The following is a 115,343-nucleotide window of genomic DNA, read 5'->3' as shown; positions in this document are numbered from 1 at the left end:
TCCTCGCGGGAAGCGTCGGCGCGCTCGTCTACTGCCTGCATTGCCCCGAGCTTGGGGCGCCTTTTCTGGGTACCTGGTATTTGATCGGAATGCTGATTCCGGCGGGGCTGGGGGGGCTGCTGGGGGCTCGCTTGCTCCGCTGGTAGCCGGTGAAGTCCGGACATGGCAAAACCCCAGGCCGCGAATTCGGGCGGCCCGCAGGTCGCTGTACAGCGATCATCCTGGGGTCGTGGCCGGGGCAAAGCGTCCAGAGAGGACGCGCGCAAGGGGGGGCGAGCACTCGTCAGGGTCGGCTCAGGTGGATCAGACGCCGGCCATCACCTGTTAGGCGGGCGTCTGCGCGCTGAGGGCTTGCAGCTCAACGGTGTCCTAGACGTGTTCACTCGTCAACGGCTACTGAACGAGAGTTCCCCGGCAGCGAGCAGGTGCATGGGGGAATCTCTATCCGATGGCCTGGCGGACTTCGCGCTGCGTCTTGTTGTCGATCATTGCGACCATCTCCAGCACTTGGCGTTGACTCTGTGGGTCCAGTGCTCGGAAGTCTCTGACGAGCTGCATTTCTTCGTCGCTCAAGGGGTGCTCTTCATCCAGCAGCAACAGCCATGCGGGCGACACGGTCTCAAAAGCTGCGGCAAGATGTTCCGCGGCCTCCAGCCCCATGCGACGGATCCCTTGCTCGTAGTTGCTGATCCTGGACTTGGAGAGTAGGCCGTTGGTGCGAGCGGAGAGCGCGCTCAACGACCAGCCGTGTCTTTGTCGCTCGGCCCGAAGGCGAGCGCCTATCTGCTGGGAACGTTCGGCGAATTCAGGTTCCACAGTTGAGTGACTCCGAAAGGTGGCTGGATATTGCAATCCTGATCACTTTACTCTAGCAAACGGAGCGGGGGATGTAAGGTGCGTTTCGCGTTCTGCGCCTCGCTTGGTGGTCAGGGTGCCTCATCCTTGCCGCTGCGCGGTCATCGGCGCAGGCGCTCCCGTATCCCTCCCTGGGTGTCGGCAGGATGCCTGCTGCCTGTCTTGTGACCGTTCGGCTGAGCATGCGTCCGGTTCGCTTCTGGCTGAAGCGCATGGCGTAGCGAAGCCGGTTGATGCGGTATGCTGTGCGGTGACTCAAAGCTGGCCAGCGCAACCCATGGCGGATGCCTGGTGCGTCCCCGACCGGCTTGTTCTCTTCGCTGACAAGGTGCCAAATGCTAAAAGACTGGTCTGACGTCTATTCGATCCGGATCGATGAAATCGATGAGCAACATCAAGGGTTCTTCGGTGCGTCCCATCAACTCTACGAGGGGATCCTCGGGCGAGACGGCAAGAACGCTGTCGTGGACGCTATCGTCTTCATGAGGGAGTACGCCGAGAAGCACTTTCGGACGGAAGAGGCCTTCATGCGAAAGCACCAATATCCCGGGCTCAAGGAGCACCTGCTTCAGCATGCCGCCTTCTTCAGGCGTCTGGACGAGTTGGAGAACGATCTGATGATTTTCGGTCCGAGCCAGGACCTTGCGGATCGTGCGCTCGACATCACGCAGGATTGGTTGATCGATCACATCGCCGACGAAGATATGCTCTACGCCTTGCACGTGAAGGCGAGGGCGGAGGGCTAGCGTTGAACGTGCGGTGGTTGGGGAGGGCGCTCGGCTGGAGGCCGCTTGTCCGAGCCTAGCGTTGAGGCAGTATGGGTTGGGCTTCTGTTCCGTTGAGCCGGCAGCCGTTAGAAACGCGACGCCGGCTCAGGTGGTCTCTTAGCTCGCCTGGGTTTCGGAGAGGCGTGACTTACGCCCTCTGCGCGCCACGGATGCGATGCCGATGAGTGCCGAGCCGAAGAGCCAGCCGGCGGCGGGGATCGGGACGGCGGTGTTAGATGTCGTGAAGAAACCGATCTCGCCGTTGAATGTGTTGAATGTGAGCTTGAAGAGGCTCGGGGTCGGGTCGAAACTTACTGCCGTCAATAACCCGGTGCCGATGAACGTCGAGAGGCCTGCTGGGTTGATCGACGAGCTGATCACATCCTGCAGTTCGAACGCGAAACTGGGGTTCGTGGTCGACGACCACACATTGACAGGCCCGGTGAAGGGATCAATGGTTAGCGACGGGATGAAGTTGATGTTGGTGTTGTTGACACTCGACAAATCTCCGCCAGAGTTGACGAGCGTTCCGCTCCCGAATGTGATCGTCGTGACGCCGCCGGTCGTGGCAAGCGATCCCCCGCCTGCCACGCCGAGGAAGCCGTCGATCATAGCCGCGTTGGCCCCGATCGTCGCCGTAAACAGCACGGCGGCGCCGAGAATTCTTGGTAGTAGTTTGCTCATTTCAAGCACTCCTGATTTTAAATTGAAGACTCATAACACACGAATTGCGAGAACACTTTAGCGGTGTCGTCTGCCGCCTGAAAGCTACTGCAAGCACGAAAGATACCAAGTTCTCCAGTCGGTCATTCTAGCGCGGTATTTCTGAAATGCGGCCTAAATTGTTGCGTATTTCGCGTGTAACGCTAGTGAGACGCCCGTGCGGCGGCCCCGACCGCTCTTTTTGTCATTAAGCGTTTGTTTTTACGTTTTTTGTCGTTTTTCATGCGCGCGATCGACTCCTTGAATTGTGTTCGCATGTAACAAATGAGTGCGGTCCATCAGGTTTACTGCCCTCGGTTCCCGTTCGTGAGCCGCTGCCTTGCGGGTTTGGTCGCTGCGTATTCGCCTGCTGCCGCCTACTCGGGAGGTACGTCGCGTGGCGCTGTCTCGACCTAGCGATCTCCGGCGTGTGGTCGATTCCCGTTCCAACGGTTACGTGTAAGATGCGGCGTGGCCGGTTCGGCGAGCGGATGGCCGGTTCTCTCGGTGGCTGCGGGTCGGTCGGCGTCAGGCAGCGGAGACGCGGTCCCCATGCGCTAGAGGTTGGACCTAAGAGGTTGCACCTGAATTCTGCCGACGGCTGCCAACTTTCCATGATCAAGCCCAGGAGGCACTGTGACTCGGTTGAAATCGCTCGTAGCGACCTTGATGCTGCTGGCCGTCATGATAACGCTGGTCGCTTGTGGGGCGGAAGACCGCAAGCAGGCCTACTTCGATCGCGGCATGGCACTGTTGGGGCAAGGTGACCCGGTCAGGGCGCGCCTCGAGTTCAAGAACGTGTTGCAGATCGATCCGCAGTTCGCGCCGGCCTGGTATCAGGTCGCTGAGATCGAAGCCGCCAAACAGAATTGGTCGGCGGCCTTTGGTGCCTACAACCGGGCGGTCGAGCTGGATCCGCAGTACGTGGAGGCCCGGCTCAAGCGCGGCCAGCTCCTGTTCGACGCGGGTCAGCCCGAGGACGCCCTGAAGGATGCGGAGGCGATCTTGGCATCGGATCCGCGTAACCCGAATGCCCTAGCGCTGCGCGGCGCCGTGCGCGCCAAGCAAGGGAAGCTCGACGAGGCTGCGAGCGATGCCAAGGCGGCGCTGGATGTCGATCCGACCCACCGTCACGGGCTTCTGCTCCTGGCCGAGATCCGACGCTCTCAGGGTGCGCCCGAGGAGGCTGTCGCCTTGCTGGAGCAGGCCGTTCAGGCGCATCCGGAGGATGCTCAGCTGCGGCTGACGCTGGCGGGTATCTACCAAGAACGCGGGAATTCGGACAAGACGCGTGAGCAGCTGGTGAAGCTCACGGAAATCGAACCGGCGCAGCTGTTGCACGTCGCGCGCCTCGTCGTCTTTCTGAAGCAGCAGGGCGACACGGCGGCGGCGGAAGAGGCGCTGCGCCAGGCGGTCGACCGTAACCCCGACCAACCGCAGGCCAAGCTGCTCTTGGTCGAGTGGACGGTTCAGGAGCAAGGTCTGGATGCGGGGGTGAAGCGTCTCGAGGCGCTCATCGACGCAAATCCGCTCGACTATCCCCTGCAGTTCGCCCTGGCCGAGATGCTCGGCAAGGCGAATCGACTCGATGAGGCGACCGCCACCTATCGGGGCATCATCGAGCGCGATGGTATTGGCACCGAAGGTCTGAAGGCGCGAAACCTTCTGGCCACGCTCCTCTTCGCTCAACAGCGCAACGATGATGCCTTGGCATTGATCGGGGAAGTGCTGGACGCGGATTCCCGTAATTCCGATGCCTTGATGTTGCGCGCCGCAATCGCGCTGACGCGCGACGACGCCGACAAGGCGATTCCGGATCTGCGCGACGCGCTCCAGAACGAGCCCAATTCGACACGGGCCCTGCGGCTTCTGGCGCGCGCCCATCAGATGCGCGGCGAGACGCCACTCGCTCAGGATGCGCTCGATAAGGCGATCGAGGCCGCGCCCGCGCAGTCGTCGGCTTACCTGGATCTTGCGCAACTCAAGGCGGACAGCGGCGACATGCAAGGGGCGGCTCGGGTCTTGGAAAGCTTCCTCGAGCGTGCACCGGACGATGCGAATGTGCAGAGTGCGCTGGCGAAGATCCAGCTCAGCCAGCAAGACTGGTCGGCGATGGAGAAGACGGCTCAGCGGATTCTCGAAGGTCGCCCGGATCACCCCCTGGGCTACTATCTGAAGGGGTTGTTGCTCCAGCGTAATGGCAAGTACGAGGAGAGCGTCAAGCAGTTCCAGCTGGCGCTCGAGAAGCGCGCGGATGCGATCGAGCCCCTGTTGGCGATGGCGAGAAGCTACCTGGCCTTGAAGCAGGCCGATAAAGCCGAGCAAGGCGTCAAGCAGTACCTCCAACAGCAGCCGGCCAATGGGGACGCGCTGAATCTGCTCGGAGAGATCTACGTCGCTTCCGGTCGAGACGCGGAGGCGCTCGCCCAGTTTCAGCAGGTGGTCAGTCTCTATCCGAAATCACCAGGCGCCTACGTTCGCCTCGCTGAGCTCTATGCCCAGTCTGGCGACCAGGAGAAGGCGCTTTCCACGCTGCGCTCCGGGATCGCCGCCACCGACGGAAACGCCTTCCTGCAGTTCCGGCTCGGCGTTGCCCTTCAGGAGGCGGGCGATGACGACGCCGCCATCGGGAATTATGAAGAGGTTCTCGCCCGCAACCCCGAGGCGCAAGCCGTCGCTAACAACCTGGCGATGCTCTTGGTGAATCGTCGCCAGGACGACCCGGTCGGCCTGGCGCGGGCGTTGGAGCTGACCCGAAGTTTCGCGGAATCGGACCAGTGGGTCCTGCTCGATACCCTGGGTTGGGTGCAATTCAGGAATGGCGATCTCAAGGGGGCTGCGGCGACCTTGGAGAAGGCGGCCGGGCTTGTGACTCCGACGCCGCCCGAAATGCAGTACCACTTGGGCGTGGTCTATGCGCGTCTCGGCCGGGTCGAGGAGGCGAAGGCTCAGCTGTCCGCGGCGCTCGCTGCGAAGACCCCCTTCCCTGGAGTCGAAGAAGCCCGCCGCGTCTTGGAGACCCTGTAGTTGCGGGAGTGCGGCGCGCATGCACAGTCGTCTGGCCGTTCCGTGCATGTCTCGGTGTTACGCAGATCTGACCGGCGCCGCTGCGGCTCGATGCCGTCTGGAGCGCTCGCCTTTGACATGATCGGGCGCCGCGGCGGATGCGGGCGCGCGGCGGCGCTGCTCGCCGCCTTCCTTGCCTGCGTGCCCTGCCCTGGGCTCTGTCAAGCGGGCGATCTCGAGCCATCGCCACCTGTGGTGTCCTTGCCGAAGCAAGCCTTCGGGCCTGAGGACATCGCCGTCATTGTCAATGACTCCGATCCGCAAAGCCTGCGGGTCGCGAGCTACTATGGTGCGAAACGCGCCATTCCCGCCAGCCATCTCATTCATGTCGCATTCGCGCCCGGCAAGTCCAAGATGGATCCGGTCGAGTTTCAGACGCTTTACGAGAGGGTTCGTCGACAGACTCCGGCCGATGTCCAGGCCTATGTGCTGACCTGGCCCGCGCCTTATCGGGTTGGGTGCCTGTCCATCACCATGGCCTTCGCCGTGGGCTATGACGAATCCTATTGCGCCAAGGGGTGCCGTTTGACACGCCCGAGCCCCTACTTCGCCTCGGACTCCGATCGGCCTGATACCGACTACGGTCTCAGGCCGACCATGGCGCTCGCCGGGCGCGACTTCGATGAGGTGCGTCGCTTGATCGATCGGGGCGTGCAATCGGACGAGCGTCGCCCGACGGGGACGGCCTACCTGGTCGAGACACCGGATACGGCACGCAATGTCCGTGCTGGCGGCTACCCGATGGTGACGAAGGCGTTTGGATCCGTGATCAAGGTGGAAACCATCAAGGCGGAGTCTTTGACGGGGCGCCCGGATGTCCTCTTCTACTTCACGGGCGCTGTCGATGTGCCGGGTATTCGAACCAATGCGTTCGTGCCCGGGGCCGTTGCGGACCACCTGACCTCGACTGGGGGGCAGCTGACCGACAGTCGCCAGATGAGCAGTTTGCGCTGGCTTGAGGCGGGCGCAACCGGGAGCTACGGGACGGTCGTCGAGCCCTGCAACTTCATCTCGAAGTTTCCCGATCCAGTCACGCTCATCGGGGCCTATGTCACGGGATCGACCTTGATCGAGGCCTATTGGAAGAGTGTTCTCATGCCTGGCCAGGGCATCTTCATCGGCGAGCCGCTGGCACGGCCTTACGGTGGCTATGCCATGATCAAGGATGAAAAGGGCTGGATGCTCTCGACGCATGCCTTGAGGCTAGGGGGCTACCAGCTGGAGCAGGCCGAGAGTCCGATCGGCCCGTTTCGCGTGGTGGGCACCTTGGTCAAGGCGTCCGCGGATGCGACCGAGTTTCGCTTGCCTCTCCCTGTCGCGCGCTACTACCGCTTGATCGAAGCCGCGGTTCAGCAGTAACGGCGCTCAGGAAGTCACCACGGCTTCCGTGCGGGACGCAATCCTGCGTGGGGCGTCACTCCGGCTCGGAGGTCATCAGAAAGTCATCGTAGGCGTCGAATCCGACGATCTGACGCAGTTCGCCGAAGGTGACTCGCTGATTGCAGGTGCGCCCGGCGGCGAGGTCGTCGAGGGCCGCTTGCATCGCATGCACCGCGGAGCTGAGCAAGGTGAGGGGATAGGCGGCGACGCGATAGCCGATCTCGGCGAGCTGGGCCGGCGGCAAGACGGGCGTGATGCCCTCCTCCAGCATGTTCGCCATGCGGATGCCGTCCACGGTTCGGCAAAACCGCTCCATCTCGGCTAGGTCGCGCGGGGCTTCGAGGAAGAGAATATCGGCGCCGAGGTCGGCGAAGGCCTGCATGCGCCAGATGGCCTCATCGAGCCCGACGGCGCTGCGCGCATCTGTGCGGGCGACGATCACCAGATCCGCCCCGCGATCTCGCGCAGTCACCGCGGCTTGGATCCGCCGCCGTGCCTCCTGTCGATCGACCACCTCCTTGACGCCCGTGTGGCCGCAGCGCTTGGGGGCGAGCTGGTCCTCGATCATGATGCCCGCGAAGCCCGCGGCGGCATACTGCTCGACGGTGCGCCGGACGTTGGCGGGGTTGCCATGTCCGGTGTCCCCATCGCCGATCACCGGGATATCGACCGCCTGGCAGATGTTGCGGCCTTGGTCGAGCATCTCGGTCACCGAGATCAGGCCGGTGTCCGGCAGGGCGAGCCTTGCGGCGGAGACGGCGAAGCCGCTCATGAAGGTGAGGGGGAACCCCGCGCGCTCGATGAGGCGCGCGGAGAGGGCATCGAAGCAGCAGGGCATGATGCGCAGCTCCGTGCTGCTCAGCAGCCTGCGAAGTCGCGCGGGTGGCGTTTCAGGCGTTTCCACGACAGTCAGCTCCTTCGGCGGTGAGCGTCAGCCCGCGGAGACGCTGTTCCCACTCTGTGACGCGGGTCACCGGACGCGTGTCCCCGGCGTTCTACACTGAAATCATGCGAAGCTCGCGAACCGTGTCCGTCAGCGCACATTCTCGGAGACGCCTATGAACCGGTCGAAAGCGTTACTCATCATTCTCATCATCATGGCCCTGCCGGCGATCGCCTTGGCGTAGCCAGCTGGCCGCAATCCCGTCGGCACTCCTCCTCTGCCGCCTACCCGCACGGCGATCTGTCTGGTCGAGGGCACCTTCTCCTGGCCTGAGCCCGTACACGCCGAGCGTGTCGGTGGTGTTTCCTGCAGCGGGCATTGCCTGGCCATCTTGGGAACACCGGTCAATCCGCGGCGTTTGGATCCCAGCGCGGGTGTGCGCATCCGCTCCGAGCGCCGCGCGCGCCAGGATCGCGATCACTGCTCCTCTGTCACGGTCCCAAGCGGTCGATCGAACAACTGCTCATAGTGGTCGGCGTAAGGCTTGAGCGTCTCGTAGACGTGATAGGGCACTACGCGCGACTCGAAACGGGCGAATTTGCTGCGCACATAGTTGAGGTTACGTAGGAGCTTCATCTCGATGATGGCGCGAGCGAATTCCAAGCCCTTGGTGCCCTTCTTGCGCTGGAGATGAGCGACCAGTTTGCGGATCAGGAAGGGCGGGCGCTTAGCGCCAGGCGGCAAGGTCAGGCGCTCCATGTAGCGCGGCATGCCGCGGGAGCGATCGCCGCTTTCCGTGAGTTGCGTGAACTCCAGGTCTGGCCGCAAGGTCTCCAACAGCTCCTCGCCCGTCTGCGTGCGCACCAGCAACCATTGCCAGCCCAGCTCCGCGCCCATGTAGCCGACGCTCAGGTCGCTGAGGGTGTTGGGGTAGTCGAAACAGGAGAGACAGGCGGACGGGAAGATGCCGTGCAGCTTGTCCATGGGGAAGTCGACATAGTTGACCCGCTCCACCTGCCCGCCCTCGTGACGGAGCCAGAGGCTGAAGTCTTGCATGAACTCGTGATGCACGACGGTCTTTGGCGAGCGTGAGATCTGGGTCAGGAAGTACTCCAGATCCGGATAGGTCACGTTGTCGCTGCAGGGGATGCCGATGACGTAGAGCTTTTCGAGCCCTAGCTCGGCCTCGACGGCGCGCAGTTGATGGACCTGGCAGCTGGTGCCCACGAAGGCGAGGCGCTTGATGCCTTGATCGCGGACGGCGTCGATGAGGTTGAGGTTGGGCGACAGACAAGGCTTGTTGCCGGCTGTCGCGAGAACCTCCGCGGGGGTGCGCGCGAGGATGGGCTCGGCCTTGAAGCGGGTGCCGGGCGCCGCGCCCGTGGTGATGACGGCGTCGACCTTCCCTTGCTCGAGCAGGCGCGCCCCCAGCGAGGTGACGATGCCGGACCATTGGGCCTTGGGATTGGGGCGGCGCATGCGCGCGGCGTATTGCGCGCGGAAGATGCCGAAGCGCAGCTCGTCGTCCGGGCGTCGATTGCGGCCGTGAAGACGTTGCTCGATCTCTTGCGTCTGATTGCGCACGAAGACGCAGGACTTCGACATCAGCGGGCTCAAGGCGCTGTCGCAGAGGCCGCAATCGCTGCAGAGAAGCGGGCGGCCCTGGAGACGGTCGTCGCTGCTCAGCAAGGAGATGGTATCCAGACCCTTGGACGGACCTGTGGTGGAGTATTCGATCTCCAGCTCGCTCATGCGGGCACGCCCCCAGCTGGAATCGCACGCCGTCCGGTGGCGTTCATGACGGCCGAAAAGGTAGGCATGATGGGCTCTCCTCAGTGGATCTGTTGCTTATCGTTGTGCGCGGCGATGGTATTCGAAACCAGGCTGGACGTCGCTGTCCTTGGCGCGGACTGGGTTCCTCAACGCGGCGCTCGCGAGCCAAGAGCCGGGCGCGCCTGTCCGTCGTCGGGGTGTCGCCGCTTGCATGCCGGCTGGGATTCTTGTCGCGTGGGCGGCGACTCTAGCATGTCCCTCGCATCGGCCGAAGACCAAGGCTGACGCGGGGCGGCGGATCTCAGAGGTCACTCGTGCCTCTCCCTCGCTCTCGCCATGGCGGCTTCGACGCCAGGCAAAGGCCGGTGCCCCGCATGTCTCGGGGGCGCCTTCCTCGGGCGATCGTCGAGCCCGAACGATGGCCGCGCGCCCGGATTTCGTCTCCATTTGACACAATAGGCTTGACCTCGCTCGCTGATGGGCGCTACGGTCGCGGGCTTGATTTGAGGTGCCCCTGGCGCAGTCCGCCTTCATGGCTGTGCTAAACCCGAATTCCCGGCGTCCACGCGCCTCTGCGCGAGTTGAGCAGGACGCTACCGAGCTCACAGGCCCAGAGTGCCTCTCAGAACCAACAGCAACCAGGTCCGCCGCGTATGCCCATCCCGTTTCCCTTTTCCGCCGTCGTCGCCCAAGAGGAGATGAAGCGCTCCCTGCTGATCGCGGCCATCGATCCGTCGATCGGCGGTGTTCTCGTCTTCGGTGACCGTGGTACCGGTAAGTCCACCGCCATTCGCGGACTCGCCGCGCTGCTGCCTAAGATGCAGGCCGTCGATTGCACCTACAACTGCGACCCAGGAGCGGGCGACGACGCCCTCTGTGCCGACTGCCGCGACAAGCGCAATAAGGGTGTTGCGCTCAAGAGCCACAAGGTTCCCGTGCCGGTCGTGGATCTGCCGCTCGGTGCCACCGAGGACCGCGTCATCGGCGCCCTGGATCTGGAGCGCGCCCTGACCAAGGGCGAGAAGGCCTTCGAGCCCGGCCTGCTCGCACGCGCACACCGCGGCTTCCTCTACATCGACGAGGTCAATCTCCTGGAGGATCACCTGGTCGACTCCCTGCTCGACGTGGCCGCCTCCGGCGAGAACCTGGTCGAGCGCGAGGGTCTGAGCGTGCGCCATCCCGCCCGTTTCGTCCTGGTCGGCTCCGGCAACCCGGAAGAGGGTGAGCTGCGGCCGCAGCTTCAGGACCGTTTCGGCCTCTCGGTCGAGGTCAAGACCCCGCAAGATCTGCCGACCCGCATGAAGGTCGTGCGGCTGCGCGACGAGTTCGAGCGCGATCCCACCGCCTTCGTCAAGAAGTGGAAGCGCAACGACGGCAAGGTCCGCCGCCTGATCGAGAAGGGGCGCGAGGTCCTGCCCGAGGTGGTCGTCCCGGACGCGACGCTGGAAGAGGCCGGCAAGCTCTGCATCAGGCTTGGCACCGACGGCCTGCGCGGCGAGCTGACCCTCATTCGCGCCGCGCGCGGCCTGGCCGCCCTGCAGGGCGACAGGGAAGTGACCGTCGAGCACCTCAAGGCGATCGCGACCTCCGCGCTCCGTCATCGTCTGCGCCGCGACCCGCTGGACGAGTCCGGCTCCACCAGCCGCGTCGAGCGTGCGCTGCAGGAGCAGTTTGGCGAATGAGTGCCGCAGGCCCGAACCCCGCCGTCGCCGACGGCAGCGGACCGGTCCAGCGCCAGGCAGGTCCTGGTCCCTCTCCTTGGGACGATGCCGTCCTCGCCGCCGCCCTCATGACCGTCGATCCGGCCGGTACAGGTGGTGTTTGCGTGCGTGCCCTGCCGGGTCCGGTGCGTGACCAATGGCTCTCCGTCATGCGCGACCTCCAGCCCGAGGGCACGCCCATGCGGCGTGTCCCGCTGCATGTCTCCGATGGACGCCTGCTCGGCGGTCTCGATCTGGCCGCGACCTTGAGCGCCGGTCGTCCGGTAGCCGAGCGCGGTCTGCTGGTCGAGGCCGACGGTGGGGTCATCGAGCTGGCGATGGCCGAGCGCATCGCCGCAGGCACGGCCGCCCGTCTGACCATGGCCTTCGATTCTGGCGAAGTGGTGCTGGAGCGCGACGGCTTGGCCATGCGCACGCCCTCCAAGTTCGCTGTCGTCGCCATGGACGAAGGCGTCGGTGAGGACGAAGGGCTGCTGAATGCGCTGCTCGACCGGCTCGCCTTCCACCTCGAGCTGACCTATATCCGTGTTCACGAGGCGATCGCCTGCGATTACGACGTCGACGATATCCTCGCCGCGCGCGGGCGGCTCGCCACCGTCACCATCAAGGAAGAGCAGATCGAGGCCCTGTGCGGGATTGCGCTCGCCCTCGGCATACCTTCCCTGCGCGCGTCCATCTTCGCCTCCCGAGTCGCCTGCGCCCACGCGGCGCTGGAAGACCGCGCCGAGGTTGCGGAGGAAGACATGGCGGTCGCCGGAAGGCTGGTGCTCGCGCCCCGCGCGACCCAGCTCCCACCCATGGAGCCGCCGCCGGACGCCGAGCCGCCGCCTCCCGAGCCGGAGGAGCCGGACCAGGAGCAGAATCAATCCAACGAGCAGCAAGAGCCGCAGGAGCTGGAAGACAAGATCATGGAGGCGACTCAGGCCGCCATTCCCGCCGGCCTGCTCGCTCAGCTTCAAATGGGTAAGTTGCGCCGCTCGCGCTCGCGCGCCACGGGCAAGGCTGGCGCGGTGCAGAATGCGCCGAACCGCGGTCGTCCGGCGGGCGTTCTGCGTGGCGAGCCGCGCGCCGGGCTGCGTCTCAACGTTGTCGAGACCCTGCGCGCAGCGGCGCCCTGGCAGCGCCTGCGTCGCGAGGAGCGCGCCCGCTTCGGTCAGCACTCGACCCGCATCGAGGTGCGTCAGGACGACTTCCGGATCACCCGCTTCAAGCACAAGTCCGAGACCACGACCATCTTCGTCGTCGATGCCTCCGGTTCTTCCGCGCTGCACCGTCTCGCCGAGGCCAAGGGCGCGGTCGAGCTGTTGCTGGCGGATTGCTACGTTCGGCGCGACAAGGTCGCCCTGGTCGCCTTTCGTGGCAAGGAGGCCGAGATCCTGCTGCCGCCAACCCGCTCGCTGGTGCGCGCCAAGCGCAGTCTGGCTGGCCTGCCTGGCGGCGGAGGCACTCCGCTTGCCTCCGGCATCGACCTGGGTATGATTCTCGCGGACACCATCCAGCGACGGGGCGGCACGCCGGTGCTCATCGTGATGACGGACGGTCGGGCGAATGTCGCTCGCGACGGAAGCGGCGGTCGTGCCCGAGCCGGGGAAGAGGCGACGTCCGCGGCGCGCGCCGTGCGGGCGCTGGAGATCACCGCGCTGGTCATCGACACCTCACCCCGACCTCAGCAGCAGGGTCGCGATTTGGCGCAAGAGATGGGAGCGGTGTATCTCCCGCTTCCGCATGCCGACGCGACCTCGCTCAACCAGGCGGTGCGTGCAACGACCCAATAGGTGCTGGCGGTTGCATCGCGCAGCTTCGCCGGCCCCCCATCGCGACGCGGGACTGGACGACGTGGAAGATCGACCCAATTGGGAGCGTGAGGGGCGGGATTGGCCCAATCGGGAGGCGAGCCGTTTCGTCTCGGCGGCGGGGATACGCTGGCATGTCCAGGAGATGGGGCGGGGCCCCGTGCTCCTCATGCTGCATGGGACTGGCGCGGCGACGCATTCTTGGCGTGACTTCGCCCCCGTCCTGGCCGAGCATTTCAGGCTCATCGCGCCCGATCTGCCCGGCCATGGCTTTACCGCGCCCCCGCCGTACGACTCCATGTCATTGCCGGGCATGGCGCGCTATGTGGCCGAGCTGGTCGATACGTTGGGTGTCCAGCCGGATCTGGTGCTGGGGCATTCGGCGGGTGCCGCGATCCTGATCCGCGCCTGCCTGGAGGGTCGCTTGGCACCGCGTGGGCTGATCAGTCTGAACGGCGCCCTCATGCCCTGGCGCGGGCTGCCGGGCCACGTCTTCTCGCCAGCGGCCAAGCTGTTTGCCAAGAACTCGCTGGTGTCGCGGCTCTTCGCGCTGCGCGCCGCGAATCGCAAGACCATCCAGCGCCTGGTCGACAGCACCGGCTCCACGCTCGATCCTCTGGGCGTGGATCTCTATCAGCGCCTCATCCGATCCCCGTCGCATGTGCGTGCGTCCTTGTCCATGATGGCGAACTGGGATCTGACGCTGATCGAAGAAGGGCTGCCGCGGCTTGAGACGCCTCTCTTCCTCGTTGTCGGCGAGGCGGATTCCACCGTGTCGCCGCGCGAGGCGCGGCGGGTGCGGGAGCGCTTGCTCACGAGTGCCAAGGTCACTGGTCTGCCGGGCCTTGGTCACCTGGCGCATGAGGAGCGTCCGCGGGAGGTTGCGGAGGTCGTTTTTCAGATTGCACATGGGTTGGGCGTGCTTGCGACGCCTTCTGTTTGATTCCTGTCCGGTTTTGTTGATCGGTGTCAGGGCGCCGCGTATGTGGCATCCTGCTATACTGTCAATCAATCTTGACAGTTAGCTGAGTAATAAGAAATTGACAGCCTTAGCTCCACAGGTCTCTGGTAGCAATCTTGGTCAGGTCAAGCCGCACGCCGTCGTGGTCGGTAGTGGTTTCGGCGGTCTGGCCGCCGCCATTCGTTTGAGCGCGCGTGGCTACCAGGTCACGGTCCTCGAGAAGCTGGACGCCCCTGGCGGGCGGGCCTATGTCCACGAGCGTGATGGCTTCAGCTTCGATGCCGGCCCCACCATCATCACCGCACCCTTCTTGCTCGAAGAGCTATGGGGTCTGTGCGGTCGGCGGTTCCAGGACGATATCGATCTGAGATTGATGGATCCCTTCTATCGGATCCGCTTCGATGACGGCCGTGTCTTCGACTACAGCGGTGACGCGGACAAGGTGAAGGCGCAGATCGCCCAGTATTCGCCGAGCGATGTCGACGGCTACGACCGCTTCATGAAGATGAGCGAGGCGGTCTTCAAGGTCGGCTTCGAGGACTTGGCCCACGTCCCCTTCAACTCCGTGATGGACATGGCCAAGATCGTGCCGGACATGACGCGGCTGCAAAGCTATCGTACCGTCTACGGCCTGGTGTCCAAGTACATCAAGGATCCCTACATCCGTCAGGTGCTGTCCTTCCATCCGCTGCTGATCGGCGGCAATCCCTTCACCGTCACATCCATTTACGTCCTGATCTCTTTCCTGGAGCGTAAATGGGGTGTGCACTCGGCGATGGGTGGCACGGGCGCCATCGTCAAGGGGCTCGTCGATCTGGTCGAGGGGCAGGGGAGCGAGATCCGCTACCAGGCCGAGGTCGAGCAGATTCTGGTCAAGAACGGCAAGGCCACCGGTGTTCGCCTGGTCTCCGGCGAGGAGGTTCCGGCCCATGTGGTCGTGTCCGATGTCGATCCCGCGATCACCTACGGCAAGATGCTGTCGCAGCACGCGCGTCGGCGCTGGACCGACAAGAAGATCGAACGGTCCCAGTATTCCAATGGGCTATTCGTCTGGTACTTTGGCACCAAGCGCCAATACCCGGACGTGAAGCACCATACCATTCTGCTTGGGCCACGCTATCGCGGCCTGATCCAGGATATCTTCAAGCACAAGAAGCTCTCCGACGACTTCAGTCTCTATCTGTACCGTCCGACGGCGACCGACCCGAGCCTGGCTCCGGAAGGTTGCGATACCTTTTATGCCTTGTCGCCGGTCCCGCATCTCGGAAGCGAGACCGATTGGGAAGCCCAGGCGGAGCCGTACCGCGCCAGGATCGCCCGTTACCTCAGCGAGACGGTGCTTCCAGGATTGGAAGATCAGATCGCGACCTCCCTCGTGACTACGCCCCTGGACTTCAAGCACCGCTTGAATTCACATCTGGGCGCCGGTTTCAGTCTAGAGCCCCTCTTAGTGCAGAGTGCGTGGTTCCGCCCGCACAACAAGAGCGAAGAGGTGGATGGTCTTTATCTGGTCGGCGCGGGGACCCACCCTGGGGCAGGTGTGCCTGGGGTGCTCTCTTCCGCGCGGGTCCTCGATACGGTGGTTCCGGATGCCTCAAGCTTTGTCTAATCAAAACGCCATGAAGAACAAACACGCGTCGGCAGCCGATGTCGTCGCTTGCCGCGACCTGCTCCGCTGCGGCTCGCGCTCTTTCTATGCCGCGTCCTTTCTGCTACCGCAGCGTTTCCGCGATCCGGCCATGGCGCTCTATGCCTTCTGCCGTATCGCGGACGATGCCATCGACTGCGTCGGCGACGATCCGCTGCTGCAGGCCGCTGCGCTCGAGATGCTTCACGATCGCCTCGATCGCATCTACGCGGGCCAGCCGACCGACGATCCGGCTGATCGAGCGCTCGCCGACGTGGTTGTGGAGTTCGCGATGCCGAAGCGCCTGCTGGAGGCCTTGCTGGAAGGCTTCGAGTGGGACGCTCAGGGTCGTCGCTACGAGGACATCTCGGGGATCTATGCCTACTCGGCACGGGTCGCGGGGACGGTCGGCGCCATGATGGCGGCGCTCATGGGCGCGCGCTCGGAGGAACTGGTCGCGCGCGCCTGCGATCTGGGCGTCGCGATGCAGATCACCAATATCTGCCGCGACGTGGGCGAGGATGCGCGTAACGGTCGACTCTATCTGCCGCGCGAGTGGATGCGTGACGCTGGGATCGACCCCGATGCCTGGTTGGAGAATCCCGTGTTCAACGAGGCTCTCGCCTCGGTCGTTCGGCGCATGCTACAGACGGCGGACACCCTCTATCAGCTCTCGGACGCCGGGATCGCCGGTCTGCCGATGGGTTGCCGGGCCGGGATCAATGCCGCGCGTTATCTCTATGCCGAGATCGGTCGTCAGGTCGAGCGTCAGGGGCTGGATTCCATCTCCAAGCGCGCCGTCGTTCCCGCGCCGCGCAAGCTGCAACTGCTTGGGCCGATCCTCGGCAAGGCCATCCTACCCTCGCGTTATGTCGCCGCCCCCGCCCTCGAAGAAACGCGTTTCTTGGTCGATGCGGTCGTTGCTGCGACACCGCAACCTAAGAAGGATTCGGCCTTGGGTGGCACTGGCGGTCGCGTGATGTGGGTTCTGGAGTTGTTCGAGCAACTCGAAGAACGCGAGCGCGCGATCAGTTTGCGCTAACGCTGCATCGTTCATCCGAGCGAGCCAAGGATGGCGCGCGAGTTCCTGCCTGCGGCTGTAGCCCACCGCGCGTTCCCATCATGATCTGTGTCGGGTTTGCTGGATTCGTCCATCGTTTTGGTCGATGGGTGCGAGTCTAGACGGCCCTTGTCTCCGTGGGTTGTCCAGACGGCGGGACAGAACCAGTTGGCAGCCAACCCCGCTGGACAAGGGATGCCTTTGCGCGGCAGATCGTCACGCGCAAACCCGCCGCCGGTCTCGCTGGCTGTCCCATCCACGACCTCAAGATCCTCCGACTCAGCCGCAAGTCGTTTGCCCAGTGCTCTTGGCGCGGCTACGATCGGCGCCATATCGGCTTTTCGATGAGTGAATCTCTCGTCCTGCTGTCAATCGGGTCCGGGGTCAAGCCCTGCCGGGGTTGAGGTCGTCGACCCGACGGACCGACATCGGCAACCAACCGCCGGTTCGGTTCGGTTCGGTTGGTCAGCGGTTGTTTCGGCTGAACCGGGGTGACTTCGACTCAGTTCCGTCAAGGAGGGCGTCTGTCCCTGTCGGAAGGCGTAACGCAAGACTGTATCCTAAGGAGGTTGCTGTGAGTGAATCCAAGGGCGCATTCGGTGGCGGTGCTGGGATGACAATCCCGCCCCTGCCGGCGCGCTGGCTCTACCGGATAGCGTCGACCCACGCCTTCAGCGAGCGTGGCTTGTACCTGAATCTCGGCTATTGGGACGGGGCGCGGACTATCGACGAGGCCTGCGAGGCGATGGTTGAGCTGGTCGGCCAGACGGCCGGCCTCACCAGTGCCGACGAGGTCGTGGATGTCGGCTTTGGGTTCGCTGAGCAGGATATTTTCTGGACCCAGCGCTTCGCCCCGCGGCGGATCATCGGCGTGAACGTCACGCCTGAACAGGTGCGGGTGGCACGGGCGCGTGTCCAGAAACTCGGCCTGGAGGGGCGAATCGATCTGCGCGAAGGCTCGGCCACCGCGACCGGGCTGCCGGATGCGTGTTGCGACGTCGTCATTGCGCTCGAGTGCGCCTTCCACTTCGATACCCGCGAGCGCTTTTTCGCCGAGGCCGCCCGCCTGCTGCGGCCGGGCGGGCGTTTGGTGCTCGCCGACTCGATCCCGACCGGGCCCGACCCCGATCCGTGGCGGCAACCGCTGCTGGCGTTGCTGTCCGGCATTGCCCTCTTTGCGCTCGCGGTGCCGCGCGCCAATGTCTATCCGCGTGATGTCTACGCCGCGAAGCTCGCCGCAGCCGGATTCGAGGGGGTGCGGGTAGAGTCGATCCGCGACCGGGTGTTTCCGGGCTGGTTCCGAGCCTTGGCGGAGGACCCCGGGTTGCGCCGGCGGCTTGGACCTGTGGGATGGCTGCTTCGCCGCATTCCAGAGGCACAGTATGAAGCGTTCGATTACGTCCTGGCCGTGGCGCATCGGCCAATGACAGAGACGGTCGACTAGCGGCCGTGCCACCCGGCTGAGGCTGGTTCGCCGAGCGGAACAGCGCCATGTTCATGCAGGACTGTTGGTGCTCTGCGATCGCAGCAGTCGTCAAAGAGGGGGTTGCTGTGCTGGAGACCGCGCTCTACGCAGGCGTCTGGATCCTGATCCACTTCGGATGTGGTTATGTGGCGCATCACCTGCCCGCTGGTGTGCTGGCCGCATTCCCGCTCGTCAATCAGAGCTATCGCTGGGAGGACTCTGGAGGTCTCTATGAGCGGCTAGGGATCCGCGCCTGGAAGGACCGTCTGCCCGAGGCCGGCGCCTTCTTCGCGGGCGGTTTCTCCAAGCGTTCCCTGCGCAGCCACGACCCCGCCTATTTGAGCCGCTTCGTGCTCGAGACCGCTCGCGCCGAGTGGTCGCACTGGCTGACTTGGGGCATGGCGCTGACCTTCTTCGTCTGGACGCCTTGGCAGGTGGGCGTGGTCATGCTGATCTATGGGGCGGTCGTGAACCTGCCTTGTATCCTCATTCAGCGCTACAACCGCGCCAGGTTGCAGCGCGCCGCACGGGCGCTAGCCCGGCGTTCGGACCGGAATGGAGCGACCCTTCCAGCGAACGCTGTTTCGCACTAGTGTGCGGTAGAGCGATCTCATAAAGACGACCGTGAAGAACACGATCGACAGAGGGTAGCTCAAGGCCGTACCCAAGCCAAAGTTGCCCATCTTGCGTAACAGCCACCACTGCTGCAGCACATAAGCGGAGTAAGCCGCCGTGCCCGCCACTGCCCAGACGGAGAAGCCGTCACGCGGCCACTTCAGCATCGCGTCGACAGAGGCGCACGCGCCGGAAATCCAGCAGATCATCATCACCAGGATCAGCGGGTCGGTCGACATGGCTCCACGGGCGAAATTCTTCGTCCAACCGTCGGTCAGGTCCCTCAATCCACCCGGATACATGCGGAAAGAGATCGTCCCCTCCCCGATGAAGTTGCTCGTACGCACGCCTCGCTTAGCCATCTCTCGTGCCAGCGCCACGTCGTCGACGATCTCGGTGCGCACCAGCCGATGGCCGCCGGTACGAAAATAGTCCTCCCGCGAGCACACCATGCAGGGGCCGAAGCTCCCGTTCGACTTGACCGAATCGCCCGCGAGGGTGAAAGATCGGATGCTGCCCATCATGACAATGGAGAAGATTCCGGAGAGTCGCTCATAGGCCTTGACCATGCGGTGGTAGGGCTGAATCGAGACCAGACCTCCATGCTTGGCGTGGGTGCCGATGATTCGCCGCAGCCCTGTCGGCTCCAACTCGGTGTCGGCATCGAGAAAGATGAGTAGATCGCCCGTCGCCTCTTGAGCGCCGGCCCAGCAGGCGTGCGGTTTGCCCAGCCAGCCATGGGAAAGCTCGGTCAAGGTGAGCGTCTTGGCGCCCGCGGCTCGGGCCAGCTCGGCCGTCGCATCCGTCGAGTCGTCGTCGATGACGATGACTTCGTGGTTGCCATGATCCTGCTCCCGCAGTGATGCGAGTAGCGGCGGCAGACGCGCCTCCTCGTTGCGCGCGGGGATGATGACCGACACCTTGATGTCGTCAGCGCGCCGGGGTAGCGGCGGACAGGTACGCATCCGCCCGAGAAAGACGAACGCAAGGCTCCATGGCAGGAGCAGCCAAAGTAGCTCGGTTGGCACGGTGGGCGGACTCGTTATCTGGCGTTGAAAAAGGGGTGGTGGACTTGCTGAAGATCGGAACACCACGCATGACCTAGCAGGTAGCCGCAGTATGGCGGCCTCTCCACCAGATGGCAAACTTCCGCTGCAGATTCAGTAGGCTGCGTCGCTGTCGCTGGGGTGGATGCTTCGCCCCCCCCCCCACTGACCCCTGGGCGCCGAGCATGCGTTTGCGCGAATCTGGTCTTGGCGTGCATCCGCTCGACAATGCTCGAATCATCCAAGTCGACTCGCTGGCGAACTTCGCCCTCAAACCCTTGGTGCCGGCGACGGGCATCCTGGCGGACCTCGCCGAGCTGACTCAAGCGTTCGTCCACCGCCGGCTCGCTGCGGCCGCTGTGCTTCCGTGCTGCTCCAGGCCGCCACCAGCACGCACTCCTCAGCCTCAACCGCCTTGTCCTCAGCCCTCGTCGGGGCTTATTATTGGGCCACTGTTCGGCATCGGGTCGTTGAATTTCTTGATTTTTCAACGCTTTGGGCTGAGAGGGCTGGCGGCAAGCTGGACTATGGTCTGGGCTAAACGGGCGCTTACCGCGGAAACACCGAAATAACCAAGCCAGCATCGAGTCACGTTGCGCGCGCTGCGTTTCTGGCCGACTCCGTTCAGGGCAAGACCTCGACGGATTTCCACGGCTGGGTCGTTAGGCGCCTCGCATGAACAAGCGCCTAGTGCGCAGCAAACTGGCCGGGCATGGACGTGCCTTCTTCAAGGACCTGGAGTCTGCCCGGCATCGTCTCGACAACATCATCACTCAGAAGGCAGAAGGCGCAGACCATGACCGAATTCCTTGCAAGCGGGCGCTCCATCGATTTGGTCCTGTTGCTGATCGGCCTGGAGGCGATCGTGCTCATGGTGCTGTGGCGGATGCGCCGCTGCCCCTTGCCGCCGCTCGCAACCCTGCTCATCCTCGCCCCCGGTACCTGTCTGTTGCTGGCCGCGCGCGCGGCCATCACTGGTGCCTCCTGGGTTTCGGTCTCATCCCTTTTCCTCGTTGCGCTCGTCATACACTTGGTCGATCTGCGGCAACGCTGGCAAGAGCGGAGTCGCCAAGGCGCGGTCAAAGGTTGATGAGTCCAGTCGTTTTCTAGAGCCGCTGGCATCTCGGCACGGTTGTTTCGCCATGCGAAACGCCAAAAATGTCAATGCAACGCCCATCGGCTCGCCGTAATTTGGCACACCTCGTATCTATTCGTTGGGGGGCACTGGTCGATGAGCTGGACAACTGCCGATATCCCGTCGCAAGACGGACGGCTTGCTGTCATCACCGGGGGTACCGGTGGGCTTGGTTACGAGACGGCGCTCGCGCTGGCGGCGGCGGGGGCCGAGGTCGTGCTTGCGGGGCGAAACGACAGCAAGGGTGCGAATGCGGTGGCGCGCATCCGCGCGGCCCATCCTGATGCGACAGCGCGCTTCGAGCGGCTCGACCTGGCCTCGCTCGCCTCGGTTGCCGCCTTTGCTGAGGTGCTGCTCGCCGAGAATCGGGGCATCGATCTGCTGGTCAACAACGCCGGGGTCATGGCGCTACCCGGCAGGCAAGTGACGGTCGACGGCTTCGAGCGTCAGTTCGCCACGAACTATCTCGGTCATTTTGCCCTGACCGCCCGACTGCTGCCGCTGCTGCGGCGGGTGGCCGGGGCGCGCATGGTCAACGTCAGCAGCCTGGCGGCGAGCTTGGATTCCATCGATCTCACCGATTTGCAGTCGGAGCGAGGCTACGTCCCGTTCAGATCCTATGGCATGACCAAGCTGACGATGCTGATGTTGGCGTTGGAATTCCAGCGCCGCAGCGAGGCTGCGGGCTGGGGAGTCGATGGCCTGGCGGCTCATCCGGGCTATGCCCGCACTGACATCATCAGCAACGGACCCGCCTCGCGCGGCTTGAGGGCGGGGCTATGGCGGATCACGAAGTCGTTCTTGCTTCCGCTCAGCCCGGCGGCCGAGTTGGCCGTACTGCCGATCCTATTCGCGGCGACGTCGCCGGATGCGCAAGGCGGCGGGTTTTACGGGCCGACGGGATGGCACGAACTCAAGGGTCCGCCCGGAGCGGCCGCGATACCAGCCAAGGCGCTGGACGGCCCGGCCGCCGCTCTTCTGTGGGAGACGTCGGAGCGACTGGCCGGGGCGAGGTTCGCGTGAGGGTCGTCGCGTTCGGCGCGATCGTCGGTGCCTGGCGCGCGAAAGAATGCGTCCAGGCTGCCGAGCGGCGGTTTAAGTGGTATGTGCCGTCGTCGTATCTGTCGCGAAATCTCGTTCGGATATGGTGAGTTGCGACAAGACGACCGTCTTCCGCAGGTAGTGGCCACCCTCTAGGACTTGGGCAATGAAGTCGGCGAGATCGACCCGGCTGACGGTTCGCTTGCGTCTGTCGCCCGAGGTGCTGGCAACCCAGCGCCCCGTGGCGGCGCCGTCGGTCAGGCCAACGGGTTGGATCAGTGTCCAGTCCAGGCTGCTTGCCTTGACCAGCTGTTCCTGCCGCTCCTTGTCGGCCAGCTGTTCGCCCAGCTGCAGTGCGCGGAACCACAGCTTGAACACCTGCGACAACCTGTCGCGCGTGTCGCCGACGCCGTAGGAGGTGACGCAGATCAGGCGCTTGACCGAGGCTGCTTCCATTGCGGCGATCACATTGGCTGTGCCGACCTCGCAGATGTTGGGCGGGGTGTTGCGCTTGATTCCCAGTCTGGCTCCCAGCTTCAGGACGATGGGGTCGAGGGAGTCACCCAGGCTGACGATGACCGCGTCCTGACCGGTCACGGCTGACGCCACATCGTCGGCGTTCAGGGCATCGCCCTTGATGATGGCAAGCCCTGTGTAGGTGTGCGCGGAGAACTTCGCCGGATCGCGGGCAAAGGCGGTTACCTCATGTCCGGCGGCGAGCAGGTTCAAAGCTACCGTGCGGCCGGCCTTGCCGGTCGCCCCAAATACAACAACTTTCAAAACAGGCCTCCTAATGTGCTGGCCGATCCGCGATGCCCAACAGCGCACCGATGACCGCCGATGCGGAAGCCACTGATCCGCCTCGGCGCTGCAAATTCTCGCGGGCAGGAGTCTAGCATAATGACGCCAACCGCTATCGGAGTGCTGTGGGTAACGCCTATACAACCTGGATACCCAGCACTATAATCCGGCCGCAACGCAGTGATTGGCCAGGCCAAACGAAGTAATCTGCTCGACCCGAGGCCGACAGCGCCTCCTAACTGGGCATGCCTGATAGGCATCCGACTCGCTCCGGTTTAACCCCAGCCACTGACGCTTCTTCATGAGAGCGTGGCATGTGTCTGCTTGCCTGGAGAGTCGGAAACCCACTCTGTCCTCCAGCCTAAGCGGTGAGTTTGAATCATGTTGTATGCGTTTTTTAAGTCTCTGCATATTCTAGGGTTGATTCTGATGGCGGGAAACGTAACCGTCACGGCTCTGTGGAAAGTGTTTGCGGATCGGACGAACAAGACGCAGATCATGGCGTTCGCTCAGTGGCTGGTGACCGTGACTGACTATTCGTTCACTCTGGCTGGCGGTTTTCTCCTTGTCATCGGCGGTTATGGTGCCGCCCTCGTGGGTCACTGGCCTCTGTTCAGCACACCCTGGCTCGTTCTGGGGCAGCTCGCGCTAGCTGTGGCGGGAGCCGTGTGGCTAGGTATTCTGGTGCCGCTCCAGATCAAGCAGGCTCGCCTCGCGCAGGAGTTCGCGGTCATCGGCGAGGTGCCGCCAGAGTATCGGAAGTACAGCCGCACCTGGCTGGTTTGGGGGCTCCTCTCGACGGTGCCGCTGCTGGCTGGACTCTATTGGATGGTGGCCAAGCCAACCTCATACTGGTGGTGATATCGCATCAGATGGTGATGCCGCATCGGAGATGGCGCTATGCGAACAATAGACTTTCAGCAATCCGGAGCCTTGCGGGCTGACAATGCACCGCCTGTTAACGGCGATGAGGACACTCTGATCCGCGCCTGCGAGCCTGGACTCGGGCCACGCTTCGATGCGTCGGTCATGCCGGAGGGGTATCTTTGGTGGTATGTCGATGCCTTGAGCGACGACGGACGGCATGGGATCACGCTCATCGCTCAGCTCGGGAGCTGCTTTTCCCCCTACTACGCCAAGGCGCGCCGGCTCGGCGACAGTGATCCGCTGAACCACAATTCGCTGAACGTCGCGCTGTACGGCGAGTGCAAACGCTGGAGCATGACCGAGCGGGGCCACTCCGCGCTGCGGCGAGACGCCTCCAGGCTGGAGCTCGGGCCGAGCTCGTTGTCCTGGGACGGAACCAGTTTGACCATTCAGATCGATGAGGTGACGGTGCCGCTGCCCTCGCGCATCCGCGGAACGGTGCGGGTCTATCCGAGCGTGGTGGCGGGCCAGCCGTACAACCTCGACAATGCGGGACACCACTACTGGGCGCCGATCGCCCCGCGCGCGCATGTCGAAGTCGAGTTCGATCAGCCCTCTTTACGCTGGTCTGGCAGCGGATACCTCGATTCCAACTGGGGCGTTGAGCCGTTGGAGAGGGCGTTCCAGCGTTGGGAGTGGTCGCGCGCGATGCTGAAGGATGGTGGTACGGCGATTCTGTATGACGTGACGCAGCGCGAGGGGGATAAGCCACCGCTAGCACTGCGCTTTGCTCCGACCGGTGGCGTCGAGCATTTCGAGGCGCCACCGCGCGTGCGGCTGCCCAATACGGCCTGGCTGATGCGGCGCGGCACGCGGGTGGACCCGCACCACACCGCACGCGTGACCGAGACCCTGGAGGACACGCCGTTCTATACGCGCTCGGTGCTGGAGACCCACCTGCTCGGCGAGCCGGTGACGGCGATGCATGAGAGCGTCTGTCTTGACCGCTTCAGCTCGCGCTGGGTGCAAACGCTGCTGCCGTTCCGGATACCTCGGGCATTGAGCTGAAGCAAGCTGGGCTCCGTGCGGGCTGGAAAGGGTGGTTGTGACCACGGCGGATGTTGGAGTCGGTTGGGCCGAGGGGCGAGGCCCGACCAAACGGCGCGTGGTGGGCTCCTGACGTCCGCCCAGTCTGCAGAAGCTCTCCGGCGCGCATTGCTCATGGCTACGCCCAGAACGGGCTGGACGCTCCAGCCCGAACCCCGACCGACCTCTTCAACTCGAATCGAGATCCTCGATCAGGCTGGCCGCCGCCAGTCGACCCGACACCGCCGCCATGGGAATGCCGGCCCCCGGATGCGTGCTCCCGCCTGCTAGGTAGAGGCGTGGGATGCGCGTGCGCGAGGCTGGGCGCTTGAACGCCGCTGTCCATCCGTGATACGCCTGCCCATAGAGTGCCCCTCCTGTCGCGGGAAAGAAGCGCTCGAACTCGGTGGGCGTCGTGACCTGGCAGTTCTCCGGCGTTCTGAGCACGCGTAGGCCGCAGTGCTCCAGGTGAGAGAAGACGCGTTCCTCGCTTTGAGCGATCTCGGCTGCGTCGAACCTGTGCTTGTCGCCGATTGGGGGGGCGTTGAGTAGGAGTAAGAGGCGCTCGGTGCCGTGCAAGCTGCTCGATTCGCCAATGCCGCGGTCTTGAGCGCAGACATAAACCGTCCCGTTGCGTGGCAGTCGAGCGTGCTTGAAGACGTCGTCGAGCTCGGCGGCGTAGTCGCGCCCGAAGAAGACGTTGTGCCGAGCCAGCGGGAAGCCCTGGGTCTCGGCGCTCAGGCACCAGGTCATGGCGGACAGGGAGCGGCCGGCCGGTCGGATGGGTGGCACGGCGCGGCTCGCTCCCTTGCCGAGCCGGCCTTGGGAGAGGGCGGCGGGGTCCGCGTTGACGACTACGGCGTCCGCCGCGCGGACATCGCCATTCGCAAGTCGCACTCCGCTGCTGTGTCCGTGCTCGGTGAGGATCTCGACCACCTCTTGGTGGTACTCGATGCTTGCGCCATGCTTTTCCGCGAGCTGGGCGAGCGCGGATGCAACCTGCTGCATGCCGCCGGCGACGGACCAGACGCCTTGCTGCTCGGCATGCGCAATCAGCATCAGCGTTGCGGGTGCCTGGAAGGCCGAGGAGCCGCAGTAGGTGGAATAGCGCCCGAACAGCTGGCGCAAGCGTTGATCCTTGAAGTAGTCTCCGAGTATGTCCCAGAGGCTGTCGTAGGGCTTGACCCCGCTCAGTCCGCCGAAGCCGCGCAGCCCGCAGCGTTTCATGAGTCCGAAAAAGCTTGGGCGAGGGGCGTGGATGAATGTCGTCTCGAGCGTTTCGTAGATCATGCGCGCGCGATCGCGGAAGGCGCGATAGCCCTTGGCTTCCGCCGCGCCGGCGAAGTCGCCGATCGCATCGACGGTGCGCTCGTGGTCCGCGAAGAGGTCCAGGCGCTCATGCTCGCTCCAAGCGTGCCGTGCTATGATTTCCAGCGGCTCCAGCGTTAGATAGTCTTCGAGCGTGGCGCCCGCGTCGGCGAAGATGTCCTCGAAGATTCGGCGCATGGTGAGCACCGTGGGTCCGGCGTCAATGCGGTGTGTTCCAAGGGTGATCTCGCGCATCTTGCCGCCCGGTGTGCCGGCGCGCTCGAGCACCTGGACCTGGAGCCCTCGCGCGGCGAGCTGGACGGCGGCGACGAGTCCGCCGATGCCAGCCCCGACGACGATGACATTTTTCCTGGACATACGATCATGGCCTCCTCCCGATTCGCGTTGACGCATCGGGTGTAGATGTCTATTGTACGTGACACACTTAAGTGTCCATTATTCCTTACATTCGACCGCGGTTAGCGAGGGAGCACCGATGGATGCCACAACTAGAATCGAGCAGGCCTTGGCCGCTGCCATAGATACCGTGGCTGTCCCCGGTTGTCCCCCGCGCTTGGCTGAGGCAGTGCGACACGCAGTGTTTCCGGGCGGTGCGCGCGTGCGTCCCCGGCTCTGTCTGGCGGTGGCCGCAGCCTGTGGTAGCACCGACTATGCGGCGGCTGATGCCGTGGGGGCCTCGATCGAGCTGCTGCACTGTGCCTCCCTGGTGCATGATGATCTGCCCTGTTTCGATGATTCGCCGTTGCGCCGCGGCTTGCCCTCGGTGCATCGTGCCTTCGGCGAGCCGCTGGCCGTTCTGGCTGGTGACGCGCTTATCATACTCGCCTTCGAGCACCTCGCTCGCAGCCTAGCGTCCACGCCTGAGCGTCTGGCGCCTCTGTTGCTGACGGTCGGTCGCTCGGTTGGTATGCCTTACGGCATTACGGCCGGCCAGGCCTGGGAATGCGAGCCGCGTGTCTCGGTCGAGGACTACCATCGCGCCAAGACAGGATCGCTGTTTGCGGCCGCGACTGCCGCGGGTGCGCAGGTCGCGGGTGAGGACGCCGACGTCTGGCGCGTGGTGGGTGACCTCATCGGCGAGGCGTATCAGGTTGCCGACGACCTTCGCGACGTCGCCGCCAGTGCTCAGGAGGTCGGTAAGCCAGTGGGTCGCGATGCCGTGCTCAACCGCCCAAGCGCTGCCGGTGAACTCGGCGTCGATGGGGCCATCGATCGGCTGCGTCAACTGGTCAAGGGCGCGATCGACGCCATTCCTCCCTGCCCAGGTCAGGAAAAATTGGCCGAGGTCCTAATGGCGGAATCGCGCCACATCATGCCGAAGAATTTGGCTCAGCGCGCGGCCTGACGGCTCTGCTCTGACTTCGGCGGCTCTGGAAATATGCCAAGGTCGCCGAATGCGGCTGCCTGAGGCAAGACTCGGTCGTAGCATGTATGTGGCTCCCTAGTTCCCTCCTTTCCTTGCGCAATCGTGTGCTCTCGAATCCTGGTTTTCAACGCTGGGCCGTTGCATTCCCCCTGACGCGTTGGATCGCGCGGCGCCAGTCGCGCGAGCTGTTCGATATCGCCGCCGGGTTCGTCTACTCCCAGATCCTCTACGCCTGTGTGCAGCTGCGGCTCTTCGAGATCCTGGCCGAGGGCGTGCAGTCGGTCGAGCAGCTGGCCGGTCGGTTGGATCTCCCGCCCGAGGGTGCGCGCCGACTGCTGCGTGCGGCAGTGAGTCTGAGGCTGGCCGAGGCGCGCGGGCGTGACCGCTTTGCGCTCAGCCAGTTGGGGGCCGCCGTGCTCGGTAATTCCGGGATCACCGCCATGGTTTCGCATCACGCCATGGCCTATGCGGATCTGCGGGATCCGGTCGCCTTGTTGAGGGGCGAGGTCGGCGAGCGCGAGTTGCTGAAGTACTGGGCCTATGTCGGCACCGAGCATCCGGCCGCGGTGGCGGAGCAGGCGGTCGGTGGCTACAGTGAACTGATGGCCGATTCTCAGCGGCTGCTCGCCTTCGACGTGGTCGATGCCTACTCCCTCGCGGATCATCAATGTCTGCTCGACGTGGGCGGAGGCGATGGCACCTTCCTGGTGACGGCCGCCAAACGCTGGCCGCATCTGCGGGTGATCCTCTTCGACCTGCCGGCCGTCGCCGAGCGCGCGCGGGCGCGCTTCGAGCGCGAGGGTCTGTCCGATCGGGCGACGGCCATCGGCGGGGACGCGCTGCGCGATCCGCTGCCGGAAGGCGCGGATGTCGTCTCCTTGGTGCGCGTGCTGCACGATCACGACGACGATGTCGCCCAGGACTTCCTCCGCTCGGCGTGTCGCGCCCTGCCAGCGGGCGGGCGGCTGCTCGTCGCCGAGCCGATGTCTGGAACGCCCGGTGTCGAGCGGATTGGCGACGCCTATTTCGGCTTCTATCTGCTCGCCATGGGCAGCGGTCGGCCGCGCGCTCCGTCCGAGTTGAAGCAGATGCTACGCGCAGCGGGCTTCGGCGGGGTGCGCCAGCTGCCGACCCGTCTGCCGCTCTTGACGCAAGTCATGGTGGCGCGCCGCTCGGACTGACCTGAGTCCGCGCTCGCGGCATCCAGCTCAGTTCAACATCCGCACCGAGTGCCCTAGACTGACAGTCAACTTTCGTTAAACTGTCGCGCTTACTAGATCCAGCCTGTGTGAGTCACGCCTTGAACGCTACTATCCCGAATCTCGAAGCCCTGGCGGTCGTGCTAGAGGAGCCGGAGCGCCTCTCACTGCGTCGGCTCGCGCTGACACCGCCAACCGACGCCGACGTCGTGGTCGATATCGAGTGGAGCGGCATCAGTACGGGAACCGAGCGACTGCTCTGGTCTGGGCGCATGCCCGAGTTTCCGGGGATGGGCTATCCGCTGGTGCCCGGCTATGAGTCGGTCGGCCGCGTCGTCTTCGCAGGGGCGGAGTCCGGTCTGCAGGTCGATCAACGAGTCTTCGTACCCGGGGCCGTCTGCTACGGCGAGGTGCGCGGCTTGTTCGGCGGCGCGGCCTCGCGGGTCGTGGTGCCGGGCAAGCGTCTGCTGGTTGTCGAGGATGCGCTGGGCGAGCAGGCCGTTCTCTTGGCGCTGGCGGCGACGGCTTATCACGCGATCGCCGGGCCGGCGTCGCCGCATGTCGAGCTGATCGTAGGGCATGGCGTGCTGGGGCGCTTACTGGCGCGCATCGCGGCCTTGGGCGAGGGTTCGCGCCCCGTCGTTTGGGAGACCAATCCGGTTCGCCGGTCGGGTGCCGATGGTTTCGGCTATGACGTCATGTCGCCGGATGAGGATCAGCGGCGCGATTACCGCAGCATCTGCGATATGAGCGGTGATCCGAAGATATTGGACAGCCTCGTCGCGCGGATGGCCCGGGGCGGAGAGATCGTGCTCGGTGGCTTCTACAGCCAGCCGGTGTCTTTCACCTTCCCGCCCGCCTTCATGCGCGAGGCGCGTTTCCGGATCGCGGCCGAGTTTCAGCCGGCGGATCTCGCCGCGGTTCGGTCGCTCCTGGAGTCCGGCCGTCTGTCCCTGGATGGGCTCATCACCCATCGTGTGCCCGCGACCGAGGCCGACGGCGCCTATCGCACGGCATTCGGTGATCCCAGCTGCCTGAAGATGATTCTTGATTGGAGATCCATTTCGTGAATGTACCCGTCAAAGGTCCGGCGCTCGCAGCGTCGCGGCAAGCAACCACGGATCCGGCTGCGGCGCCGGCGGTCAAGGAGACGCAAATCATCGCCATCTACGGCAAGGGTGGCATCGGCAAGAGCTTCACCCTGGCCAACCTCTCTTACATGATGGCCCAACAGGGTAAGAAGGTCCTGCTGATCGGCTGCGATCCCAAGAGCGATACGGCGACGCTGCTCTTCGGCGGGCGTAATTGCCCGACGATTCTTGGCGCCTCCAGCGAGAAGAAGCGTGCTGGCGAGGTCGTGACCATCGGTGATATCTGCTTCAAGCGCGACGGCGTCTTTGCGATGGAGCTGGGTGGTCCCGAGGTTGGGCGCGGCTGCGGGGGGCGCGGCATCATCCACGGCTTCGAGCTGCTTGAGGGGTTGGGCTTCCACGAGTGGGATTTCGACTACGTGTTGTTGGATTTCCTCGGCGACGTGGTCTGTGGCGGCTTCGGTCTGCCCATTGCGCGCGACCTCTGTCAAAAGGTCATCGTCGTCGGCTCCAACGATCTCCAGTCGCTCTATGTCGCAAACAACGTCTGCTCGGCAGTGGAATATTTCACCGGTCTGGGCGGCAACGTGGGCGTGGCGGGCATGGTGATCAACAAGGACGACGGCACGGGCGAGGCGCAGGCCTTTGCCAAGGCCGTCGGCATCCCGGTCCTTGCGACCATCCCGGCGCATGAGGAGATTCGGCGCAAGAGCGCGAACTACGAAATCATCGGCCGCCCGGATGGGGAATGGGGCCCCTTGTTCGCGGAACTGGCGACCAATGTCGCCGAGGCGCCTCCGGTACGGCCCAAGCCGCTGGAGCATGAGGATCTGCTGAACCTCTTCAAGGGTGATGAGGTCGGCCGGCATGTCGTCCTGGAGCCGGCGCGGCCGGAGGACATGTGTGACGCGGCGGCGATCGCCAAGCCATCGCTCGAAGTCGTCTATGACGACGTCTGAGTCTGCAGCGGGAGCCTTCGATGACCGACAATGATCAAGCCCCAGAGGGGGGCGGCTGTGCGAGCGCCGAGACGCTGAAGTCCGCTGCGGCGGCGTCCGGGAACGCCGAGCTGCTCCAACGGCTGGCGGCCGACTATCCGGCCGGTCCGCACGACCAGCCGCAGACCATGTGCCCGGCCTTTGGCGCCTTGCGCGTCGGGCTGCGCATGCGGCGCACCGCCATGGTGCTGGTTGGCTCGGGATGTTGTGTCTACGGCCTGACCTTCACCTCTCACTTCTACGGCGCGCGTCGCTCCGTCGGCTATGTGCCCTTCGACTCGGAGTCGCTGGTCTCGGGGCGGCTCTTCGAGGATGCGCGCGAGGCTGTCCTCAAGCTGGCCGATCCGGAGCGGCTCGACACGATCGTCGCCATCAACCTCTGCGTGCCCACGGCCTCCGGCGTCCCCTTGCGGCTGCTGCCCAAGGAGGTCAATGGCGTGCGCATCCTTGGGATCGACGTGCCGGGTTTTGGCGTGCCGACCCACGCCGAGGCGAAGGATGTCATGGCCGGTGCCATGCTCCAGTACGCGCGCCATGAGGCGGAGCAGGGGCCGGTGCAAGCCCCGCGCGGTGGGCGCAGCGAGCGTCCGACCGTCACCCTGTTGGGCGAGATGTTTCCGGCTGACCCGGTCGGTATCGGCATGATGCTGGAGCCGCTCGGTCTGGCGGTCGGGCCAGTGGTGCCGACCCGCGAGTGGCGCGAACTCTACGCGGCGCTCGACTGCCGCGTCGCGGCGGCGATCCATCCCCAATACACCGCATCCTGCCGCGAGCTGGCGGCGGCCGGCCGACCCATCGTGGGTTCGGCGCCCGTGGGGCGCGATGGGACGGCGGCGTGGTTGGATGCCATCGGCCAGGCCTGCGGGATCGCGCAGGAGAAGGTCGATGCAGCCAAGAACAAGTTCCTGCCGGCGATCGATGGCGCTTTGTCGGCGATGCCGGTCAAGGGGCGAATCATCGTCTCCGGCTACGAGGGCTCCGAGCTGCTGGTCGCGCGCCTGCTGATCGAGTCGGGGGCTGAGGTGCCCTATGTGGGAACGGCCTGTCCTCGAACGCCTTGGAACGAATCGGATCTCGCCTGGCTGGAGGCGCGCGGTGTGCCGGTGCAGTTCCGTGCCTCGCTGGAGCAGGACCTGGCGGCCGTCAAGTCCCTGGAGCCGGATCTGGCCATCGGCACGACGCCCGTCGTTCAAGCGGCCAAGGAAATGGAGATTCCGGCGCTCTATTTCACCAACCTCATCTCGGCGCGGCCGCTGATGGGGCCGGCAGGCGCTGGCTCCCTGGCACAGGTGATCAATGCGGCCCTCGCGAACAAGGAGCGGTTCAGTGTGATGCGCGCCTTTTTCGAAGGGGTGGGCGAGGGCGATACGAGCGGGATCTGGCAGGAGAAGCCTGTGAAGCGCGTGCCTAAGCCAAGCCGCAGGGTTGTCAAACAGCCCGAGTGAGGGCCGCTCCGACCCCAGGCGTCGCTTTCCAGAGCGGCTCGGCGGGATGACGGCATGGTGAGAAGCGCTGAAACCACGGCAAGAAGAGGCCATTCATTCTGTTGTCCCGTCCAATCTCGGGGCGGGCGGCACGACCGCTTCGGGCTAGTTCCGGCGCCTCTGGCGATGCCGATCGTACGGCGCTCGCCGCGTCGCCGTCTCCCAAGGTTTCTGGTCCCTGATAGAGGACGTTTTACCGATGTTGATCAATGACCTCGACCGCGCGGGCGGTTACTGGGGCTCTGTTTACGTGTTTACCGCCATCAAGGGGCTGCAAGTCATCATCGACGGCCCTGTCGGTTGCGAGAACCTGCCCGTCACAGCCGTCCTGCATTACACCGACGGCTTGCCGCCACATGAGCTTCCGGTTGTCGTCACCGGGCTCGGAGAAGAGGAGCTGGGGCAGAGCGGGACCGAGCAGGCGATGCGGCGGGCCTACAAGACCCTGGATCCGACGCAGCCGGCGGTGGTGGTGACGGGGTCGATCGCCGAGATGATCGGTGGCGGCGTCACGCCGGAGGGGACCAATATCGTCCGCTTCCTGCCACGCACCATCGACGAGGATCAATGGCAGAGCGCCAATCGCGCCATGTATTGGCTCTGGACGCAGTACGGACCCAAGAAGGCTGTGGTCCCGAAGCGCAAGCGCGGCGCCGATGAGCGACCCAAGGTCAATCTCATTGGCCCCATGTACGGCATGTTCAACACGCCCTCGGACGTGGCTGAGATCCGTCGCTTGATCGAGGGTATCGGGGCCGAGGTCAACATGACCTTTCCGCTTGGCAGTCATCTGGAGGATGTCGGCAAGCTGGCCGACGCCGACGCCAATGTCTGCATGTACCGCGAGGTGGGGCGCACGCTCTGCGAGGCGCTCGAGCGGCCCTTCCTGCAGGCGCCCATTGGTCTTCACAGCACCACTAAGTTCCTGCGTGCGCTCGGCGAGATCCTCGAGCTGGATCCAGAGCCTTTCATCGAGCAAGAGAAGCACACCACCATCAAGCCCATCTGGGATCTGTGGCGCTCGGTGACCCAGGACTTCTTCGGCACGGCGAGCTTCGGCGTCGCCGCCACCGAGACCTACACGCGCGGACTTAAACATTTCTTGGAGGGCGAGCTGGGTTTGCCCTGCAATTTCGCCTTTGCCCGCAAGGCGGGGGTGAAGCCGGACAACGACATCATTCGCCAAACGGTGCGTGAGAAGACGCCCTTGATCGTCTTCGGCAGCTATAACGAGCGCATGTATCTCTCCGAGATCGGCGCCCGCGCGACCTACATCCCGGCCTCTTTCCCGGGGACCGTCATCCGCCGTCATACGGGGACGCCGTTCATGGGGTATGCCGGGGCCACCTATCTGGTCCAAGAGGTCTGTAACGCCCTCTTCGACGCCCTCTTCAACATCCTGCCGCTGGGGACGGACCTGGATAAGGTCGACCCAACGCCGGCTCGACTGCACCGAGAGCTGCCGTGGGACGAGGATGCACGGGCCATCTTCGATCGCATCGTGGATTCTCAGCCCGTGCTGGTGCGTATCTCGGCCGCGAAACGCCTGCGCGACGCCGCCGAGCGCGCCGCGCGCAATGCCGGGGAAGAACGGGTCTCGGTCGAGCGTGTCTCGGCCACACAGGCATCCTTGGCGGGCTGACGCCCTCTCGCGCGCGCGGCTGCCGCAGCGCGCTGTCTGGAACGCGCCTGTCGCCGCTTGTCGCGACAGGCGCGCGCGACAGGCCGCACAGGCGGCCATCTCCCCTCTCTGATCGGTAGGCGCTCATCGGTCTTCGCGGGCCGACTGCGCTCTCTTCACACCGAAACATCAACAAAAATTGCCATTTCCTGACGGGGCGCAAGTGAAGCCTTATCAGGCACTGTCGGGCATCCGGCGTCCTGTGTCAGGATTCCGCCCGGTCTGATGCCTGTCACACCTCGGCGGTGGCGCATCAATCGCTGGTTCGCAAGGCAGGATTTCGGTAACGGGCGCTCGGTTTCGTCAACTGGCCGGGCGCGAGTGTTCGAGCGGGTGGAGTGGCGTCCGGACAGAGACTTTGGGTCGGTTCCGGTGTTTTGCGCAACCACCCTGTCCTCGATCAGTTCTCACTGAAATTCAGGTGTAAATGTAGATTGACATCTGTGTCAGTCAAGCTAGACTGACACCTCAAATGCAGCCACCCCGTTTCGGTACTTGGCGCAATGGACATGAGTCGTGACGAAGAGCAATGCGTGTCGATGCACTCTTCGACAGATCGTCACAGCCTCATCGAAAAGGATCGGCGTCAGGGATCATCGCTCTGCTGAGCGGTCGTTGAATTTGATCGGGGGCCAGGGATTGGCGCTCGCAGGGTTTCGAGCCCGGAAGGGCTCAGTTTGAAGAGAGTGTGCCCGCGGTTATCGGGCGGCTTCTCAGTCGTGGTCGGGTGTGGGCCACGGCGCCCCCATGCCGCACGGGCTAAGTGCGGCTTAACTAAGGCTTATCCCCAGATTCGGAGGATTAACAAATGGCTGACAAGAGCATGACTGGTCTGACCGAGCAAGAAGCACAAGAGTTCCATGGCATCTTCGTGCAGAGCATGACGGCATTCTTCGGGATCGTCATCATCGCGCACATCCTGGCTTGGCTGTGGCGCCCCTGGCTGTAATCAGATTGGGTTGAGCGTTGATCCGAATCGTGATCAACCTTTCTGTATGAGTCCCGTATCTATTTATCTCTAGGAGAATAATGATGTCACCTGATCTCTGGAAAATGTGGCTGCTGATCGATCCTCGCCGTGTCCTGATCGGTTTGGCCGTGTTTTTGACCATCCTCGGTATCGCCATCCACATGATTCTGTTGAGCACGGCTGAGTTCAACTGGCTCGAAGACGGCATTCCTGCCGCCACGGTCCAGCAAGTGACGCCGGTTGTCCCCCAAAGGTAATCGCGTCCTTTTTGGGGAGTGGTAGGTGAGGCCTGTCGGCTCGACAGGTCTTTCCTGCCGCTGACAGTGCTAAGAGGAGGCAGCCATCTGGAATGCCTCCCCAGCAGAGGATTTTACGATGGCCATGCTCAGTTTTGAGAGAAAATACCGCGTCCGTGGCGGGACGCTGATAGGGGGAGACCTATTCGACTTCTGGGTGGGGCCGTTCTATGTCGGCTTCTTCGGGGTCGCGGGTTTCTTCTTTGCCTTGTTGGGTGTACTCCTGATTGTTTGGGGTGCGACCATCGGACCGAACGCCGAGCTACAAACCTATAATATCTGGCAGATCAGTATCGCTCCCCCTGATCTTAGTTACGGCCTTGGAATGGCGCCGCTGACCGAAGGCGGCCTTTGGCAGATCATCACGATCTGTGCTGCTGGCGCTTTCGTCGCTTGGGCGCTGAGGGAAGTCGAGATCTGTCGCAAGCTCGGCATTGGATTCCATGTTCCCTTTGCATTCGCGTTCGCGATTGGCGCCTATCTGGTTCTCGTGTTTGTTCGTCCGATCCTCCTCGGTGCTTGGGGTCACGGTTTTCCCTATGGCATCCTGAGCCACCTGGACTGGGTCTCGAACGTGGGATATCAATTCCTGCACTTCCATTACAACCCGGCCCACATGCTCGCGATCACCTTCTTCTTCACCAACTGCTTGGCGCTCTCGATGCACGGGTCGCTGATTCTGTCGGTGACGAATCCGCAAGAGGGTGAGGAAGTCAAGACCAGTGAGCATGAAAACACCTTCTTCCGCGATATCGTCGGCTACTCCATTGGTGCCCTCGCGATCCATCGTCTCGGCCTCTTCCTGGCGCTGAGCGCGGTTTTCTGGAGCGCAGTGTGTATCGTGATCAGTGGCCCCTTCTGGACACGTGGTTGGCCGGAATGGTGGAACTGGTGGCTTGAGCTCCCGCTCTGGTAGGATCTAGGAGACTACAATGCCCGAATATCAGAATATATTTAACACCGTGCAGGTGCGCTCTCCAGCGTACCCCGGGGTGCCGCTGCCGAAAGGCAGTCTGCCCCGGATCGGCAACCCGATCTTCTCCTACTGGCTTGGAAAGATTGGTGACGCTCAGATCGGCCCAATCTACCTAGGCTTCACCGGAACGCTGTCGCTGATCTTTGGTGTTGCTGCCCTGTTCATCATGGGCTTCAACATGCTGGCCTCGGTCGACTGGAGTGTCATCCAGTTCGTGAAGCACTTTTTCTGGCTCGCTCTGGAGCCGCCGGCGCCACAGTACGGTCTGTCGATTCCTCCGCTCTCCGAGGGTGGTTGGTGGCTGATCGCTGGTGGATTCCTGACTGCGTCCATCCTGCTCTGGTGGGTGCGCACCTACAAGCGCGCTGAAGCACTTGGGATGAGCCAGCACCTGTCTTGGGCCTTTGCTGCGGCGATCTTCTTCTACCTCAGCCTTGGGTTCATCCGCCCGATCATGATGGGCAGCTGGGCAGAAGCGGTTCCTTTCGGCGTCTTCCCTCACTTGGACTGGACGGCTGCCTTCTCGATCCGGTACGGCAACCTGTACTACAACCCCTTCCACATGCTGTCGATCGCGTTCCTCTACGGCTCAGCCCTGCTGTTCGCCATGCATGGCGCGACCATTCTCGCCGTCAGCCGCTTCGGTGGTGATCGCGAGATCGACCAGATCACCGACCGCGGTACTGCGGCGGAGCGTGCGGCACTCTTCTGGCGCTGGACCATGGGCTTCAATGCCTCCATGGAATCCATCCATCGCTGGGCATGGTGGTGTGCGGTCCTGACCGTGATCACGGCTGGTATCGGCATCCTGCTCACGGGCACCGTGGTCGAGAACTGGTACCTCTGGGCCGTGAAACATGGTGTTGCTCCGGCCTATCCGGCGCAGGCGCCCATCGTGGATCCGTATGCAGCGGGGGTGGCGCAATGAAAATCGGTAAGAATGTAGCGATCCCATTAGCCGCTGTCGTCGCCTCTGTCGTGCTGCTCGGCTGCGAGCGCCCACCACCAGAAGTCGTGCAAGGTGGGTACCGGGGCCTCGGTATGGAGCAGAACTACAATCCGCGTCTGCTACAGGCGAGCCTGAAGGCGAATTTGCCGCCAGCGGCAATCCCGGCCGCGGCAGAGGGTGGGGCCAAGGTCACGGATGTCTACGAGAACGTGCAGGTTCTGAAGGATCTGTCAGTGGCCGAGTTCACCCGGACCATGGTCGCTGTGACGACCTGGGTGTCTCCGAAGGAAGGCTGTAACTACTGCCACGTTCCGGGGAACTGGGCGTCCGACGACATCTACACTAAGGTCGTTTCGCGTCGCATGTTCGAGCTGGTTCGTCAGGCCAACACGAATTGGAAGGACCACGTTGCTGAGACGGGTGTGACTTGCTACACCTGCCACCGCGGCAACCCGGTTCCGAACTACGTGTGGACGACCGATCCGGGTCCGGGTCAGCCGTCGGGTATGAAGCCCACCGGTCAGAACTTTGCATCGTCGACGGTTGCCTATGCGTCGCTGCCCTATGATCCATACACGCCTTTCCTCGATCAGGCGAATGAGATCCGGGTCATTGGTCAGACCGCGTTGCCCTCTGGCAATCGGACCTCGATCAAGCAGGCGGAATGGACCTACGGCCTGATGATGCAGATCTCCGACTCGCTCGGCGTCAACTGCACCTTCTGCCACAATACGCGGTCCTTCTTCGCTTGGGATCAGAGCACGCCGAAGCGCACGACGGCTTGGTACGCCATCCGTCACGTACGCGAAATCAACCAGGACTACATCTGGCCGCTGAACGACGCACTTCCCGCGTCGCGTAAAGGGCCTTATGGTGACCCCTTCAAGGTTGGTTGCATGACCTGCCATCAGGGAGTGTACAAGCCGCTCTACGGTGCGCAGATGGCGAAGGACTACCCGGCCCTTCACGGGGCGGTCGAGGCTGCGGCACCTGCTGCAGAGGCGGCAGCGGTAGAGCCGGCTCCAGTTGAGAACGCAGCACCTGCTCAGCAAAAGCTGTAGCCATAGGATAGACGCTGGGCATGGACGCCCGCGCGGTTGCTACAGGGAGCGAAGCACCGCATGACAAGCCATCTGCAGGTTGCGTCGACGACGTCCTGCAGACGGCGAAGTGAGATGACCGAATCGTTTGAGCCATCCTGACGATCTGTGAGGAACATCCAAATGGCTAGCGAGAACCGCTCGATGTCTGGACTCAGTGAAGACGAGGCCAAGGAATTTCACGGCATCTTCGTGTCCAGTTTCGTCGCGTTCACGGGGATCGTCGTCGTTGCACACGTCCTCGTGTGGTTGTGGCGTCCTTGGCTGTAATAGCCTAGGGTTTTTGTGTTAGTGACCGACCGGGCGATTGTTGTAAACAGCAGCGTCCAACAGTAAGAGACCGGAGAATACACATGCATAAACTTTGGCAGATCTTTGATCCGCGTAGAACCCTGGTTGCCCTGTTCGGGTTCCTGTTCGTGCTGGGGCTTTTGATTCACTTCATCCTGCTCAGCAGCCCGGCCTTCAACTGGCTGAGTGGCTCCTGAAGTCGCTGGAGTAATGGCTGCGTCTAGAGGCACTCCTAACGGGGTTCTCTGACGCACCGAAGTGATCCTTGCCGCGGGGACATTCGCGGTAACGGCCGACAGGTCAAACACAAGTTTTTGAGGGTAATTCTAATGGCTGACAAGAGCATGACCGGACTGACCGAAGAAGAAGCGAAAGAATTTCACGCCATCTTCGTGCAGAGCATGACCATGTTTTTTGGGATCGTGGTTATCGCGCACATCCTTGCGTGGCTCTGGCGTCCCTGGCTGTAATTGCCAAGCATCCGCCAGCCGGCGGATATAAGGACGGGAGGCCGGCGCCAACATCGCCGGCGTCCCGTGCTTCGTTCAGGAGACATCTAGATGCACAAAATTTGGCTGATCTTCGATCCGCGCACCGCGCTGATCGGCCTGTTCGCCTTCCTCTTTCTGCTCGCGCTGGCGATCCATTACATCCTGTTGTCCTCGGATGGGTTCGACTGGCTGCAAGGCCCGAATTACGCGCCCGTGGAAATGACAGCAGGCATGACCGCTCTTCCGTCAGGCAAATAAGTCTGACAGTTGACAGTGCCGACGGGCGGGGGGAGAGTTGTTGACTCGCCCCGCCCGTTCCTATTTGAGCCCTGCCGAATGCGATTTTATTGCGAAAGCCTGACCATTCCGACGACGGCCCCGATCGAGATCATCGACGTCTCGGATCGCATCAGGGGCCTGTTCGAACGCAACCGGATTCGCAACGGTCAGGTGACGATCACGTCGTCGCACACCACAGCCTTCGTCGCCCTCAATGAGCGAGAGCCAAAGCTTCAGCAGGACATGCTGGACTTTCTCGGATCGCTCGCCCCGCCCGGGCGCGGCTATCGCCACGACTTAGATCCCGTGGACGGGCGGCCCAATACGCACTCCCATCTCATCGGGCTCTTTATGAACGCCTCGGAGACGATCTTGGTCTCTGAGGGAAGGCTCCTCCTGGGTGAGTGGCAGTCGGTCTTCTTTGTCGAGTTGGATGGACCCCGTGTTGAGCGCACGCTGCGCGTGCAGGTCGCGGGAGAAGACTGAGCGATGAAGAACGCCGAATGGTCGGGCTTTTTCGCGGATGCCAAGACCCTGGATCCCGACGCTTACATCACGCTGGACTATTCCTTCGAATGTGTTGGCGCGCCTGATCTCGCCGCGGCGCATTTCTGTGCGGAGCAGTCGACGGCCCAGTGGCGGCGTGTCGGCCTCGACGAGGATCTGCGCCCAAGGTTCGGGGCGCGCGTGCTGGATCTGGAGGTCGTGGACTCGGGGCGCACCGCGTTCAGCTATGACGCGGGCAGGCGACCCGATGGCCCTGTGTCAGCCTGCCGTGTGCGTGTCGCTCATCCGCACGGTAACTTCGGGCCACGCATTCCCAATCTTCTGAGCGCCGTCTGTGGGGAAGGGACCTTCTTCGCGCCCGGCATCCCAGTCGTCAAGCTGCTCGACATCCATTTCCCCGACGCCTATCTGGCTGCCTTTGAAGGGCCGAGATTCGGCGTCCAGGGATTTCGAGAGCTTCTCGACATCTACGATCGTCCGATCTTCTTCGGCGTGATCAAGCCCAATATCGGCCTCCCGCCGGAGGCGTTCAGCGACCTCGGTCTTGAGAGTTGGCTCGGTGGGCTGGATGTCGCCAAGGACGACGAGATGCTGGCGGACACTCCCTGGTGCCCCCTGGCGCAGAGATCGGCGTTGCTGGGCGCTGCGCGACAGCGCGCCGAGTCTGAGACGGGCGTTCCGAAGATGTATCTCGCGAACATCACGGATGAGGTGGATCGCATGGTCGAACTCCATGACCTGGCGGTCGCGAATGGGGCGAATGCGCTCTTGGTGAATGCCATGCCCGTCGGGCTCAGTGGCGTGAGAATGCTGCGTCGGCATGCCCGGGTTCCCTTGATCGCGCATTTTCCCTTTATCGCCCCCTTCAGCCGGTTGGAGCATTTTGGGATCCACACCAGGGTGTTTACCAAACTCCAGCGGCTCGCGGGATTCGACGTCATCATCATGCCGGGATTCGGTGAGCGCATGCACACGAGCGATGACGAAGTGCGGGAGAATGTGAATGCCTGTCTCGCGCCCATGGGTCCAATCAAGCCAAGCTTGCCTGTCCCTGGCGGGAGCGATTGGGCCGGCACCCTGAAGAGGGTCTACGACAACGTCGGCTCGACCGATTTTGGGTTCGTGCCTGGGCGAGGCGTCTTTGGTCATCCCATGGGTCCGCGCGCCGGCGCACTGAGTATCCGTCAGGCGTGGGATGCCATCGCGGCGGGCGTGGATGTCGATGCGCATGCCCAACACCACGCGGAGTTGAGCGCGGCCATTCGCGCCTTCCGACCGCCAGCGGATGCGCCGGCCGTCGCGCCCTCGGCTGACAATCCCGCAGGTGAGAACCGCACTGGAGAGAACCGCACTGGAGGTGAACGTTGAGTGCTCAGATCGTCCCGCCCCTGGCAGCAGAAGACCTAGAGCGGGCCGCGCGGCGCGACGCCACGGAGCAGGTCATCATCGTCGATGAAGGGGATCAAGCCATGGGCGCGGCGGGTAAGCTCGAGGCCCACCGGCTCGGGCAACTGCATCGGGCCTTCTCGATCCTCGTCTTCAATGCGCACGGAGATCTTCTGCTCCAGCGTCGCGCAGACAGCAAGTACCACTTCGCAGCACGCTGGTCCAACACCTGCTGCGGTCACCCAAGGCCCGGCGAGATGACCTCAATCGCGGCCGGCCGGCGTCTGAAAGAAGAGTTTGGCATTCGGGTACCGCTGACGGAGCGGGCCGAACTCGTCTATCGCGCCGACGACCAAGAGACCGGATTGATCGAGCACGAGTATCTGCATATCTTCCACGGCGTTTACGCGGGCGACCCCAGGCCCGACCCGACGGAGATTGGTGCATGGCGCTGGATGGCGCCGGCGGCCATCCGTCGCTCCCTGGCGCTGCATCCGAGCTGGTTCACGCCCTGGTTCCATATCCTGGTTGACCGTTTGCTTCCCGGATGAGCATCGCTTCCTCCTTGGCTCCGCCGATTGCTGCCCCGAGGGCGTGCAAGCCCGTCTTCCAGACCCCATAACCAGCGCTTCACACAGCTGGACGAGACGGGATCCATGACCGAACCAACCTCTTTGACCGCCCCCTCGCGGGCGACACCAGACACCCATCAGCGCGGCAAAGACAAGGTCTCGCGCATTCCCGTCAAGGTCGAGACCAAGGCCCCGACGCTGCGCAAGCCGAGCTGGATCCGCGCTAAGGCGCCCGTTGGCCCTGGGGTGGCCCGGATCAAGAAGCTGCTGAGAGAGAGCAAGCTCGCGACCGTGTGCGAGGAGGCCATGTGCCCCAATCTCGGCGAGTGCTTCAACCATGGCACCGCGACCTTCATGATCCTCGGCGACGTCTGCACCCGGCGCTGTCCCTTCTGCGACGTCGCCCATGGACGACCCGAGCCGGTCGATGCGCGCGAGCCCGAGCACCTTGCCGAGTCCATCGCGGCGATGGGGCTGCGCTATGTCGTCATCACATCGGTCGATCGGGACGATCTGCGTGATGGCGGCGCGGGCCACTTCGCCGCCTGCCTGCGCGCGGTCCGGGCCAGCAATCCGAGCACGCGGCTGGAGGTCTTGGTCCCGGACTTCCGCGGTCGTGAGTCGGTTGCGCTGGCCCACTTCGTGGGTGAGGCGGTGCCGGACGTCTTCAATCACAATCTGGAGACGGTTCCGCGACTCTACCGACAGGCTCGGCCTGGCGCTGACTACAGCGGCTCGTTGCAATTGCTCCGGGCCTTCAAGGACGGCCATCCTGATGTGCCAACCAAATCGGGTCTGATGCTTGGTCTTGGTGAGACGCAGGCCGAGGTGCTGGACGTCATGCGCGATCTCAGGGCGCATGGCTGCGAGATGCTGACGCTGGGCCAGTACCTCCAGCCCACACGGGATCATCTGCCCGTGCTGCGCTATTGGACGCCGGATGAGTTCGAGCAATTGCGGGTCATCGGCGTCGAGATGGGCTTTTCGAATGTCGCGAGCGGTGCCATGGTGCGCTCGTCCTACCACGCGGATCGGCAGGCGAGCGACGTCATTGGATGATGCTCTATAGCCTGATCAAGAGCTTCCTGATCCCGCCCGGCATCATCATCCTGATGCTGGTGGTCGCCTTCTGGCTGGCGCGGGGCGTCGCGGTGCGACTGGCGATCTTCCTCGCCTTGAGCTCAGTCACGCTCATGAGCCTGCCCGTGGTTGGGACGAGTCTCATGGAGCCGCTCGAGCCCTATCCGGCGCTCGATCCCCGCGCCATTCCGACGTCCACCCAGGCCATCGTCATCCTGGGCGCGGGCCGCCGGAGCGATGCGCCTGAGTACGGTGGCGACAGCCTCGACGATGCCAGCCTGCGGCGCGTGCGCTACGGGGCCTTCCTGCACCGGGCAAGCGGTCTGCCCGTCTATGTCACGGGCGGGAGGCTGGGCGACGAGGGCGAGGCGATCGGCCGCTTGATGGCGGATGTCCTCCAGTCGGACTACGGGATTGGCGTGGCGGACGTGGAGACCGAGAGCCGGACCACTTGGGAGAACGCTACCGACACCGCGCCCCTGCTCGCGCGAGACGGCGTCCAGCACATCCTCTTGGTCAGCGATGCCTGGCATCTGCCGCGAGCCGTCGAACTCTTCGAGGAGGTTGGCCTCAGGGTCACCGCGGCGCCGACAGCCTTCGTGCATCATCCGGGCTGGACGAAGGACCTGGACTACAGGGATTGGCTCCCCTCCATCAAGGCCTTCTCGGAGAGCGCCTACGCCATCCATGAGCATCTTGGACGCCTGTGGTACCAGCTGCGCGCCTGGATTCAGGGCGAGCCCCGCGGCGTGAACCCGCCGGTGAGCGGCATCACCCACCAGGGCTGAAGCCAGCCGTCCCCGCCTGTTGTGCAGAGCGGCCGTCTGGCGCTGACAGGCGTGCTGCTACCCACCTATGCGCCGCGCCGCGGGACATGATCCCCGTAGCGCTCCATCAGATAGCAGAGGCAGTCTTGCCGGATGACGGTCTCGTCACGGGTGAGCATCGAAGGCATCACGGCCTGCCGCAGCCTGAGTTCGCCTTGATCGAGGCTGAAGAAGCGCTCGCTCACATCCTCTCCAAGCTCGTCACGCACATCCAGCTGGATCGCGCCGCCTTCGGGGCATGTCGCAAACAAAGTCCCCCGGGGTAGCTCACAGAAGTTCATCCGCTCCAGTTCCGGGTCGAGCATGAGGTCGCCCGCGTCGGTCGAAAAGCTGAACGCCACGTCCTCCGGCACCTTGACCTGGGCGACCGTGTGGAAGAGGTCGATGTCTTGGGGGGGCAGATTGTGGTCCGGGATCTCCGTCAGGTGCAGCGCGGCGTCGATGAATCGCCGCGCGTGATCGACGCCATGCAGATCGCCAACCTTGCCGCACTCGACGGTCACGGCCGGGCAGAGGGAGGCCATCGCCATCGACTGCACCCCGGCGGGGCGGATGAAGTAGACGACGGTGCGGCTGAACAGGGTTGCGAGGTGGAGGAAGCGGTTGTCGATCAGGTTCACGCAGGCATAGTGCGGATTCAGACCGGTGTTGTTGTGCAGGTCGAGGCTTGCGAAGACGCCGCGGTCGGCCATGATCGCCACGACCCGCGACATGAGCGCATGCTCCAAGGTGGGCGCGAGCGGGCTGCCCGGCCAGACGCGATTGTAGTCCGGCTGTCCGGGGAGGCGTCTGACCCCGCTCGCCGCAGCGGTGACGTTGCCGATGAAGAGGCTGAGCGAGCGTGGCAGCCCGAGCTCCCCGTCGCGCCTGAGTCGCTCTCGCAGCAAGCTGCGAACGGCGTCCCAGCCGACGGTTTCGTTACCGTGCATGAGCACCGAGACGAAGAGCGGCGGCTCGCGCGCGCCTTCCAGGTGGATGAGCGTGGGTGCGCCGAGAACGGCGCCGAGGTCGCGGCTGCCTGTTTCCAGGAGCGCGTCGGGCAGTCTGTCCAGCTCTTGCAGCATGTGGGTCCGTGCCGGATGTTGAGTCGAGAAACGGCTTCGATCAACCTGGAGATGGGGGCGAGTGGCCGAATGGTCGGCGAGGCCCCTGGTTTCCCGGTCGCCTGGCTTCATGGGGCGCGACGCGGACGGGGCGTAACAGACCTGCCGGCGCGCGATCCTTCCCGAGGATAGCACAGACCCCCGCGCGCTCTGGGCGAGGACCATCCAACTCGGCGACCAGATCGCCACTGGCGCCGCCGCGCAAGTGGGCGCTCTTGACGTCTTCCTTGTGCGCCCGGTCCCTGTCGAGACGCTGGATTCGCTCCTGCAGCGTCTTGTCGGGCAAGGGCGTAGCTGGAGGTCGCTGCCCCTCTTACTGGGTCGACAGCCAGTCGGCCAGGATCTGGAACTCCTCGTCCGTGATGCCGCCGACGACGGCCCTCATCGCCATCGAGAGCCCGTTGCTGCGCTTGCCGTCACGGATGTCTTTCATCTGTTGCAGCAAGTAGGGGGCAGTTTGGCCAGAGAGCTTGGGATAGATGGGTAGGACCGGCTCGTTGGGGCGATCGCCGTGGCAGGTATGGCAGATCTTCGCCTTGTACAGCGCCTCGCCGTCGACCGCCAGGGCTGCGGCCGGGGTGCCGATCATGAGCCCCGCGGCGAGCAGCCAGCTCAGGCCCCGCTCTTCTCTCTTACCCATCATGGATACCTCCGCGATGCGTTTGTTTCGGTCTTCGGTGAGCATCAGAAACAGCGCGGCGTGCATTCCGCCTGGACATCCTCGAAGCGCGCCATTGCCAACCTCGCCCAGGTCAATCCCTTGAAGGCCGAGGTGATGAAGGGGGCGAGGGTGCCAGTCAAAGTGGCACCGTTCCTCCGCTGCCTGCTCGACCCCGATCGCTAGCGAGCCACTGATTTGGCTCAACGCAAACACTGTGTCGATCTGCGTCCTGTGCTGTCAACGCATTGGTCTGCCGCGGGTGCGACCATCAGTGACGCGGGCCGGCCAGCTTGCGAGGTTGGGTCGACGCTGCGAGGCCCAAGATACGCCGTCTCGTTGGACCTCGTCCCCCGGCCCAACCTGGTCGAGATATCCGTCTTGGTCACACCCCTATGCCTTGATCTTTGCTGGCGTCTTGGCGTCTCTGAACAAAAACCGACGTCATCTCATCGACCGCATCAAGCGCTACTCGCGCGATCGATCCCGCCGCGCCGAAGCGATCGGCACGGAGATCGATGTGCTTGTGGGGTTTGGCGCGGGACGGCTCGGAGGCATCCGCCGCGTAGGCCGCCGCGCTGCGCAAACGCATGGCCGTGGACGGAGCCTGTCTTTGGCGTGCGCGAGCGCGCCATCCAGTTCCTCTGCCAGCGGCTTGTTGGTGACGGCTAACTCCGCCACACAGCGACAACGCTGGAGGGCGACGGGCAAGGTGGGACATCAAGCGTGAGCGGCCACCCCTTGCAGACAGCCTGACTTTCCGGGGCATTCCAATTCCAGCGACTGGAACTTTGTCGGTCCGAGTCCGCAGTCGCCGGCACAGCCGACGCTGGTCCGCGTCACGCGTTGCATAGACTGTCACCGGAAGTCTCAGTCTCAACGATGAGCCCCTAATTGCCCCCTCTCAGTGTCCGGGTCTAATATCACGCCGTGTCCGCGGGCGTCGATCATCCTTCGGGCCAGTCGTCTTCGGTAGGGTGGACAAGCGCAGCGCAGTCCACCAACAATGGCGCGGGGTTCGGTGGACTTCGCTCGCGCTCGTCCACCCTACCGGTCCAACGGACGACCAAGTCCTTGTGTTGTTTCGATGGCGCGAATCCCAAGGCGGCGCGGCTTGCAGCGCTGTCATGGCCTGGTGGCTCCAGCCCCCTTGATAGGATGCGTGCGACGCGGAAGCATGCGTTCCCATCACCCTCGATCCGGCTGTTGAGCGTTCGTTGCGGCGCGCCAGGCACCGGGCTGGACGCATCCTGGAGACCGTCCAACCACTGGATCTAGGATCACTAGGTGGGAGCCCCTTCGAGCAGCCACGCCCATCGATGCACGCGAGCGATTCACTGCTGAGACGTCTTGACGCAGCCGACGCCCGCGGCGTGCGCGAGACGCTGTCGGGCGTCAGGAGTCCGGGCCGCATGACCATCCCTCAGCCGGCGAAGCTCGTTCACGTCTTTCGCCGGTTTACCACGCTCGGGCTGATCGGTTTTTTCGGCGTTGTCGTCCTCGTCCAGGCCTACGGCTATTACGCGGCCTTCCCTGAGATCTCGGCGGGCGCGGCAAGTACCGCATCGGTGCGTCATGTTCAGCACGCTCCACACCATCGCGAGCGGCGAGGCGCCGCGGCCAAGCCCCCCGACCGGTCGGCGGCTTGCGCTGCCAGTTGTCGCTTGGGTTGGTCTAGAATCGGCCGGCTGGAGCAGCGCGCGCGCCGCGCCAGGTGTGCAGCCGGCGCGGGCGACGCCGTGCCGCACTGAATCGCGGCTCGCGCCCTTGGCGACCCTCATCCGTTGCGACCTAGACCCGTTACGACCTCACCAGCTTCCGGATGCCTCATGCATGACAGCCACGTTCAACTCCTGGATGCGCTCGCCGAGGCGCCGCTGCTGACCATCCTCGGTGCGTGGCGCGCGCGTGCGCCCGGCGGCCTGGTGGTGGCCCTGGTCGCTGAAGCCGAGCGCGCGCATCTGCCGACCCTGCAGGCCGCTTGCCGCGCTCAGGGGCTGGGGCTCTTGGGGGCGCTCTTCCCCGGTATCCTGCGCGAGCGACGCTTTGTCGCGCACGGAGCCTGTCTGCTCTATCTGCCCTGGACACCGCCGAATGCGTTGATCGATCGACTGCAGGATGGCGCGCCCGCCACCCGGATTGCCGATGCCTTCGCGCCCGAGCTTGGCGATGAGGCGCCGCCGATCCTCTTCATGATCTTCGACGCCATGGTGCCGAACATCGCGAGCATCCTGGACGACCTCTATCTGGAGCTAGCCGACGGCGTGCGCTACTTGGGCGCCAACGCGGGGAGCGAGACCTTCGCGCCCATGCCCTGCCTCTTCGACGGCGAGCGACTGCTCGGCGATGGCGTCCTCTGTCTGCTGCTTCCGGCGACCTGGGCGAGCGCGCTGACGCATGGCTATCGCGCCCCGGAGGATGCCGTGACGGTCACGGCGGCGACGGGCAATCGGATCGTGAGCATCGATTGGCAGCCGGCCTTTCCCGTCTATCGCGAAAAGGTGCTGGAGCACTATGGCGTCGCGCTCGATCGCGAGAATTTCTACCGGTTTGCGGTGCACTTCCCCTTCGGGATCGACCTCGCCAATGGTCAGACCTTGGTGCGTATCCCGGTCGCCTTGAAGGATGACGACAGTATCCTGTGCATCGGGGAGGTCCCGGAGAATGCCCTCCTGACCCTGCTGCAGTCGCCGCACGTGGATTCAAGCGACACGGCACGGGCCTTGGCGGCACGCTTGGGTCGCCCGCCCGCCAATCCCTGGATGCCCGTCTTCTACTGCGCTGGCCGGCGTCTGCATCTGGGCGAAGGCGCGGAGCGGGAGTTGGCGGTCTGTGAGCGTGAGCTGGGGGCGTCGCTGGTCGGCGCCCTGTCGCTCGGCGAGATCGGCGGTGCCGGGGAGGGGGTCTACCCGCTGTTCCACAACGCCGCGCTGGTGGCGATCGACTGGGATACGCGCCGACGCGGACCGGCATGAGTCAGGGGATGCAACAGGTCCGTTTGCTCTCGATGCTCTATGACCTGGTCCGGGTCATCGGCGGACAGTCCCACTTGCAGCCGCTGCTGGTGCGGACCATCCAGCGTCTGCTGTTCCATACCGGGCTTCCCGCGGGGATGGCCCTGAACGCCGTGGAGACCGATGCGGATGCGCCCGTCGTGCGCCTCCTGGCGGTCGTGGGAAGCCGGCGGTTGATGAATGCGCGCGGTGAGCCGCTTGCCCTGGCGGCGTCCTGGCTGGAGGGCGAGATCGCGATCCTGAGCGGGGAGGAGATGCCGCGGGCGATGCGTGTGCTCTGCGCCGGCTATGACTATGTCCTTCGCCTGCCGATCCGCGGCTTCGGTGCCATCGTGCTCCTGGGGCCGGCCAGCTACGCCTCTGATCTGCCGCTGACCGAGCTCTTTCCGCCGGTTCTGGAAAATCTGGCCAGGGCCGTTCAGCTGTGCAAGACCAATGAGGCGCATGCGCACCGCCTGGAGCAAGACCGCGATGCCGCGCAGTGCGAGCTTGCGCTGAGCAGCAGGCTGCTGGATGCGGAGCGCGCACGCCTGCAGGCGCTGATCGAGGCGGTGCCCGACGTCATCTGGCTCAAGGATCCCAATGGCGTCTATCTGCTCTGCAACCGCATGTTCGAGCGGCTCTACGGCGCGCCGAGGCGTTTGATCGTCGGCAAGACGGACTATGACTTCGTGGGTGCCGAGCTGGCCGATTTCTTCCGCGCCCATGACCGCAAGGCGATGGAGAAGGGCGGCCCGGCCATGAACGAGGAGTGGCTCACCTTCGCCGAGGACGGCTATCTGGGGCTCTTCGAGACCATCAAGACGCCCATGTATGACGTCGACGGGCAGCTCGTCGGCGTGATCGGGGTCGCCCGCGACATCACGGCGCGCAAGGCGGAGCAGGTCGAGCGTCGGCGTCGTGAGGAGATCTATGAGGCGATCGTCAGCCAGGCCGTGGACGCCATCGTTCTGATCGACAGCGTCACCCACCGTTTCGAGGAATTCAACGATGCCGCTTGCCGCTTGCTGGGCTACAGCCGCGGCGAGCTCGCCGAGCTGCGCTTGGACGATCTGACCGGATTGTCGCCCGATGCGATTGCTGCCCGGATGGCCAGCATCCTGGAGGCCGGCGAGGCCGTCTTCGAGATCCGCCATCGCCACAAGGACGGCCGGATGCTGGATATGCTGGCGAGCAACCGGACCGTGCAGATCGGCGAGCGAACCTATGTCGCCGCCATCTGGCACGATGTGACCGAGCGCAAACGCCTGGACGCCGAGCTCGAGCGCTATCGCCAGCACCTCGAGGAATTGGTCGCGGAGCGCACCGCCGCGCTGCAGGCGGCCAATCAGGCGAAGAGCACCTTCCTCGCCAACATGAGCCACGAGATCCGCACCCCGATGAACGCCATCATCGGTCTTACGCATCTGCTGGGGCGCGTTTTGGAAACCCCGCGCCAGCGTGAGCAGCTCGGCAAGATCTCAGGCGCCGCGCAGCACCTCCTCGGGGTCATCAACAATATCCTGGATTACTCCAAGATCGAGGCCGGCAAGCTGGTTCTGGAGTCGGATGATTTCGATCTCGACGAGGTCATCGGCGACGCTGCCAACCTGCTGGCCGACAAGGCGGCGGCCAAGCATCTGGAGTTGGTGGTCGATAGCGCCGGACTGCCGCCGGCGGTGCGTGGCGATGGCCTGCGGCTGCGGCAAGTGATCCTCAATTTCGGCGCCAACGCCATCAAGTTCACCGATCGGGGCTCGGTCGTCATTCGGGCGCGTGTCCTGGTCGATGGGCTCGACCAGCCGCTGATTCGGATCGAGGTCGCGGATACCGGCATCGGCATGACCGAGGAGCAGAAGGCGCGTCTTTTCCACTCCTTCGAGCAGGCGGATGCCTCCACCGCGCGGCTCTACGGCGGCACTGGGCTGGGGTTGGCGATCAGCCGCCGCTTGATCGAGGGCATGGACGGGCGCATCGGCTGCGACAGCCTCGCGGGGCGGGGCTCGACCTTCTGGGCTGAGATCCCCTGCGTGCCGGGCGCGGCTGTCGCGGTGGCGGACGGGCTGCCACCCGACTGGCGTGCCTGGAAGGCGCTGGTGGTTGATGATCTGCCCGATGCCGGCGCCGCCCTGGCGGCGATTCTGCGCGAGCAGGGCATGCGGGTGACCTGTGTCGGTTCTGGGGCGGAGGCGCTCGAGTGTCTGCGCAACCTCGCGGGCGATGGCTACGATCTGGTCCTGCTCGATGCCGATATGCCGCGGTTGGACGGGTTTGAAACGGCGCGGCGGCTGCGCGCGCTGGGGCTCGCTCCCGAGCCCCGTGTCATCTTGGTCGATGCCTGGCCTGGACGGCGCCTGGATGATCCGGCGAACGCGGGTTTCAATGGGGTGATTATCAAGCCCTTCACGCCACGGACGCTGCTGGCTCGGCTCAGGGGCGCGCTGGTCAAGGGCGGCAAGCCCAAGGCGGCCGACACCCTGGGGGGCGTGGCGCCGCGTTTCAGGGCGCTACGTGGGCGCAAGGTGCTCCTCGTCGAAGACAACCCATTGAATCGGGAGGTTGCCGTCACCCTGCTCCAGGAGGTCGGGGTGGATGTCGACGAGGCCGAGAATGGCCTCATCGCCTTGCGGATGGTCGAGGAAAGACGCTACGACCTGGTTCTGATGGATGTCCAGATGCCTGAGCTGGATGGGCTGGAGGCCACGCGCCGCATGCGTGCCCGGCCGGCCTGCGGTCAACTTCCGATCCTGGCCATGACGGCGAACGCCTTCGCCGAGGACCGTGAGACCTGCCTGGCGGCCGGCATGAACGATCATGTCTCCAAGCCGGTCGATCCGGAACTGCTCTACGACGTCCTGCTGCGCTGGCTACCCAAGTCCGAGCAGCCCCTTGCGACTGAGCCGGTTGATCCGGCGGCGATCGCCACGGAGGCGAGTCTGGAGTCTGTGCGCGAGCGCCTGGCTGGCGTGGAGGGCTTAGATCTGGCTGCCGGACTCGGATACGTTTGCGGTCGCCTGGCGCTGTTCCTTCGGCTGTTGCGGCAGTTCCGCGACCAGAGCCGCGACGACATGCGGCGTCTCTCGGGTTTGCTCGAAGAGGGCGATACGGACGCCATCCGCCGGGTCGCCCACTCGCTCAAGGGCACCGCGGCGACGCTGGGGATCACCGGCATCCAGGCACGCAGCGCCGCCCTGGAACAGGCGGTTCGTGATGGCCATGACCCGGTCGCCATCCGTGCCGAGGCCCAGGCGCTCCGCGACGCCCTCGCTGAGCTAGAGGCCGCGCTCACCGATTGTCTGGCATGAGGGGGGCGCTCTAGGGCACCACCTTGACCACGCGCCCGCTGGAGCAACTGTGGCTGTTGGCGGAAACGGACGTTGGAGGCGCCGCTTGAATGAGGCTCTCCAGGTTGGCGGGATCGGTGATGTCGCCCTTCAGGCTGATCCAGATCTCGGTGATGATGTTTTCGCCCGTGATCTTGGTGCAGCGCATCTGGATGCGCTCTCCAGCGCCGCGGCCGAAGGCGTCGTTGAAGGTGTCTTCGATCTGGCTCCGTGTCAGGACGCTGTCGAGGTGCGCCGCGAAGAGGTCGCGGACGGCCGAGGCGTTGAGGGCATTCAGGACGGCCATCGCCTCGGTGAAATACTCGTCCGGGGTCGCGCCGGCGTCCGGTCCGGTCTTGTCGTCCTCGTAGCAGGCGCCATGCTTGGGCCATTCGTGCAGGTGCAGGCCGGATTGCACGCCGGGCATGACGACCTGGAGTCGCTCCAGGACGTCTGGCGACAGGTCGATGCGGGTGTCGCGGTCCTGACTGGAGGTGCATTTGATCGGGGCGCCGCGATCGCAGTAGCAGGGGAAGATGGCTGTGTCGTCGAGATCGTCCGGCCAAAGACCGTGCAGTGAGAAGTGGGTCGCGTCGTAACGCTCCGAGGTCTGCGTGCGGCATTCCGCCTTGTCCTGGCCCGCCGCGGTGGCGCAGAAACCCGGCTGCCAACTCGCGGCCAGGACGTATTCGATGCTGTCCGGGATGAGTCCGCCCGTGACGCCGCTGCCCGTGGCGCCGCCAGCCTCTGGCGTGCCGCCCTCGCCGACGACCAGGCTGGTGCTGGGCGCGAAGGCGCCGCAGCTCATGGGCACCCAGCGGGCCTCGGTCACGGGTGCGCCCGGCACCTGGATCTGGTAGTGGGTGCCCGGCGTGGCGTTGCGGGCGATGACGTCATAGGCGTGGCGGACCTGGAGCCGGATGTTGCCGGGGTTGTCGCTGTCCTTCTTCTTGGTCGCCTCGCAGGCGGACAAGGCGATGAAGTAGCCGTCGAGATTGGCCTGCTGGGCCTGTGTCGGCAAGGCGACGATCGCCGCAAGCAGGAAGGCGGTTAGACGAATCGGTTCCATGGCGGACCTCCTGGTGATTTCCGGGAAACGACGGATAGGTCGGCGCATCCGACCGATGATCGCCTCTCGGGTCGGGTCGTTTCCGGAATTCGCCCGTTCGCGTGGGCGAAGTGAAACGCTGCCCAAGCCGGGCGAGCGCGGGGCGCCCAGTGTGCCTTGCAGGCACGTCTGACGCCATGGAGAAATCTTGCAATCCGAGTGCCCGATGCGCCCGCGCGTTGGCGCGCACGCCAATGCGCCTGAGGGTTGTCCAATCCGCCAATCGATCATCCGCTCCAGGCAAGGACGCCTCCGAGGTCTGCCTGATTGCGGGTCATTTATTCCTGTTGGTTATAAAAAAATTCTTACATATTCTTTTTGTTCGGTTCGCATCGTCGCTATCGTCCAGCCATCTGATCCGGCATGAGCGGATCTGGTCGTCGAGTCACAGACCATCACAGGAGCGAGCGCCGCCATGGCTAGATCGAACATCCTCGAGTTCCCGCACTATTCCACCCTCATCGTCCCCGGTTATCAGGGCAGCGGCCCCGGTCATTGGCAGACCTGGCTGGAGCAGACACTGCCGGATGCCCGCCGGGTCTCCGGCATCGATTGGAGCACCCCGGCGCTCGGGCAATGGGCGGATGCCATCGGCGTCGCGATACGCTATGCGAGCAGTCCGGTGTGGCTGGTCGCGCATAGCTTCGGCTGCCTTGCGGCCGTGACGGCGGCGAGCCGTGCCGCGTCGCGTGTTGCCGGTGTGCTGCTGGTCGCCCCCGGCGATCCCGGTCGGTTCTCCAGCGAGGGCTTGCGCGCCGAGACGGGCGGTGACTCGATCGCCTCACAGCTGCCGCGGGGGCTGCTCGCCTTCCCTAGTCTCATCGTCGCCAGCTCGAACGATCCCTGGATGAAGCTGGCCCATGTCGCCTATTGGGCGGACCGCTGGGGGAGTGGCGTCGCTCGGATTGGCAAGGCCGGCCACATCAACGAAGATGCGGGCTTCGGTCCCTGGCCCGCGGGGCTGGCGCTGCTGGATGCCTTCAAGGCGGCTCGGGAGCGGGGGTTGGCCGTGCCGACGCGGCTCGCGGCCGCCCCCGAGTGCGATGGCGTCCAGGGCTGGGGCGCGGGAGCGATCCCCCGCCGCGCCGCCGTCGGCTGGTGAACCGCTAGCCGCCGGGTGACCGGCGGTCTCCACGAGGTCTCAAGGCTCATTCGATGCCCAAATGGTTCGCAGACAACGCCCTCTCGATCGGCCATACCCCATTGGTCGCGCTCAGTCGTGTCACCGACGGCGCGCCGGCGCGCGTCCTGGCCAAGGTCGAGGGCCGTAACCCGGCGTATTCGGTCAAATGTCGGATCGGCGCCAACATGGTGTGGGATGCCGAGCAGCGCGGCCTGCTCGGTCCGGGCAAGGAGTTGGTCGAGCCGACCAGCGGCAACACCGGCATCGCGCTCGCCTTCGTTGCCGCGGCGCGCGGCATTCCGCTGACCCTGACCATGCCGGAGACCATGAGTCTGGAGCGCCGCAAGCTGCTCCTGGCCTATGGCGCGCGCCTGGTGCTGACCGAAGGGGCCACGGGCATGAGCGGCGCCATCGCCCGGGCCGAGGAGATCGCGGCCTCGGACCCTGGCCGTTACATCCTCTTACAGCAGTTCAAGAATCCGGCGAATCCGGCGATCCATGAGACCACGACCGGGCCTGAGCTGTGGGAGGACACGGATGGCGAGATCGACATCTTCGTGGCTGGCGTGGGGACGGGCGGCACCATCACGGGGGTGACGCGCTACCTCAAGCAGACGCGCGGCAAGCCGGTGCTGTCGGTCGCCGTCGAGCCCGAGGCCAGCCCGGTGCTGACGCAGTGGCGGGCGGGCGAGGCACTCAAGCCCGGTCCCCACAAGATCCAGGGTATCGGCGCCGGTTTCGTGCCCGAGGTGTTGGATCTCTCGCTGATCGACGCCATCGAGACGGTCTCCAACGAGGCGGCGATCGAGTACGCCCTGCGGTTGGCGCGCGAGGAGGGTCTCCTCTCCGGGATCTCCAGCGGCGCGGCGGTCGCCGTGGCTGCCCGGCTGGCACGCCGCGAGGAGCACGCGGGCAAGACCATCGCCGTCATCCTGCCGGACTCCGGCGAGCGCTATCTCAGCTCGACCTTGTTCGAGGGCCTGTTCGACGACGCGGGCAACCCGGTCTGAGATGAGGCGGATACCGCAAGACAGGCGCCTGCAACGGGCGGAAGCGCTGTTCGCGCGAGGCGCCTAGAGCCGGCTCTGGAGCTGCCGTAGGATGGGCAAAGCCCGCGCTCGGCGGCTTCAACGGAGCGCTGGCGTTGGACGGGCGTGCCCATCCTTCACACCTCACCGCTGGCAAGATGGGCACGCTGCGCTTTGCCCATCCTACGATGACGGTGTTCTTCGGAAATGGCCCAAGGCGTCTGCAAGGGGCGGAAGCGCCGTTCGCGCGAGGCGCCTAGAGCCGGCTCTGGAGCTGCCGTAGGATGGGCAAAGCCCGCGCTCGGCGGCTTCACCGGAGCGCTGGCGTTGGACGGGCGTGCCCATCCTTCACACCTCGCCGCTGGCAAGATGGGCACGCTGCGCTTTGCCCATCCTACGATGACGGTGTTCTTCGGAAATGGCCCAAGGCGTCTGTAAGGGGCGGAAGCGCCGTTCGCGCGAGGCGCCTAGAGCCGGCTCTGGAGCTGCCGTAGGATGGGCAAAGCCCGCGCTCGGCGGCTTCAACGGAGCGCTGGCGTTGGACGGGCGTGCCCATCCTTCACACCTCACCGCTGGCAAGATGGGCACGCTGCGCTTTGCCCATCCTACGATGACGGTGTTCTTCGGAAATGGCCCAAGGTGCCTGCAACGGGCGGAAGCGCTGTTCGAGCGAGGCGCCTAGAGTCGGTTCTGGATGATCAGGAACCAGGGCCGGCGTGGCACCTGCTGGAGCCTGCCTTGAGCATCCAGCTCCAGGGTGCTCTTGGAGACGGAGTTGCGGACATTGCCGCCGATGACCTCCAGTGCCTGGCCATTCTTGGCGACCACGAGGTCGCAGTGACCACTCATGCCCCGCAACATGGAGGCGGTCGTGTAACCGTTGATGGTCACGATGCGTGAGGGGCTGCGGTAGGCACAGATCAGGTCGCCCGGCTGTGGGCTGTAGTCCGTGAGGCGCCGGGGGACGAAATAGCGTCCTGGGAGACTGGCGTTCTGGACAATGTTGGCGAGATAGACCCAGTGGGCCGTCGCGCTCGGGAATTGGCTCTCGGGGACACCCGACGACTGCATGATCCAACTGATGAAGGCGGCGGACCAGGGCTTTTGGCAGTCCATGCCGTTGAGGCCGGGTTTCCCGACCGCGCGCCAATAGCTGTTCACCCGGCCGCTGTGGCGGACGTCGTCGTCCTCCCAGTCTCCGACATGGGGAATGCTCTCCTCGGCCCCTTTGAAGACCACGGTCTGGCGGCCGAAGTAGCTCCATTCCTGATTGGCCCTGGCGATCATGGTCCGCTTCATGGCGGGATTGGGCGCGGGCGGCGCGCCGATGCGGGTGCCGGCCCAGCTCTCGCCGGTCGTTCGCTCAGGCGCGCCAGGCTGCGGCGGTGTCGCGCAGGAGAGCAGGGTCAGGCTCAACAGCGAAATCATGGCCGCTCTGGACCGGCATTTGGCGCTTCTCTGGATCGACACGGGCGGACTCCTTCCGACGATGGCCGGGTGGGTGGATGGCTGGCGGTCTGTCGTCTGAGCCCGCCCGCGGCCTAACGGGGCGGTCGGGTGGTCTCGCGGAACCAGGAACGGTATTGCTCCATGCGGCTGAGTTGCTCGCGCGGCGCCTGGCGGCGGCAGGTGGACGCATCCGGGCTGCCGGCCGTCGCCCCCCAGCGCGTTTCGACGCAGTCGTTCGGGTTGTAGGCCACCTCGAGCGCCTGCTGCCTGTCGTAGATGTCACCCAGGGTCAGGCGCCAGGGGCTGCCGTCGCTGCGCCGATAGCTGATGGAGCGCTCGTTCAGCCGCTGCGCGTGCAGGCGCTCGATGCGGCTCGCCGCGCTCGCGGCACTCTCCCCGCTCAAGACATAGAGCTGAGGGAATCGCATGATGCGCTCCGGCAGGGATTTCAGCACCTTCATTGCGATCAGCAGGCGCATGTCGCGCGAGGGCGTGGCGTAGTCCTCCCAGGGCCCCGTGGTCTCGAAGATGGCGGGACCGCTCGGCATGGAGACGACCGTTCCGGGATGGGCGCGCATGTAGGTCTCGCCGTTGTCGACAGAGGTCACCCGGGTCTCGAGCTGCTCCATGAGGGCGTCCAGGGTGGCGTCGTAAGCCGCGGTCGGGTCCAGGCCGTAGGGGTTGATGAGCCGCTCCATGCGCGCATAGAAGTCGTCCGCGTCCAGGTTGCCCTGCTCGGCGGAGAAGCGCGGGAGCCCGGCGCGGCCGTCCAGCTCCGCGTTGGACAGCAGGCGCCAGCCGGAGCCGCCGCTGCGCGCCAGCGGGCGAAAGGTCTTGAAGCCAGGACCGGCGCTCGGCGTCTGGGCGAAGAGGAAATTGCCCTCCCAATAGCGCTTGCGGGTCACCGAATTGTCCGGCTGGGCGTCCACGGCCAGCAGCAGCCCGCTATGCCGACCGCTCTGCGGGATCCATTTGACGATGATCATGGTGTGGCCGTAGGGATCCGCGTAGAGGGTTCCGGGCCAGAGAGATGACCGGTCCAGCGGGACTGGGTAGAAGTCCGTCTGCTCGTCGCGAAGCCCCGTGCGGCCGCTACCCGAGTGCACGGTGTTGATGATCGCCTGCGTGACCGACCGGAAGCTGCTCAGTGACGCCTTGTTGCCGACGAAGCGCGTCTCGATGATGGGTGACTGGCAGTTGGGCGGACGGCTGCGGCTGCCGCGGTCGCAGCTACGGTAGGCGACCGGCAGGCCGAGCTTCCAGGCGAAGTAGGCGCGCAGGAAATAGGGTAGATCGGCGCAATCCGGTTCGGCGGGCAGGCGGCTGTCTTCACCGGCGCCCAGGTAGTTGTACAGGAAGTTCTGTGCCGGATCGCGCAGCACCGGCCCCAGCGATTTGAAGCTCAGCGATTGCTCCGGTGGGGCGTTGAAGAGGTGCTCGATCCAGGCGGCGTAGAGTGCCTCGGTCGCCAGATCCCATTCGCCCGTGCCGCGGTCGCTACTGCCCCCGCCGACGCGCACCTCGGTGCAGGCCGCAACCCGCCCGCCGCGCATCGCCTCGATCCTGTAGGTTCCCGCTGTTGGGCGGAACACCGTCCCATAGTTGCTCCAGGGCGGCCCATCGCTGCTGAGACTGCGCAGCCGGCTGGGTTCGCCCGAGGGCGCCGTCACGCGCACCTCGTCCAGGCCGCTGTCCGTGGCGATGGCGAAGACCTCCAGGGGATCGCCCGGCTGGGGCTCCAGGGGCGCGGTCCAGATACGCGCCTCAGTGCCCTGCGCGCAGTTCGCGGCGGCCTTTGCGGGCGCTGGCAGCGCCAACGCAACCAGGGGGAGGAGGGCGATGGGTAGGAGTCGGATGGGTGTGAATCCTAGGAGTGTGCTCAGTGCCATGGCGCTTGCGCTCTGCCTCGATCAACATCCGGCGAGTGTATCGCGTAACTCGGATGCCGTGCGATCTTGGGGGGACGCTGCGTGCGACCACTGATGTCTGGCGTAGGTTGGGCCGAGGGACGAGGCCCAACGAAACGGCGCGCATCGAGACGCGAGGCGCATCCGGGCAAGGCGTCGATCTCCGTGGCGTCAGCGTGATCGCTCAACCGCGCTGGGAAGCGCGTTCGACTCAGCGTCTCGCCCGAAAAAAGGCGCGGAGCGTCTCGCCGCAGGCGTCGGCCAGCACGCCGCCACGGCACTCGGTCCTGTGGTTGAACCGCGTATCCGAGGGCAGCAGGTCGAAGACGCTCCCGCAGGCACCCGCCTTGGGATCTGGAGCGCCGTAAACCACTTGGCCGACCCGCGCGTGGATGATGGCCCCAGCGCACATCACGCAGGGCTCCAGCGTGACGTAGAGGGTGGTGCCGGGCAGGCGGTAGTTGCCGACACGTTGCCCGGCATGCCGCAGCGCTTGGATCTCGGCGTGGGCGCTGGCGTCGTGCGCGCCGATGGGTCGATTCCAGCCCTCGCCAAGCATCTCCCCGTCCCTGACCAGAATGGCGCCGACCGGAACCTCGCCCTCCGCCGCCGCCTGGCGCGCCAGCTCCAGCGCGCGTGTCATCCAGCGCGCGTCGTCCGGCGTTTCCTCTATTCCCACTCGATGGTGCCCGGCGGTTTGCCGGTGATGTCGTAGACGACGCGGGAGACGCCGGTCACCTCGTTGGCGATGCGACGACAGACCAGGTCGAGGAAGTCATAGGGCAGATGCGCCCAGCGCGCGGTCATGAAGTCGATGGTCTCGACCGCGCGCAGTGCGATGACATGCGCATAGAGCCGATTGTCGCCGACGACGCCGACGGAGCGGACCGGCAGGAAGACGGCAAAGGCTTGAGACACCTTGTCGTAGAGGTCGGCCCGGCGCAGTTCCTCGATGAAGATGTGATCGGCCAGGCGCAGGGTGTGCGCAAAGTCCCGCTGCACCTCGCCCAGGATACGCACGCCGAGACCCGGCCCCGGGAAGGGGTGACGGAACACCATCTCCGACGGGAGACCCAGCTCGATCCCGATCTTGCGCACCTCGTCCTTGAATAGCTCGCGCAGCGGCTCGACCAGCGCCAGATTCATCTCCTCCGGGAGTCCACCGACATTGTGGTGCGACTTGATGACCTTCGCCTTGCCACTCTTGGCGCCGGCGGATTCGATGACGTCGGGGTAGATGGTCCCCTGGGCCAGCCATCTGACGTCCTGAATCTTGCTTGCCTCGTCGTCGAAGACCTCGATGAAGGTGTTGCCGATGATCTTGCGTTTCTGCTCCGGGTCGCTCACACCCTTGAGTCGACCGAGGAAGCGCTCCTCGGCGTCGACGCGGATGACGTTCACGCCCATGTGACGGGCAAAGGTGCTCATCACCTGATCACCCTCGCCGAGGCGCAGCAGACCATTGTCGACGAAGACGCAGGTGAGCTGATCGCCGATGGCGCGGTGGAGGAGGGCGGCGACCACGCTGGAATCCACGCCCCCCGACAGCCCCAGCAGGACGTTGTCGCGGCCGACCTCGGCGCGCACGCGCGCGATGCTGTCTTCGATGATGTTGCTCGGCGTCCAGAGCCGTCCGCACCCGCAGATCCCGTGGATGAAGCGCTCGATGATGCGCTGCCCCTGGCGGGTGTGGGTGACCTCTGGATGGAATTGCACGCCATAGAAGCGGCGCTCCTCATCCGCGATGCCGGCGAGCGGGGCGTTGTCGGTCTCCGCGATCGCATGGAAGCCGGGCGGCAGCGACTCGACCCGATCGCCGTGACTCATCCAGACATCCAGCAGGCCATAGCCTTCGGGGCTGGCATGGTCCTCGATGTCGCGCAGCAGCGCTGAGTGCCCACGGGCGCGGACCTGGGCGTAGCCGTATTCGCGATGGCTCGACGGGGCGACGGTGCCGCCGAGTTGGGCCGCCATGGTCTGGAGCCCGTAGCAGATGCCGAGCACCGGAACGCCGAGGTCGAAGACCAAGGGGTCGGCGCGCGGCGTCTCGTCTTCATGCACGGATTGCGGGCCGCCGGAGAGGATCACGCCGCTGGGCGCGAAGTCGCGGATGGCGGGCGCCTCCATGTCGTAGGGATGCAGCTCGCAGTAGACGCCGGCCTCGCGCACCCGCCGGGCGATCAGCTGGGTGTATTGCGACCCGAAGTCGAGGATGAGGATGCGGTCGGCGTGGATGTTGGACATTGCTTAATTGTTCTTCTGTTGCTTGGCTGTTCTTTTAGTGATGGTGCGGCTGGGTCCGCAAGGCATCTCGAAACCCTTTGATGGCCTGCGAGGTGGTTGGCTGGTCGAGGAAGCTGGTCAGTCGGTCGAGATCGAGTTCGGGCAGGACCTGGCTCGCGGTGACCGGGAGGTAACGCTCGCCTTGGAGCACGTATGGCTGGATGCGGCCCTTGCGCCAGTACCAGATCTCCGCCACGCCGAGCTTGCGGTCGATAGCGAGCGTGTCGATGCGCCCGGAGGTCCAGACGACCTCGATCGCGAGGTGCGATCGCTCGATGTCGGGGTCGCCAAAGATGTCGCACTCGTCCGGCTCGGCCCCGCGGGTGCGGTCGGCGGATGTCAGCGTCCAGGAGCCGAGCACGGAGAAGGGCAGATCGCGCTCAAGGCCGCGGCTGGGTCTCGCGCGGCCGTTCGTGACCTCTGACGCCTGAATCAATTGTCGATCCGATAATTCGGCGCTTCCTTGGTGATCTGGACGTCATGGACGTGCGACTCGCGCACCCCGGCCCCGCTGATGCGCACGAACTCGGGCTTGGTGCGCATCTCCTGGATGGTGGCGCAGCCGGTGTAGCCCATGCTGGAGCCGAGGCCGCCGATGAGCTGATGGATGACGTTGAGCAGGCTGCCCTTGTAGGGGACGCGGCCCTCGATGCCCTCGGGGACGAGCTTCTCCTTCTCGGTATTCTCTTGGAAGTAGCGGTCGCTCGATCCTTCGGTCGAGCCCATGGCGCCGAGCGAGCCCATGCCGCGGTAGGACTTGTAGGAGCGGCCCTGGTAGATCTCGACCTCGCCAGGCGCCTCGTCGGTGCCGGCGAAGAGTCCGCCGATCATGACACTGTGCGCGCCCGCCGCGATCGCCTTGGCGATGTCGCCGGAGAACCTCAGCCCGCCGTCCGCGATCAGCGGCACGCCCGTGCCTTCCAGGGCCTCCGTCACATTGGCGACGGCGGTGATCTGCGGTACGCCGACACCGGCCACGATGCGCGTCGTGCAGATGGAGCCCGGCCCGATGCCGACCTTGACCGCGTCCGCGCCGGCCTCGACCAGCGCGAGGGCGGCGGCGGCCGTCGCGATGTTGCCGCCGATGACCTGCAGCTCGGGGTAGTTCGACTTGACCCATTTCACGCGATCGAGCACGCCCTGCGAATGCCCGTGCGCCGTGTCCACGACGATGACGTCCACACCGGCCTCGGCCAGCGCGGCGATGCGCTCGTCCGTCCCCTTGCCGACGCTGACGGCAGCCCCGCAGCGCAGGCGCTCATGGCCGTCGCGCGATGCCTTGGGGAAGTCCTTGGCCTTCTGGATGTCCTTCACCGTGATGAGGCCGCGCAGCTCGAAGCGGTCGTTGACGACCAGCACCTTCTCGATGCGATTGGTGTGGAGCAGGTTCAGGACATCCTCTCGGCTTGCCCCCTCCTTGACCGTGATCAGACGCTCCTTGGGGGTCATGATGGTCGAGACGGGGGCGTCCATGCGGGTCTCGAAGCGCAGGTCGCGCCCGGTCACGATGCCGACCAGCTTGCCGTCCTCCGTCACCGGGACGCCGGAGATGTTGTTCGCATGCGTGAGCTGGACGACCTCTCCGATGCTGATGCCCGGAGACACGGTGATGGGGTTGCGGATGATGCCGCTCTCGTACTTCTTGACCGCCAGCACCTCGCGCGCCTGGCGCTCGATGCTCATATTCTTGTGGATGATGCCGATGCCGCCCTCGAGCGCCATGGTGATTGCCAGCCTGGATTCGGTCACGGTGTCCATGGCCGCCGAAACGAGCGGGATGCGCAGGTCGATCTCGCGGGTCAGTTTGGTATGGAAGTCGACCTCGTTGGGCAGCACGGTTGAGTGAGCGGGAACGAGGAGGACGTCATCGAAGGTGAGTGCTTCCTGGATGAGGCGCATGGGAATCGGCTCCGCGGATCGGTTCCAAAACTGGAAAGTAACAGATAAGTATAAAATCTTTATTTCAAGCGGTAAACTGGCTCAGGCCGTAAAATTCACGCCCTTGCCTGCAGATACAAGACTCGACGCTGAGAACGACGTCACTGATTCGCATGATCGACACCTTTGCAACCGCCGGCTCGGCCGTGGACTTTTCGCGCGACGTCTATAGCGTTTCCCGCCTCGCGAGCGAGGTGCGCGCCGTGCTCGATGGCAGCTTTCCACTGCTTTGGGTGCGTGGTGAGATTTCGAATCTGGCTCAGCCCGCATCCGGCCACATCTACTTCAGCCTGAAGGACGAGGCGGCCCAGGTGCGCTGCGCCATGTTCCGCGCCAAGCGAATCCTGCTGGCCTTTCGACCCGAGAACGGTCAACAGGTTCTGGTGCGGGTCCGCGCGACCCTCTACGAGGCGCGTGGCGATTTCCAGCTCGTCGTCGAGCACATGGAACCGGGCGGCGAGGGTGCCCTGAGATTGGCCTTCGAGCGGCTGAAGGCGCGGCTCGCCGCGGAGGGCTTGTTCGACGAGGCGGTCAAGCGCCCCATCCCCAACTTCCCGCGCCAGGTCGGGCTCATCACCTCGCCGTCCGGTGCGGCGGTGCGTGATCTCCTCACCGTTCTCGGTCGGCGCTTTGCCGGACTGCCGGTCGTCATCTACCCGGCCCAGGTCCAAGGCGACGCCGCCGCGCATTCCCTGATCGCCGCGCTCGCGCTGGCCAACGCCCGCGCGGAGTGCGACGTGCTGATCCTCGCGCGGGGCGGAGGCTCGCTCGAGGATCTGAATGCCTTCAATGACGAGGCGCTTGCGCGCGCCATCCGGGCCTCCGGGATTCCGGTCGTGAGCGGCGTCGGTCATGAGATCGACATCACCATCGCCGACCTGGTCGCCGACCGCCGAGCCGCGACGCCGTCGGCGGCCGCCGAGCTGGTTGCCCCCTCCGCCGAGCACCTACGTCAGCGCCTGCTCGCCCTGTCGACGCGACTGGCCGGTGCGCGGCACAGGACGCTGGAGGCCGTTCGGCAGCGCCTGAAGGCCGCGGCCCGTCATCTGAGTCTCGTGCACCCAGCCGCGCGGCTGCAGCAGCGGGCGCAGCGGCTGGATCGTGCCGAGCTGCGTCTGAAGGCGCTCATGACCGAGCGTGTCGGGCTTGCGAGGCGGCGTTTGCAGCCGCTGATGGATCGCCTGCTCGTCCTGTCACCAGACCATAGGGTCGAGCGTGGCCAGCTCGCGCTCCATGCGTTGCGGCAGCGCTTGATCCGCTCCCAGGCCGAACTCCTCGCGCACCGCCGCGAGCGCCTCATGCGCGCCGTCGCTGGCCTTGAGGCGCGCAGTCCCCTGGCGACATTGACGCGGGGCTATGCCATCGTCACCAAGCTTCCGGGCGGTGAGATCATCCGCGATCCATCAGAGGTCGCGTCGGGTGAGCGCATTCGCGCACGCGTGGCCGGTGGCGTTCTTGAGGCCGTGGTGCAATCGGTCGAGTAGCGGGAGCGAGGACGCTGGGCGACTGCTCCTTGAGGGCAGACCAACATCCCGCGCTATCAGGTGCGGTCTCTTCCGGCAATCGCCTGACGCTGATAGCCCTCCCTTCCGCGCCATCCGACCCTCGCCGACCTCTGTCGGCGAGGGTCGGGAAAGGTCACCAGGTCAGGGTGACTTCGGCTCTGAAGAAGAAGGAATCATCCCGCCGATTCTCGGCGTAATAATCCCCAGGCATCAGATACTCGGCGACGAGGTGTCCGGAGACGTTCTTGTTGAACTTGGTCTTGAGCCAGGCGGTGAAGAGATGGCCGCGGAAGCGGTCTTCGCCGCTGATATTGGCCATCTGGGCCTCGGTCCTCGTGGTCTCCTGGTCGGCCCAGAGGGCGTGGTAGTCGACCGTGACGGTGCTGCTGGAATGGACCTGAGCCTGCCAGCCGGCATTCAGCCGCTGCAGGTTGGTGGCCTCGCCGACACGGCTCTCCAGCGGCCATTGGTAGATCATCAGCTCGCTCCACTGCGGCCAGCGGCCCCAGAGCGGGTCGAATGCCTCGTCGTCTTCACTGTCCGGGTCGTCGCCGGAGAGAAATTCGTAGCCCGCGTGGAACTGATTCTTGAGGCTGTCGTCGAGGCTGTAGGTCAGCCGACTGTTGAGGCCGAAGGCGCTGAGGTCGCGCTGGTTGCGGGTGCCCCATTCGTAGACGGTCTCGGCGCGCAGCGCCCAGGCGGGTGTGAGCTTGGCGTCGGCGCGCACGCCGGCGGCATAGATATCGCCGGAATCGCTCGGCGACGGGAAGGGGGCGCCGTTGTTGACGCGGATGTTGTTTTCGGTGAGGTTCGGGCGGTCGTGCTTGTAGATGAAGTAGCCGTCCAGGTCCGTGTCCGGCAGGAGCGATTTGTCGCGGGCGTAGAGCACCACGCCTTGCTCGTATTGCTCGGTCTGATCCTCGAGGACGCCGTTGAGCGACTGCGGGAAGCGGCCGGTGTTCGCGCTCTGGTCGATATACATGAGATCGAGCGTGCTGCCCGCCGAGTCCAGGGCGTAGGTGGCGCGGGCGGCGTCCAGGTAGATGGTGCGTGAGCCATCGATCGGTGAGCCCTCCAGGATCAGCCAGCCGTTGCCGAGGATGATGTCCTGCCGGCCCAGCTTCAGCGATAGGGGCGAGCCGCCGATCTGCTTGAAATCGACGGCGAGCTGATCGAAGAGGATGCCGCCGCTGTACCACTTCTCGAAACCGGGGGTGGACCAATCGGAGGGGTTGGGATCCTGATAGTGGCGTCCCTCCCAGATCAGCCGAGCGTTCGCCTGGATCTGATCGGTGAAGCTGTAGCCGCCCCAGATCCGCGTGCGATAGCGCTGAAAGGTGCGGTCAGCGGTGGCGCTGGCGTCGTTCAGGCCGACGTTGTCGATGTAGACCTGACGCAGCCGCAGATCCGCGCCCCAGGTGAAGGGGCTGGCGGCCGTCTCCGCGCGCAGGGTCGGGGCGGCGAGTGCCGCGGCAAGACCTGCCGCGATCAGTGTCGTCTTAGAGGCCATCCTCTGCCTCCCGCTCGTCCATCGCCCAGTGGCGGTCTTCTTCTGTCAGTACATCGAGTGCGGCATTGCGGCGAATCAGGCCGTAGAGCACGCTGATGATGGCGACGGCGATGGTGCCGAAATAGGCAAACAAGACGTATGGGTCATCGATGCCGATCATGGGTTGTACCTCGATTCAGTCGGTGTCGAGTCTCAGGAGGACCGCTCGGGGAAACAGCGCCGCAGATGCTCCGCGCTCGGCGGGCGGGTGACCGCGCTGACCAGGATGAGGGTCAGGAGCGCGGCCGGCAGCGCGACGACGATGGGGTCCACCGAGGGCCAGTTGGGATAATCCTCAAGGATGCTGCTCTTGCCGCCGGTCAGGATCTGGACCAGGCCGATGGCGGATGCCTCCTTGGCCTTGACGAGCAGCAGCCAGAACAGCGAGGTGCCGGCGCCCACGACCATGGACGCCATGGCTCCGGCCCGCGTGACCCGTCGGAAGAAGAGTCCGCCGATATAGGCGGGCAGGAAGCTCGCCGCGCAGAGGCCGAAGAAGATGGCCGTGAAGCGGGCGATGACGTATTCCTGTCGAACCGTGTAGCTGATGGTTACGGCGATCATGAGGCCGAGCACGATGGCCAGGCGCATGACCAGCAGGTTGGGCTCATGGCTTTCGCCCTTCTGTGTGATGCGCTCGTAGAGGTCGCGACCGGCAGCCGTCCCGATGGTGTGGAATTGGCTCGAAATGGTGCTCATGGCCGCCGCCATGAGCGCGAGCAGGAAGACGACCCCGAACCAATGCGGCAGCGCCGAGGAGATGAAGGTCGGGATGATCTTGTCGGCGTCGCCCTTCACGTAGGTGACCGCGGTCGAGCGTCCAGCGATGAGCTGGAAGGGCTGTCCGTTCGCGTCCGTGCCCGAGGAGCGCTCCGTGACCACCAGCGGTGCCTTGGCTGGCGCCTGGATCTTCGGGCTGATGATCGGCTCCCAGCCGCCGGACTCGGTTTCGCGCATCAGTTCCACCAGCGCATGGCCCTTGTCGGCGTTGAGCTCCTGCACGAGCTTGCCGTGGAGGATCGGGCCGTTCTGCGCCATCCAGGCGTTGGACAGACTGCCGACCAGGAAGGGCGTCCCCGTCATCAGCATGATGAAGACGGCGCCGATGGGCACCGCGCGATCCAGCTCGCGGCGGCTGCGCACCGTCATGAAGCGCACGATCAGCTGCGGCTGCGCCAGCACGCCGATGCCCACCCCGAGAATGATGGAGCTGATGACGATCCACCAGAGGTCGTAGGACTTGGCGCCCCAGCCGAAGGCCGGCATGGCGGTCCAGCCCTGGTGCCCCATCTCCTTCAGCGGGGCGGGGACCATGTCCGCCATGTCCGTCAGATAGCGATGCGCCTCGGTGATGCCGCCCAGGCTGCTGTAGGTGAACACCAGCAGAAAGATCATGGCGAGCACCATGACGAAGCCCTGGAAGGTGTCGGTGTACATCACCGCCTTGAGGCCGCCGGGAATGACGTAGGCGGCGGTGATGACGGCGAAGATGAGCAGCGCGACCTCGAAGTCGATGCCGAACTGGGTGGCCGCGAAAATGCTGCCGCCGGTCATCACGGCCGCGGAGTAGAGCGGCATGAAGAGGAAGACCAGGGCACCGGCGAAGATCTGGATGCCGCGGCTCTGGTACCTCAGCCCCAGCAGCTCCGGGAAGGTGTGCGCGCCCAGGTGGTGGCCCAGGCGCCGCGTCGGCTCGCCGAAGAAGACGAAGGCGATGAAGATGCCGACCGCGATGTTAAGAAAGGTCAGCCAGAGCAGGCTCATGCCGAAGAGCCCGGCGACCCCGCCGAATCCCACGATGGCCGCCGTCGAGATGAAGGTGGCGCCGTAGGAAACGGCCATGATAATCGGATGGGCCGAGCGCCCTCCGACCAGGAAATCCGCGGCAGAGCGCGTGCCGCGGTAGCCGAGCCACCCGAGATAGGCGGTGGTCAGCAAGTAGGCGAGGATGACGACGATGTCGATCCAGCCGACCGATGATGCTTCGGTCATGATTGCCCCCGTGCTTTTCTAGTATCGTTCTTGTGTTGCGGGGGCGAAAAATACCCTGACATCGACAGGTAGAATATAGATCCAGCGCATTCAAATGACGTTTTGGTGACATTTTCGCCGGGTTCGGCGTGTTCTTGAGCGCCTTGTGAGTGCATTGTGAGGGGTGATGGAAACCTATACGGTCGTCAGGCCAGAGCATCTCAACCACTACGGACATCTGTTCGGCGGCTGCCTGCTGAAGTGGGTGGACGAGGTCGGCTGGATTGCGGCGAGCCGGGACAATCCCGGTTGTCGCTTCGTGACCATCGGCATGGATCGAGTGGAATTTCACCGTGGCGTCCATCAGGGCGCGGTGCTGAGATTCGATGCGGTCGAGAGTTGTCGCGGCAAGACCTCGCTGACCTACACGGTTAGTGTCTTCGCGGATGATCTGGAGACGGGGCAGGAGGCGTCCATCTTCTCGACCTGCATCACCTTCGTGCGGCTCGATGCCGAGGGTCGGAAGATCCCGCTGCCTTGAGGGGGCGGCGCAAGGCCGTGTCTGTCAGGCGGGATGGGCGGAATCGACCTGGACTTAGCGCGAGTTGAAGCCGCCTGGGCAGGTCCGATCCATCCGGACGCTGTTTCGCTCGCCCGCGCTCTTATGCGCGTGTCGCGAGTCCATGCGGGTCACTCCGTCGGAGGATCTCCGGCCAAGCGGGCGCTGAGGGCGGCGCGGAGGTCCGACGGCAGCTCGGGTATCGTCGAAGGGTCTTCGCTGATGACGACGTGTATCGTGCGCGCCGTCGCCAGGGTCTCACCCTGATCGCTCAGGAAGCGGTATCCGATCGAAAAAGACCGCTGGCGAAGCTCCAGCACCTGAACCTGCACCCGAACCCGATCCCCATGGCGCATGGCTCGCCGATAATCCGCCTGCGCGTGAGTGAGCGGCAGCAGCAGTCCGCCTTCGCGAATCAGCTCGGCCAGCGGATGACCGGCCGCGCACATGAAGGCCTCGTAGGCATCGTGCGCGTGACGGAAGAGGTGGGCGAAGAAGAGCCGGCCCGCGGCGTCCGTGTCATGGAGACGGATCTCGATGCGGTGCTCGAAGGTGTCTGGCATGGCGTTGTCGTCCAAGCTCTGGCTGCGGGTCGAATGGGGCGCGGAGACTGGGATGGCGCCGACGCTGGTCCTGAACTTGAGCTGCCCGCTGGAACCGGGTGGGTGTGGTTCGTGCCGGGTGGGTGGGGTGCCCGCCACACCCGGATCCCGGGGCGGGCGGGCGCCTCTTCGATGCCCCTCCTGGGCCGTTCCTCCCTGTGTCGTCGGAGCACTGTGCCCGGCCCCGACGACCTTAAAGCTCAGCGTGAGCGTCTAGCCGCAATGGAGCCGCGCGTGCTGAGCAGCAGGAAGATGCTCACGAGGAAGGCCGCGACGGCGACGAGCGTGACCATGGTCAACGGCTTGCTCTGCGCATCGGCGATCTTGAAGGTTTCGCCGAGCTTGGTCAGCACGGCGGCGTTCGAGGGGTCGATCAGCAGATAGCCGCAGAAACCCAGGAAAACGGCGTAGAACACCATCTTCGCGTCCAGGTAGAGGCCCACCAAGAGTGCGACCAAGGCCAGCACCATGATGAGTGTGATGGTCGTCTTCTGACCGCCGAGCGAGGCATCGACGCCGGCCTTCTGGAGCAGCATGAGCATCCAGAGGAAGGCGCCCCAGATGATGATCTGGCGGATCAGGTAGAACAGCCGCGAGTCACCACGCGCGTAGGCGTTGCCCCAGGCGGTGATGATGGAGATGGCGGCGACGACGGGGATGAAGTACTGCCAGTAGGTACTGGTGCCGCCCAGATCTTCACGGGTGAGCGCGAAGAGCGCAATGGTGCAGACGTAGAGGATGATGATCGGGAGAAGTGCGAGCATCAAGGAGCTTTGTTGTTTTCCGGAACTAGACACGACGAACCCTCCTAAATGGGTTGTTGTGATGAATGGCCGATGGCCGTCTTGCACTGCACGCGAGACCATCGATTTGGTCAAGCCATGGGATCTTAACCCTTACTGAAACTGCGTGTTAAGGGAAAAGCGCGAAGTTCCCGAATTCACTTTATTTTGCTTGTCATTGCATTGTGTGCGACTTGTGCTCGCGAGTCGCCGCCTGAGGTGCTGATTAGCGCCGCGTCGAGCGCCTTTACCCGGCTGGATCCAGGCACTAGAGTTTCTCCGTCGCCTGTGTTTCAGAAGCCCATGGTTTCAGAGGAGTGTTCGCCATGTCCTGCTCGTCGTCAGTCTCATTCCAGCGCCCGGCGAGATGCTTGACGTCGCTGTTGTGTGTTGGACTCCTGCTGCTGTGCGCGCCAGCGTTCGCGGCGGACCGCGCGCTTGCGGTGTCCCCGGGGCTCGACTATTTCGGACGGGATTACGCCACGCTCAAGTCGGTCTCGCTGGACGCCTGCAAGACGGCCTGTCAGGAGGACGTTCGCTGCAAGGCATTTACCTACAACGTCAAGGCCGAGTGGTGTTTCCTGAAGGAGAGCTATGACGAGGCGCGACCCTTCGATGGCGCCATCTCCGGGCGCATCCTCGAGGGCGGCGCCGGGGCGTCCGAGCAGAACGCCGCCGCCATGGCGGCGCTCGGCTTCCTGCCGGCGCGAGAGCGCGATGAGGCGACCAGGCTGGCGGCGCGCATCCAGGGCGCGCCGCGCCCCGATCAGCGCCTGGAGACGCTCATCGCTCAGGCGGGGACGGCGCTCGAGGCCAAGGAGCCCGAGCGCGCCGCTACTCTCTATGCCCAGGCGCTGCGCCTGACACCGGATGATCCACGGCTCTGGACGGACCTCGTGCGGGCATCCATGGCGGCCAAGCCCGCCGATTGGCAAGGCCAGCGACGTTTCCAGCAGCAGTCGAGCAGTGCGGCCATCAATGCCTGTCTGCATGCCCGGAGCGAGCAGACGCGCGCCGCGGCACTGGCCCTGCTTGGTCTCGCCTTGGCTGAGCGCAAGCAATGGCGCCTGGCGATTCGGGCGACGCGCGACTCGCTCGCCCTGGCAGAGGCGAGGGAGGTGCGGCAAACCTACGACAGGCTGGTCGCCGAGCACGGGTTCCGGGTGACGGGTCATGAGGTCGACTCGGACGCCAGCAGCCCGCGCATTTGCATCCAGTTCAGCGAGCCGCTGGCGACCAAGGCGCCGAATCTGACCGATTTCGTCCGCGTCGCCGACCGCACCGATTTGCCGATCGAGCCCGAGGCGAAGCAGATCTGTATCGATGGCGTCAGGCATGGCGAGCGCTATCGGGTTCTGGTGCGCGCCGGGCTCCCCGCCGCGGATGGCGAGACCTTGCTCAAAGGCTCGGATCTGGATATCTACGTCCGCGATCGCTCGCCCATGGTGCGATTTCTGGGCCGCGCCTATGTACTGCCCAAGGGTGGAGACGCCGCCATCCCCGTGGTCTCGGTCAATACCGAGCAGGTGGACGCGCGGGTCTACCGCATCGGCGACCGATCCCTGACCCAGGCGATGGAGGACGGCGTCTTCCGCAAGCAGCTGGGGCAGTGGGACGCGAACCGTATCGCGGAGCACACCGGGGAGTCCGTCTGGAGCGGCACCCTCGAGGTCAAGTCCGAGCTGAACCGCGAGGTGACGACGGCCGTTCCAGTGGGTGCCCTGATCAAGGACTTCGAGCCCGGTGTCTACGCCATGACCGCGCGCCCGCACAATGCCACGGACGACGAGGATGAGCGCGCTACTCAGTGGTTCATCGTCACGGACCTGGGGCTCGCCTCCCTCGCGGGCAACGACGGCTTGCACGCCCTGGTGCGATCGCTCTCCACCGCGGCGCCCGCGGACGCGACTCAGCTCCGCCTGGTCGCGGTGAACAACGACATCCTGGGTCGCGCGACGACGGATGCTCGGGGGTATGCGCGCTTCGAGCCGGGCCTGCTGCGCGGGACTGGCGGCAATGCGCCGGCGCTGCTGGTCGCCGAGGGTCGTGACGGCGACTATGCCTTCCTGGATCTGACGCAGACACCCTTCGATCTGAGCGATCGGGGCGTCGATGGGCGCCCGCCGCCCAAACCGCTGGATGTCTATCTGGTCAGCGAGCGCGGGGCCTATCGGCCAGGCGAGACGGTGCATCTGACCGCCCTGGTGCGGGACGCCCGGGGGCGGGCGGTGAGCGATCTCCCCATGACCATCCTGGTCAAGCGCCCGGATGGGATCGAGCAGTTCAGGCAGGTCACGCAGGACCAGGGCCAAGGCGGGCACCAGGCGAGCATCGCGCTCGGCAGGACGGTCATGCGCGGGACCTGGCATGCTGCCATCTACAGCGATCCCAAGGGGCCGGCACTCGCGGACCTGGCCTTCCTGGTCGAGGACTTCGAGCCCGAGCGTCTGACCTTCGAACTCGGCGCGCAGGTCAAGGCCATGGATCCGGAGGATCCGCCCGCGCTTGCGCTCGACGCCCGCTTTCTCTACGGCGCACCCGCGGGCGGACTGGCGCTCGAGGGCGAGATCCAGCTCAAGCCGACGGACCGGCTGGCGGCCTTCCCGGATTACAGGTTCGGTCTGGAGAGCGAGTCCCTGGAGCCGATCGGCGGACCCCTGCCCGCCGGGCGTACGGATGCGGCCGGTCAGGCCCAGGTCGCCCTGGATGTGCCCGAGATCCCGCCCACCAGCAAGCTGCTGGTGGCGGACATCCAGGTGCGGGTGCTGGAGGAGGGTGGGCGGCCGATCGAACGCGGGCTGACCCTGCCGGTCGCGTCGAAACAGGTCCGCATCGGCGTCAAACCGCTCTTCGATGGCGCGGTCGAGGAGGGCGGCAATGCCCGCTTCGAGGTGATCGCCATCGACCCCGCCGGTCGGCGCGTCGCGCTCGATGGAGTGCGCTGGACCCTGTCGCGTCTGCAGACCAGCTTCCAGTGGTATGAGTCCGACGGGACCTGGGACTACGAGCCCATCACCGCGACGCAGCGCGTCGCCGACGGGACGCTCGACCTCGGTCAGTCGGATGTCGGCCGGATCGAGTCCGCGGTGGATTGGGGCGCCTACCGCCTGGCGTTGGAGACGCACGATGGCGCAGTCCTACCCGCCGATCTGGACTTCGAGGCCGGCTGGTACGTCGAGCCCAAGGCGCAGGATACGCCGGACCTGCTGAAGGTCTCGCTCGACAAGGCCCACTACCGCATCGGCGACAGGGCCCGGGTGCGCATCGAGCCACGCTTTCCCGGGACGGCCCTGGTCATGGTGATCGACGATCGTGTCATCGCCATGCAGGCCGTCGACGTGCCGGAGTCGGGTGCCTCGGTCGAGCTGCCGGTGACCGCGGACTGGGGTCCGGGCGCCTATGTGACGGCCGTGCTCTACCGCCCCATGGATCTGCAGGCCCGTCGCATGCCGGCGCGCGCCATCGGCCTGACCTGGGCCGGGGTGGATCCGCAGGAGCGCAAGCTGGCGCTGTCAATCGATGTGCCGCCCGCGCTCCAGGGCACCGTGAAGCCGCGTCAGACCATCGAGATCCCGGTGTCGGTCGGCAAGCTGTCCGCTGGGCAGGCCGCTTACGTGACCGTCTCCGCGGTGGATGTCGGCATCCTGAACCTCACCCGTTACCAGGCGCCAGCACCGGACGACTGGTATTTCGCCCAGCGCCGGCTCGGCATGGAGATCCGCGACCTCTACGGTCAGCTCATCGACCGCATGCAGGGTGTGCCCGGCGTCGTGCGCTCGGGGGGTGACGGCAGCCTGCTGAGCATCGAGGGGCCGCCGCCGACGGAGGAACTGGTCGCCTACCACTCCGGCATCCTGGCGCTGGATGAACAGGGCCGCGCGCGCGTCGCGGTCGCGATCCCGGACTTCAACGGCAGGGTGCGGGTCATGGCCATGGCCTGGACGGCCGATGGCGTCGGCCATGCGGTCCAGGATCTGCTGGTGCGGGATCCCATCGTGGTCACGCCCTCGCTGCCGCGTTTCCTGGCGCCCGGCGACCGTTCGCGTCTGCGGCTCGGACTCGCCCATGTCGAGGGGCCGGCGGGCGAGGTCGCCGTGCGGGTCGCGACCTCTGGCGGGCACGCCCAGGTTCCATCGGAGTCGGCCGAGTTTCAGGTGAGTCTGCCCGCGGGTGGACGTCAGCAGGTCAGCGTGCCGATCCAGGCCGAGACGATTGGTGACGATCGCCTGAGCATCGTGCTGCGGACCCCGGACGGCCAGGATCTGCTCAAGACGCTGACCCTGCCGGTCCGCTCGAATGCGCCGAGGACCAGCGACACGCGCCTGATGCCGCTCCCCGCGGGTGGCGCGCTGCGTCTGGACGCCTCTCTGTTGTCCGAGCGGATCGCCGGGACCGGCACTCTGCTGGTCTCCATCGGGGGTGCCGGACGGCTGGACGTGGCCGGTCTGCTCATGTCCCTGGACCGCTATCCCTATGGCTGCAGCGAGCAGCTCGCCAGCCGGGCCTTGCCCTTGCTCTACCTGAATGACGTCGCCCAGTCGCTCATGCTGGCGGGCGAAGGCCAGGCGCAGGCGCGCGTGCGGGACGCGATCGCCCAGATCCTGGCGAATCAATCCAGCAATGGCAGCTTCGGGCTCTGGGGTGCCTCGGGCGGCGGGGACCTCTGGCTGGATGCCTATGTCGGCGACTTCCTGACCCGCGCCCGCGAGTCGGGCTATGCGATTCCGGGCGTCGCCTTCGACATGGCGCTCGACAACCTGCACAACGGTGTCGCCTATGCGTCCGACTTCAGCGCGGGCGGTCAGGATGTCGCCTATGCGCTCTATGTGCTGGCGCGCAACGGGCGTGCGGCGATCGGCGACCTGCGCTACTACGCCGATACCAAGCTCGACGCCTTCGCCACGCCCTTGGCCAAGGCGCAGCTCGGGGCCGCGCTGGCGCTCTACGGTGACCGTCCGCGGGCGGATACCCTGTTCCGCAACGCCCTCGGCATGCTCGCGAGCGCGCAGGCCGACGACCAGGAGGCGTGGCGGGGCGACTTCGGCTCGGCGCTGCGCGACGGGGCGGGCCTGCTGACACTCGCCGCGGAGGTGGGAACGCCGGTGGTGGATGTCCAGGCGCTCGCGCGGCGCCTGCAGGATCAGTGGTCCACGACGGGTAGCACGAGCACGCAAGAAGAGGCCTGGCTCCTGCTTGCGGCCCACGCGCTCATCGAGGGGGCCGCCCAGCCGGCCTTGGTCGTCGACGGCCAGCCGACGCAGGGACCGCTGTATCGCCGCCTGGAAGACGCCGTCTTGGCCAGTCGGCCCCTGATGATCGAGAACAGCGGCAGCGCGTCCGTCGAGGCGGTGGTGACGACCACGGGCGTGCCGCGTGTCCCTCAGCCGGCTGGCGGCCAGGGCTATCGCATCGAGCGGGCCTACTATGATCTGGAGGGGCGACGGACGACGCTGGCCCGCCTCGATCAGGGCGAACGCCTGGTCGCTGTCATTACGGTCACGGCGGATCGGCGGCGTCAGGCCCGACTCATCGTCGACGATCCGCTCCCGGCCGGGCTCGAGATCGACAATCCGAATCTGATCAAGGCGGGCGAGATCAAGGACATCCGCTGGCTGGGGCTGGCGGAGCAGGCCGCGCACACCGAGTTTCGCGCGGACCGCTTCGTTGCCGCCGTGGATCGCTCGGCAAGCGACTCCACGCAGTTCCAGCTCGCCTATCGCCTGCGGGCGGTCTCGCCGGGCGTCTTCGCCCATCCGGCGGCCAGGGTCGAGGACATGTATCGGCCTAGACTCGGTGCCTGGACGGAGACGGGGCGGGTGGAGGTCGTCGAGCCCGCGCCTTGAGCGCGCAGTGGAGCCGGGCTGGCGAGGCTGGCGGGCCTCGGCCGTTCGATGACGATTGGGACGGGATTGACCGGGCGCTTCGGGGCATGATGGCGGGCAGGAGTCCATGGAGACATCCCGTTCGTCCGGTCCATTGACACGCGGGTGGCGATCAGAGGTGCGGGGCAGCGTCGAGACATCTCCCAGGTTGGCCTTCAGGCTGCGCATCACGGCGCTCCTCGCGGGGCTCTCGGCAAGCCTTCTCGCCCTCGCCTGGCTCGGCGTGGATGCCTGGATCGCTGGTGCCGAGCTTCCTGACGTCCACCCGCCGACCTCGACCCTGGTTCTGGACCGCAAGGGCGAACTGCTGCGGCCCTTCACCGTGGAGGGCGGCCGCTGGCGGCTGGCGGTCGCGCTTGGGGAGGTCGACCCCGAGTATCTGCGCCTGCTGCAATTCGTCGAGGATCGCCGCTTTCGCGCGCACGCGGGTGTCGACGTCCGCGCGCTCTTGCGTGCCGCCTGGCAGTGGGCGACCCAGGGTCATATCGTCTCCGGCGGCTCGACGCTGACCATGCAGGCCGTCCGTCTCCTGGACGGTCGCTCCACGCGGCACCTGGGCGGTAAGCTCCGTCAGATCCGCGCGGCCCTGGCGCTGGAGCGCCAGCTGAGCAAGGACGAGATCCTGACCCTCTACCTGACCCTGGCGCCCTACGGCGGCAACCTCGAGGGGATCCACGCCGCGGCGATCGCCTGGCTCGGCAAGGAGCCGGGGCGGCTGACCACCGCTGAGGCTGCGCTGCTGGTCGCGCTCCCCCAGGCCCCGGAGGCCCGGCGGCCCGACCGCGATCGGGGCGCGGCGCAGCGGGCACGGGATGTCATCCTCCAGCGCGCCCAGGCCGCGGGCTTGATCGATGGGCTCGCTCTGCGCGCGGCGCTCGCGGAGCCTCTCCCTCGGGTGCGTCGCTCATTCCCCATGCTGGCGGCGCATCTCGCCGAGCGTCAGCGGGCCGCCCATCCGGGGCGCCATCGGCTGCGACTGACGATCGACGCGGAACTCCAAAGGCGCCTGGAGCGGCTGGTGGCGGAGCGGGTCCAGCCGTTCGGCGACAAGGTGTCCATTGCCCTGCTGCTGGCGCGGCATGCCGACGGCGAGGTCTTGGTATCCATCGGATCCGCGGACCCGATCGCGGTCGAACGCCAGGGCTATGTCGACATGACCCGGGCGCCGCGCTCGCCCGGCTCCACGCTGAAGCCGCTCATCTACGGCCTTGCCTTCGAGGATGGCATCGCGCACCCGGAGAGTCTGATCGAGGATCGGCCGAGCGCTTTCGCCGGCTATGTACCGACCAATTTCGACCGGGAGTTTCAGGGGACGGTCACCCTGCGCCGCGCCCTGCAGCGCTCGCTGAACATCCCCGCCATCACGCTGCTGGACGCGGTCGGGCCGGCGCGGCTGGTGGCCCGTCTGCGCCGCGCCGGCGCCAGGCCCGCCTTGCCGAATCTGTCGCCACCTGGGTTGGCGATCGGGCTCGGCGGTGTCGGCGTCACCTTGACGGATCTCGTGCGTCTCTATGCCGCCCTGGCGCGCGGCGGGCAGGCCGTCGAGCTACGGGAGATCAAGGATGCTGCCGTCGGGTCGGGCGGGCTGGGTGTCCCGCGCGAGTTCAGCCCTGTGTTGGGCTCCGGGCGGGTGCTGGATGCGCGCGCGGCCTGGTATGTCAGCTCCATCCTGTCCGGGGTGCCGACGCCCGGCGTCGCGCGGGCGGGCTCGATCGCGTTCAAGACCGGAACCTCCTATGGCTATCGCGATGCCTGGGCCCTGGGGTTCGACGGTCGTCACGTGGCCGGTGTCTGGGTCGGTCGGCCGGATGGCGCACCCGTGCCTGGCCTCATCGGCATCGATGCGGCCGCGCCCATTCTGCTCGAGGCCTTCGCGCGACTCGGTCCCCCGACGCCGCTAGCGCCGGCGCCGCCGGGGATCCTCCTCGCGAGCAGCCGATCGGATCTCCCGCCGCCGATGCGACGGGTGCGCACGGCGGCGTCTCAAGGGGGGCTGGGCTCAGCCCCTGATCGGCCCGAGATCGCCTATCCGCCCGAGGGGGCGCGCGTGGATCTCGGGCTCAGCTCAGGTCGGGCGGCCGATCTGGTCGTGAAGGTTCGCGGTGGCGTGCCGCCCTTCACTTGGCTCGCCAACGGCGCTCCCTTCAGTCGCGTGCCGTTCGGGCGCAGTGCGCGCTGGACGCCGGATGGGCCTGGCTTCGTGACCCTGTCCGTGATCGATGGTCAGGGCGGTGCCGCGCAAGCGACGGTCTTCGTCGAATGACTCTGGTTCCGCCGCGGACGCAGACCTGTCTTGGTGACGTGACATTCTGATTAAATTAATATATTAATCATGGATTTGCTTTCTTTTGTGGGACCGCGTCATACTAGGTTGTCTGGCGGTGCATCTCAGCCCGCCTTTTGGCGGTCGGCAGATTTGGAGCAGCGTATGGCGGTCCGGCGTGGCCATGTAGGTCAAGGCACCTGGCACGGCCTTGGGCCGGGTGTTCGACGCGTCCTCCTGAGCGCCCTCTGTTGCGCTGGACTCCTCTCCCTATCCGGCCCCAAGGTCGGTGCCGCTCGGAATGTGGCGGATTCCCGCGAACTGGACGACCTCATGTCCATGCTCGAGTCGCAAACGCAACTGGCGACCAAGACCGGGATGAACGCCGACTTCGTGCCAGGCATGGCCACCATCCTCTCGGGTGACGACCTACTGGCACGCGGGGCGCGCACTGTGTGGGAGGCCCTGGCCCTGGTCCCCGGCATGAGCCAGGGCCTGGAGATGACGGGAGAGCGCCAGGTCCTGAGCCGGGGTGTCGGCTATGGCTATGCCTCGGGCAACATCAAGATCATGCTCGACGGCGTCTCCATGAATTCGACCCTGCTGGCAACGGCCAACGGGGTGCTGAACATCCCCATCGAGCAGGTCGAGCGGATCGATGTCATCCGCGGGCCTGGGTCTTCGGTCTATGGTGGGTACGCCTACGCCGGTGTCGTCAATGTCATCACACGCAAGCGCGAGCGGAGGCTTCATGCGCAGGCGGCGGAGGTGTCGGACGCCGGCGGAGGGGTGGTCTGGAACTGGACCGACCCGCGGCGAGCCTTGTCCTTCTCCATGAATCTCGCGGGCTTGGAAGGGGATGGCGAAGGCGTGCCCATCGCCCAAGACGCCCTCTATCCGAGCGGCCAATCCGAGCTCTCGAATGCCCCCGGTCGCACCAACGAGGCCCATCGCTACAAGTCGCTCTTCGCGGATCTGGACTGGCACAAGACCCGCATCGATCTCAAGCTGTTGGAGGACGACTATGGGGACCTCTACGGGATCAATCATTTTCTCCCGCCGTCCGATCATCGCCTGGCCTCTCAGCTGCATTTTTTCTCGCTGCGCCTCCAGCAGGACGTCTCACTCTCCCAGCAGCTCGATGGCCATGCGCGTATCGAGGTGCTGGAGCATCAGCGCAACCGTGAGCAGCTCTATGTCTTTCCTGCCAGCTACCTGGACGACGAGCCGATCTACATGAACCAGGATTACACCGAGACGCGCTATCTCGGCGCGGCCGAGCTACAGTGGCGCCCCTCGTCGCGGCATCAGTGGCTGCTTGGTCTGGAGGCGAGCCATGTCGGTGTCGACAAGGTCACATGGGATTGGCCGGACCTGGATGTCGAGATCCCCGCGACCTGGCTCGATGCCGATCTCAGGCGCGATATCCTCAGTACGGTGCTCCAGGACCAGTTTCAGCTGGATGAGCGAGTCACGCTGACCGGCACCCTCAGATACGACGACTACAACGACGTGGGATCCATGCTGAGTCCTCGTCTGGCGGCCGTCTGGCGGATCGACGAGCAGCAGGTCCTCAAGGCTCAGTATGCGCGGGCCTTTCGGCCACCGACCTTCTATGAGCTGGAGTACGCGTTGCAGGAGTCCCTGGAGGCGAGCGAGATCGCCACCTATGAGCTGGGCTATATCTTCAACACGCCGCACTGGGTGGCGCGCGTGACCGCCTTTCAGTCCGAGCTGACCGCGCCCATCACCTTCGACGAGGTCACCCTCGACGGCTATCTCAACTCGGAAGATACGCTTCTACGCGGCGTGGAGCTGGAGTATGAGCACCGCTTGGGCGCGCAGCTCAAGGTCGACGCCAATGTCTCCTATGTGGAGGCGACCCACACGGAATCCGGGGCGCATCTGAGCGGGGGTGCCGACCTGCTCGGCAATCTCGCGCTCCTGTGGCGGCCGCGGGAGTCTTGGATCGGCGCCCTTCAGCTGAAGTACGTTGGCGAGCGACACCGCGTCGATTCCGACGAGCGGTCCGATCCCGGGGCTTACGTCGTGACCGATCTGACGCTCAACTACCGTGAGTCCCCGCGTGGTCCCTACGTCAGTGCCGGGATCAAGAACCTCTTCGATCAGGAGGTCCGTTATCTCGAACAGCGCACCCGCTTTGGCGGGGTCGATCTGCTTTATCCGGACGACTACCTGCGGCCGGGACGGCGTTGGTGGCTCTCGGTCGGATTCGCCTTCTGAGCGCGGCCCATGTTCCCTTCGCGTCATTGGTTCAGGACTCTCGCCGCCGGATGCTGCCTGCTCGGCGCGCTCTTGGCTGGCGCGTGGGGCGTTCAGGCCGATCCGGCGGGTCTTTGGCGCGAGGACGAGCAGCGCCTGCGCATCGGTCTGAAGCTCTTTCCCGCCTTCCTGGGCGCCATGGAAGGGTTGGAAGGGCATCGAGGGCAAGACGGTCGTCTCCGCGTCCTGGTCCTGTATCAAGGGGCGCGCGCTCCGGCGGTGGAGGCCGCCGAGCGGCTGGGCGAGGTGGATGGGATCCGGGGCTCGGCGCTGGTGATTGAGATCCTGCGCGGGGAGGACATGCCTGGGTATGCGGGAGGGCCTCCCGCCGGAATTTTCGTCGCCAGCCTGGGTGTCGATCCCAAAGAACTCAGGGCTTGGTCGGAGCGGTATCGGACACTGGTCTTTTCGCCGTTCGCCGGTGCCGTGGAGGATGGGGCCGTTGCCGGGCTCTATGTGGCCGACCGCATCCTGCCGTATGTCAATTTGAAGCAGGCCGCGCGTGCTCAGGTGCGCTTCAAGCCCTTCTTCCTTCAGGTGGCCCGTCACTATGAAGGCAACTGAGAGCTGGCTCGCGGATGGCCGCCTCCGCTCACGGCGGATGGGGCGAAATCTGGCCTGGATCTTCGGCTTCCTCGGGCTACTCCTCATCGGCACCATGAGCGCGCAATGGCTGTTCGTGCTCGAGCCCGCGTTGCGCGAGGAGGCCGGGAGCCGTGCCGCGGCCATGGCGCAGGCCCATGCGCAATCGCTCGAACAGGTGCTGAGAAGCCGGCTTCCACCGGCAGCCCTGGAGCGCGAGCTGCGCACGACCATGGGGAGTGTGTTGCTGCTCGCGGATCCGGCAACGCGGCAGCCCTTCGTGCGTCGCGTCAGCCTTAGCCTGGATTATGAGTTCGTCGAGGCACCGCGCGGCAGTCTGGACGTCGCCATGGGTCAGGAGCATGAGGAGGGGTGCTTCATCTCCCGGGTGCCGCTCTACGATCCCAAAACCCAGCTCCTGATCGGTGTCGCGACCTTTCATTCCAACGCCTTTTTCGTGGAGCGTCTCCTGAGTGCTCTGCGCACCAAACTGCTGTGGGGCGTCGGCATCATCATCGGGCTCACGGGTTTCGCCTGGGTCCAGTCCAACCGCCTGCTCAAGCGTCTGGGGGTCAGCGAGGCCAATCTGCGCCAGGTCTTCGAGGCCGCGCCTTTCCCGATGGTGTTGAACGGGAAGGGGCAATCCACGCTTCGGCAAGCCAACCGGGCGGCCAGGGCCTATCTCGAACTCACGGAGGATGCCGCCGGGCGCCTCAGCAGCCCGATTTGGCGGCAACTTCAGAGCAGTGGGCTGCCGGTCGAGTATGGCGCGCCCAGTGAGACCGGTTTGCAGGGATCGGATGGCCGGCAACGTTGGGCCCTGGTCTCCACCATGCCGGTGAGCTTTTCAGGCTCGCCGAGCCGGCTCGTGACCATGGTCGATATCTCCGAACTCAAGGCCATTCAGGACGAGCTGAAGCTCGCTTCGCAGACGGATGGGTTGACAGGCCTCTACAACCGGCGGTTCCTGTACCAGCATCTCGCCAAGGAGATCGAGCTGGTTCGGCGGTATGGCCATCCCTTGTCCATCGTCCTCTTCGATCTCGACCATTTCAAAGCGATCAACGACGCCTTTGGGCATCGCACCGGAGACGAGGTGTTGATTCAGTTCGCCGCCGTGCTCAAGAGCAGTCTCCGGGAGGTCGATGTCGCGGGCCGCTATGGCGGCGAGGAATTCCTCGTCGTCCTGCCGAATTCGAATGGCCAACAGGCGCTGGAGGCGGCGGGCCGAATCGCTGTTGCGTTGAAGTCCGTCGAATGGGAGTACGAGGGACTCCAGGTGACGGTCAGTGGCGGGGTGAGCGAGTACCGTGGGGAGACGTTGGATGCCTTCATCGACTCGGCGGACAAGAAACTCTACCAAGTCAAGGAGAATGGCCGCGACGGGATCCTGATCTGATGGCGTCCCGCGCGCCGACCCCGGGTCGCCACGATCCGCGATCGTGGCGTATCCGGCTCATGGCTGGGCCTTCAGCCCTTCATGGACGAGAAGAACTCGTCGTTCGTCTTGGTCGCCTTGAGCTTGTCGTGCAGGAACTCCATGGCTGCCAGTTCGTCCATCGGGTGCAGGATCTTGCGCAGGATCCACATCTTCTGCAGTTCGGCCTGGCCCATCAGCAACTCTTCTCGGCGGGTGCCGGAACGGTTGATGTTGATGGAAGGGAAAATGCGGCGCTCGGCGATGCGGCGATCCATGTGGATCTCCATGTTGCCGGTGCCCTTGAACTCTTCGTAGATGACGTCGTCCATGCGTGATCCGGTGTCGACGAGCGCCGTGGCGAGGATCGTCAGACTGCCGCCTTCCTCGACGTTGCGCGCGGCGCCGAAAAAGCGCTTCGGCCGCTGCAGGGCGTTGGCGTCGACGCCGCCGGTGAGCACCTTGCCCGAGGAGGGGACCACGGTGTTGTAGGCGCGCGCGAGCCGGGTGATGGAGTCCAGCAGGATGACGACGTCACGTTTGTGCTCGACCAGCCGCTTGGCCTTCTCGATGACCATCTCCGCCACCTGGACATGGCGTGTCGCGGGCTCGTCGAAGGTGGAGGAGATGACTTCGCCGCGCACCGAGCGAGACATCTCGGTGACCTCTTCCGGGCGCTCGTCGATCAGCAGGACGATGAGGTAGCAATCCGGGTGGTTGTGCCCGATCGACTGGGCGATGTTCTGCAACATCATGGTCTTACCGGCCTTGGGCGGTGAGACGATGAGGCCGCGCTGGCCCTTGCCGATGGGGGCGACCAGGTCGATGGTGCGCGCGGTGATGTCCTCGGTGCTGCCGTTGCCGATCTCGAGCGTGAGGCGCTTCTGAGCGAACAGCGGGGTGAAGTTCTCGAACAGAATCTTCGACTTGGCGTTCTCGGGCCGGTCGAAGTTGATGTCGTTGACCTTCAGCAGGGCGAAGTAGCGCTCGCCATCCTTGGGCGGCCTGATCTTGCCGGAGATGGTATCGCCGGTGCGCAGCGCGAAGCGGCGGATCTGGCTGGGCGAGACATAGATATCGTCTGGTCCGGCCAGATAGGAGGCATCCGCGGAGCGCAAGAAGCCGAATCCGTCAGAGAGGATCTCGAGCACGCCGTCGCCGTAAATATCTTCGCCCTTCTTGGCCTGCGCCTTGAGGATGGCGAAGATCAGATCCTGCTTGCGGGAGCGTCCAACTCCTTCGATTTCCATGGATTGCGCCAGTGCCACCAGGTTGGGCACAGGCATCTTCTTGAGCTCAGTTAGATTCATCACGGTTTTCGATAAGACAGAGGTCGTGGCTGGTAGGCAGCGCCCCGCGTAGGAACGACGTCGCGGGGGAATGCGGTTAGGGGCGGCAGCTTACCGGAGAGAGGGCGTCGCAGAGGACGCCCCATGTCGATTTGGCTTGAGTGCTGGGTCTCCCGGAGGACGCGAGGTCCGGATCGGCGGCGGTGGCGTTGGCCGATCAGAGGTTATTGTCTCAGAGGTTGCTGTCGATGAAGGCGGTCAGTTGCGACTTGGAGACGGCGCCGACCTTGGTGGCCTCGACTTCTCCGCCGCGGAAGAGCATCAGCGTGGGAATGCCGCGAATGCCGTAACGGGGCGGGGTTCCAGGATTTTCGTCGATGTTGAGCTTCGCAACCTTGATGCGGCCCGCATATTCGCCGGCGATTTCATCCAAGACGGGCGCGATCATCTTGCAGGGCCCGCACCAGTCGGCCCAGTAATCGACAAGCACTGGCTCGGGGGATTTGAGAACCTCTTCTTCGAAAGAGTCATCGGTCACGTGGACGATGCTATCGCTCACTGAAGTCGTCTCCCATTAGTTGTTTCGTTGGGTCGTTGGCATAAGAGGGCGTGGGACAAGCCGCAGAGGCGTCGCGCGGATCGGGCGAGGAGCAGGCGGGCGTATTGGCGTTGGTATGAGCCCTTGAGTAAGATGCTATTTGATCCAAAGCCAACCTAATTTGCAAGCCTTGCCCGTCCGCGAGGCTAGACACTTACTGACAGCCAATTCGGACGCCTAGCTGAATGACAGATACACACCTTACCCAGACCCGCTTCGACAGCTTTGCGCTCGACCAGCGGATCCTGGCCGGCCTCGCCGACGCGGGGTTCACGTTTTGCACGCCGATCCAAGCCGAGACCCTGCCGATCGCGCTCGAAGGGCATGATGTCGCGGGCCAGGCCCAAACCGGCACCGGCAAGACGGCCGCCTTTCTCTTGGTCGTGATGCAGCGCCTCCTCAGCCGGCCCGCGGGTCAGGCGGAAGGTCGCTGCCGGCCGCGCGCCCTCATTCTGGCGCCGACGCGCGAGCTCGCGGTCCAGATCCACAAGGACACCTTGCTGCTGGCCAAGCACACTGGACTGCGCTCGATCGTGGTCTATGGCGGGACCGGCTACCAGACACAACGCGACGATCTGGCTGCCGGTGTCGACATCCTGATCGGCACCCCCGGTCGCCTGATCGACTATTTCAAGCAACGGGTCTTCGACCTCAAGGGGATCGAGGCGGTGGTCCTGGACGAGGCCGACCGCATGTTCGATCTCGGCTTCATCAAGGACATCCGCTACCTCTTCCGTCAGATGCCGCCGATCGAGGACCGCCAGGGCATGCTCTTCTCGGCGACCCTCTCTTACCGGGTGACGGAGCTCGCCTACGAGCACATGAATCATCCGCAGCTGATCAAGATCGAGGCCGATCAGGTCACGGCGGATCGCGTGACCCAGTGCTGCTATATGACCTCCAATGAGGAGAAGATTTCGCTCCTGCTGGGGCTCGTGCGTGGCTGGCCGGACGGGCGCATCATCGTGTTCGTCAACACCAAGCGGGAAGCGGACCGCGTCTGGGGCTATCTGCAAGGCAATGGCATCAATACCGCCGTGCTCTCCGGCGACGTACCACAGCAGAAGCGTCTCAAGCTGCTGCGGGATTTCACCGAGGGCGCGCTACCCGTCCTGGTCGGTACGGATGTTGCCGCGCGTGGCCTGCATATTCCCGACGTGACCCATGTCGTCAACTACGATCTTCCGGAAGATCCGGAGGACTATGTTCACCGGATCGGTCGAACGGCGCGTGCCGGCGCGGCGGGTGATGCCATTGGCTTCGTCTGCGAGACCTATGCCTTCTGCCTGCCCGACATCGAGTCCTTCATCGGGGCGAAGATCCCGGTGCTGCCCGTGGCCTCCGCGCTGCTGGCCGAGGTCGATCCACGCAGCCGTCTGCGTCCGGACAGGGCCGATCGCGAAGACCGACGTGAGGGGCGCCAGCCTCGGGGGCGCCCCGCGGAGCGCGGCGAACAGCGCGAGAGCCGTGGTCGGCGGGTCCGGGAGGATCGCCCGTCCAAGGTGCAGCCAAGTCCGGTCAGCGAAGCCCCGGTCTTGGCCGAGACGCCCGCGCTGGTCGAGCCTGTGATTGCCGCGGCTCCGGCAATGGAGCCGCCGCCAACGCCGAAGCCCAGGCGCCGGGGTAGCCGCCCTGTTGCGGAGCAGGCGGCGCTGACCAGTCCGCCACCTGTTGCCGAGGCCCCGCCGGACGGCTCGGCCGAGGCTCGGGACGGTGAGGGTGAGGGTGAGGCGAAACCCAAGCGCCGCCGGCGTCGGCGTAAGCCGGCCGCGGAGGCGCCGTCGAATGGCGCCTTGACGAGCCCGAGTTCAACGCCGGAGACCGTCGACTGAGGTGCGCCGAGCCTATTCGTCGTGGTGACGGTCGAGGGCCGTGTCCGGGATCAGGGTCCGGGCAGCGGCATCAGCTCGGAGAAGTTGGCGATCGCCGGGAAGCTGTCGATTTCGCGCCTGGGCTTCTTGGAGTCCGGCTCCATGACGGCGAGCAGCCAGCGGAAGCCATAGTCCCGCGCGGCCTGGAGGACGCTGAGGTTGTCGTCGACGAAGAGCGTTTTCTCCGGGTCGAAGGGTTCGATGGCGTGCAGTCTCGGCCAGAAGTCCGGTGATTCCTTCGCCACGCCAAGATCGTGCGAGGAGATGACCCGCTCCAGATGCCCCGAGAGCCGGGTGCGCTGGAGCTTGAGATCGAGCGTCTTTTGGTGTGCGTTGGTGACCAGGACGCGCCGCTTGCCCAGCGCGGCCAGGGACTCCAGGAAGTCCATGACGTGTGGATGAACGGCGATGAGGTGTTCGACCTCCTGCTTGAGCAGGACGATGTCGAGGCCCAGCTCCCGACTCCAATGATCGACGCAGTACCAGCTCAGCGTGCCTTCGATGTCGCGGTAACGCGGAATCAGCTCTGCCTTGGCGGCTTCGAGCGAGAGCCCGCGCGCCTCCCCGTAGCGCCGTGGGACGTGTTCGAGCCAGAAGTGATTGTCGAAGTGCAGGTCGAGCAGCGTCCCGTCCATGTCGAGGAAGACACTGTCGATCCGGCTCCAATCGAGCCCGTCATGCGTCGCTGTCATGCTCTCGTCGTCCAGTTAGGAGCCCGCTCATGCGGACAAAGCCCAGGATAGTCGGTCGGCGGCTGGTTGCGCACAGCCGTCTCTTTCGGATCGAGGAGATCGATCTGGAATTTTCCAACGCCACCCGCCGCACCTACGAGCGTGTGCCGGGTGGCGCAGACTCTGTGTTGATTGTACCGATCCTGGATGCGGAGACGGTCCTCCTGATCCGCGAATATGGGGCGGGCAGCGAGCGCTATGAGCTGGGCCTCCCCAAGGGCGTCGTCGAGCCGGGCGAGGATCCGCTGACCGCGGCCAATCGCGAGATCCAGGAGGAGATCGGCTATGGCGCTAGGGATCTGCGCATCATCGACCGCCTTTCGCTGGTTCCGGGCTACATCCAGCACCACAGCCTCATCGTGCTGGCGCGAGACCTCTATCCGCAGCGACTGCCGGGAGACGAGCCCGAGCCCATCGAGGTCGTGCCCTGGCGGTTGGACCAGCTCGATGCCCTGCTGGCGCGCGAGGACTTCGACGAGGCCAGATCCATTGCCGCGCTCTTTCTGGCCATGCGGTTTCTGGAGCGCGAGACGCTATGATGTCAGCCGTCAAGGCAACGGATCCTGCCGCCGTCGGCTGATTGGCGGGTCGCATTCGCCTCGATCGCCTGAATGCCCGGATGGAGGGCTGGTATGTCAATCTTCCCCAAATCGATCGCCCTGATGCTGTCTGTCGGTCTCCTCTGGTGGACTGGCGCTCTCGCCGCGGAGGCCGGTCAAGCCGATCGGGACGCTTACAGCTTCGACGACTTTCCGCGCGGGGATGTCCTGCAGTACCCGAGCTGGTTCAAGCGGAGCTTTCTGGACATCCGGGCCGATCTCGATGAGGCGCTCGCCCAGGACAAGAAGGGGCTGATCCTCTATTTCGGGCAGAAGCGCTGCCCCTACTGTCATCAACTCATCGAGGTCAATTTCGGTCTCCAGGATATCGTCGAATATACCCGGCGGCACTTCGATCTGATCCCGATCGACATCTGGGGCGTCGATGAGGTCACCACGCTGTCGGGCGAGGTGGTGACGGAACGGGAGTGGTCGCACCAGGAGCAGATGGATTTTACGCCGGCCATCCTCTTCATTGACGCCAAGGGTGAGGTGGCACTGCGGCTGCGCGGTTATTACCCGCCGTACCAGTTTCGGGCCGCGCTCGAGTACGTGGCGGACGGTCACTACAGGCGTGAGGCCTTTCGCGACTATCTCGCCCGTGGCGACAACCGCATGGTGTTCGATGCCGAGGATCTCAACGAGGAGCCGTTTTTCGCCGCGCCACCCTTCAATCTGGATCGCCGCTACCCGGCGGAGCGTCCCTTGGTCGTCTTCTTCGAGCAGGGTGATTGTCATCCCTGCGACGTGCTGCACGGCCAGGCGCTGAAGTCTTCGGCGATCAGCCGGCACTTTGGCGACCTCGACAGTGTGCAGTTGGACATGTGGTCGGATACGCCCGTGGTCACGCCGGCGGGCGAACGAACGACGGCGCGTGAATGGGCGGCTGACCTCGGGCTTTTCTATGCCCCGGCGATGGTCTTCTTCGACGAGCGCGGTCGGGAGATCATGCGGCTCGATTCGGTCGTCGGCTTCTATCGGCTCAGGAACGTGCTGAGCTATATCCTCAGCAAGGCCTACCTGACCGAGAGCTTCGGCGATTGGCGGGCGTCGCGGGCCTTCTGAAGCGACGCCTATGGCGCCGAAAGGCGCAGGTAGCGCGCGTGCAGCCGGCGGACCTGTGACTCCAGCGCCGCGCCATCGCCGCTGTTGTCGATGACGTCGTCGGCGCCCGCCAGGCGCGTTTCGCGCGAGACCTGGCTGGCGAGGATGCGCCGGATTTCTGCCTCCGCTAGACCGCTACGCTGCGCAACCCGTTCGATTTGAAGGTGCTCAGGGATATCGACGACCAGGACGCGGTCGGCGAGGTTCTGCTGGCCGGTCTCGAACAGCAATGGAATGACGAGCACGGCATAAGGCGTGGCGAGCGAGGCTAGACGCTCGAGCATGAGCGTCTTGATCGCCGGATGCAGGATTGCTTCCAATCGGCCGCGTGCAACGGGGTTCTGAAAGACCTGCTCACGCAAACGCGCGCGATCCAGGGCGCCATCTGTCTGGAGGACCTCCTCCCCGAAGGCGTCCGCGATGCGGGCGAGGATCGGGCTTCCTGGTGCCGTCAGCTCCCGCGAGAGCTGGTCAGTGTCGATGATCCCGGCTCCCAGCTTTCCGAGTTGGTCGGAAACGCTCGTCTTGCCGCTACCGATGCCGCCGGTCAGGGCGATGACAAGCATCTGGCGCGACTACCCGAGTCCGCTGATGCGCAGGTAGGCGTCGTTGATCGGGCCGCCCCACAGCAGGCTGATCCATCCTGCCGCGGCGAGGTAGGGGCCGAATGGCATGGGCTTGCCTTGCTCATGACGGCCGCTGAGGATCAAGGCAATGCCGATGACGGCGCCGGTCAGCGCCGAGAGCAGGATGATCTGCGGGAGATACTGCCATCCGAGCCAAGCGCCGAAGAGCCCCAGCAGCTTGAAGTCTCCGTATCCCATGCCCTCCTTGCCGGTGGTGAGGCGAAAGAGGTGGAAGACCAGCCACAGGCTCAGGTAGCCGGCCACCGCGCCGATGATGGCGGAGTGGCTATCGGTGAAGACGTCGAACAGGCTCAGGAAGAGCCCCACCCAGAGCAGCGGCAGGGTGATGCTGTCCGGAAGCAGCTGGGTGTCGTAGTCGATCAGGGCGAGCGCGATCAAGGTCCAGGTCAACATCAGGGCCGCCCCCATCTGCCAGGTCACCCCGAATTGGGCGACCACGACCAGGGTCAGAAGCGCCGTGGCCATCTCGACCAAGGGGTATCGGACGCTGATGCGCGTGCCGCAGGCCGAGCAGCGGCCACGCAGGAGGAGATAGCTGACGACCGGGATGTTCTCGTAGGCGCGAATCCGGTGTCCGCACGCGGGGCAAGTCGAGGGCGGATTGGAGAGCGTTAGGGCCGGCGGGCTGTCATCCGCGGATGCCTCCCCCTCGCCATTCAACTCGGCGCAGTCGCGCCGCCAGCCCGCCTCCATCATCTTCGGGACCCGCAGGATGACGACATTGAGGAAGCTGCCCATGATGAGCCCTAGGGCGATGGCCGTTGCGTAGAGCAGGCCTTCGTTCTCCTGGAGCAGGCTGAGGATCTCTTGGCCGGGCATTGGGCTTAGACGACCGCGGCGAGCTTGAAGATCGGCAAATACATGGCGACGACCAGACTACCTACCAGCCCGCCGATGACGACCATGATCATCGGCTCCAGCAGGCTGCTCAGGCTGTCCACGGCATTGTCCACCTGCTCCTCGTAGAAGTCGGCCACCTTGCCCAGCATGTCGTCGAGCGCGCCGGATTCCTCGCCGATGGCCGTCATTTGGATGACCATGTGAGGGAAAATGTCGCGCTGACGCATTGCCAGTTGCAGGGACTGGCCGGTCGCGACCTCCTCGCGCATCTTGAGCACCGCGTCCTGATAGACGATGTTGCCAGTCGCGCCGGAGACCGACTGCAGGGCCTCGACGAGCGGGACGCCGGCGGCGAACATGGTCGAGAGCGTGCGCGCGAACCTGGCCAGCGCGGCCTTGTTGAGGATGCCGCCGATGACCGGGATCTTCAGCGAGGCGCGGTCCACGACCTCGCGGAACTTGCGCGAGCGCTTGAAGACGTAGCGGATGCCATAGACGAGCCCGGCGAAGCCCAGGAGCATCGCCCACCACCATTCCCGCACGATGTCGGACAGACCGATGACCATGAGCGTGAAGGCCGGCAAGTCCGCGCCGAAGCTGGTGAAGAGTTCTTTGAACTGCGGGATGACGAAGAGCAGGATGACGACGGTGACCACGATGGCCACCACGATGACGGCGGCCGGGTAGAAGAGTGCCTTCTTGATCTTGCCTTTGATGGACTCGGTCTTCTCCTTGTAGGTCGCGATCTTGTCGAGCAGGACGTCGAGGACACCCGCCTGTTCGCCGGCCGCGACCAGACTGCAGACGAGGTCATCGAAGTAGAGTGGATACTTGGCGAGCGCGGGCGCGACTCCGGTGCCGCCCTCGATGTCCTGCTTGATGGACAGAATCATGTCCTGCATGGACGGATTGTCGTGTCCGCGTCCCACGATGTCGAAGGCTTGGACCAGGGGGACGCCGGCGGTCATCATGGTGGCCAGCTGGCGGGTGAAGATCGACAGATCCTGTCCGGTGATCTTTTTCTTGCCGGTGCCCAGCAGTGGTTTTGGCTTCGCCTTGACCTTGGTCGGGTTGACGCCCTGGCGACGAAGATCGGCACGCACGGCATTGATACTCTGCGCGCGGCTCTCGCCCTTGACGCGCGCGCCGCGTCGGTCCATGCCCTCCCAGGCGAATACGCGGGCCTGCTCGGTTGCGGGCTTGGCCTTGGGCTTTGCCTTGAGCTTGTTTGCTGCTGCCAGTGCCATCGTGATGACTCCGTGGTTTATTCCTTGGTGACGCGATTGAGCTCTTCCAGGCTCGTGACTCCCGCCTTGACTTTGCGCAGTCCAGACGCGCGGAGATCGGCGATCCCCTCGAGACGGGCCTGATCAGCCAACTGCATCGAATTGCCCCCTTCCAGGATGAGCCGCGTGACGGCCTCGGAGATCGGCATGACCTGGAAGATGCCCACGCGGCCCCGGTAGCCCTTGTTGCAGTGCTCGCAGCCGACGGGGCCGTAGATGGTCAATCCTTCGTCGATCTCATCGTCCTTGAAGCCCTCCTCCCGGAGTGCTTCACGCGGCAGATCCACGGGTGTCCGGCAATGCGTGCAGAGGCGTCGGGCGAGCCGCTGCGCCATGATGAGGAGCACGGACGAGGCGATGTTGAAGGGTGCCACGCCCATGTTGGCCAGACGCGTCAACGTCTGGGGTGCATCATTGGTGTGCAGTGTCGAGAGCACCAAGTGACCTGTTTGAGCCGCCTTGACCGCAATTTCGGCGGTCTCGAGGTCGCGGATCTCGCCGACCATGATGATATCCGGATCCTGGCGAAGAAATGCCCTCAACGCCGCCGCGAAGGTCAACCCGCTCTTTGGGTTCAAGTTGACCTGATTGATCCCAGCGACCTGGATCTCGACGGGGTCTTCGACGGTGGAGATGTTGATCTCGGGCTCGTTCAGGATATTGAGTGCGCTGTACAGGGATACCGTCTTCCCCGATCCGGTCGGACCGGTAACCAGGATCATGCCATAAGGCTTCTTGATCGCTTTGAGAAACGCCTCACGTTGTTCGACCTCGAATCCAAGTGATTCGATGCCTACGCGGGCGGCACTCGAGTCGAGGATACGCAAGACGACCTTTTCGCCGTACAGCGTTGGCAAGGTATTGACGCGAAAGTCAATGTCGCGCGTGGCGCTCAATTTGAGCTTGATGCGGCCGTCTTGCGGAACGCGACGCTCGGCGATGTTCATGCGCGACATGACCTTGAGGCGCGCGGTCAGTCGCCCCGCGAGGTTGAGCGGGGGATTGCCGACCTCTCGCAGCAGACCGTCCTGTCGGAAGCGGATCCGGAAGAACTTCTCGAAGGGCTCGAAGTGGATATCCGAGGCGCCGCAGGTGATGGCATCCACCAGCACCTTGTTGATGTAGCGCACCACAGGCGCTTCGTCGATGTTGGCGTCCGATTCGGCGCGCTGCTCGTCATCGTCTCCGCCGAGCTCCAGATTCTCCAGGTCGGCATCCTGGAACTCGCTGATGTTGGTGGTGTCGTTGGCTTGCAGCGCCGCTTCGATCGCGACATTGAGCTTGTCTTCCTCGACCAGGATGGCGTCGGTGGAGAGGCCCGTGTTGAAGCGGATCTCTTCGAGGGCCTGATCGTTGGTCGGGTCGGAGAGGGCGATAAAGAGTCGGTTGCCGCGTTTCAGGAGCGGGAGCGCGCGGTGTTTGCGGATCAGGCGCTCATCGACCAGGCTCATCGGGAAGTTCGACGGCTCGAAGGCGCTCAGGTCGAGCAAGGGGACGCCGAACTCATGCGAGGCGGCGAGCGCGATGCGGCGGCTGTCGAGGAGCTTCTGCTGTACCAGGTGCTGGACGAAGCTTTGGCCCTCGGCCATCGCCCCCTCGTAGGCATTGCGCATCTGCTCCTCGGAGATCAACTGATCCTTGACTAGGCGCCAAGCGAGTCCAGAGGGTTTGACTTTGACTTGATCCGTTGACATGGGCTGCCTTTCCTGGTCGAGCAGTCTCTAGGGACGTGGGGGATCCTGGAGATCGAGCCGTTCCCTGAAGCATCCGGTGTTGCGGAGCATACTCTCGGGTGCCAGGGTTCGAGCGAACCTGTTTCGGCCAACCAGCATAACCTACTTGACGCGAGGCCGTTGTCCGTTCTGTCCGGCTCGACTCATTCGCGTGGTGCCGGCCGTGACGCAGCCGGAGTGCGATGCCTCAGCGATTGACCGAGAAGGCAAGCCTCACATTGTTCGCAACCAGTCCATTATCTTTTTGATCGCTCTCGTTGACATAGAACTCGAGCACTGTTTCGCGATTCAGCAGCAGGTCTTCCGACACATCTTCCGCAAGCTCGTTCGCATGGCAAAAGACGCTGGTGTAGGGCGAGTTCGGCTCACGGGGGTCGGTGATCCAGAGATTCGGCGAGATCTGGTCCATGATGCGCAGGAAGCCATAGCCCTTTTCCGGGAACCACTTGGTGCAGACGCCGCGCACGCAGGAGCCTGGTTTGCCCCAATCGTTGCGTGGCTCGTAGGTCACTGGCAGCAGGTCCGGGATCAGAAAGCCTGAGTAGAAGGCATCCACTTCCTGCTGCAGCAGGCGCGAGACGTTCTTGAATCCGATCAGCTCGACTCTGCAGCCGGTGTTCTGCAGGGCTTCCACCACCTGCAGGAAATCGCCGTCGCCCGTCACGAGCAGCACCTGATCCAGCCGATTGGCCTGGAGCATGGCGTCGACGGCCATGTCCAGATCGGCATTCGCCTTGGTCGTGACGTTGCCGTTTTCATCCGTGTAGCGCCTGACCAGCTTGACGGTGATCTTCCAGCCGAAGTCACGCACCATTTGTTGGTAGGTCTGTGCCTTCTTCCTGTATTCGGAATCCTCGCGTGCTCGCTCGGCATCGAAGGCCATGTAGGTGTTGAGCCGCTGAAGGATCCCGCCTTCCCGTCCCGCGAACAGGCGCAGCACGTCGTAGCGCATCTGATACCCACCGTTGTAGCGAACATTCTCCGCATCGACGAACACGCCTACTCTCAAGTTCGAGCCCAAGCTTGACCTCATTGTGTGAATTGTGTGAGTTGTGTGAAAGAGTCGGGCGTGCCTGCATCGGCAGGCGCCTCGATCGGAAGCTCTGCGTCGTCGCGCGGTGGCTCCAGAGACGTGCGACCTGTCGCAACAGCGTCTCATTCAAGCCGCACCCGCGGTGAGCGTCACTGACAGTGCCGTAGCCTGTCGCCGCTCGGGGTGCCCGTCCGCGTGCGTGGCGGACGAGCCCCCGAAAGGGCGTCTTTACGCCTTACTGGTTGGCGCGGTTCTCGATCAGATCTTCGACCACGGTCGGGTCGGCCAGCGTCGAGGTGTCACCGAGCGAGTCGATCTCGTTCGCGGCGATCTTACGCAGGATGCGGCGCATGATCTTACCGGAGCGGGTCTTCGGCAGCCCAGGCGCCCACTGGATGAGGTCCACGGTCGCGATCGGGCCGATCTCGCCACGCACCAGTGCCACCAGCTCTTTCTTGAGGTCGTCCGTTGGCTCCACGCCTGCCATCGGGGTCACATAGGCATAGATGCCCTGACCCTTGAGGTCGTGTGGATAACCGACGACGGCTGCCTCGGCGATGTGCGGATGCAGCACCAGCGCGGACTCGATCTCGGCCGTTCCCAGGCGGTGACCAGAGACGTTGAGGACGTCGTCGATACGCCCGGTGATCCAGTAGTAGCCATCGGCGTCACGCCGCGCGCCATCGCCCGTGAAGTACTTCCCGGGATATTGCTTGAAGTAGGTGTCGATGAAGCGTTGATGATCGCCGTAGAGGGTGCGCATCATCGCCGGCCATGGGCGGGTCAGCACCAGGGCGCCTTCGCCTTCACCTTCGATCGGGGTGCCCTCGGCCGGATCCACCAAGGCCGGCATGACGCCGAAGAAGGGGCGAGTCGCCGAGCCGGGCTTGAGCGGCGTGGCGCCCGGCAGAGGGGTGATCAGGTGACCGCCGGTCTCCGTCTGCCACCAGGTATCGACGATGGGGCAGCGCTCGTCGCCGACGACGCGGTGATACCACTCCCAGGCCTCCGGGTTGATCGGCTCGCCGACCGAGCCGAGGATGCGCAGCGACTTGCGCGAGGTCTTCTTGACCGGCTCCTCGCCGGCGCGCATCAGCGAACGGATCGCGGTCGGTGCCGTATAGAAGATCGAGACATTGTGCTTGTCCACCACCTGCCAGAAGCGCGACATATCCGGGTAGTTCGGGATGCCCTCGAACATGAGCGAGGTCGCGCCATTGGCCAGCGGCCCGTAGACGATGTAGGTGTGTCCCGTGACCCAGCCGACGTCGGCGGTGCACCAGTAGACCTCGCCGTCCTGGTAGTCGAAGGTGTACTTGTGGGTCATGGCGGCGTAGACGAGGTAGCCACCGGTGGTGTGCAGCACGCCCTTCGGCTTACCGGTCGAGCCCGAGGTGTAGAGGATGAACAGCGGGTCCTCGGCGTCCATGTCCACGGGCGGGCAATCGGTGGAGGCGGCTGCCACGGCCTCGTCGTACCAGATGTCGCGACCCTCGCTCCATTCCACATTCCCGCCGGTGCGACGCACCACGACCAAGGTGTCGACGCTCGGGCATTCCTGCAGCGCGGTGTCCGCGTTGCGCTTCAGCGGGATGTGACGCCCGCCGCGCACGCTCTCGTCGGAGGTGATGACCAGTTTGCATTCGGAGTCGAGCACGCGGTCGCGCAGCGAATCCGGCGAGAAGCCGCCGAAGACGATGGAGTGGGCCGCGCCGATGCGGGTGCAGGCCAGCATGGCGACGGCGGCCTCCGGGATCATCGGCAAGTAGATGCAGACACGATCGCCCTTCTGCACGCCGCGCGACTTGAAGACGTTCGCCAGCTTGCAGACCTCGGCGTGGAGTTCGCGGTAGGTGATCTTGCGATCCTCCTCCGGGTTGTCGCCCTCCCAGATGATGGCCACTTGGTCGCCGCGGGTGTCGAGGTGGCGATCCAGGCAGTTGTAGGAAACGTTGAGCTTCCCGCCCTCGAACCACTTGATGTAGAGATTGCTGGCATCGAAGCTGTAGTCCATGACCTTGTCCCAAGGCTTGGACCAGGTGACGAACTGCTCGGCCTGCTCGGCCCAGAAACCGTTCGGGTCGTCGATCGAGCGCTGATAGAGGCTTGCATATTGCTCGGCGTTGATATGCGTCTTGGCCGCGATGTCCGCTGGCACTGGATAGACTTTTTCTTCTGACATCGTTGTTGTCTCCTCGGCGTGGGATGGCATTGTGGTTTGGGCCAGCGAAGCGCCCGATCGGATTCTCCGAGGCAGCTGGCTGGCGGTGATGGGAGATAGTAGCCCTTTGCGGGATCGTGTATCTAGACGGAACGCATGGTGTATTTGGCCTTAGCAGAGGAAGTCCGCGAGGGGCAGTCCTCTGCCGTCATCGCGGTAGGCTGCCTGGGCCAGGAACAGCTCGGCCGCCGTCAAGGCGTCACTCAAGGCGTTGTGGGCGCCGTAGCGTGGCAGGTTGTAGCGGCTGGCGAGCGCGAACAGCCGCAGATCCGAGGCTTGGTAGGGGATCTGACGGCGCTCGAATGTCCGGTAGGCCAGCACCTGGGTGTCGATGATCGGCATCAAGAGTCCGCGTCCCCAGCAGGTCTTGCAGGCGTTGCTCAGGAAGCCCTGCTCGATGGTCGCGTGATGCGCGATCATCACCTTGCCCGCGAGCGCCGCCAGCACCTCCGTCATGACGTCTGCCAGCTCGCCCCCCTGAGCCGATTGATCGTCGGTGATCTGATGGATCACCGCGCTCGCCTCTGGAATCGGCCGGTCGATGCGCACGACGCGGTGCCGCGCGGTCGAGAGGTCGATCGCGTTCCCTCGCACGGTGACATAGCCGACGCTCAGGATCTGATCCTGGCGGGTATCGAGTCCGGTGGTCTCGAGATCGATCGCCAGATACTCGCGCGCGCGATAGTCGGTCCGTCGGTGCGGGAACGGCTGCTCCAAATAGTCACGCAACGGGCCTGGCGGCGCGCGGTGCAAGTGCCAGCGACGGCGCCAGTCGAGGACGGATGGCATCAGCTGCCGACCCGCGCGTCCGGCGGCGCCGGCTTGCGCCCGCCGCTAGGCAAAACGCCCCGCCTGATACCGCTGCCCGAGCGATTCCTGCATGGTGTTGATCAAGAGGAACGCCTCCTTCAGGTGTCCCCGCTCCAGCGGCGACAGATCATCCGGTGAGAGGAAATTGTCGGCCTTCTGGGCGTGACGGAGCTGACGGGCCTGATGGCGCATCCGCAGCGTGCCGATGAACTCCAGCGCATCGATGAGGTTGGCCGCGCCATCCTTGCTGAGCGCGCCACGCTCGGCCGCCGCCTGCAGCCGCTCGATGGTATTGGTCTCCGCGATCCCGGCCGTGAGCGAGTAGACGCGCGCCAGATCGATGATCGGGACGATGCCGCGATGCTTGATGTCGAAGGTATGGTCGTGATCGCCGCCATGGATGAGGACGATGTTGCGAAAGAAGCCCAGCGGTGGACGATTCTTGATCGCGTTGGATGCCATGTAGGCGATGAAGATGCGATTCGAGCGTGAGCGCTCCAGCACCCGCTCCTGCAGCTCCGGGAAGAGGCTGCTGGGATCGTGCAGCGGGCGCAGGTCGAAGAAGACGCTCGAGAGCATCAGCGCCATCGGCTCCGGCTTGAGGATCCAATTGGTGAAGTATTTGTGCCAGATCCGCAGCGGCTGCCGCCACTTCGGGTTCATGGCCATGACATCGCCGGGGCAGTAGATGAAACCGCAGGCGTTGAGTCCGTCGTTGACGAACTTGGCAAGCGCCGCGAAATAGGGCTCGTGCTCGGGCGTGGCCTGATCGGAGAGGAGCAGCGCGTTGTCCTGATCCGAGTGCGACGATTGCTCCCGACGTGCCTGCGAGCCGCCGACCATCCAGGCGTAGGGGACCGGCGGGGCACCGAGCGCCGCCTCGGCCAGCTCCAGCAGGCGCAGCGTGATGGCATCCGTGATGGCGCTGACCGCTTGGCCGACGTGATTGCCCGTCGCGCCCCCGGTGATCAGATGGACCTGCAGCTCGGCGATCTTGGCGCTGATGGCCACCAAGGTCTCGATGGTTTCGGCCCGATGGATATCGCCGACCAGATAGACCGAGTTCGTGCTCTGAAAGCGCGTCAGGTCGGTGGAGGAAATGAGCCCGGCGACCTGGCCGTCCGCGAGCACTGGCAGGTGGTGCACGTTCAGTCGCGTCATGGTGATGAGCGCCTGAAAGCCCAGCGTCTCCATGTCCACCGTGGTCAGGGTGTCGGTCATGATGTCCCGAACCGGCCGGTCCGTGGGCAGACCAGCGGCGACGCAGCGATTGCGCAGATCGCGGTCCGTGATCATCCCCGCGAGACGCTCGCCATCCATGATCAGGAGGGAGGAGACATGGTGCTCCGACATGATCCGTGCGGCATCGCGGATGCTCGTCTCTGGACCCGTCGTGATGGCGCTGCGCTTGACCATGTCTCGAACCCGCACCGTCATCAGCCCGGTGCCCGCGCTCGGCGCGTCGACCACGATATCCAGCGCCTTGCGCAGCCGGTTCGAGATGGATTGATCGAAATGCTCCGAGAAGGCGGCGTGCTTGGCGCGCAGATCCGCCAGCTCCGTGCAGGGCAGGGCATAGACCAGGGTATCCTCGGCGGTCGTGCCCTGGTAGTTCAGCTCATCGGGTTGCTCGCGGCACGGCATCTCGCAGAGGTCGCCCTCCGCCAGCTTGCCGATCAGCTCGCCCTCGGGATCGCGCAGCTCGACGGCGCCGCGTCGCAGGATGTAGAGGCAGGGCTGCTCGGCCTCGCTCGGAGGAAACTCGGTGCCACGGCGGAAATAGCGCACGGACAGACGTTTGGGTAGACGCTCGAGCGCCTCCTGCGGGAGCTGATCGAAGGGTGGATGACTGGCTAGAAACTCCTGGATTTCGATCAGTTCGACATCCATCGTGGTTCACCCCTGCGTGGTATTGGGAACGGTTTCGCCGAGTTCTTCTTGTTCTATGGCGCTGGGTGGGTCGTTGGACGCAAGCGGCAGTGCGCTCACCCTAAGGGACCCAGGCTGACGGCGCGACCTGTCATTGAAGCACGAAAGTCGCGTTCTGTTTCGGTGCTGAGCAGATTCATTGCATTGAAAATATCAATCCCATGGTCGGCATAGCCGTTCGCTCGCGCGGTTTCGGCTGGCGCACCAAAAAAGCCCCGCCGAGGCGGGGCTCAATCAGCATCCCTGCTGAAATGGTTCGGCCTAGTGACCGACTGCTGCTCCAGCGCCACCCGGGACGCGGACGTCCTCGACCAGATGCTGGATGTGCTCCGGCGGCGGTGCGGTGACTTTCGACACCAGGATCGCGACGATGAAGTTCACCAGTGCGCCCACGGCTCCGAAGGCATTCGGCGAGATGCCGAAGAACCAGTCCGGACCCATGCCCATCTCAGGCATGAGGAACTCGGTGCCTGGGACGAAGAAGATGCCCTTGTGCTGGAAGACATAGAGCAGCGTCACGGTGATGCCGGAAATCATGCCGGCGATGGCCCCGGCCCGATTCATCTTCTTGGCGAAGATGCCCAGCATGAGTGCCGGGAAGATCGACGATGCCGCAAGACCGAAGGCAATGGCGACCGTTCCCGCCGCGAAGCCTGGCGGATTCAGGCCCAGGTAACCCGCGACCAGGATGGCGACGATCATGGAGAGGCGTCCCGCGTTGAGCTCGGCCTTCTCCGAGATACCCTTCGCGAACACGCCCTTGAGCAGGTCATGCGAGATGGCCGAGGAAATGGCCAGCAAAAGACCTGCCGCCGTGGAGAGCGCCGCGGCCAAGCCGCCGGCAACCACGAGGGCGATGACCCAGGCGGGCAGTCCCGCGATTTCTGGGTTGGCGAGCACCATGATGTCGTTGTCGACCTTGACCATCTCGTTGCCTTTCCAGCCGAAGGATTCAGCCTTGTCGGCGAACGCGGGGTTCTTGTCGTCGTAGTACTGGATGCGGCCGTCGCCGTTCTTGTCCTCGTACTGCAGGAGACCGGTCTCTTCCCACTTCTTGAACCAGCTGGGGCGCTCGTCGTAGACCAGGTTGCCATCCTCGGCACCGACGGGACCAATTTGGATGGTGTCCATCAGGTTGAGGCGGGCCATGGCGCCAACGGCCGGGGCCGTGGTGTAGAGCAGGGCGATGAAGACCAGCGCCCAGCCGGCCGAGTAGCGCGCGTCACGCACCTTGGGCACGGTGAAGAAGCGGATGATGACGTGGGGCAGACCCGCGGTGCCGATCATGAGCGACAAGGTGTAGACGAACATGTTCAAGGAGCTGCCCATCACCTGCGTGGTGTACTCCTTGAAGCCAAGCTCGGTGACGACCAGGTCGAGTTTGTCGAGCAGCGTCATGCCGCTGGCGACGCCGTTCTGTACATACTCGCCGCCCAGTCCGATCTGAGGGACCGGATTGCCGGTGAGATTTAGCGAGATGAAGACCGCCGGGACGGTGTAGGCGAAGATCAGGACGACGTATTGAGCGATCTGGGTATAGGTGATGCCCTTCATGCCGCCGAGCACGGCGTAAACCGCGACGATGCCCATGCCGATGTAGAGGCCGACGTCGTAAGGAACTTCGAGGAAGCGTGAAAAGGCCACCCCGATACCCTTCATCTGGCCGATGACGTAGGTGATGGAGGCCAGGATCAGACAGACGACGGCCACGATGCGGGCCGACTGCGAGTAGTAGCGGTCGCCGATGAACTCGGGCACCGTGAACTTGCCGAACTTGCGCAGGTAGGGCGCAAGCAGCAGTGCAAGCAGCACGTAGCCGCCGGTCCAGCCCATCAGGAAGACGGATGCACCGTAGCCGTTGAAAGCGATGAGGCCGGCCATGGAGATGAAGGAGGCCGCGGACATCCAGTCGGCCGCGGTCGCCATGCCGTTGGCGACGGGGTGGATGCCGCCGCCGGCGACGTAGAACTCGCCGGTCGTTCCGGCGCGGGCCCATATGGCGATGCCGATGTACAGCGCGAAGGTCGCGCCGACAACGCCGTAGGTCCACATATCAAGTGCAGTCATTTAATTGCGCTCCTCAGTCTTCGTCGACGTCGTATTTCTTGTCGAGCTTGTTCATGGTTGCGGCATAAACGAAGATCAGGACAAGGAAAACGTAGATGGAGCCCTGCTGGGCGAACCAGAATCCGAGCGGATAACCGCCCAGCTTGATGGCGTTCAGCGGCTCGACGAGCAGGATGCCGAATCCATAGGAGACGATGAACCAGATGATCAGCAGGATGGTTAGAAGGCTAAGATTCGCCTTCCAATATCCCGCACGGTTTTCAGGTGTCATTTAGGATGTCACTCCGTTCGAAGTTTGCGTTGGTTGCAGAGTTGCTTCGGGGTGACGGGGCGCGATGACCGGCAACCCGCGGGCGCGGACTGGTCGATCGAAATGCTGGCAGAGGCCCCCTCATGTCTTCGTTATGATTCATCCGCCTTGATCTGCCGAATCAGCGGATTGTCGGCATTGTCTTGTCGCGCTTGCCGCCCTGTCAACGCTCCCGGCCTCGCCGGTCGGCGGAAAAAACGCGAGAAATGACATCCATCGGCGGCCAAAAAGTCTGAAAATGATCCTGGTCGCGTCTGATTCATCGGTTGCCAATCCCCCTGGGGTTTCTTAGTCTGAGCGAGCGTCGAGCGCCTGCGAGAGCGGTCGCTGCCCCCCCTTGAATCGAGCTAGATGAATAGTGTGAATACAATGCATTACGTTAGTACCCGTGGTGGTATCGAGCCCGTCGGCTTCGCGCAGGCGGTCATGATGGGTTTGGCGACCGACGGCGGTCTGCTCGTGCCGACGCAGATCCCCCAGATCGATCTTGCCACCCTCGCCCAGTGGTCGAGGCTCGGTTTCCAGGACCTTGCGCTGGAAGTGTTGACACTTTTCGTCGGCGACGAGATTCCGCGCGACCATCTCCGCGACCTGATCGAGCGTTCCTATGCCACCTTCGCCCATCCCGAGGTGACGCCGGTCATCGATCAGGACGGGCTCAGGATCCTCGAACTCTTCCACGGGCCAACCGCGGCCTTCAAGGATGTCGCCCTGCAGCTCCTGGGTAATCTCTTCGAGTACCTCCTTGAGCGCGACGGCGGCCAGCTCAACATCGTCGGCGCCACATCCGGCGACACTGGCTCGGCCGCCATCTATGGCGTGCGGGGCAAGGACCGGATCCAGATCTTCATCCTGCACCCCAAGGGCCGCGTCTCGCCGATCCAGGAGCGGCAGATGACCACGGTGCTGGACGAGAATGTCCACAATATCGCCGTGCGCGGCACCTTCGACGACGCCCAAGGGATCGTGAAGGCGCTCTTCAACGACCTGCCCTTCAAGTCCGCCCACCGGCTCGGTGCGGTCAACTCCATCAACTGGGCACGCATCCTCGCTCAGACCGTCTACTACTTTTATGCCTGGGGACGGGTCACAGCTGGGGATGTGTCGCGGCGGCTGAGCTTTTCGGTGCCGACCGGCAACTTCGGCGACGTCTTCGCGGGCTATCTGGCCAAGCGCATGGGGCTTCCCATCGACCGCCTGGTGATCGCGACGAACAGGAACGACATCCTGACGCGGTTCGTTCAGACCGGCGTCTACGCCGTCGGCGACGCGGTCTACCAGACCTTGAGCCCGGCCATGGACATCCAGATCGCCTCGAACTTCGAGCGCTACCTCTACTATCTCCACGACGGCGACAGCGCGACGGTACGTGCCCTGCTCGAACAGATGCAGCGCACGGGCCGCCTGGACGTCGATGCCGCGCATCATGCCCGGGCGCTCGCGGACTTCGACGCCGTCGCCGTGACGGACGAGCAGACGCTCGCACAGATCCGCGCGACCTTCGAGACGAGCGGCTACATCCTCTGTCCCCACACCGCCGTCGGGGTCCATGCGGCCCGTGGTCGGTCCGATATCGTCTGTCTCGCCACCGCGCACCCGGCTAAGTTCGTCGAGGCCGTGCAAGAGGCGATCGGGCGCGAGGCGCCCCAGCCGCCATCACTGCGGGGGCTGATGGAGAAGGAGTCGCGCTGCAGCGAGCTGGACGCCACGGTCGCCGCCGTGAAAGGCCACCTTGAGGCGAGCCTGTCGGCGGGGTCGAGCGCATGAGTGAGCCCGGCCGCTACGTTCGCATCATGGACACCACGCTGCGCGACGGTGAGCAGACTCAGGGGGTCTCTTTCTCGCCTGCCGAAAAGGTCAATCTGGCCAAGGCGCTGCTGGAGCAAGTCCGGGTCGATCGGATCGAGGTCGCCTCGGCCCGCGTCTCTTCCGGCGAGGCCAATGCGGTCGCCCAGATCGTCGCCTGGGCGGAGGAGCGCGATCTCGCCGACCGGGTCGAGATCCTCGGCTTCGTGGACGGTGGGCAAAGCGTCGATTGGATCGTCGATGCGGGCGGTCGCGTCATCAACCTGCTCGCCAAGGGCAGCGAGAAGCACTGTCGCGGCCAGCTCGGCAAGACCCTGGATCAGCATGTCGCCGATGTCCGCGAGACCATTGCCCGCGCGAACGAGCGCGGGTTGGCCGTCAATCTCTATCTCGAGGACTGGTCGAACGGCTACCGCGACAATCCCGGCTATGTCTTCGGCCTGATCGAGCGCCTGGCGGACAATGGTATCGGGCACTTCATGCTGCCGGATACGCTCGGCGTCATGACGCCGGAGCGGGTCTTCGCCGCGATCTCGGACATGGTGCAGCGCTTTCCCGCGCTGCAGTTCGATTTCCACCCGCACAACGACTACGGCCTGGCGACCGCCAATGTGCTCGCCGCCGCGCAGGCCGGGGCCGCCGCCGTGCATTGCACGGTCAACTGTCTGGGCGAGCGCGCCGGCAACGCCTCGCTCGCCGAAGTGGCCGTGAATCTGCGCGATCAGTTGGGTTTCGAGATCGGCATCGACGAGAGCCATCTCGCCCGTGTCAGCGAGCTGGTCGAGTATTTCTCCGGCAAGCGCATCGCCGACAATGCCCCCATCGTCGGGGCCGACGTCTTCACCCAGACGGCGGGTATCCACGCCGACGGCGACAAGAAGGGTAGCCTCTACCACAGCCGGCTGTCCCCGGAGCGCTTCGCCCGTCGGCGCAAGTACGCGCTCGGCAAGCTCGCCGGCAAGGCCTCGCTCGCCAAGAACCTGGAGCGTCTGGACATCGACCTCTCCGAGGACAACCAGCGCAAGGTTCTCAAGCGCATCGTCGAGCTGGGCGACTCCAAGAAGACCATTACCACGGACGATCTGCCTTTCATCATCGCCGAGGTGCTGGAGAGCAAGGACTACGACCACGCCGAGCTGCTGGCCTGCAGCATCTCCTCGAGTCTGGGTCTGGACTCGACCGCGAGCATCAAGATTCGTCTCGACGACCAGGAGCACACCGCCGCGGGCAACGGCAACGGCGGCTACGACGCCTTCACCAGCGCCCTGTCCAAGGTCCTGAAGAAGCAGGGTCTCGCCCTGCCGCAGCTCACGGACTTCGAAGTGCGCATCCCCAAGGGCGGACGGACGGACGCGCTGACCGAGTGCAGCATCACCTGGCAGACGGACGATGGTGAGCTGCGCACGCGCGGCGTCCATGCCAATCAGGTGTTTGCGGCCATCGGCGCGACGCTGCGGGTGGTCAACATCCTCATGCATCGGGCGCTCAGCGAGCGCAGGTCCGCCGAGGCCGCGTCCACCGCGGCATGAGCCATGGCCCGAGACATGGCCCGGATCGCCGCCAGTTGTGAACCAGCGAACAGCGCGCCGTGTAGGGATTCGCTAGCCTAGTCGCTCAAGCACCGAATGGCTGCATCGGGCGACTGGGGAGGTGGACGATGTTGGATTTCTACTCAGCGAGCACGCGCATGGTCAATTCCAGGCGGGCCATCACCGAATGCCTGGAGGCTGCCTTTGGAGACGGACAAGGCACCGACTGCGATCTCCTGATCATCTACTCCTCCATGGGGCACGATTTCCGTGCGCTCCTGGAGCAGGCCAGGGAGCTGGCGCCAAGCGCGCGCATCCTCGGCGCCTCCTGCTGCGGCATCGTCGGCCGGGAAGGTGTGAGCGAGTCGATGAAGGATGTCGCGATCATGGCTGTGCGCGGCCAGGCCGGCGAGATCGCCGTCGCGCACGTCGACGCCATCGGCGGCGAGAGTTCCTACGAGCAGGCGCAGACGCTGGGCCGGATGCTCAAGGCCCAGAATCCCGCGATCGACATGGTCTATTTCCTGGCGTCCGGGATCGACATCGCCAACGACCGCTGCATCGCCGGAATCGAGTCCGAGCTGGGGCCCGAGATCACCTTGTTCGGCGCCACCTCCGCGGACAACATGAAAGGCGTGGTCAGCTTTCAATTCGTGGACGGCGAGGTCTATGAGCACGCGGCCATTGCCGTCGGTTTTGCCGACCCGACGCTGGAGGCGGTTACGCGGGCCACTCATGGATTCCTCGCCGTGGGCGAGCCGATGGTGGTGACCCGCTCCGAGGGCAGCCGGATCATCGCGCTGAACGGACGCCCGGCCTGGGAGGAGTATACGGACCGGCTGGGCTTGGAGGCGTCCGCTTCCTGCGGCGACACCATCCCCATGGGCGCGCTCGCCGAGGAGCTGCCGGATCACCTGAAAGCGGAATACGGCAACGACCACATCCTGCGCGTCGTGACCAAACGCACGCCGGAAGGCGTCATGCACTACACCGCCGACTGTCCCGAAGGCACCCGACTCTGGCTGACGGTCAGAGACGAGGATCTGATCTTTTCCGAGCTGAACAGGATGATGGAATGGATCTCAGGGCAGGGCGCAGGGCGGCGCGTGGCGGCGGTCTTTCACGCCGACTGTCTGGCGCGCGGGCGTTATCTCTTCGCCAAGGTGATGAAGGATGAGCTGGTGCATTGCCTGCAGCATCCGCTCTCCAGTGGCGGCGAGGTGCCGCCATGGCTCGGCATCTATGGGTTCGGCGAGTTCGCCAAGCTCGGCGGCGCCAACACCTATCACAACTACAGCTCGTCCGTGTGCGCCCTCTACCGGCGTTGACCGGCGTGCTTCACGCGGCGCATCGATCGATCCTCGCGGCGGGGGGCGGGCCATGCATCTGATCGGGAGGCAAGCGGGGACCAATGGCGAACGATGAGGCTTATCGTGAGCTGAAGGCGAAGTACGACGCCTTGCAGTCGCGTATCACCCGTGTCGCCGCTGTCGAGCAGAAGCTCATCGACACCGGCTATCGGTTGGATCGCGAGCTGTCCCGGTTCGAGGCGATCTATGGCTATAGCAAACGGCTGATCGGCAGCGATGGGGTCGAGGAATTCGCCGAGACGACGGCCGAGGCCGTGGTGGATGTCTTCGAGGTCGAGATCGGCCTCCTCTGGCTGCTCGACGACCGGCAGCGTCTGCCGCCGCGTCCCATGGCGGTTGCCGGGCCCGATGCGGTCGACATCGATTGGACGGCCCTGGCCGCCTGGCTCAGGGCGCGTGGGCTGGGTGCGGCGGGCAAGCCCGGGGTCGATATCGTCAACTGGGACGGCGACGAAACGACGCATGGGCTCGCGGGGATCTCCCGCTTGGCGGCCTGTCCCCTGACCGACTCCGGTGGTTGGTCCAAGGGCCTCATGCTCGGCATGGTGACCGAGCGGCGGCGTGCCTTCTATGACATCGACCTGGCGGCATGCGCGGGATCGTTCAACGTCTTTGCCCGGCTGGTGGGCACCCTGCTGCAGAATCGCGCGGACCAGGAGATCATTCAGGATCAAGTCGATGCGCTCACGGCGTCCGAGACGAAGCTGGTCCACGCCCTCGATGCCGCGCAAGCGGCCAGCCAAGCCAAGAGCCGGTTTCTCGCCAACATGAGCCACGAGATCCGGACCCCCATGAACGGCGTCTTGGGAATGACCGAGCTGCTGCTGCACAGCGGCCGTCTGGGCGAGCGCGAGCAGCGCTTTGCGAAGATGGCCAATCAATCGGCGCAATCGCTGCTCGGCGTCATCGATGACGTTCTCGATTTCTCCAAGATCGAGGCCGGACGGATGCAACTGTCCGAGGAGGACTTCGACCTGCGGCGTCTGCTCGACGACTGTCTGGGTCTGGTTGCCGGCGAGGCCGATCGCAAGGACCTGGCGCTGATCGCGGATTTTCCCGCGAGCCTGCCGCGCCGCGTGCGCGGCGACTCCCAGCGGTTGCGCCAGGTGCTGATCAATCTGCTCGGCAACGCGGTGAAATTCACCGAGCGCGGCGAGGTTCGGCTGAGGGCGCGGGTCCTTGCTCGGGGAGGAGAGAGGCTGGGTCTGCGATTGGAGGTCGAGGATACCGGTCCGGGTATCGCCCCCGATCAACAGCAGCTCGTCTTCAATGCTTTCGAACAAGCCGATGGGAGCAGCACGCGCCGACACGGCGGCACGGGGCTTGGGCTGGCCATCACCCGGCAACTGGTCACGCTGATGGGCGGGGAGGTCGACCTGATCAGCACACCGGGCGAGGGTGCCTGCTTTCGGATTCGACTAGAACTTGGCGAAGCGGCGGATCCACCGCAAACCGCGGAAGCATCCACGCGGCCGAGCGCGCCCGGCGCGGAGCTGTCGGCACCCGACCCAGACGGGGCCGCGCCGGGATCCGGCCTTAGGATCCTGCTGGTCGAGGACAACCCGGTCAATCAGGAGCTGGCGCGGTACATGCTGTCCTTTCTCCAGTACCGGGCGGATGTCGCGGCCGATGGCCGTGAGGCGCTGGACCTGCTCCGCGCGACCCGCTACGACCTGGTGTTGATGGATTGTCACATGCCAGGCATGGATGGCTTCATTGCCGCGAGCGAGGCCCGCCGGTTGGAGCGCGAGCTGGGTCGCGCCCCCGTTCCCATCATTGCGCTGACCGCCGATGTCCAACGCGGAATCGAGGCTCGATGCCAGGCGGCCGGCATGGACGGGTATCTCAGCAAGCCGTTCGACCTGGCGCAATTGCGCTCCGTCCTCGAGCGCTGGCTGGCGACCTGAGTCTGGGGCTCGATCGGGCGATCGACGCTCGGCGATCCCCCGAGACTGATTGCTGATCGAGTCGCAACCTTGCGTGAGATGCCGCATTAGGCGCGATCAGTCGCCTGCCCCTTGATCGCGTCAGCGCGTGGCGGCGGCGACCACCAGCCGATCCCGACCAGTAGGCCGCCGACCGCCAGGAAGGAGATCACACGCTCCAGGGTCCCGCTCGCGGCCAGGTCGACCGCGAACAGCTTCACCACCACGGCCGCCAGCACCGTGGCGCCGGCGATCCAGACCGTCCGCGACCCGCGCGCCCGCGCGAGCAGCAGCAGACCGACTCCGACCAGTCCCCAAAGCACCGCGACCGAGGTCTGCACGAGGTCCGACCGGAAAAGGGCGCTCCATTCATAGGGGATCGAGACGAGCTGGTGGAGGGCGCGAAGCAGCGCCAGGTTGGCCCACAGGAAGGCCAGTGTGCCGAAAAGCGTCCGGGCGAAGCGCGCTTCCGCCGGTGTCGGATGGATCAGCTGCCGGCGCCCGAGGTCTTGCCACCAGTGCCAGAGCGTCAGCAGGATCAGGGCGAGCATCCCATCAAGGGGGTTGAGCAGCGGGAGCCAGGGCAGGGGGGCCGAGCCGCCGGGCGATTCCATCGACCAGAGCGTCCACAGCAGCAGGCCGAAGACCAGGACGCCGCCCACGCCGACCTGGTAGGCAAAGGCCCAGCTCGTCACGGGCCAGACGCGGAGCCGGGTCAGGGTCCAAAGACCCAGGACGGGGACCAGCGCGACGGCGGCACGGTGCCATCCCTCGGCCAGCGCAGGCTGCTTCATGACCGTCCAGACCAGCTCCCATTCAAGGACGGCCGTCAGCAGCAGCGCCAGCGCGGCATGTGTCCAGCCGAGATAGGGCCGGATCTCCCGCCGCTCCATCCTCAGGAGGACGAGATATCCGGCCGCCAGCCAGACCGGCCATGCCGCGATTCCGCCCGCCATCGCGGGATGGGCAACACGGCCCAGGCTCGCGGCCAGGGCCGCCAGCCCCAATAGCGGCAGGGCGGCTTGCGCGGGGTACAGGCGCGGCCAGGGCGCCAGGCTCGCGGTCACCTCGGCGACGGCGAGGGTCAGGAGCCCGTACCAGAGCGCGTTCGCCGCAAGCGCCGCGCCGGCATCCAGCCGCACCAGCTCGGCCGCTCCCGCGCCGAGCCACCAGGCCAAGCCCCAGATCAGCAGCCAGGCGGCGCTGCCGCGCTCCCAGCTGCGGCGTCCGCTGTCGGCGCAGTCCAGCCAGTAGGCGCTGAAGGCGGCGGCGATGGCGAGCATGGCCGCGCCGAGATAGACGCTGTTCATGAAGGGGCGGGGCAGGGCATAGGGCATCCCCGCGATCAGGGCGACCGCCGCCCCAGCCTGCAGGATGAGGCCGAAGGCTCGGGTCCATGGGCGGCCCTGCCGGCTGCCGATCCAGATCAGGCCGGCGCCCTCCAGCGCCCAGACCCCCGCCGTGGTGTCCGCCGCGAGCGCAAAGGGAATGGCGACCGAGAGAAAGATGATCCCGAGCGCGACGAAGGCCTGAGCAAGCAGCTTGAGTCCTTCCGCCGCGTTGCGCCTGAGCAGTCCGCCGAGCGCGAGATAGAAGCCGCCGGCCAGGGCCGCGGACCAGGCAATGCCATGCGGCAGGTGTCGCACCAGCTCGACCTGACAGGCGAAGGCGACAATGGGCGTGCCGAAGATGAGCGTGGTATCGACATATCCACGCCAGCGTGGCGGCTGACGGAGCGCATAGAGCACCGCAATGGCGACGTAAAAGAGGAAGAAGAGCACCAGGAAAGGCTCCGTGCTCGCAAAGCGTTCCGGCACGTAGCGCAGCACGCCCCAAATCACGGCGATGCCGAAGGTGAAGACGAAGCCGAGCAGGTTCAGCGCCCGCCAGCTGCGCAGCCAGGCCACGGCGAGAATGGTCGCATTCAGGATGGCGTAGTAGCTGAAGAGGGCGACATGATCCTCGTTGGCCGAGGAGGCGACGATGGGCGCCAGGAAACCGCCCGCGAAGCCGAACCAAGCCAGCGAGGAGGCGTTCTGGACGACCGCGAGCGCCGCGGCCGAGAGGCCGATGAGGGCCATGAGGACGAAGGCGGCTGTCGCCGGCAGCACGTCGGCGAGCTGAAAGGCGCCGTAGACGTCCAGGTAGAGGATGCCGATGGCCGCGCCCTGAAGCAGCAGGCCGTAGTCGCGCCGCTTCGCGCGCAGCCGCCAGCCCAGCGCGAGCAGACCCAGGCTCGCCACGGCGACCGCGGCCAGCCGCAGCTCCAGCGAGAAGCGCAGCCATTGCTGATCGACGGCGTAATTGATGAGGAAGCCGACGCCGAAGAAGACCAGTAGGATACCGACGCGGACGAAGAGATTGCCGGTGATGAGCCAGTCGCGCAGGCTTTGGAGCCAAGCAGCGCCGGGCAGGGTGTCGCCGGCCGACGCGCCGACCCGGGTCGGCGGCCCGGCGTCCGGGGTGCCGTGCCGCCCCTCGGGCCTGGTCGGGGCCGTTCGATCCTGCATCCAATCCAGGTCCAGTGAGAAGGGCTCCGGCCTTTTGGCGACGGCCTCGGCAGGCTGGCGGACATCGGCCGAAGCCGGCACCCGCGACGCGGGCGCGGCATCCGCCGGGGCGGCTCGCGGAAGGAGCTCCCGCCGCAGGCGTCGCAGGCCCAGCTCGAGGGCGATGACGCGTCCGGCAAGGAATCCCAGCACGGCGAACAGCGCCGGCTCTCCGTCCCAGAGACCGAAGCCCAGTCCCGCAAGGGTTGTGATGAGGGTGATCAGCAAGGGGCTATCCGGCTTACGCCCGGTCTGGTGCTAGCATAGGGGTCCGGTCGCGACGGCTGGTTCCAGTGGACCCGATCCCGGATTGCCCGCGCCCCAATGAAACGACCATGATCCCCGCAACCGCCGCGCAGGAGCTGCCCGCCATGAATCCCGAGAAAGTCGTCTTCGGCTTCTTCATCGTCCTCGCCCTGACCCTGAATTTTGGCTTCTTCGTCGGTGAGTTGGACAATCCCAATCATCACCATGCCTGGGAGCTCTTCGCCGTCGTCGTGGTGAACATGATCGCCACCGTGCTCAAGTTCGGCGATCGGACCCAGATGGGCGCGGTGCTGCTCTCGACCAGCCTGGTTGCGATGCTCCAATTGATCGCGGCAACCCTGTTGTGGACCTTCGCCCTCTATGCCACCGACGCGGGGCTGACCGAGTCCGTGATGGCGAGCATCGTCTCGCTCTCTGGTGGGGCCATGATCGCCAACGTGGTGTCCGTGACCCTCCTGGTGATCGAGACCGTCATGCTGCGCCGCTAGCCGCCGCTTCGGGCGGATTTTCCCATGGATACCATCTTCTTCCTCATCCTGCGGCGCATGCGCACGCCGCTGCTCACCCTGATCGTCGCCTACGCCGTGGCCATGGCGGGGATGGCGATCATCCCGGCTCAGGACGCGGACGGCAACGTGACGCGTATGAGCCTCTTCCATGCCTTCTACTTCGTCAGCTACATGTCGACGACCATCGGCTTCGGCGAGCTGCCGAACGCCTTCACGGATGCGCAGCGCATCTGGGTCTCCTTCGCGGTCTTCGTCACCGTCGCCGTCTGGATCTACGCCATCGGCAACCTCATCACCCTGCTTCAGGATAGCACCCTGCAGCGGGCCATCGCCGAGCGGCGCTTCCGCCTGCGCGTGCGGCGTCTGACACAGCCCTTCTATCTCATCTGCGGCTACGGCCAGACCGGCACGGCACTGGTCAAGGGACTGACGGATCGGAAGCTGCATGCGGTCGTCATCGACATCGATCCGGAGCGCGTCAATCTCCTGCAGCTCGACAGCCAGCGCGAGTTCGTCCCCGCCCTCTGCGCCGACGCCCGCAGCCCGGATGCGCTTGAAGCGGCGGGGCTCAAGCACCCCCTGTGCCGCGGCGTCGTGGCCCTGACCAATGTCAACGAGGCCAACCTTAAGATCGCCATCGCGGCCAAGCTGCTGAACCCGAAGAGCAAGGTCATCTGCCGTGCCGACTCGCACGAGGTCGAGGCGAACATGGCCTCTTTCGGGACCGATCATATCTACGATCCCTTCGATGCCTTCGCGCTCTATATCGCCATCGCTATTCAGGCGCCCTGTCAGACGCTGCTGGTCGACTGGCTGTCTGGATTCACCGGCGAGACCATCAGCGAGCCGCACTATCCGCCGCATAAGGGGCGCTGGGTCATCTGCGGCTACGGGCGGTTCGGCAAGGCGATGTACAAGCACCTCAAGGAGCAGGGGCTGGAGCTGGCCGTGATCGAGGCGGAACCGCACAAGACGGGCATCCCGCCGGAGGGCGTGGTTCACGGGAGAGGCACCGAGGCGGTCACGCTGGAGGAGGCCGAGATCGGGCGCGCCGTCGGTCTGGTGGCCGGCACGGACCATGACGCCGACAACCTCTCCATCGTCATGACCGCGCTCCAACTCAACTCGGATCTCTTCGTCATCGCGCGCGAGAATCACATCCAGAACCAGGAGCTGTTCGACCGCGTCGGGGCGCAGGCGATCATGAATCCCAGCACCATCATCGCGCACCGCATCCGCGTCCGGCTCGTCACGCCACTGCTGGCGGACTTCTCCAACCTGGCGCGCTTTCAGGACGAGGACTGGGCGCGCATGCTGCTCGCCCGCATCATCGCCCTGGTGGACGACAGTGTCCCCTATGTGTGGGAGGTCACCATCGACGCCGAGCGGGCCTTTGCGGTGAAGGATGCCGCGGGCCGTGGTCTCACCGTCACGCTCGATACCCTGCTGCGCGACCCGCGCGATCGCGACAGGCGACTCAACGCGCTCCCCCTGCTCCTGGTGCGCAGCGACGAGCGGATTCTCCTGCCGGATGGGAAGGAGCGGCTCCATATCGGCGAACGTCTGCTCTTCTGCGGACGCGAAGAGGCGCGCCGGCGGATGGACTGGGTACTGCAGAACATCCACGCGCTCAACTATGTCGCGATCGGCGAGAGTCACCGAGAGGGACCGGTCTGGCGCTGGATCGCGGCTTGGCAACGTCGGCGATGATGGCATACTGCTCGGCGGAGACCGGGTTCTGGTCCTGTCTCTCAATCATCGCTCGATTTCCAACGCCATGGTGGGCTTGCCGGGATCTCTGACGCCCGCGGACGCTGTGTCGTCTGCGCGAGGATTCCGTTCCTGTCCGCTGATCCGAGGAGGAAGCATATGCATCCAGTCATGGCGAGGCTCGCGCAGGACCATGCGCGGCTGACACAGGTTCTCAATCTGCTCGACGGGCTGCTCGATCGCTTTCATGAGGGCACCGAGCCCGACTATGAGCTGATCAACGAGCTGCTCGAATACATGGACAACTATGCCGACGTCGTGCATCACCCGACCGAGGAACTTATCTTCCAGCGCGTGCTGGAGTTGGGCACCGATCGCCCCGATATCTTCGAGGTACTGACGCGCCAGCATGCCGGCTTGAGCCAGGTGACGAAGCGCTTCCGTACCTCCATCGAGGGCATCCTCAATGAGGAGGTGCTGCTGCGCGAAGACGTCGAGGCCAACGGCCGGGAGCTGGTCGCGACCAATCGCGGGCACATGATCCTCGAGGATTCGGAGGCCTTTCCCATCGCCCTGCAGGCGCTGTCGGAGGACGACTGGGACGCGATCCAGGCCGCCGCCCCGGTGGTCGAGGATCCCGTCTTCGGCAATCCGGACCCGCAGCGCTTCAAGGCCCTCTTCAAACAGTTGTATGCGGAGACGCAAGACTCCCCGGCGCCGCACACCTGACCGAGACCCCTGGATGACGTTTGTAAATACGCTCGACTACCGCCACGACGCCCCTGAGTGCCTTGGGGTCCTACTCGTCAATCTCGGCACACCGGATACGCCGAGCGTCTCCGACGTGAGACGCTATCTGGCCGAATTCCTGTCTGATCGCCGTGTCGTCGAGATGGCTCGGCTGCCCTGGATGCTCCTGCTGCATGGCATCATCCTGCGCACGCGCCCGGCCCGCTCGGCGGCCGCGTATCAGTCGGTTTGGACGGAGGCGGGCTCTCCGCTGCTGGATATTTCGCGACGGCAGGCGGCCGAGCTGCAGAGCTTGCTCGACGCGCGCCTGGGCGGCCCCGTCAAGGTGGCCCTGGCGATGCGCTACGGCAACCCCTCGGTCCCCGCCGGGCTCGCCGAACTCAAGGCCGCCAACGCGCGCCGCGTGCTCGTCTTTCCGCTCTATCCCCAGTATTCCGCGTCAACGACGGCGTCCGTCTTCGATGCCGTGACGCGTGAGCTCACACGCTGGCGCTGGCTGCCGGAGCTGCGTTTCATCAACGGCTATCACGACGAGCCGGCTTACATCGAGGCACTCGTCGCCAGCATTCGCGCCCATTGGGCCACGCATGGCCAGGCGGAGCGTCTGCTCTTCTCCTTCCATGGCATCCCCAAGGACTATTTCGATAAGGGCGATCCCTACCACTGCCTCTGTCAGAAGACCGCGCGGCTGGTCGTCGAGCGTCTGGATCTGCCCCCGGATCGCTGGGCCTTGACCTTCCAGTCCAGGCTCGGCAAGAGCGAGTGGCTCAAGCCCTATACGGATGTGACGCTGCAGGCGCTCGGTGCAGAGGGTGTCAAGTCGGTGCAGGTGATCTCGCCGGGCTTCTCGGCGGATTGTCTGGAGACGCTCGAAGAGATCTCGATCGAAAACCGCCACCTCTTCCTGGGGGCTGGCGGCGAGTCCTACACCTATATTCCCTGCCTGAACGACAACCCCGACCACCTGGAGCTGTTTGCCGATCTCACCCTCAGGCACTGTGCGGGCTGGCCCGAAATCGCGGGGGTCGCGGCGGATGACGCCGAGCTGGCCGCGCGCGCCGAGCGGGCGCGGGTCATGGGCGCGGCGGCTTAGAAGATATCCGGAACATAGTTTGCTTAAACTTTAGGTTTCTTGGAGTTTTCGGAATAAGATTTGTGCGCAAGCCAGGTGAATCAGTGCCAAGTAATTGGGCATCTGGCAAACATAACGGGTACGAATCGCCCGAAACCCTTTCAGCCAGGCGATCGTCCGTTCGACGACCCAACGCCGGGCCGTAGGCGTCTTCGCACCGTCAGCCAGTTTCTCCTCGCCAATGCGCCGGATGTGTGGAAGATAGCCATGGTCCTTCACTTCTATCTCCACACGGGCGTAATCGTATCCCTTGTCCAAGCACAGATGCTGGGGGTCGTCGGGCGTCGGGGCTGGTCGAGGGAAAATCGTGGTGGCCAGCGTCGAGGACACCAAACGACTATCGTGGACATTGGCACCGACCACCTCCACTCCTAGCGGCACGCCCTGCTGATCGACCTGCAAGTGCAATTTGCTGCCGCTGCGTCCCCGGTCGGTCGGATTGCGCCCCAGCCCTTCTTCCGCGAGACACACGGATTGCCCGTGCACGGGAGCTTGCACCAAGGCACCGTCCATGGACTGCCATGTCCATTGAAGCCCGATCTGCTCCTGATACGCGTTGGCCATCACGCGAAAGAGTTCGCTCAAAACACCCGCGTGAACCCATTTCTGGAAGTGCTCATGCACCGTACTCTTGGCGCCATAGCACACGGGAAGACAGTCCCACTGACAGCCGGTCTTGAGCAGGTAGCGGATGCCGTTCAAGATGACGCGGAAATCAAGTGGTGTACGGCCACCCGAGTGTTTCCGCTTGAACGGCTCCAGCAAGGGTTCTGCCTGACGCCAAAAATCATCGGACATCTCTTGAAAGGCCATGGCATCATCGATACGCGTGATTGTCGTACCTAAGAGGCTATCTTATTTAGAATTTTAATGATTTAAGCATTTTCTGTTCCGGATATCCTCT

95 protein-coding genes (1 of these 95 running past the window's edge) are annotated in these 115,343 nt (G+C 64.9%); 58 read left to right on the top strand and 37 right to left on the bottom strand.

From position 1 onward, the window contains the following. On the top strand, positions 1-146 hold the final stretch of the coding sequence (locus tag CKO23_RS02890) for a DUF1109 domain-containing protein (RefSeq protein WP_200328243.1). Its footprint begins 496 nt before the window's first position; 146 of the gene's 642 nt are visible here — the last part of the coding sequence; its start codon lies off the left edge, out of view; the stop codon is at positions 144-146. A 295-nt stretch (positions 147-441) separates the two neighbouring features. Here CKO23_RS02890 and CKO23_RS02885 read toward each other — a convergent pair whose 3' ends face one another. Beyond that, the gene (locus tag CKO23_RS02885) at positions 442-816 is read right to left on the bottom strand and encodes a helix-turn-helix domain-containing protein (protein ID WP_200328242.1); all 375 of its coding nucleotides are present in this window, start codon (positions 814-816) and stop codon (positions 442-444) included. Positions 817-1,190: 374 nt separating this feature from the next. On the opposite strand from CKO23_RS02885, the gene CKO23_RS02880 reads away from it, so the two are divergent. Continuing rightward, on the top strand, positions 1,191-1,601 hold the full coding sequence (locus CKO23_RS02880; protein WP_200328241.1) for a bacteriohemerythrin: 411 nt from the start codon (positions 1,191-1,193) through the stop codon (positions 1,599-1,601). Positions 1,602-1,739: 138 nt separating this feature from the next. Here CKO23_RS02880 and CKO23_RS02875 read toward each other — a convergent pair whose 3' ends face one another. Then, on the bottom strand, positions 1,740-2,306 hold the full coding sequence (locus CKO23_RS02875) for a VPLPA-CTERM sorting domain-containing protein (RefSeq protein WP_200328240.1): 567 nt from the start codon (positions 2,304-2,306) through the stop codon (positions 1,740-1,742). Positions 2,307-2,960: 654 nt separating this feature from the next. On the opposite strand from CKO23_RS02875, the gene CKO23_RS02870 reads away from it, so the two are divergent. Then, positions 2,961-5,351: a tetratricopeptide repeat protein gene (locus tag CKO23_RS02870; protein ID WP_200328239.1), complete on the top strand. Its 2,391-nt coding sequence runs from the start codon at positions 2,961-2,963 to the stop codon at positions 5,349-5,351. Positions 5,352-5,468: 117 nt separating this feature from the next. Further along, positions 5,469-6,749, top strand: a complete 1,281-nt coding sequence (locus CKO23_RS02865) for a TIGR03790 family protein (protein WP_200328238.1) — start codon at positions 5,469-5,471, stop codon at positions 6,747-6,749. A 55-nt stretch (positions 6,750-6,804) separates the two neighbouring features. Here the strand turns inward: CKO23_RS02865 and CKO23_RS02860 are convergent, their stop codons facing one another. Together CKO23_RS02860 and CKO23_RS02855 are read right to left on the bottom strand one after the other, a co-directional pair. Further along, a complete protein-coding gene (locus tag CKO23_RS02860) occupies positions 6,805-7,674 on the bottom strand; it encodes an isocitrate lyase/PEP mutase family protein (protein ID WP_346014555.1) in 870 nt (289 codons plus the stop codon). Positions 7,675-8,130: 456 nt separating this feature from the next. Next, complete coding sequence (locus CKO23_RS02855; RefSeq protein ID WP_200328237.1) at positions 8,131-9,405, bottom strand: Coenzyme F420 hydrogenase/dehydrogenase, beta subunit C-terminal domain; 1,275 nt, start codon at positions 9,403-9,405, stop codon at positions 8,131-8,133. 674 nt (positions 9,406-10,079) lie between these two features. Here CKO23_RS02855 and bchI point away from each other — a divergent pair. The 7 genes from bchI (at position 10,080) to CKO23_RS02820 (ending at position 18,646) form a co-directional block, all read left to right on the top strand. After that, positions 10,080-11,108, top strand: coding sequence for a magnesium chelatase ATPase subunit I (bchI, locus tag CKO23_RS02850; protein WP_200328236.1), 1,029 nt, complete (start codon positions 10,080-10,082; stop codon positions 11,106-11,108). Continuing rightward, entirely contained in the window at positions 11,105-12,922 is a 1,818-nt protein-coding gene (locus CKO23_RS02845) for a magnesium chelatase subunit D (RefSeq protein ID WP_200328235.1), read from the top strand. Before bchI ends, CKO23_RS02845 begins: the two co-directional genes overlap by 4 nt. 61 nt (positions 12,923-12,983) lie before the next feature. Beyond that, positions 12,984-13,883 carry an alpha/beta fold hydrolase BchO gene (gene bchO, locus CKO23_RS02840; protein ID WP_346014554.1) on the top strand — a complete coding sequence of 300 codons (900 nt, stop codon included), beginning with the start codon at positions 12,984-12,986 and terminating at the stop codon, positions 13,881-13,883. Positions 13,884-13,980: 97 nt separating this feature from the next. Beyond that, positions 13,981-15,510 carry a phytoene desaturase gene (locus CKO23_RS02835; protein ID WP_242482173.1) on the top strand — a complete coding sequence of 510 codons (1,530 nt, stop codon included), beginning with the start codon at positions 13,981-13,983 and terminating at the stop codon, positions 15,508-15,510. A gap of 10 nt (positions 15,511-15,520) precedes the next feature. Beyond that, entirely contained in the window at positions 15,521-16,570 is a 1,050-nt protein-coding gene (locus CKO23_RS02830; RefSeq protein ID WP_200328233.1) for a phytoene/squalene synthase family protein, read from the top strand. 592 nt (positions 16,571-17,162) lie between these two features. Beyond that, on the top strand, positions 17,163-18,032 hold the full coding sequence (locus tag CKO23_RS02825) for an SAM-dependent methyltransferase (protein ID WP_346014553.1): 870 nt from the start codon (positions 17,163-17,165) through the stop codon (positions 18,030-18,032). A gap of 107 nt (positions 18,033-18,139) precedes the next feature. After that, positions 18,140-18,646, top strand: a complete 507-nt coding sequence (locus CKO23_RS02820) for a hypothetical protein (RefSeq protein WP_200328232.1) — start codon at positions 18,140-18,142, stop codon at positions 18,644-18,646. Here CKO23_RS02820 and CKO23_RS02815 read toward each other — a convergent pair. Beyond that, positions 18,587-19,696: a glycosyltransferase gene (locus tag CKO23_RS02815; RefSeq protein ID WP_200328231.1), complete on the bottom strand. Its 1,110-nt coding sequence runs from the start codon at positions 19,694-19,696 to the stop codon at positions 18,587-18,589. The genes CKO23_RS02820 and CKO23_RS02815 overlap by 60 nt on opposite strands. An 814-nt stretch (positions 19,697-20,510) precedes the next feature. Between CKO23_RS02815 and CKO23_RS02810 the strand changes: the two genes are divergently transcribed. Together CKO23_RS02810 and CKO23_RS02805 are read left to right on the top strand one after the other, a co-directional pair. Beyond that, positions 20,511-20,804, top strand: coding sequence for a hypothetical protein (locus CKO23_RS02810; protein WP_200328230.1), 294 nt, complete (start codon positions 20,511-20,513; stop codon positions 20,802-20,804). 141 nt (positions 20,805-20,945) lie between these two features. Beyond that, positions 20,946-21,872 (top strand): SDR family oxidoreductase, encoded by a 927-nt coding sequence (locus CKO23_RS02805; protein WP_200328295.1) that lies wholly within the window; start codon positions 20,946-20,948, stop codon positions 21,870-21,872. A gap of 72 nt (positions 21,873-21,944) precedes the next feature. Here CKO23_RS02805 and CKO23_RS02800 read toward each other — a convergent pair whose 3' ends face one another. Then, the gene (locus CKO23_RS02800) at positions 21,945-22,718 is read right to left on the bottom strand and encodes an NAD(P)-dependent oxidoreductase (RefSeq protein ID WP_346014552.1); all 774 of its coding nucleotides are present in this window, start codon (positions 22,716-22,718) and stop codon (positions 21,945-21,947) included. Between the two features lie 354 nt (positions 22,719-23,072). On the opposite strand from CKO23_RS02800, the gene CKO23_RS02795 reads away from it, so the two are divergent. After that, entirely contained in the window at positions 23,073-23,552 is a 480-nt protein-coding gene (locus CKO23_RS02795; RefSeq protein WP_200328229.1) for a DUF2269 family protein, read from the top strand. 39 nt (positions 23,553-23,591) lie between these two features. Continuing rightward, positions 23,592-24,626: a carotenoid 1,2-hydratase gene (locus tag CKO23_RS02790; protein WP_200328228.1), complete on the top strand. Its 1,035-nt coding sequence runs from the start codon at positions 23,592-23,594 to the stop codon at positions 24,624-24,626. Positions 24,627-24,833: 207 nt separating this feature from the next. Here CKO23_RS02790 and crtD read toward each other — a convergent pair whose 3' ends face one another. Continuing rightward, a complete protein-coding gene (gene crtD, locus CKO23_RS02785; RefSeq protein ID WP_200328227.1) occupies positions 24,834-26,330 on the bottom strand; it encodes a 1-hydroxycarotenoid 3,4-desaturase CrtD in 1,497 nt (498 codons plus the stop codon). Between the two features lie 118 nt (positions 26,331-26,448). Here crtD and CKO23_RS02780 point away from each other — a divergent pair, with 118 nt between their 5' ends. The 20 genes from CKO23_RS02780 (at position 26,449) to CKO23_RS02685 (ending at position 43,477) form a co-directional block, all read left to right on the top strand. Continuing rightward, positions 26,449-27,318 carry a polyprenyl synthetase family protein gene (locus CKO23_RS02780; RefSeq protein ID WP_200328226.1) on the top strand — a complete coding sequence of 290 codons (870 nt, stop codon included), beginning with the start codon at positions 26,449-26,451 and terminating at the stop codon, positions 27,316-27,318. Between the two features lie 125 nt (positions 27,319-27,443). After that, the gene (locus CKO23_RS02775; protein ID WP_346014551.1) at positions 27,444-28,520 is read left to right on the top strand and encodes a methyltransferase; all 1,077 of its coding nucleotides are present in this window, start codon (positions 27,444-27,446) and stop codon (positions 28,518-28,520) included. Positions 28,521-28,639: 119 nt separating this feature from the next. Further along, a complete protein-coding gene (gene bchC, locus CKO23_RS02770; protein WP_207168401.1) occupies positions 28,640-29,608 on the top strand; it encodes a chlorophyll synthesis pathway protein BchC in 969 nt (322 codons plus the stop codon). Further along, a complete protein-coding gene (locus tag CKO23_RS02765) occupies positions 29,605-30,588 on the top strand; it encodes a chlorophyllide a reductase iron protein subunit X (RefSeq protein ID WP_200328224.1) in 984 nt (327 codons plus the stop codon). Before bchC ends, CKO23_RS02765 begins: the two co-directional genes overlap by 4 nt. Before the next feature lie 20 nt (positions 30,589-30,608). After that, the gene (gene bchY / locus CKO23_RS02760; RefSeq protein WP_200328223.1) at positions 30,609-32,072 is read left to right on the top strand and encodes a chlorophyllide a reductase subunit Y; all 1,464 of its coding nucleotides are present in this window, start codon (positions 30,609-30,611) and stop codon (positions 32,070-32,072) included. Between the two features lie 238 nt (positions 32,073-32,310). Next, the gene (bchZ, locus tag CKO23_RS02755; protein ID WP_200328222.1) at positions 32,311-33,753 is read left to right on the top strand and encodes a chlorophyllide a reductase subunit Z; all 1,443 of its coding nucleotides are present in this window, start codon (positions 32,311-32,313) and stop codon (positions 33,751-33,753) included. An 847-nt stretch (positions 33,754-34,600) separates the two neighbouring features. Then, positions 34,601-34,741 carry a light-harvesting antenna LH1, beta subunit gene (gene pufB, locus CKO23_RS02750; protein ID WP_164453637.1) on the top strand — a complete coding sequence of 47 codons (141 nt, stop codon included), beginning with the start codon at positions 34,601-34,603 and terminating at the stop codon, positions 34,739-34,741. An 83-nt stretch (positions 34,742-34,824) separates the two neighbouring features. Continuing rightward, positions 34,825-35,019: a light-harvesting antenna LH1, alpha subunit gene (pufA, locus tag CKO23_RS02745; RefSeq protein ID WP_440870555.1), complete on the top strand. Its 195-nt coding sequence runs from the start codon at positions 34,825-34,827 to the stop codon at positions 35,017-35,019. Positions 35,020-35,137: 118 nt separating this feature from the next. Further along, positions 35,138-35,974 carry a photosynthetic reaction center subunit L gene (gene pufL / locus CKO23_RS02740; RefSeq protein WP_200328220.1) on the top strand — a complete coding sequence of 279 codons (837 nt, stop codon included), beginning with the start codon at positions 35,138-35,140 and terminating at the stop codon, positions 35,972-35,974. 16 nt (positions 35,975-35,990) lie between these two features. After that, positions 35,991-36,962: a photosynthetic reaction center subunit M gene (gene pufM, locus CKO23_RS02735; protein WP_200328219.1), complete on the top strand. Its 972-nt coding sequence runs from the start codon at positions 35,991-35,993 to the stop codon at positions 36,960-36,962. After that, positions 36,959-38,044 carry a photosynthetic reaction center cytochrome PufC gene (pufC, locus tag CKO23_RS02730; RefSeq protein ID WP_200328218.1) on the top strand — a complete coding sequence of 362 codons (1,086 nt, stop codon included), beginning with the start codon at positions 36,959-36,961 and terminating at the stop codon, positions 38,042-38,044. Before pufM ends, pufC begins: the two co-directional genes overlap by 4 nt. A 162-nt stretch (positions 38,045-38,206) precedes the next feature. Continuing rightward, positions 38,207-38,353, top strand: a complete 147-nt coding sequence (gene pufB / locus CKO23_RS02725; RefSeq protein ID WP_200328217.1) for a light-harvesting antenna LH1, beta subunit — start codon at positions 38,207-38,209, stop codon at positions 38,351-38,353. An 83-nt stretch (positions 38,354-38,436) separates the two neighbouring features. After that, positions 38,437-38,571, top strand: coding sequence for a light-harvesting antenna LH1, alpha subunit (gene pufA / locus CKO23_RS02720; protein ID WP_200328216.1), 135 nt, complete (start codon positions 38,437-38,439; stop codon positions 38,569-38,571). Between the two features lie 132 nt (positions 38,572-38,703). Then, on the top strand, positions 38,704-38,844 hold the full coding sequence (pufB, locus tag CKO23_RS02715) for a light-harvesting antenna LH1, beta subunit (RefSeq protein ID WP_200328215.1): 141 nt from the start codon (positions 38,704-38,706) through the stop codon (positions 38,842-38,844). A 90-nt stretch (positions 38,845-38,934) separates the two neighbouring features. Next, entirely contained in the window at positions 38,935-39,123 is a 189-nt protein-coding gene (gene pufA / locus CKO23_RS02710) for a light-harvesting antenna LH1, alpha subunit (RefSeq protein ID WP_200328214.1), read from the top strand. Between the two features lie 78 nt (positions 39,124-39,201). Beyond that, a complete protein-coding gene (locus CKO23_RS02705) occupies positions 39,202-39,630 on the top strand; it encodes a secondary thiamine-phosphate synthase enzyme YjbQ (RefSeq protein WP_200328213.1) in 429 nt (142 codons plus the stop codon). A gap of 3 nt (positions 39,631-39,633) precedes the next feature. Next, the gene (locus tag CKO23_RS02700) at positions 39,634-41,019 is read left to right on the top strand and encodes a RuBisCO large subunit C-terminal-like domain-containing protein (RefSeq protein WP_200328212.1); all 1,386 of its coding nucleotides are present in this window, start codon (positions 39,634-39,636) and stop codon (positions 41,017-41,019) included. Further along, positions 41,016-41,588: an isopentenyl-diphosphate Delta-isomerase gene (gene idi / locus CKO23_RS02695; RefSeq protein WP_200328211.1), complete on the top strand. Its 573-nt coding sequence runs from the start codon at positions 41,016-41,018 to the stop codon at positions 41,586-41,588. The genes CKO23_RS02700 and idi overlap by 4 nt, the downstream gene beginning before the upstream one ends. Before the next feature lie 105 nt (positions 41,589-41,693). Further along, entirely contained in the window at positions 41,694-42,668 is a 975-nt protein-coding gene (gene lipA, locus CKO23_RS02690; protein WP_200328210.1) for a lipoyl synthase, read from the top strand. Further along, positions 42,665-43,477: a YdcF family protein gene (locus tag CKO23_RS02685; protein WP_242482171.1), complete on the top strand. Its 813-nt coding sequence runs from the start codon at positions 42,665-42,667 to the stop codon at positions 43,475-43,477. The genes lipA and CKO23_RS02685 overlap by 4 nt, the downstream gene beginning before the upstream one ends. Before the next feature lie 65 nt (positions 43,478-43,542). On the opposite strand, the gene CKO23_RS02680 is transcribed toward CKO23_RS02685, so the two are convergent. The 3 genes from CKO23_RS02680 to CKO23_RS02670 form a co-directional block, all read right to left on the bottom strand. Continuing rightward, complete coding sequence (locus CKO23_RS02680; RefSeq protein WP_200328209.1) at positions 43,543-44,580, bottom strand: M14 family metallopeptidase; 1,038 nt, start codon at positions 44,578-44,580, stop codon at positions 43,543-43,545. A 352-nt stretch (positions 44,581-44,932) separates the two neighbouring features. Further along, entirely contained in the window at positions 44,933-45,262 is a 330-nt protein-coding gene (locus CKO23_RS02675) for a c-type cytochrome (RefSeq protein ID WP_200328208.1), read from the bottom strand. A gap of 400 nt (positions 45,263-45,662) precedes the next feature. Next, positions 45,663-45,869, bottom strand: coding sequence for a hypothetical protein (locus tag CKO23_RS02670; RefSeq protein WP_200328207.1), 207 nt, complete (start codon positions 45,867-45,869; stop codon positions 45,663-45,665). A gap of 820 nt (positions 45,870-46,689) precedes the next feature. Between CKO23_RS02670 and CKO23_RS02665 the strand changes: the two genes are divergently transcribed. From CKO23_RS02665 to CKO23_RS02655, 3 genes are all read left to right on the top strand, one after another. After that, a complete protein-coding gene (locus tag CKO23_RS02665) occupies positions 46,690-47,028 on the top strand; it encodes a hypothetical protein (RefSeq protein ID WP_200328206.1) in 339 nt (112 codons plus the stop codon). Positions 47,029-47,106: 78 nt separating this feature from the next. Beyond that, on the top strand, positions 47,107-48,252 hold the full coding sequence (locus CKO23_RS02660) for an FIST signal transduction protein (RefSeq protein ID WP_200328205.1): 1,146 nt from the start codon (positions 47,107-47,109) through the stop codon (positions 48,250-48,252). An 8-nt stretch (positions 48,253-48,260) separates the two neighbouring features. Next, positions 48,261-51,575: a hybrid sensor histidine kinase/response regulator gene (locus CKO23_RS02655; protein WP_242482170.1), complete on the top strand. Its 3,315-nt coding sequence runs from the start codon at positions 48,261-48,263 to the stop codon at positions 51,573-51,575. A 10-nt stretch (positions 51,576-51,585) separates the two neighbouring features. Here the strand turns inward: CKO23_RS02655 and CKO23_RS02650 are convergent, their stop codons facing one another. After that, on the bottom strand, positions 51,586-52,662 hold the full coding sequence (locus CKO23_RS02650) for a ribonuclease T2 family protein (RefSeq protein WP_200328203.1): 1,077 nt from the start codon (positions 52,660-52,662) through the stop codon (positions 51,586-51,588). A 454-nt stretch (positions 52,663-53,116) separates the two neighbouring features. Between CKO23_RS02650 and CKO23_RS02645 the strand changes: the two genes are divergently transcribed. Both CKO23_RS02645 and cysK read left to right on the top strand, forming a co-directional pair. Next, on the top strand, positions 53,117-53,803 hold the full coding sequence (locus tag CKO23_RS02645) for an RBBP9/YdeN family alpha/beta hydrolase (protein WP_200328202.1): 687 nt from the start codon (positions 53,117-53,119) through the stop codon (positions 53,801-53,803). Between the two features lie 53 nt (positions 53,804-53,856). Further along, positions 53,857-54,834: a cysteine synthase A gene (gene cysK / locus CKO23_RS02640; protein WP_200328201.1), complete on the top strand. Its 978-nt coding sequence runs from the start codon at positions 53,857-53,859 to the stop codon at positions 54,832-54,834. Between the two features lie 696 nt (positions 54,835-55,530). On the opposite strand, the gene CKO23_RS02635 is transcribed toward cysK, so the two are convergent. From CKO23_RS02635 to guaB, 6 genes are all read right to left on the bottom strand, one after another. After that, positions 55,531-56,280, bottom strand: a complete 750-nt coding sequence (locus CKO23_RS02635) for a DUF2272 domain-containing protein (protein WP_200328200.1) — start codon at positions 56,278-56,280, stop codon at positions 55,531-55,533. 113 nt (positions 56,281-56,393) lie between these two features. Then, positions 56,394-58,190: a hypothetical protein gene (locus CKO23_RS02630; protein WP_200328199.1), complete on the bottom strand. Its 1,797-nt coding sequence runs from the start codon at positions 58,188-58,190 to the stop codon at positions 56,394-56,396. Between the two features lie 229 nt (positions 58,191-58,419). Then, a complete protein-coding gene (gene tadA / locus CKO23_RS02625) occupies positions 58,420-58,887 on the bottom strand; it encodes a tRNA adenosine(34) deaminase TadA (RefSeq protein ID WP_346014550.1) in 468 nt (155 codons plus the stop codon). Further along, the gene (gene guaA, locus CKO23_RS02620; protein ID WP_200328197.1) at positions 58,878-60,452 is read right to left on the bottom strand and encodes a glutamine-hydrolyzing GMP synthase; all 1,575 of its coding nucleotides are present in this window, start codon (positions 60,450-60,452) and stop codon (positions 58,878-58,880) included. The genes tadA and guaA overlap by 10 nt, the downstream gene beginning before the upstream one ends. Positions 60,453-60,486: 34 nt before the next feature. Next, positions 60,487-60,927, bottom strand: coding sequence for a hypothetical protein (locus tag CKO23_RS02615; protein WP_200328196.1), 441 nt, complete (start codon positions 60,925-60,927; stop codon positions 60,487-60,489). Continuing rightward, a complete protein-coding gene (gene guaB / locus CKO23_RS02610; protein WP_200328195.1) occupies positions 60,924-62,390 on the bottom strand; it encodes an IMP dehydrogenase in 1,467 nt (488 codons plus the stop codon). The genes CKO23_RS02615 and guaB overlap by 4 nt, the downstream gene beginning before the upstream one ends. A gap of 152 nt (positions 62,391-62,542) precedes the next feature. Between guaB and xseA the strand changes: the two genes are divergently transcribed. Beyond that, a complete protein-coding gene (gene xseA, locus CKO23_RS02605; RefSeq protein WP_200328194.1) occupies positions 62,543-63,913 on the top strand; it encodes an exodeoxyribonuclease VII large subunit in 1,371 nt (456 codons plus the stop codon). 154 nt (positions 63,914-64,067) lie between these two features. On the opposite strand, the gene CKO23_RS02600 is transcribed toward xseA, so the two are convergent. The 3 genes from CKO23_RS02600 to CKO23_RS02590 are packed head-to-tail and all read right to left on the bottom strand — an operon-like array spanning position 64,068 to position 67,475. After that, the gene (locus CKO23_RS02600) at positions 64,068-65,444 is read right to left on the bottom strand and encodes an alginate export family protein (protein ID WP_200328193.1); all 1,377 of its coding nucleotides are present in this window, start codon (positions 65,442-65,444) and stop codon (positions 64,068-64,070) included. Beyond that, on the bottom strand, positions 65,434-65,604 hold the full coding sequence (locus CKO23_RS02595) for a symporter small accessory protein (RefSeq protein WP_200328192.1): 171 nt from the start codon (positions 65,602-65,604) through the stop codon (positions 65,434-65,436). Before CKO23_RS02595 ends, CKO23_RS02600 begins: the two co-directional genes overlap by 11 nt. Before the next feature lie 32 nt (positions 65,605-65,636). Further along, positions 65,637-67,475, bottom strand: a complete 1,839-nt coding sequence (locus CKO23_RS02590) for a sodium:solute symporter family protein (RefSeq protein WP_200328191.1) — start codon at positions 67,473-67,475, stop codon at positions 65,637-65,639. 166 nt (positions 67,476-67,641) lie between these two features. On the opposite strand from CKO23_RS02590, the gene CKO23_RS02585 reads away from it, so the two are divergent. After that, positions 67,642-67,995, top strand: coding sequence for an acyl-CoA thioesterase (locus tag CKO23_RS02585; protein WP_200328190.1), 354 nt, complete (start codon positions 67,642-67,644; stop codon positions 67,993-67,995). A gap of 149 nt (positions 67,996-68,144) precedes the next feature. Here the strand turns inward: CKO23_RS02585 and CKO23_RS02580 are convergent, their stop codons facing one another. Beyond that, positions 68,145-68,576, bottom strand: a complete 432-nt coding sequence (locus tag CKO23_RS02580; RefSeq protein ID WP_200328189.1) for an acyl-CoA thioesterase — start codon at positions 68,574-68,576, stop codon at positions 68,145-68,147. A gap of 239 nt (positions 68,577-68,815) precedes the next feature. Next, positions 68,816-69,379 carry a hypothetical protein gene (locus CKO23_RS02575; RefSeq protein ID WP_200328188.1) on the bottom strand — a complete coding sequence of 188 codons (564 nt, stop codon included), beginning with the start codon at positions 69,377-69,379 and terminating at the stop codon, positions 68,816-68,818. A 389-nt stretch (positions 69,380-69,768) separates the two neighbouring features. Between CKO23_RS02575 and CKO23_RS02570 the strand changes: the two genes are divergently transcribed. The 5 genes from CKO23_RS02570 (at position 69,769) to CKO23_RS02550 (ending at position 81,806) form a co-directional block, all read left to right on the top strand. Continuing rightward, positions 69,769-75,240 (top strand): alpha-2-macroglobulin family protein, encoded by a 5,472-nt coding sequence (locus CKO23_RS02570; RefSeq protein ID WP_242482169.1) that lies wholly within the window; start codon positions 69,769-69,771, stop codon positions 75,238-75,240. Positions 75,241-75,346: 106 nt separating this feature from the next. Next, a complete protein-coding gene (gene pbpC, locus CKO23_RS02565; RefSeq protein WP_200328186.1) occupies positions 75,347-77,542 on the top strand; it encodes a penicillin-binding protein 1C in 2,196 nt (731 codons plus the stop codon). 165 nt (positions 77,543-77,707) lie between these two features. After that, a complete protein-coding gene (locus CKO23_RS02560; protein ID WP_200328185.1) occupies positions 77,708-79,786 on the top strand; it encodes a TonB-dependent receptor plug domain-containing protein in 2,079 nt (692 codons plus the stop codon). A gap of 9 nt (positions 79,787-79,795) precedes the next feature. After that, complete coding sequence (locus CKO23_RS02555) at positions 79,796-80,389, top strand: hypothetical protein (protein ID WP_200328184.1); 594 nt, start codon at positions 79,796-79,798, stop codon at positions 80,387-80,389. Next, complete coding sequence (locus tag CKO23_RS02550) at positions 80,376-81,806, top strand: sensor domain-containing diguanylate cyclase (RefSeq protein WP_200328183.1); 1,431 nt, start codon at positions 80,376-80,378, stop codon at positions 81,804-81,806. The genes CKO23_RS02555 and CKO23_RS02550 overlap by 14 nt, the downstream gene beginning before the upstream one ends. Before the next feature lie 71 nt (positions 81,807-81,877). On the opposite strand, the gene rho is transcribed toward CKO23_RS02550, so the two are convergent. Then, the gene (rho, locus tag CKO23_RS02545; RefSeq protein ID WP_200328182.1) at positions 81,878-83,134 is read right to left on the bottom strand and encodes a transcription termination factor Rho; all 1,257 of its coding nucleotides are present in this window, start codon (positions 83,132-83,134) and stop codon (positions 81,878-81,880) included. 211 nt (positions 83,135-83,345) lie between these two features. Continuing rightward, on the bottom strand, positions 83,346-83,672 hold the full coding sequence (trxA, locus tag CKO23_RS02540; protein ID WP_164452420.1) for a thioredoxin TrxA: 327 nt from the start codon (positions 83,670-83,672) through the stop codon (positions 83,346-83,348). A 224-nt stretch (positions 83,673-83,896) separates the two neighbouring features. Between trxA and CKO23_RS02535 the strand changes: the two genes are divergently transcribed. After that, on the top strand, positions 83,897-85,543 hold the full coding sequence (locus tag CKO23_RS02535; protein ID WP_200328181.1) for a DEAD/DEAH box helicase: 1,647 nt from the start codon (positions 83,897-83,899) through the stop codon (positions 85,541-85,543). A 50-nt stretch (positions 85,544-85,593) separates the two neighbouring features. Here the strand turns inward: CKO23_RS02535 and yrfG are convergent, their stop codons facing one another. Further along, the gene (gene yrfG, locus CKO23_RS02530; protein ID WP_200328180.1) at positions 85,594-86,274 is read right to left on the bottom strand and encodes a GMP/IMP nucleotidase; all 681 of its coding nucleotides are present in this window, start codon (positions 86,272-86,274) and stop codon (positions 85,594-85,596) included. Between the two features lie 29 nt (positions 86,275-86,303). Between yrfG and nudE the strand changes: the two genes are divergently transcribed. Together nudE and CKO23_RS02520 are read left to right on the top strand one after the other, a co-directional pair. Continuing rightward, positions 86,304-86,852 carry an ADP compounds hydrolase NudE gene (nudE, locus tag CKO23_RS02525; protein ID WP_200328179.1) on the top strand — a complete coding sequence of 183 codons (549 nt, stop codon included), beginning with the start codon at positions 86,304-86,306 and terminating at the stop codon, positions 86,850-86,852. 93 nt (positions 86,853-86,945) lie between these two features. Beyond that, on the top strand, positions 86,946-87,977 hold the full coding sequence (locus CKO23_RS02520) for a thioredoxin family protein (protein WP_200328178.1): 1,032 nt from the start codon (positions 86,946-86,948) through the stop codon (positions 87,975-87,977). An 8-nt stretch (positions 87,978-87,985) separates the two neighbouring features. Here the strand turns inward: CKO23_RS02520 and coaE are convergent, their stop codons facing one another. The 10 genes from coaE to CKO23_RS02470 all read right to left on the bottom strand — a co-directional run bounded on the left by coaE (position 87,986) and on the right by CKO23_RS02470 (position 100,853). Continuing rightward, positions 87,986-88,582 carry a dephospho-CoA kinase gene (coaE, locus tag CKO23_RS02515; RefSeq protein ID WP_200328177.1) on the bottom strand — a complete coding sequence of 199 codons (597 nt, stop codon included), beginning with the start codon at positions 88,580-88,582 and terminating at the stop codon, positions 87,986-87,988. A gap of 9 nt (positions 88,583-88,591) precedes the next feature. Next, the gene (locus CKO23_RS02510; RefSeq protein WP_200328176.1) at positions 88,592-89,482 is read right to left on the bottom strand and encodes a prepilin peptidase; all 891 of its coding nucleotides are present in this window, start codon (positions 89,480-89,482) and stop codon (positions 88,592-88,594) included. Between the two features lie 5 nt (positions 89,483-89,487). Beyond that, entirely contained in the window at positions 89,488-90,750 is a 1,263-nt protein-coding gene (locus CKO23_RS02505) for a type II secretion system F family protein (protein ID WP_200328175.1), read from the bottom strand. A gap of 17 nt (positions 90,751-90,767) precedes the next feature. Continuing rightward, positions 90,768-92,483: a type IV-A pilus assembly ATPase PilB gene (pilB, locus tag CKO23_RS02500; RefSeq protein ID WP_200328174.1), complete on the bottom strand. Its 1,716-nt coding sequence runs from the start codon at positions 92,481-92,483 to the stop codon at positions 90,768-90,770. A gap of 226 nt (positions 92,484-92,709) precedes the next feature. Next, positions 92,710-93,543 carry a LabA-like NYN domain-containing protein gene (locus CKO23_RS02495; RefSeq protein WP_200328173.1) on the bottom strand — a complete coding sequence of 278 codons (834 nt, stop codon included), beginning with the start codon at positions 93,541-93,543 and terminating at the stop codon, positions 92,710-92,712. Positions 93,544-93,790: 247 nt separating this feature from the next. Further along, complete coding sequence (gene acs, locus CKO23_RS02490) at positions 93,791-95,737, bottom strand: acetate--CoA ligase (protein WP_200328172.1); 1,947 nt, start codon at positions 95,735-95,737, stop codon at positions 93,791-93,793. 150 nt (positions 95,738-95,887) lie between these two features. Beyond that, positions 95,888-96,565 (bottom strand): exonuclease domain-containing protein, encoded by a 678-nt coding sequence (locus tag CKO23_RS02485; RefSeq protein ID WP_200328171.1) that lies wholly within the window; start codon positions 96,563-96,565, stop codon positions 95,888-95,890. A 45-nt stretch (positions 96,566-96,610) separates the two neighbouring features. Next, a complete protein-coding gene (locus CKO23_RS02480; protein ID WP_200328170.1) occupies positions 96,611-98,476 on the bottom strand; it encodes a putative nucleotidyltransferase substrate binding domain-containing protein in 1,866 nt (621 codons plus the stop codon). Between the two features lie 300 nt (positions 98,477-98,776). Continuing rightward, entirely contained in the window at positions 98,777-100,582 is a 1,806-nt protein-coding gene (locus tag CKO23_RS02475) for a sodium:solute symporter family protein (RefSeq protein ID WP_200328169.1), read from the bottom strand. Positions 100,583-100,595: 13 nt separating this feature from the next. Further along, positions 100,596-100,853 carry a DUF4212 domain-containing protein gene (locus CKO23_RS02470; protein WP_200328168.1) on the bottom strand — a complete coding sequence of 86 codons (258 nt, stop codon included), beginning with the start codon at positions 100,851-100,853 and terminating at the stop codon, positions 100,596-100,598. A 408-nt stretch (positions 100,854-101,261) separates the two neighbouring features. On the opposite strand from CKO23_RS02470, the gene thrC reads away from it, so the two are divergent. The 4 genes from thrC (at position 101,262) to CKO23_RS02450 (ending at position 107,504) form a co-directional block, all read left to right on the top strand. Beyond that, complete coding sequence (thrC, locus tag CKO23_RS02465) at positions 101,262-102,659, top strand: threonine synthase (protein ID WP_200328167.1); 1,398 nt, start codon at positions 101,262-101,264, stop codon at positions 102,657-102,659. Then, positions 102,656-104,227, top strand: a complete 1,572-nt coding sequence (locus CKO23_RS02460) for an alpha-isopropylmalate synthase regulatory domain-containing protein (protein ID WP_200328166.1) — start codon at positions 102,656-102,658, stop codon at positions 104,225-104,227. The genes thrC and CKO23_RS02460 overlap by 4 nt, the downstream gene beginning before the upstream one ends. Before the next feature lie 128 nt (positions 104,228-104,355). Beyond that, entirely contained in the window at positions 104,356-105,555 is a 1,200-nt protein-coding gene (locus CKO23_RS02455; RefSeq protein WP_200328165.1) for an FIST signal transduction protein, read from the top strand. A gap of 83 nt (positions 105,556-105,638) precedes the next feature. Beyond that, entirely contained in the window at positions 105,639-107,504 is a 1,866-nt protein-coding gene (locus CKO23_RS02450; protein ID WP_200328164.1) for an ATP-binding protein, read from the top strand. An 86-nt stretch (positions 107,505-107,590) separates the two neighbouring features. Here the strand turns inward: CKO23_RS02450 and CKO23_RS02445 are convergent, their stop codons facing one another. Further along, the gene (locus CKO23_RS02445; RefSeq protein WP_200328163.1) at positions 107,591-110,299 is read right to left on the bottom strand and encodes a DUF2339 domain-containing protein; all 2,709 of its coding nucleotides are present in this window, start codon (positions 110,297-110,299) and stop codon (positions 107,591-107,593) included. Between the two features lie 143 nt (positions 110,300-110,442). Here CKO23_RS02445 and CKO23_RS02440 point away from each other — a divergent pair, with 143 nt between their 5' ends. From CKO23_RS02440 to hemH, 4 genes are all read left to right on the top strand, one after another. After that, entirely contained in the window at positions 110,443-110,826 is a 384-nt protein-coding gene (locus CKO23_RS02440; protein ID WP_200328291.1) for a DUF6394 family protein, read from the top strand. A 24-nt stretch (positions 110,827-110,850) separates the two neighbouring features. After that, complete coding sequence (locus tag CKO23_RS02435) at positions 110,851-112,557, top strand: potassium channel family protein (RefSeq protein WP_200328162.1); 1,707 nt, start codon at positions 110,851-110,853, stop codon at positions 112,555-112,557. 159 nt (positions 112,558-112,716) lie between these two features. After that, positions 112,717-113,286, top strand: coding sequence for a hemerythrin domain-containing protein (locus CKO23_RS02430; RefSeq protein WP_200328161.1), 570 nt, complete (start codon positions 112,717-112,719; stop codon positions 113,284-113,286). 13 nt (positions 113,287-113,299) lie between these two features. Next, positions 113,300-114,400: a ferrochelatase gene (gene hemH, locus CKO23_RS02425; protein ID WP_200328160.1), complete on the top strand. Its 1,101-nt coding sequence runs from the start codon at positions 113,300-113,302 to the stop codon at positions 114,398-114,400. Between the two features lie 30 nt (positions 114,401-114,430). Here the strand turns inward: hemH and CKO23_RS02420 are convergent, their stop codons facing one another. Further along, complete coding sequence (locus tag CKO23_RS02420) at positions 114,431-115,252, bottom strand: IS5 family transposase (RefSeq protein ID WP_242482168.1); 822 nt, start codon at positions 115,250-115,252, stop codon at positions 114,431-114,433. Positions 115,253-115,343 lie beyond the last annotated feature (91 nt).

The organism is Thiocystis violacea (assembly GCF_016583565.1).
Taxonomy (GTDB): domain Bacteria; phylum Pseudomonadota; class Gammaproteobacteria; order Chromatiales; family Chromatiaceae; genus Thiorhodococcus; species Thiorhodococcus violaceus_A.
Note: the sequence above shows the minus strand (reverse complement) of the source record. Positions and strands in the feature narration are given on the sequence as shown.

Excerpts from the sequence above, each read along its gene's own strand:
- CKO23_RS02880 (WP_200328241.1), top strand. The coding sequence starts at position 1,191 with ATGCTAAAAGACTGGTCTGACGTCTATTCGATCCGGATCGATGAAATC.
- CKO23_RS02875 (WP_200328240.1), bottom strand. The coding sequence starts at position 2,306 with ATGAGCAAACTACTACCAAGAATTCTCGGCGCCGCCGTGCTGTTTACG.
- CKO23_RS02865 (WP_200328238.1), top strand. The coding sequence starts at position 5,469 with ATGATCGGGCGCCGCGGCGGATGCGGGCGCGCGGCGGCGCTGCTCGCC.
- CKO23_RS02855 (WP_200328237.1), bottom strand. The coding sequence starts at position 9,405 with ATGAGCGAGCTGGAGATCGAATACTCCACCACAGGTCCGTCCAAGGGT.
- bchI (WP_200328236.1), top strand. The coding sequence starts at position 10,080 with ATGCCCATCCCGTTTCCCTTTTCCGCCGTCGTCGCCCAAGAGGAGATG.
- CKO23_RS02845 (WP_200328235.1), top strand. The coding sequence starts at position 11,105 with ATGAGTGCCGCAGGCCCGAACCCCGCCGTCGCCGACGGCAGCGGACCG.
- CKO23_RS02830 (WP_200328233.1), top strand. The coding sequence starts at position 15,521 with ATGAAGAACAAACACGCGTCGGCAGCCGATGTCGTCGCTTGCCGCGAC.
- CKO23_RS02810 (WP_200328230.1), top strand. The coding sequence starts at position 20,511 with ATGACCGAATTCCTTGCAAGCGGGCGCTCCATCGATTTGGTCCTGTTG.
- CKO23_RS02805 (WP_200328295.1), top strand. The coding sequence starts at position 20,946 with ATGAGCTGGACAACTGCCGATATCCCGTCGCAAGACGGACGGCTTGCT.
- CKO23_RS02795 (WP_200328229.1), top strand. The coding sequence starts at position 23,073 with ATGTTGTATGCGTTTTTTAAGTCTCTGCATATTCTAGGGTTGATTCTG.
- CKO23_RS02790 (WP_200328228.1), top strand. The coding sequence starts at position 23,592 with ATGCGAACAATAGACTTTCAGCAATCCGGAGCCTTGCGGGCTGACAAT.
- crtD (WP_200328227.1), bottom strand. The coding sequence starts at position 26,330 with ATGTCCAGGAAAAATGTCATCGTCGTCGGGGCTGGCATCGGCGGACTC.
- CKO23_RS02780 (WP_200328226.1), top strand. The coding sequence starts at position 26,449 with ATGGATGCCACAACTAGAATCGAGCAGGCCTTGGCCGCTGCCATAGAT.
- bchY (WP_200328223.1), top strand. The coding sequence starts at position 30,609 with ATGACCGACAATGATCAAGCCCCAGAGGGGGGCGGCTGTGCGAGCGCC.
- bchZ (WP_200328222.1), top strand. The coding sequence starts at position 32,311 with ATGTTGATCAATGACCTCGACCGCGCGGGCGGTTACTGGGGCTCTGTT.
- pufB (WP_164453637.1), top strand. The coding sequence starts at position 34,601 with ATGGCTGACAAGAGCATGACTGGTCTGACCGAGCAAGAAGCACAAGAG.
- pufA (WP_440870555.1), top strand. The coding sequence starts at position 34,825 with ATGTCACCTGATCTCTGGAAAATGTGGCTGCTGATCGATCCTCGCCGT.
- pufL (WP_200328220.1), top strand. The coding sequence starts at position 35,138 with ATGGCCATGCTCAGTTTTGAGAGAAAATACCGCGTCCGTGGCGGGACG.
- pufM (WP_200328219.1), top strand. The coding sequence starts at position 35,991 with ATGCCCGAATATCAGAATATATTTAACACCGTGCAGGTGCGCTCTCCA.
- pufC (WP_200328218.1), top strand. The coding sequence starts at position 36,959 with ATGAAAATCGGTAAGAATGTAGCGATCCCATTAGCCGCTGTCGTCGCC.
- pufB (WP_200328217.1), top strand. The coding sequence starts at position 38,207 with ATGGCTAGCGAGAACCGCTCGATGTCTGGACTCAGTGAAGACGAGGCC.
- pufA (WP_200328216.1), top strand. The coding sequence starts at position 38,437 with ATGCATAAACTTTGGCAGATCTTTGATCCGCGTAGAACCCTGGTTGCC.
- pufB (WP_200328215.1), top strand. The coding sequence starts at position 38,704 with ATGGCTGACAAGAGCATGACCGGACTGACCGAAGAAGAAGCGAAAGAA.
- pufA (WP_200328214.1), top strand. The coding sequence starts at position 38,935 with ATGCACAAAATTTGGCTGATCTTCGATCCGCGCACCGCGCTGATCGGC.
- CKO23_RS02705 (WP_200328213.1), top strand. The coding sequence starts at position 39,202 with ATGCGATTTTATTGCGAAAGCCTGACCATTCCGACGACGGCCCCGATC.
- CKO23_RS02700 (WP_200328212.1), top strand. The coding sequence starts at position 39,634 with ATGAAGAACGCCGAATGGTCGGGCTTTTTCGCGGATGCCAAGACCCTG.
- lipA (WP_200328210.1), top strand. The coding sequence starts at position 41,694 with ATGACCGAACCAACCTCTTTGACCGCCCCCTCGCGGGCGACACCAGAC.
- CKO23_RS02685 (WP_242482171.1), top strand. The coding sequence starts at position 42,665 with ATGATGCTCTATAGCCTGATCAAGAGCTTCCTGATCCCGCCCGGCATC.
- CKO23_RS02680 (WP_200328209.1), bottom strand. The coding sequence starts at position 44,580 with ATGCTGCAAGAGCTGGACAGACTGCCCGACGCGCTCCTGGAAACAGGC.
- CKO23_RS02675 (WP_200328208.1), bottom strand. The coding sequence starts at position 45,262 with ATGATGGGTAAGAGAGAAGAGCGGGGCCTGAGCTGGCTGCTCGCCGCG.
- CKO23_RS02670 (WP_200328207.1), bottom strand. The coding sequence starts at position 45,869 with ATGCGTTTGCGCAGCGCGGCGGCCTACGCGGCGGATGCCTCCGAGCCG.
- CKO23_RS02665 (WP_200328206.1), top strand. The coding sequence starts at position 46,690 with ATGACCATCCCTCAGCCGGCGAAGCTCGTTCACGTCTTTCGCCGGTTT.
- CKO23_RS02660 (WP_200328205.1), top strand. The coding sequence starts at position 47,107 with ATGCATGACAGCCACGTTCAACTCCTGGATGCGCTCGCCGAGGCGCCG.
- CKO23_RS02655 (WP_242482170.1), top strand. The coding sequence starts at position 48,261 with ATGCAACAGGTCCGTTTGCTCTCGATGCTCTATGACCTGGTCCGGGTC.
- CKO23_RS02650 (WP_200328203.1), bottom strand. The coding sequence starts at position 52,662 with ATGGAACCGATTCGTCTAACCGCCTTCCTGCTTGCGGCGATCGTCGCC.
- CKO23_RS02645 (WP_200328202.1), top strand. The coding sequence starts at position 53,117 with ATGGCTAGATCGAACATCCTCGAGTTCCCGCACTATTCCACCCTCATC.
- cysK (WP_200328201.1), top strand. The coding sequence starts at position 53,857 with ATGCCCAAATGGTTCGCAGACAACGCCCTCTCGATCGGCCATACCCCA.
- CKO23_RS02635 (WP_200328200.1), bottom strand. The coding sequence starts at position 56,280 with ATGATTTCGCTGTTGAGCCTGACCCTGCTCTCCTGCGCGACACCGCCG.
- CKO23_RS02630 (WP_200328199.1), bottom strand. The coding sequence starts at position 58,190 with ATGGCACTGAGCACACTCCTAGGATTCACACCCATCCGACTCCTACCC.
- guaA (WP_200328197.1), bottom strand. The coding sequence starts at position 60,452 with ATGTCCAACATCCACGCCGACCGCATCCTCATCCTCGACTTCGGGTCG.
- guaB (WP_200328195.1), bottom strand. The coding sequence starts at position 62,390 with ATGCGCCTCATCCAGGAAGCACTCACCTTCGATGACGTCCTCCTCGTT.
- xseA (WP_200328194.1), top strand. The coding sequence starts at position 62,543 with ATGATCGACACCTTTGCAACCGCCGGCTCGGCCGTGGACTTTTCGCGC.
- CKO23_RS02600 (WP_200328193.1), bottom strand. The coding sequence starts at position 65,444 with ATGGCCTCTAAGACGACACTGATCGCGGCAGGTCTTGCCGCGGCACTC.
- CKO23_RS02595 (WP_200328192.1), bottom strand. The coding sequence starts at position 65,604 with ATGATCGGCATCGATGACCCATACGTCTTGTTTGCCTATTTCGGCACC.
- CKO23_RS02590 (WP_200328191.1), bottom strand. The coding sequence starts at position 67,475 with ATGACCGAAGCATCATCGGTCGGCTGGATCGACATCGTCGTCATCCTC.
- CKO23_RS02585 (WP_200328190.1), top strand. The coding sequence starts at position 67,642 with ATGGAAACCTATACGGTCGTCAGGCCAGAGCATCTCAACCACTACGGA.
- CKO23_RS02580 (WP_200328189.1), bottom strand. The coding sequence starts at position 68,576 with ATGCCAGACACCTTCGAGCACCGCATCGAGATCCGTCTCCATGACACG.
- CKO23_RS02575 (WP_200328188.1), bottom strand. The coding sequence starts at position 69,379 with ATGCTCGCACTTCTCCCGATCATCATCCTCTACGTCTGCACCATTGCG.
- pbpC (WP_200328186.1), top strand. The coding sequence starts at position 75,347 with ATGGAGACATCCCGTTCGTCCGGTCCATTGACACGCGGGTGGCGATCA.
- CKO23_RS02560 (WP_200328185.1), top strand. The coding sequence starts at position 77,708 with ATGGCGGTCCGGCGTGGCCATGTAGGTCAAGGCACCTGGCACGGCCTT.
- CKO23_RS02555 (WP_200328184.1), top strand. The coding sequence starts at position 79,796 with ATGTTCCCTTCGCGTCATTGGTTCAGGACTCTCGCCGCCGGATGCTGC.
- CKO23_RS02550 (WP_200328183.1), top strand. The coding sequence starts at position 80,376 with ATGAAGGCAACTGAGAGCTGGCTCGCGGATGGCCGCCTCCGCTCACGG.
- rho (WP_200328182.1), bottom strand. The coding sequence starts at position 83,134 with ATGAATCTAACTGAGCTCAAGAAGATGCCTGTGCCCAACCTGGTGGCA.
- CKO23_RS02535 (WP_200328181.1), top strand. The coding sequence starts at position 83,897 with ATGACAGATACACACCTTACCCAGACCCGCTTCGACAGCTTTGCGCTC.
- yrfG (WP_200328180.1), bottom strand. The coding sequence starts at position 86,274 with ATGACAGCGACGCATGACGGGCTCGATTGGAGCCGGATCGACAGTGTC.
- nudE (WP_200328179.1), top strand. The coding sequence starts at position 86,304 with ATGCGGACAAAGCCCAGGATAGTCGGTCGGCGGCTGGTTGCGCACAGC.
- CKO23_RS02520 (WP_200328178.1), top strand. The coding sequence starts at position 86,946 with ATGTCAATCTTCCCCAAATCGATCGCCCTGATGCTGTCTGTCGGTCTC.
- coaE (WP_200328177.1), bottom strand. The coding sequence starts at position 88,582 with ATGCTTGTCATCGCCCTGACCGGCGGCATCGGTAGCGGCAAGACGAGC.
- CKO23_RS02510 (WP_200328176.1), bottom strand. The coding sequence starts at position 89,482 with ATGCCCGGCCAAGAGATCCTCAGCCTGCTCCAGGAGAACGAAGGCCTG.
- CKO23_RS02505 (WP_200328175.1), bottom strand. The coding sequence starts at position 90,750 with ATGGCACTGGCAGCAGCAAACAAGCTCAAGGCAAAGCCCAAGGCCAAG.
- pilB (WP_200328174.1), bottom strand. The coding sequence starts at position 92,483 with ATGTCAACGGATCAAGTCAAAGTCAAACCCTCTGGACTCGCTTGGCGC.
- acs (WP_200328172.1), bottom strand. The coding sequence starts at position 95,737 with ATGTCAGAAGAAAAAGTCTATCCAGTGCCAGCGGACATCGCGGCCAAG.
- CKO23_RS02485 (WP_200328171.1), bottom strand. The coding sequence starts at position 96,565 with ATGCCATCCGTCCTCGACTGGCGCCGTCGCTGGCACTTGCACCGCGCG.
- CKO23_RS02480 (WP_200328170.1), bottom strand. The coding sequence starts at position 98,476 with ATGGATGTCGAACTGATCGAAATCCAGGAGTTTCTAGCCAGTCATCCA.
- CKO23_RS02475 (WP_200328169.1), bottom strand. The coding sequence starts at position 100,582 with ATGACTGCACTTGATATGTGGACCTACGGCGTTGTCGGCGCGACCTTC.
- CKO23_RS02470 (WP_200328168.1), bottom strand. The coding sequence starts at position 100,853 with ATGACACCTGAAAACCGTGCGGGATATTGGAAGGCGAATCTTAGCCTT.
- thrC (WP_200328167.1), top strand. The coding sequence starts at position 101,262 with ATGCATTACGTTAGTACCCGTGGTGGTATCGAGCCCGTCGGCTTCGCG.
- CKO23_RS02460 (WP_200328166.1), top strand. The coding sequence starts at position 102,656 with ATGAGTGAGCCCGGCCGCTACGTTCGCATCATGGACACCACGCTGCGC.
- CKO23_RS02455 (WP_200328165.1), top strand. The coding sequence starts at position 104,356 with ATGTTGGATTTCTACTCAGCGAGCACGCGCATGGTCAATTCCAGGCGG.
- CKO23_RS02450 (WP_200328164.1), top strand. The coding sequence starts at position 105,639 with ATGGCGAACGATGAGGCTTATCGTGAGCTGAAGGCGAAGTACGACGCC.
- CKO23_RS02440 (WP_200328291.1), top strand. The coding sequence starts at position 110,443 with ATGAATCCCGAGAAAGTCGTCTTCGGCTTCTTCATCGTCCTCGCCCTG.
- CKO23_RS02435 (WP_200328162.1), top strand. The coding sequence starts at position 110,851 with ATGGATACCATCTTCTTCCTCATCCTGCGGCGCATGCGCACGCCGCTG.
- CKO23_RS02430 (WP_200328161.1), top strand. The coding sequence starts at position 112,717 with ATGCATCCAGTCATGGCGAGGCTCGCGCAGGACCATGCGCGGCTGACA.
- hemH (WP_200328160.1), top strand. The coding sequence starts at position 113,300 with ATGACGTTTGTAAATACGCTCGACTACCGCCACGACGCCCCTGAGTGC.
- CKO23_RS02420 (WP_242482168.1), bottom strand. The coding sequence starts at position 115,252 with ATGGCCTTTCAAGAGATGTCCGATGATTTTTGGCGTCAGGCAGAACCC.